The sequence below is a fragment of the Roseateles sp. YR242 genome (genome assembly GCF_900109745.1).
Taxonomy (GTDB): Bacteria; Pseudomonadota; Gammaproteobacteria; order Burkholderiales; family Burkholderiaceae_C; genus Roseateles.
Genome location: NZ_FOAV01000001.1, coordinates 515,860 through 631,202 on the forward strand (window position 1 = coordinate 515,860; position 115,343 = coordinate 631,202).

At 66.9% G+C, this 115,343-nt stretch carries 93 protein-coding genes (2 of these 93 only partly in view); 40 read left to right on the top strand and 53 right to left on the bottom strand.

Annotated features, from left to right (window positions below; genetic code table 11):
- The 4 genes from BMY53_RS02240 to tolB all read right to left on the bottom strand — a co-directional run.
- Positions 1-676 carry the 5' portion of a tRNA threonylcarbamoyladenosine dehydratase gene (locus tag BMY53_RS02240; protein WP_092943747.1) on the bottom strand. Its footprint begins 137 nt before the window's first position, so 676 of the gene's 813 nt are visible here — the first part of the coding sequence; the start codon lies at positions 674-676; its stop codon lies off the left edge, out of view.
- Between the two features lie 103 nt (positions 677-779).
- Entirely contained in the window at positions 780-1,556 is a 777-nt protein-coding gene (ybgF, locus tag BMY53_RS02245; protein WP_255369992.1) for a tol-pal system protein YbgF, read from the bottom strand.
- Positions 1,557-1,563: 7 nt separating this feature from the next.
- A complete protein-coding gene (pal, locus tag BMY53_RS02250; RefSeq protein WP_092943168.1) occupies positions 1,564-2,091 on the bottom strand; it encodes a peptidoglycan-associated lipoprotein Pal in 528 nt (175 codons plus the stop codon).
- Between the two features lie 257 nt (positions 2,092-2,348).
- The gene (tolB, locus tag BMY53_RS02255; RefSeq protein ID WP_092943170.1) at positions 2,349-3,665 is read right to left on the bottom strand and encodes a Tol-Pal system beta propeller repeat protein TolB; all 1,317 of its coding nucleotides are present in this window, start codon (positions 3,663-3,665) and stop codon (positions 2,349-2,351) included.
- Positions 3,666-4,205: 540 nt separating this feature from the next.
- Here tolB and BMY53_RS02260 point away from each other — a divergent pair.
- On the top strand, positions 4,206-5,117 hold the full coding sequence (locus BMY53_RS02260) for a type 2 periplasmic-binding domain-containing protein (protein ID WP_143073881.1): 912 nt from the start codon (positions 4,206-4,208) through the stop codon (positions 5,115-5,117).
- A 23-nt stretch (positions 5,118-5,140) separates the two neighbouring features.
- On the opposite strand, the gene rng is transcribed toward BMY53_RS02260, so the two are convergent.
- The 9 genes from rng to BMY53_RS02305 form a co-directional block, all read right to left on the bottom strand.
- The gene (gene rng, locus BMY53_RS02265; RefSeq protein WP_092943174.1) at positions 5,141-6,625 is read right to left on the bottom strand and encodes a ribonuclease G; all 1,485 of its coding nucleotides are present in this window, start codon (positions 6,623-6,625) and stop codon (positions 5,141-5,143) included.
- 75 nt (positions 6,626-6,700) lie between these two features.
- Positions 6,701-7,303 (bottom strand): Maf family protein, encoded by a 603-nt coding sequence (locus BMY53_RS02270; protein ID WP_404947849.1) that lies wholly within the window; start codon positions 7,301-7,303, stop codon positions 6,701-6,703.
- Positions 7,304-7,377: 74 nt separating this feature from the next.
- On the bottom strand, positions 7,378-7,848 hold the full coding sequence (gene rlmH / locus BMY53_RS02275) for a 23S rRNA (pseudouridine(1915)-N(3))-methyltransferase RlmH (RefSeq protein WP_092943178.1): 471 nt from the start codon (positions 7,846-7,848) through the stop codon (positions 7,378-7,380).
- Between the two features lie 4 nt (positions 7,849-7,852).
- Complete coding sequence (gene rsfS, locus BMY53_RS02280; protein WP_092943180.1) at positions 7,853-8,803, bottom strand: ribosome silencing factor; 951 nt, start codon at positions 8,801-8,803, stop codon at positions 7,853-7,855.
- The gene (gene nadD, locus BMY53_RS02285) at positions 8,804-9,487 is read right to left on the bottom strand and encodes a nicotinate (nicotinamide) nucleotide adenylyltransferase (protein ID WP_255369993.1); all 684 of its coding nucleotides are present in this window, start codon (positions 9,485-9,487) and stop codon (positions 8,804-8,806) included.
- Entirely contained in the window at positions 9,478-10,413 is a 936-nt protein-coding gene (gene hemF, locus BMY53_RS02290) for an oxygen-dependent coproporphyrinogen oxidase (protein ID WP_092943182.1), read from the bottom strand. Before hemF ends, nadD begins: the two co-directional genes overlap by 10 nt.
- Positions 10,414-10,522: 109 nt before the next feature.
- The gene (locus BMY53_RS02295; RefSeq protein ID WP_092943184.1) at positions 10,523-11,110 is read right to left on the bottom strand and encodes a 1-acyl-sn-glycerol-3-phosphate acyltransferase; all 588 of its coding nucleotides are present in this window, start codon (positions 11,108-11,110) and stop codon (positions 10,523-10,525) included.
- A gap of 263 nt (positions 11,111-11,373) precedes the next feature.
- Entirely contained in the window at positions 11,374-12,657 is a 1,284-nt protein-coding gene (purD, locus tag BMY53_RS02300; RefSeq protein WP_092943186.1) for a phosphoribosylamine--glycine ligase, read from the bottom strand.
- Positions 12,658-12,681: 24 nt separating this feature from the next.
- Entirely contained in the window at positions 12,682-13,407 is a 726-nt protein-coding gene (locus BMY53_RS02305; protein ID WP_092943188.1) for a YebC/PmpR family DNA-binding transcriptional regulator, read from the bottom strand.
- A gap of 100 nt (positions 13,408-13,507) precedes the next feature.
- Between BMY53_RS02305 and BMY53_RS02310 the strand changes: the two genes are divergently transcribed.
- From BMY53_RS02310 to BMY53_RS02330, 5 genes are all read left to right on the top strand, one after another.
- On the top strand, positions 13,508-15,133 hold the full coding sequence (locus BMY53_RS02310; protein WP_092943190.1) for a helicase HerA-like domain-containing protein: 1,626 nt from the start codon (positions 13,508-13,510) through the stop codon (positions 15,131-15,133).
- 255 nt (positions 15,134-15,388) lie between these two features.
- Entirely contained in the window at positions 15,389-15,937 is a 549-nt protein-coding gene (locus tag BMY53_RS02315; protein ID WP_143073882.1) for a DUF6622 family protein, read from the top strand.
- Positions 15,938-16,058: 121 nt separating this feature from the next.
- Positions 16,059-17,207, top strand: a complete 1,149-nt coding sequence (locus tag BMY53_RS02320) for a sensor histidine kinase (protein ID WP_255369994.1) — start codon at positions 16,059-16,061, stop codon at positions 17,205-17,207.
- Positions 17,208-17,222: 15 nt separating this feature from the next.
- On the top strand, positions 17,223-18,182 hold the full coding sequence (locus tag BMY53_RS02325) for a LytR/AlgR family response regulator transcription factor (RefSeq protein WP_092943194.1): 960 nt from the start codon (positions 17,223-17,225) through the stop codon (positions 18,180-18,182).
- Between the two features lie 66 nt (positions 18,183-18,248).
- A complete protein-coding gene (locus BMY53_RS02330) occupies positions 18,249-20,087 on the top strand; it encodes a glutamine--tRNA ligase/YqeY domain fusion protein (protein WP_092943196.1) in 1,839 nt (612 codons plus the stop codon).
- 83 nt (positions 20,088-20,170) lie between these two features.
- Here the strand turns inward: BMY53_RS02330 and BMY53_RS02335 are convergent, their stop codons facing one another.
- A complete protein-coding gene (locus BMY53_RS02335; RefSeq protein ID WP_092943198.1) occupies positions 20,171-21,988 on the bottom strand; it encodes an Ig-like domain-containing protein in 1,818 nt (605 codons plus the stop codon).
- A 485-nt stretch (positions 21,989-22,473) separates the two neighbouring features.
- Between BMY53_RS02335 and BMY53_RS02340 the strand changes: the two genes are divergently transcribed.
- The 7 genes from BMY53_RS02340 (at position 22,474) to BMY53_RS02370 (ending at position 31,215) form a co-directional block, all read left to right on the top strand.
- Positions 22,474-23,757: an efflux RND transporter periplasmic adaptor subunit gene (locus BMY53_RS02340; RefSeq protein WP_092943200.1), complete on the top strand. Its 1,284-nt coding sequence runs from the start codon at positions 22,474-22,476 to the stop codon at positions 23,755-23,757.
- Positions 23,758-23,824: 67 nt separating this feature from the next.
- Positions 23,825-24,541 (top strand): ABC transporter ATP-binding protein, encoded by a 717-nt coding sequence (locus BMY53_RS02345; RefSeq protein ID WP_092943201.1) that lies wholly within the window; start codon positions 23,825-23,827, stop codon positions 24,539-24,541.
- An 8-nt stretch (positions 24,542-24,549) separates the two neighbouring features.
- On the top strand, positions 24,550-25,887 hold the full coding sequence (locus BMY53_RS02350; RefSeq protein WP_177200676.1) for a TolC family outer membrane protein: 1,338 nt from the start codon (positions 24,550-24,552) through the stop codon (positions 25,885-25,887).
- 1 nt (position 25,888) lies between these two features.
- Positions 25,889-27,199 carry an ABC transporter permease gene (locus BMY53_RS02355; RefSeq protein WP_092943205.1) on the top strand — a complete coding sequence of 437 codons (1,311 nt, stop codon included), beginning with the start codon at positions 25,889-25,891 and terminating at the stop codon, positions 27,197-27,199.
- Positions 27,200-27,208: 9 nt separating this feature from the next.
- On the top strand, positions 27,209-28,432 hold the full coding sequence (locus tag BMY53_RS02360) for an ABC transporter permease (RefSeq protein ID WP_092943207.1): 1,224 nt from the start codon (positions 27,209-27,211) through the stop codon (positions 28,430-28,432).
- Positions 28,433-28,486: 54 nt separating this feature from the next.
- A complete protein-coding gene (locus BMY53_RS02365; protein WP_092943209.1) occupies positions 28,487-29,833 on the top strand; it encodes a sigma-54-dependent transcriptional regulator in 1,347 nt (448 codons plus the stop codon).
- On the top strand, positions 29,833-31,215 hold the full coding sequence (locus BMY53_RS02370; RefSeq protein ID WP_092943211.1) for a sensor histidine kinase: 1,383 nt from the start codon (positions 29,833-29,835) through the stop codon (positions 31,213-31,215). The genes BMY53_RS02365 and BMY53_RS02370 overlap by 1 nt, the downstream gene beginning before the upstream one ends.
- Positions 31,216-31,328: 113 nt before the next feature.
- On the opposite strand, the gene BMY53_RS02375 is transcribed toward BMY53_RS02370, so the two are convergent.
- The 8 genes from BMY53_RS02375 to BMY53_RS02410 form a co-directional block, all read right to left on the bottom strand.
- Entirely contained in the window at positions 31,329-31,574 is a 246-nt protein-coding gene (locus BMY53_RS02375) for a DUF3297 family protein (RefSeq protein WP_092943755.1), read from the bottom strand.
- Positions 31,575-31,656: 82 nt separating this feature from the next.
- On the bottom strand, positions 31,657-31,908 hold the full coding sequence (locus BMY53_RS02380; protein WP_255369995.1) for a hypothetical protein: 252 nt from the start codon (positions 31,906-31,908) through the stop codon (positions 31,657-31,659).
- Positions 31,909-32,081: 173 nt separating this feature from the next.
- On the bottom strand, positions 32,082-32,426 hold the full coding sequence (locus tag BMY53_RS02385; protein WP_092943213.1) for a translation initiation factor Sui1: 345 nt from the start codon (positions 32,424-32,426) through the stop codon (positions 32,082-32,084).
- Positions 32,427-32,436: 10 nt separating this feature from the next.
- Positions 32,437-34,761, bottom strand: coding sequence for an alpha/beta fold hydrolase (locus tag BMY53_RS02390; RefSeq protein WP_092943215.1), 2,325 nt, complete (start codon positions 34,759-34,761; stop codon positions 32,437-32,439).
- Entirely contained in the window at positions 34,758-35,867 is a 1,110-nt protein-coding gene (locus tag BMY53_RS02395; protein ID WP_092943759.1) for a tRNA dihydrouridine synthase, read from the bottom strand. The genes BMY53_RS02390 and BMY53_RS02395 overlap by 4 nt, the downstream gene beginning before the upstream one ends.
- A 367-nt stretch (positions 35,868-36,234) precedes the next feature.
- Positions 36,235-37,776: a methyl-accepting chemotaxis protein gene (locus BMY53_RS02400; RefSeq protein WP_092943217.1), complete on the bottom strand. Its 1,542-nt coding sequence runs from the start codon at positions 37,774-37,776 to the stop codon at positions 36,235-36,237.
- Between the two features lie 189 nt (positions 37,777-37,965).
- Positions 37,966-38,532, bottom strand: a complete 567-nt coding sequence (locus BMY53_RS02405) for an ATPase (RefSeq protein WP_255369996.1) — start codon at positions 38,530-38,532, stop codon at positions 37,966-37,968.
- A gap of 237 nt (positions 38,533-38,769) precedes the next feature.
- Positions 38,770-39,021 (bottom strand): hypothetical protein, encoded by a 252-nt coding sequence (locus BMY53_RS02410; protein WP_255369997.1) that lies wholly within the window; start codon positions 39,019-39,021, stop codon positions 38,770-38,772.
- A 354-nt stretch (positions 39,022-39,375) separates the two neighbouring features.
- On the opposite strand from BMY53_RS02410, the gene BMY53_RS02415 reads away from it, so the two are divergent.
- On the top strand, positions 39,376-43,017 hold the full coding sequence (locus BMY53_RS02415) for an RICIN domain-containing protein (protein ID WP_092943221.1): 3,642 nt from the start codon (positions 39,376-39,378) through the stop codon (positions 43,015-43,017).
- Positions 43,018-43,085: 68 nt separating this feature from the next.
- Here the strand turns inward: BMY53_RS02415 and BMY53_RS02420 are convergent, their stop codons facing one another.
- Positions 43,086-43,589: a M48 metallopeptidase family protein gene (locus BMY53_RS02420; RefSeq protein ID WP_218151158.1), complete on the bottom strand. Its 504-nt coding sequence runs from the start codon at positions 43,587-43,589 to the stop codon at positions 43,086-43,088.
- Between the two features lie 204 nt (positions 43,590-43,793).
- Between BMY53_RS02420 and BMY53_RS02425 the strand changes: the two genes are divergently transcribed.
- Both BMY53_RS02425 and BMY53_RS26650 read left to right on the top strand, forming a co-directional pair.
- Complete coding sequence (locus BMY53_RS02425; RefSeq protein ID WP_092943223.1) at positions 43,794-44,183, top strand: 2Fe-2S iron-sulfur cluster-binding protein; 390 nt, start codon at positions 43,794-43,796, stop codon at positions 44,181-44,183.
- Positions 44,184-44,333: 150 nt separating this feature from the next.
- The gene (locus BMY53_RS26650) at positions 44,334-45,875 is read left to right on the top strand and encodes a methyl-accepting chemotaxis protein (protein ID WP_177200677.1); all 1,542 of its coding nucleotides are present in this window, start codon (positions 44,334-44,336) and stop codon (positions 45,873-45,875) included.
- A gap of 11 nt (positions 45,876-45,886) precedes the next feature.
- On the opposite strand, the gene upp is transcribed toward BMY53_RS26650, so the two are convergent.
- From upp to BMY53_RS25830, 7 genes are all read right to left on the bottom strand, one after another.
- Entirely contained in the window at positions 45,887-46,516 is a 630-nt protein-coding gene (upp, locus tag BMY53_RS02435) for a uracil phosphoribosyltransferase (RefSeq protein ID WP_092943227.1), read from the bottom strand.
- A 157-nt stretch (positions 46,517-46,673) separates the two neighbouring features.
- Positions 46,674-47,468, bottom strand: coding sequence for a 23S rRNA (guanosine(2251)-2'-O)-methyltransferase RlmB (gene rlmB, locus BMY53_RS02440; protein WP_092943228.1), 795 nt, complete (start codon positions 47,466-47,468; stop codon positions 46,674-46,676).
- 52 nt (positions 47,469-47,520) lie between these two features.
- Positions 47,521-48,264: an acetyltransferase domain-containing protein gene (locus BMY53_RS02445; RefSeq protein ID WP_092943230.1), complete on the bottom strand. Its 744-nt coding sequence runs from the start codon at positions 48,262-48,264 to the stop codon at positions 47,521-47,523.
- A gap of 410 nt (positions 48,265-48,674) precedes the next feature.
- Positions 48,675-48,896, bottom strand: coding sequence for a hypothetical protein (locus BMY53_RS02450; RefSeq protein ID WP_092943232.1), 222 nt, complete (start codon positions 48,894-48,896; stop codon positions 48,675-48,677).
- Positions 48,897-49,175: 279 nt separating this feature from the next.
- Positions 49,176-51,956 carry a zinc-dependent metalloprotease gene (locus tag BMY53_RS02455; RefSeq protein WP_092943234.1) on the bottom strand — a complete coding sequence of 927 codons (2,781 nt, stop codon included), beginning with the start codon at positions 51,954-51,956 and terminating at the stop codon, positions 49,176-49,178.
- Positions 51,957-52,045: 89 nt separating this feature from the next.
- On the bottom strand, positions 52,046-52,816 hold the full coding sequence (locus tag BMY53_RS02460; protein WP_092943236.1) for a hypothetical protein: 771 nt from the start codon (positions 52,814-52,816) through the stop codon (positions 52,046-52,048).
- 19 nt (positions 52,817-52,835) lie between these two features.
- Positions 52,836-54,383 carry a WD40/YVTN/BNR-like repeat-containing protein gene (locus BMY53_RS25830; RefSeq protein WP_177200678.1) on the bottom strand — a complete coding sequence of 516 codons (1,548 nt, stop codon included), beginning with the start codon at positions 54,381-54,383 and terminating at the stop codon, positions 52,836-52,838.
- Between the two features lie 195 nt (positions 54,384-54,578).
- Here BMY53_RS25830 and BMY53_RS25835 point away from each other — a divergent pair, with 195 nt between their 5' ends.
- The 5 genes from BMY53_RS25835 (at position 54,579) to BMY53_RS02490 (ending at position 61,164) form a co-directional block, all read left to right on the top strand.
- Positions 54,579-56,750 carry an ATP-binding protein gene (locus BMY53_RS25835; RefSeq protein ID WP_177200679.1) on the top strand — a complete coding sequence of 724 codons (2,172 nt, stop codon included), beginning with the start codon at positions 54,579-54,581 and terminating at the stop codon, positions 56,748-56,750.
- Between the two features lie 268 nt (positions 56,751-57,018).
- Positions 57,019-57,426 carry a VOC family protein gene (locus BMY53_RS02475; RefSeq protein ID WP_255369998.1) on the top strand — a complete coding sequence of 136 codons (408 nt, stop codon included), beginning with the start codon at positions 57,019-57,021 and terminating at the stop codon, positions 57,424-57,426.
- 61 nt (positions 57,427-57,487) lie between these two features.
- Positions 57,488-58,465, top strand: coding sequence for a S66 family peptidase (locus tag BMY53_RS02480; RefSeq protein WP_092943242.1), 978 nt, complete (start codon positions 57,488-57,490; stop codon positions 58,463-58,465).
- A 404-nt stretch (positions 58,466-58,869) separates the two neighbouring features.
- On the top strand, positions 58,870-60,090 hold the full coding sequence (locus BMY53_RS02485) for an MFS transporter (RefSeq protein ID WP_092943244.1): 1,221 nt from the start codon (positions 58,870-58,872) through the stop codon (positions 60,088-60,090).
- 123 nt (positions 60,091-60,213) lie between these two features.
- On the top strand, positions 60,214-61,164 hold the full coding sequence (locus BMY53_RS02490; protein WP_092943246.1) for an alpha/beta hydrolase: 951 nt from the start codon (positions 60,214-60,216) through the stop codon (positions 61,162-61,164).
- Positions 61,165-61,176: 12 nt separating this feature from the next.
- Here the strand turns inward: BMY53_RS02490 and BMY53_RS02495 are convergent, their stop codons facing one another.
- From BMY53_RS02495 to BMY53_RS02525, 7 genes are all read right to left on the bottom strand, one after another.
- On the bottom strand, positions 61,177-63,996 hold the full coding sequence (locus BMY53_RS02495) for an ATP-binding protein (protein ID WP_092943248.1): 2,820 nt from the start codon (positions 63,994-63,996) through the stop codon (positions 61,177-61,179).
- Positions 63,996-64,709 carry a DUF4194 domain-containing protein gene (locus tag BMY53_RS02500; RefSeq protein WP_092943250.1) on the bottom strand — a complete coding sequence of 238 codons (714 nt, stop codon included), beginning with the start codon at positions 64,707-64,709 and terminating at the stop codon, positions 63,996-63,998. Before BMY53_RS02500 ends, BMY53_RS02495 begins: the two co-directional genes overlap by 1 nt.
- Positions 64,706-66,274 carry a hypothetical protein gene (locus tag BMY53_RS02505; RefSeq protein ID WP_092943252.1) on the bottom strand — a complete coding sequence of 523 codons (1,569 nt, stop codon included), beginning with the start codon at positions 66,272-66,274 and terminating at the stop codon, positions 64,706-64,708. The genes BMY53_RS02500 and BMY53_RS02505 overlap by 4 nt, the downstream gene beginning before the upstream one ends.
- Before the next feature lie 102 nt (positions 66,275-66,376).
- The gene (locus BMY53_RS02510; protein WP_092943254.1) at positions 66,377-66,895 is read right to left on the bottom strand and encodes a GNAT family N-acetyltransferase; all 519 of its coding nucleotides are present in this window, start codon (positions 66,893-66,895) and stop codon (positions 66,377-66,379) included.
- A gap of 3 nt (positions 66,896-66,898) precedes the next feature.
- Positions 66,899-67,699, bottom strand: a complete 801-nt coding sequence (locus BMY53_RS02515) for a DUF1294 domain-containing protein (protein ID WP_092943256.1) — start codon at positions 67,697-67,699, stop codon at positions 66,899-66,901.
- 47 nt (positions 67,700-67,746) lie between these two features.
- Positions 67,747-69,654, bottom strand: a complete 1,908-nt coding sequence (locus tag BMY53_RS02520; protein ID WP_092943258.1) for a DEAD/DEAH box helicase — start codon at positions 69,652-69,654, stop codon at positions 67,747-67,749.
- Positions 69,655-70,099: 445 nt separating this feature from the next.
- Positions 70,100-70,420: a histidine kinase dimerization/phosphoacceptor domain-containing protein gene (locus BMY53_RS02525; RefSeq protein WP_092943260.1), complete on the bottom strand. Its 321-nt coding sequence runs from the start codon at positions 70,418-70,420 to the stop codon at positions 70,100-70,102.
- Positions 70,421-70,785: 365 nt separating this feature from the next.
- On the opposite strand from BMY53_RS02525, the gene BMY53_RS02530 reads away from it, so the two are divergent.
- Both BMY53_RS02530 and BMY53_RS02535 read left to right on the top strand, forming a co-directional pair.
- Positions 70,786-74,010, top strand: a complete 3,225-nt coding sequence (locus BMY53_RS02530) for a sensor histidine kinase (protein ID WP_092943262.1) — start codon at positions 70,786-70,788, stop codon at positions 74,008-74,010.
- Positions 74,011-74,116: 106 nt separating this feature from the next.
- The gene (locus BMY53_RS02535; RefSeq protein WP_255369999.1) at positions 74,117-75,187 is read left to right on the top strand and encodes an alpha/beta fold hydrolase; all 1,071 of its coding nucleotides are present in this window, start codon (positions 74,117-74,119) and stop codon (positions 75,185-75,187) included.
- A gap of 48 nt (positions 75,188-75,235) precedes the next feature.
- Here the strand turns inward: BMY53_RS02535 and BMY53_RS02540 are convergent, their stop codons facing one another.
- The 3 genes from BMY53_RS02540 to BMY53_RS02550 all read right to left on the bottom strand — a co-directional run bounded on the left by BMY53_RS02540 (position 75,236) and on the right by BMY53_RS02550 (position 78,127).
- Entirely contained in the window at positions 75,236-76,339 is a 1,104-nt protein-coding gene (locus BMY53_RS02540; RefSeq protein ID WP_218151160.1) for a proline iminopeptidase-family hydrolase, read from the bottom strand.
- Between the two features lie 147 nt (positions 76,340-76,486).
- Positions 76,487-77,011 carry an RNA polymerase sigma factor gene (locus BMY53_RS02545; protein ID WP_092943266.1) on the bottom strand — a complete coding sequence of 175 codons (525 nt, stop codon included), beginning with the start codon at positions 77,009-77,011 and terminating at the stop codon, positions 76,487-76,489.
- A 180-nt stretch (positions 77,012-77,191) separates the two neighbouring features.
- On the bottom strand, positions 77,192-78,127 hold the full coding sequence (locus BMY53_RS02550; protein WP_092943767.1) for an alpha/beta fold hydrolase: 936 nt from the start codon (positions 78,125-78,127) through the stop codon (positions 77,192-77,194).
- A 387-nt stretch (positions 78,128-78,514) separates the two neighbouring features.
- Here BMY53_RS02550 and BMY53_RS02555 point away from each other — a divergent pair, with 387 nt between their 5' ends.
- Positions 78,515-78,982, top strand: a complete 468-nt coding sequence (locus tag BMY53_RS02555) for a nuclear transport factor 2 family protein (RefSeq protein ID WP_092943268.1) — start codon at positions 78,515-78,517, stop codon at positions 78,980-78,982.
- Positions 78,983-79,107: 125 nt separating this feature from the next.
- Here the strand turns inward: BMY53_RS02555 and BMY53_RS02560 are convergent, their stop codons facing one another.
- Both BMY53_RS02560 and BMY53_RS02565 read right to left on the bottom strand, forming a co-directional pair.
- A complete protein-coding gene (locus BMY53_RS02560; RefSeq protein WP_177200680.1) occupies positions 79,108-79,785 on the bottom strand; it encodes a response regulator transcription factor in 678 nt (225 codons plus the stop codon).
- A gap of 59 nt (positions 79,786-79,844) precedes the next feature.
- Positions 79,845-80,438 carry a winged helix-turn-helix domain-containing protein gene (locus BMY53_RS02565; RefSeq protein WP_092943272.1) on the bottom strand — a complete coding sequence of 198 codons (594 nt, stop codon included), beginning with the start codon at positions 80,436-80,438 and terminating at the stop codon, positions 79,845-79,847.
- 315 nt (positions 80,439-80,753) lie between these two features.
- On the opposite strand from BMY53_RS02565, the gene BMY53_RS02570 reads away from it, so the two are divergent.
- Positions 80,754-81,395 carry a response regulator gene (locus tag BMY53_RS02570; RefSeq protein WP_092943274.1) on the top strand — a complete coding sequence of 214 codons (642 nt, stop codon included), beginning with the start codon at positions 80,754-80,756 and terminating at the stop codon, positions 81,393-81,395.
- 70 nt (positions 81,396-81,465) lie between these two features.
- On the opposite strand, the gene BMY53_RS02575 is transcribed toward BMY53_RS02570, so the two are convergent.
- The 3 genes from BMY53_RS02575 to orn are packed head-to-tail and all read right to left on the bottom strand — an operon-like array spanning position 81,466 to position 86,391.
- Positions 81,466-83,952, bottom strand: a complete 2,487-nt coding sequence (locus BMY53_RS02575; protein ID WP_092943275.1) for a hypothetical protein — start codon at positions 83,950-83,952, stop codon at positions 81,466-81,468.
- Positions 83,949-85,787 (bottom strand): chorismate-binding protein, encoded by a 1,839-nt coding sequence (locus BMY53_RS02580; protein WP_092943277.1) that lies wholly within the window; start codon positions 85,785-85,787, stop codon positions 83,949-83,951. Before BMY53_RS02580 ends, BMY53_RS02575 begins: the two co-directional genes overlap by 4 nt.
- A 10-nt stretch (positions 85,788-85,797) precedes the next feature.
- The gene (gene orn / locus BMY53_RS02585) at positions 85,798-86,391 is read right to left on the bottom strand and encodes an oligoribonuclease (protein WP_092943279.1); all 594 of its coding nucleotides are present in this window, start codon (positions 86,389-86,391) and stop codon (positions 85,798-85,800) included.
- Positions 86,392-86,494: 103 nt separating this feature from the next.
- Here orn and BMY53_RS02590 point away from each other — a divergent pair, with 103 nt between their 5' ends.
- Positions 86,495-87,856 carry a M48 family metallopeptidase gene (locus BMY53_RS02590; protein ID WP_092943281.1) on the top strand — a complete coding sequence of 454 codons (1,362 nt, stop codon included), beginning with the start codon at positions 86,495-86,497 and terminating at the stop codon, positions 87,854-87,856.
- Positions 87,853-88,755 carry a ribosome small subunit-dependent GTPase A gene (gene rsgA, locus BMY53_RS02595; RefSeq protein ID WP_092943283.1) on the top strand — a complete coding sequence of 301 codons (903 nt, stop codon included), beginning with the start codon at positions 87,853-87,855 and terminating at the stop codon, positions 88,753-88,755. Before BMY53_RS02590 ends, rsgA begins: the two co-directional genes overlap by 4 nt.
- Positions 88,756-88,798: 43 nt before the next feature.
- On the opposite strand, the gene BMY53_RS02600 is transcribed toward rsgA, so the two are convergent.
- The 4 genes from BMY53_RS02600 to BMY53_RS02615 all read right to left on the bottom strand — a co-directional run bounded on the left by BMY53_RS02600 (position 88,799) and on the right by BMY53_RS02615 (position 93,364).
- Positions 88,799-89,113, bottom strand: coding sequence for a hypothetical protein (locus BMY53_RS02600; protein WP_092943285.1), 315 nt, complete (start codon positions 89,111-89,113; stop codon positions 88,799-88,801).
- 13 nt (positions 89,114-89,126) lie between these two features.
- Complete coding sequence (locus BMY53_RS02605; protein ID WP_092943287.1) at positions 89,127-89,957, bottom strand: SDR family oxidoreductase; 831 nt, start codon at positions 89,955-89,957, stop codon at positions 89,127-89,129.
- Between the two features lie 500 nt (positions 89,958-90,457).
- A complete protein-coding gene (locus BMY53_RS02610; RefSeq protein WP_092943289.1) occupies positions 90,458-92,563 on the bottom strand; it encodes a M3 family metallopeptidase in 2,106 nt (701 codons plus the stop codon).
- Between the two features lie 126 nt (positions 92,564-92,689).
- Positions 92,690-93,364 carry a hypothetical protein gene (locus tag BMY53_RS02615; RefSeq protein ID WP_092943291.1) on the bottom strand — a complete coding sequence of 225 codons (675 nt, stop codon included), beginning with the start codon at positions 93,362-93,364 and terminating at the stop codon, positions 92,690-92,692.
- Between the two features lie 89 nt (positions 93,365-93,453).
- On the opposite strand from BMY53_RS02615, the gene BMY53_RS02620 reads away from it, so the two are divergent.
- The 3 genes from BMY53_RS02620 to BMY53_RS02630 all read left to right on the top strand — a co-directional run bounded on the left by BMY53_RS02620 (position 93,454) and on the right by BMY53_RS02630 (position 97,124).
- Complete coding sequence (locus BMY53_RS02620; protein ID WP_092943293.1) at positions 93,454-94,014, top strand: YaeQ family protein; 561 nt, start codon at positions 93,454-93,456, stop codon at positions 94,012-94,014.
- Between the two features lie 123 nt (positions 94,015-94,137).
- Positions 94,138-96,258 (top strand): prolyl oligopeptidase family serine peptidase, encoded by a 2,121-nt coding sequence (locus BMY53_RS02625; protein ID WP_255370001.1) that lies wholly within the window; start codon positions 94,138-94,140, stop codon positions 96,256-96,258.
- A gap of 17 nt (positions 96,259-96,275) precedes the next feature.
- Positions 96,276-97,124 (top strand): DUF924 family protein, encoded by an 849-nt coding sequence (locus BMY53_RS02630; RefSeq protein ID WP_177200681.1) that lies wholly within the window; start codon positions 96,276-96,278, stop codon positions 97,122-97,124.
- Positions 97,125-97,135: 11 nt separating this feature from the next.
- Here BMY53_RS02630 and BMY53_RS02635 read toward each other — a convergent pair whose 3' ends face one another.
- The gene (locus BMY53_RS02635) at positions 97,136-98,851 is read right to left on the bottom strand and encodes a long-chain fatty acid--CoA ligase (protein ID WP_092943295.1); all 1,716 of its coding nucleotides are present in this window, start codon (positions 98,849-98,851) and stop codon (positions 97,136-97,138) included.
- Positions 98,852-99,069: 218 nt separating this feature from the next.
- Between BMY53_RS02635 and BMY53_RS02640 the strand changes: the two genes are divergently transcribed.
- Positions 99,070-99,660, top strand: coding sequence for a putative pterin-binding protein (locus BMY53_RS02640; RefSeq protein WP_310732093.1), 591 nt, complete (start codon positions 99,070-99,072; stop codon positions 99,658-99,660).
- A complete protein-coding gene (locus BMY53_RS02645) occupies positions 99,657-101,531 on the top strand; it encodes an ATP-binding protein (protein WP_092943297.1) in 1,875 nt (624 codons plus the stop codon). Before BMY53_RS02640 ends, BMY53_RS02645 begins: the two co-directional genes overlap by 4 nt.
- A 58-nt stretch (positions 101,532-101,589) precedes the next feature.
- Here BMY53_RS02645 and murB read toward each other — a convergent pair whose 3' ends face one another.
- The gene (murB, locus tag BMY53_RS02650) at positions 101,590-102,660 is read right to left on the bottom strand and encodes a UDP-N-acetylmuramate dehydrogenase (RefSeq protein WP_177200682.1); all 1,071 of its coding nucleotides are present in this window, start codon (positions 102,658-102,660) and stop codon (positions 101,590-101,592) included.
- Between the two features lie 84 nt (positions 102,661-102,744).
- Between murB and BMY53_RS02655 the strand changes: the two genes are divergently transcribed.
- From BMY53_RS02655 to ilvD, 4 genes are all read left to right on the top strand, one after another.
- Positions 102,745-103,239 (top strand): YajQ family cyclic di-GMP-binding protein, encoded by a 495-nt coding sequence (locus BMY53_RS02655; RefSeq protein WP_092943299.1) that lies wholly within the window; start codon positions 102,745-102,747, stop codon positions 103,237-103,239.
- Between the two features lie 243 nt (positions 103,240-103,482).
- Positions 103,483-106,269, top strand: a complete 2,787-nt coding sequence (gene prsT, locus BMY53_RS02660) for an XrtA/PEP-CTERM system TPR-repeat protein PrsT (RefSeq protein WP_177200683.1) — start codon at positions 103,483-103,485, stop codon at positions 106,267-106,269.
- Positions 106,270-106,452: 183 nt separating this feature from the next.
- On the top strand, positions 106,453-107,289 hold the full coding sequence (gene xdp1, locus BMY53_RS02665) for an exosortase-dependent surface protein XDP1 (protein ID WP_092943303.1): 837 nt from the start codon (positions 106,453-106,455) through the stop codon (positions 107,287-107,289).
- A gap of 724 nt (positions 107,290-108,013) precedes the next feature.
- The gene (gene ilvD, locus BMY53_RS02670) at positions 108,014-109,873 is read left to right on the top strand and encodes a dihydroxy-acid dehydratase (RefSeq protein WP_092943305.1); all 1,860 of its coding nucleotides are present in this window, start codon (positions 108,014-108,016) and stop codon (positions 109,871-109,873) included.
- Between the two features lie 30 nt (positions 109,874-109,903).
- On the opposite strand, the gene BMY53_RS02675 is transcribed toward ilvD, so the two are convergent.
- The gene (locus BMY53_RS02675; RefSeq protein WP_092943777.1) at positions 109,904-110,884 is read right to left on the bottom strand and encodes an isoaspartyl peptidase/L-asparaginase family protein; all 981 of its coding nucleotides are present in this window, start codon (positions 110,882-110,884) and stop codon (positions 109,904-109,906) included.
- A gap of 155 nt (positions 110,885-111,039) precedes the next feature.
- Here BMY53_RS02675 and BMY53_RS02680 point away from each other — a divergent pair, with 155 nt between their 5' ends.
- From BMY53_RS02680 to BMY53_RS02695, 4 genes are read left to right on the top strand one after another with little or no spacing between them, the layout of a single operon-like run.
- Positions 111,040-112,218 (top strand): acyl-CoA dehydrogenase family protein, encoded by a 1,179-nt coding sequence (locus BMY53_RS02680; protein ID WP_092943307.1) that lies wholly within the window; start codon positions 111,040-111,042, stop codon positions 112,216-112,218.
- 15 nt (positions 112,219-112,233) lie between these two features.
- Positions 112,234-113,346 carry an acyl-CoA dehydrogenase family protein gene (locus BMY53_RS02685; protein WP_092943309.1) on the top strand — a complete coding sequence of 371 codons (1,113 nt, stop codon included), beginning with the start codon at positions 112,234-112,236 and terminating at the stop codon, positions 113,344-113,346.
- 45 nt (positions 113,347-113,391) lie between these two features.
- Positions 113,392-114,441: a P1 family peptidase gene (locus BMY53_RS02690; RefSeq protein ID WP_177200684.1), complete on the top strand. Its 1,050-nt coding sequence runs from the start codon at positions 113,392-113,394 to the stop codon at positions 114,439-114,441.
- A gap of 30 nt (positions 114,442-114,471) precedes the next feature.
- Positions 114,472-115,245 (top strand): pseudouridine synthase, encoded by a 774-nt coding sequence (locus BMY53_RS02695; RefSeq protein ID WP_092943311.1) that lies wholly within the window; start codon positions 114,472-114,474, stop codon positions 115,243-115,245.
- A 40-nt stretch (positions 115,246-115,285) separates the two neighbouring features.
- Here the strand turns inward: BMY53_RS02695 and BMY53_RS02700 are convergent, their stop codons facing one another.
- Positions 115,286-115,343, bottom strand: the 3' end of a protein-coding gene (locus BMY53_RS02700; RefSeq protein WP_143073885.1) for a hypothetical protein. The gene runs 1,817 nt beyond the window's last position; only the last 58 of its 1,875 coding nucleotides appear in the window; its start codon lies off the right edge, out of view — the gene reads right to left on this strand; its stop codon occupies positions 115,286-115,288.

Sequence of the window (115,343 nt, forward strand, 5' to 3'; positions counted from 1 at the left end):
CGCAGGACTCATCCGGCCGGCGCACCGGCTCGCGCGAGAACACGCAACGCACGGTCATGGGGCCCTGCTTGGGCAACCCATGCAGCTTGCGCAGCCGCTGACGCAAGCTGGCCAGCAGCGGGTCGTGGGTCGTCTCGGCAAGGTCCAGCACTTCGACGTCTTGCGGCCGCTGCTTGCCGCCTGCGGCGCCCACGCAGAGGTGGGGCAGCTTCAGGCGGCGAGCCCATGCCGCCAGTTGCGCCTTGGCGCGCACCTGGTCGCAGGCGTCCACGATGCCGTCGATCTCGACGTCACCCAGCAGCGCCGGCCAGTTCTCCTCGTCCACGAACTCCTCGATGGTGATCACCTCGCAACCGGGGTGAATGTCCGCCACCCGCTGCCGCAAGGCTTCCGACTTGGCCATGCCCAGCGTGCTGCCCAGCGCTTGCACCTGGCGATTGATGTTGGACTCCGCCACATGGTCCAGGTCGATCAGCACCAACCGGGCCACGCCCATGCGTGCCAGCGCCTCCACCACCCAGGACCCCACGCCGCCCAGCCCCACCACGGCGAAGCGCGCGGCGCGCAGGTGCTGATAGTCGCGTTCGCCATGGAGGCGCCGCAGGCCGCCAAAACGGCGTTCGCTGTCGGCGTCGAGGTCGACGGGCGGCGGCGGGGTGTTTGGGATCTCGGTCATGCCGATCATCGTCTCAGAAGCAACAAAGCCCCGCTGGGCGTCCGGCGAGGCTTGGGAACGGTGGCCCGTTGGATGGGGCCACCGAAGAGATTGAAGCTGCTGCTCAGCGCAGCGAAGCGATACGTTCCTTGGCGGCACGGGCCGCTTCGGAGTTGGGATAGGCCTTGATCAGATCGTCCAGCGTCTTGCGGGCGCTCTTGGTGTCCTTCAGCTCCACTTGGCAATTGGCAATCGCCAGCAGGCTTTCAGGGGCACGGGCGTGATCCGGGTTGGACGCCACAAAGGTCTTGAAGGTCGCAATCGCGCTCTTGTAGTCGCGCTTGCCGTATTGCGCATTACCCAGCCAGAAGCGCACGGAGTCGCTGTAGCCACTGGCGGGGAAACGCTGCAGGAATGAGGTGTAGGCCGACACGGCTTCGTTGAAGTCGCCGTTGCGGATCAGGCCCATCGCGGCATCGAATTGCCGCTTCTCTTCCGGGTCGGCCTGGAATTCCTTGCCGTCCACGGAGACTTTCTGCGGCTCCAGCGGGCGCAGCCGGTTGTCCAGCGTGGCGGACTGGTCAGACACCTTGCGTTGGGTCTCCGACAGGTCTCGCGCCAACTGCTCGTTCTGGCCGCGCAGCTTGGCGATCTCGGACCGCAGGCCGTCGATCTGGCCGGAGAGATCCAGCAGGCCACGTTGCGTAGTGGCCAGCTGGTTCTGGAGCTGCTCGATACGTGCACGCTGCGCGTCCTCGCTCTGCGACTGCTTGGCGCGGAGGTCCAGGATGGCCTTGCGGGCCTCGTCGTCCTCAAACAGCGCGGCCTGGGCCGGAACCATGACGGTCCAGGCCATGGCCGCGCCCACCATCCATTCACGAGGGCGAGGGAAACGCAGCATGCTCATCTCACTTGTCCCGCAGTTCGACGCGACGGTTGAGAGCCCACGCCTGTTCGTTGTGGCCGGTAGCCGCGGGACGTTCCTTGCCGAAGCTCACAGCCTCGACCTGGCCCGAGGACACGCCCAGCAGGGTGAGCGACTTGGCCACGGCTTCAGCACGCTTCTGACCCAGGGACAGGTTGTACTCGCTGCCACCGCGTTCGTCGGTGTGGCCTTCCAGGCTCAGGGCCAGGGCCTTCTTGTTGTTCAGGCGCTTGGCGTGCGTTTCGATCAAGGTGCGGTTGTCGTCTTTGACCACGAAGCTGTCGAAGTCGAAATACACCACGCGCTTGTCGGACACGGCAGCGTCGAGCTGGGCGCCCAGGTCAACGGTGGCGACCGGAGGACGTTCGACGGGAGCCGGAGCGGCCGGAGCGGGCGCCTGGGTGACGGGCTGCGCGGTTTCCACCGGCGGCTTTTCTTCCAGCTTGGTCGAGCTGCAAGCAGCCAAGGCAGCTGCAGCCACCAGGCTCAGCATCAGTTTTTCGATTTTCATGAGTAAGCGCTCCTATTGATCAAGGGCAAGCGAGTGTCGGCTGGACGCCGAAAAAGCCGGCAAACGCCGGAAAAAGGTGAATTGTGAAGCAATCGTCGGCTTCCCTGTGACACCCAGGCGCGTCATGTCCACCCATCCCCGCGGTGGTAGATTCGCCTTTCGCACAGGCATGAGCCGGCACGATGGCAGCGGGAGCAAATGGCATGCCCGGGGTGAGGCCGGGTGCGGGAGAGCCGAGGCGGCGCACTGGGAAAATCTCAGTTTCCGAACGGGCCCCAGGCGGGCTCGCGGATGTCCGCCACGGTCGGTGTGGCCAGCTTGGCTTTCACCTTGCCGTCCAGCGTCGTGGTCATGAGGACATCCCGGCCGCCGGCTCGCGTGGCGTAAACGATGAGCTTGCCGTTGGGCGCAAAACTGGGGCTTTCATCATCCGAGGTCTCGGTGATCTGCTGCACCTGGCCCGTGCCGATGTCCATCACGCACAGCTTGAAACTGCCGCCACCCACGCGGGTGATGAAGGCCAGGGTGCGGCCATCCGGGCTGATGCTCGGGCTGATGTTGTAGTTGCCATTGAAGGTGATGCGTTCCGCGCTACCGCCACCCGCGGGCATGCGATAGATCTGGGGCGCACCGCCACGGTCGCTGACGAAATAGATGGACGCGCCGTCCGGCGAGAACACCGGTTCCGTGTCGATCGACGGGCTCTGCGTCAGGCGGCGCACACCGTCCCCATTGCGGTTGATCAGATAGAGCTGCGAGCCCCCTTCGCGGGACAGCGTCAGGGCCAGTTGCTGGCCATTGGGCGAGAACGCGGGCGCGCTGTTGCTGCCACGGAAGTCGGCAATCTTGCGGCGGCGCCCGGTGCGCAGGTCCTGGATCCACACCACGGCCTTGCGGGTCTCGAACGAGACATAGGCCAGCTCCTGGCCATCCGGCGACCAGGCCGGCGAGATGATGGGTTCCGGGCTGGCCAGCACGGTCTGCTCGCCCTCACCGTCTGCATCTGACACCCGCAGCGAGTAGCGGGGACCGATCTTGTTCACATAGACCAGGCGGGTGGCAAACACACCGCGGTCGCCCGTGAGCTTCTGGTAGATGGCGTCGGCGATCTTGTGGGCAGCCAGGCGCAGGTCGGACGACACCACCGGCAGGCTTTCACTGGCCAGGTCCTGGCCCTTGACCACATCCCACAGGCGGTAGCGCACATCGAAGCGGCCATCGGCCAGGCGGGTGGCCGAACCGGCCACCAGCGCATCGGCGGCGCGGGCGCGCCAGTCGACGAACTGGGGGGCGCTGGTTTCAGCCATGCCGGGCTGGCCGGGCACAAGGCTGAACTGGCCACTACGCTCCAGGTCGGCACGGATGATGGCGCCCAGCATCTGGCCGGTGACCGATTCATCCTTGAAATCGTTGATCGCGATGGGCAGCCGGCTGGCGCCGACTCCGGCGATCTCCACACGGAATTGGGACCAGGCAGGCGACCAGGCCGGCAGTGCGAGACCGGCAGCGGCGCTGCCCAGCAGCGCGCGGCGTGTCAATGTCGTCGAAGGCAGGGCTGTTGTCTTGTTGATCATGGCTTGCGCGATGAAAGAATTCCGGATTGTGCACGAGCCGCACGCGACGTTTCACGCGCGGGCTTCGCAAGAGGCTACGAATTGTCGAGGTTCAACCGCAAGGTCTGCGGTGCCGACTAGTCATCTTTGATGGGTGCATGCAAGGTCTGGGGGTTGTAATGAGCTACCTCGGTTAAAGCGAGTCATTTCAGCGCCAATCAGGGGCTGCCGAGAATGCGGGCATCTCTTCCAAAGCGCCCAGCCGGGCGCTCCGGTTTCACCATGCCTGCACAGGGTTCCCTCATGAGTCGCGTGTTGCGCTGCATCGTGCTCAATGACTTGCTCGATATCTTCAGTGGCTGGTTTCGCGTCAGGTCGCACGCCGTCATCCGCCAGCTGTTGGGCTGGCAGCTCGCCCGGTTCGGCCGGCTCGCCCCCTTCGCCGATTTAACGCTCGGCAACAGCTGCAGGACCACAAGCCGGCTCGTGTTGCTGACGCTCTGCGCACCACGTTGGCTTTGGGCCATGGCAAACGCCCTGCCCGGCCTGGCCGGAACATCCATGACTCGCCCTCTGACGCTGTGCAGGTTCAGCGGGCTCGTCGCACTGACCCTGGCGTGCGTGCTGGCGGCCCCCCATGCGGCTTGGAGCGCACCGCCCCCGATCACGCTGGTCACGCCCTTCGTGGAAGGCAGTGGCCCGGACCACGTCGCCCGCACCGTTGCGCGCCACTGGGCGCGGCTGGCCGGGGAGCCGGTGCAGGTGATCAACATGCCGGAAAACCAAGGGCGCACGGCAGCGCGCTGGGTGGCCCACGACGCCACGGATGAGCGCCTGATGCTGCTGACCAGCGCCCGCATGCTGGACGCCGGCCCGCTGGCGCCGCGAGGCCAGCGTCTGCGGGCGCCCCTGTCCCCGCCGATCCCGCTGGATCAGTTCCAGCTCGTCATCCGCGTGGGTGAGCTGCCCTTCATGACCGTTCTGCCCAAGGGATTGCTGCCGGGCGCCTTGCATGCGCGATTGCCGCTACGCGATGTGGTTGGGAATGGCAACGGCAAGGGCAACGGCAACGGCAACGCCGATGACAACAGCCATGGCGATACGCATACGCAGGTCATGGCCGTGCAGCGCCGGCTGGATGAGCAGTCGGCCCATCCGGCCGACCCGGTGGGTCGGCCCCAGCCTGCCGAGACCTGGACCCAGGGGCCACTGGCGTGGCTGCCCGAACCGCCACCGCGGGCATCCGTGTTCCCGCCCCTGTTCAACCGTCCGGACGAGTTCCCCAGGACCGACTGGAACGGGTTGCTGGTGTCCGCCCGCATGGACCGCGCGACGGTGGCGCACCTGAGAAGCGTCTTCGAGACCATCCTGGCCCTGCCGGAAGTGCGATGGGCCGTAGCCCAGGCGGGGACCGACCTCTGGGAGGAGATCCCTCCAGATGAACCTGTGGAGACCGAGCCCTTGCAGCGCTGAGCGGATGCGGGCCGTGGCCCCCCCTACATCAGCACGATGTCGTAATGCTCGGTCTGGTTGGCCGGCTCGGCCGTCAGCGAGATCGGCTTGCCGATGAAATCCGACAAGCCCGCCAGATGCTGGCTTTCCTCGTCCAGCAGCATCTCCACCACGTTGGCCGCGGCCACCACCCGGAACTCACGCGGATTGAACTGTCGGGACTCCCGCAAGATCTCCCGCATGATCTCGTAGCAGATGCTGCGGGCGGTCTTCACCTGCCCGCGCGCATCGCAGGTCGGGCAGGATTCACACAGCATGCGTGACAGCGACTCCCGCGTGCGCTTGCGGGTGAGTTCCACCAGGCCCAGTTGCGTGAAACCGCCCACGGTCACCTTGGTGCGGTCCCGGCTGAGCTGCTTGCGGAACTCCTGCAGCACCGCCGTCTTGTGCTCTTCGCGGGTCATGTCAATGAAATCGACAATGATGATGCCGCCCAGGTTGCGCAGGCGCAGCTGACGTCCGATGGCGCCGGCCGCCTCCAGGTTGGTCTTGAAGATGGTGTCGTCGAAGTTGCGCGCACCGACAAAACCGCCGGTATTCACATCGATGGTGGTCATCGCCTCGGTCTGGTCGATGATCAGGTAGCCGCCGGACTTCAAATCCACACGCCGGGCCAGCGCCCGAGCCACCTCGGCGTCGATGTTGTGCAGATCGAAGATCGGCCGCTCACCGCGATAGAGGTCGAGCTTGGCGGTCGCCGCCGGCATGTAGGTCTCGCCAAAACCGCGCAGCACCTCGTACTGCAGCTTGGAATCGATGCGGATGGAATTGGTGCGCTCGGTGGCCAGGTCCCTCAGCACTCGCTCCACCAGGCTCAGGTCCTGGAACAGCAAGGTGCCCGGGGGCTGCCGCAGGCTCTTGTCGCGGATGGAGTCCCAGGTCTTGCGCAGGTAGGCGATGTCGGCAGACAGCTCGTCATCACTCGCTTCTTCGGCATTGGTCCGCAGGATGAAGCCACCGGTGTTGCCGTCCTGCACCCCCACCGACACCAACGCCTGCATGCGCGTGCGCAAGGCGTCGCGCGCTTCCGGCGAGCCGATCTTCTGGGAGATACCGATGTGGTTGTCCTGCGGCAGGTGCACCAGCAGCCGCCCGGCAATCGAGATCTGGGTGGACAACCGCGCGCCTTTGGTGCCGATCGGGTCCTTGATGACCTGCACCGTCAGTGCCTGGCCCTCGTACACCAGCCGCTCGATGGGCACCGGCTGCGAGCCATCGCCATGATGGCCGCGCGGGGTGGCGCCGTTGAGATGCAGATCGGCCACGTGCAGGAAAGCGGCCCGCTCCAGGCCGATGTCGATGAACGCAGACTGCATGCCGGGCAACACCCGGGCCACCTTGCCCAGGTAGACGTTGCCCACGAGGCCTCGCTCGAGCGTGCGCTCGATGTGCAGTTCCTGCACCGCCCCGTTCTCGACCACCGCCACCCGTGTCTCCTGCGGGGACCAGTTGATCAGGATATCTTCCATATTGTTGTGCTCCAGCGCTCCCGTCAGCCTCGGGGCTGACGGCAACACTCCAGACGGCCGCAGTGCGGCCCCAGCTTACAAGACCCAGCCCGCCGCCTTCAGCAGACCTGCCGTTTCAAACAAGGGCAGGCCCATGATGCCCGAATAACTGCCGCTGATGTGGCTGATCCAGGCGGCGGCCTGACTTTGTATCGCATAGGCGCCGGCCTTGCCCATCGGCTCCCCCGCCGCCACATAGGCCTGCAGACGAATTTCCGACACCGGGTCGAAACGCACCGTGGAAATGCTGAGAGCCGCCAGGGAGCGGCCATCCGGCAGGCCCAGGGCCACGGCGGTCAGTACCCGGTGCTCGCGGCCGCTGAGCCGGCGCAGCATGGCCAGCGCATGGTGGGCATCGTCCGGTTTGCCCAGGATGTCGCCGTCCAGCGTGACGGTAGTGTCGGCGCACAGCACCGGCGCTGGGGGCAGTTGCCGGCGGGTCAGGCGCACCATCGCCGCCTCCAGCTTGGCGGCAGTCACCCGTTGCACATAATCGTCAGGCGTTTCGCCGGCCAGCACGGCTTCCAGTGCCTCGGCGTCCTCATCGGCACCGGGCAGCAGGAGTTCATGCGCCACGCCGATCTGGTCCAGCAACTGGCGCCGACGCGGGCTTTGGGAAGCAAGATAAAGCACGGACATCAACAAGCGGGTGGGTGGGCGATCATCCGCAGGAGTCATCCGCGGGGGGCATTCTCAGGTGTCATTCGCAGGTGTCATTCGCGATGATAAGGATGACCTTCCATGACCGACCAGGCCCGGTAAAGCCCTTCGGCCAGCAGCACCCGCACGAACGCATGGGGCAGCGTGAGGTCGGACAGGCGCAGCATCTCGTCGGCCGTGGCTTTCAGTGTCGGATCCAGGCCATCGGGCCCGCCGATGAAGATGGCCAGGTCGCGGCCATCGCCGCGCCAGGTCTCCATCCGCTGGGCCAGCTGCTTGGAGGTCACACGGTCACCGCGCTCATCCAGGATCACCCGCCGGGCCCCTTTGGGGCAGGCGGTTTCCAGCCGTTGTGCCTCGGCCGCCATCAGCTGCTCGGTGCTTTTGCCGGTGGTCCGGGGCTCAGCCTTGACGGCCTTCAGCTCCAGACGCATCTCGGGCGGGAAGCGCTTGGCGAAATCTTCATACGCCTCGTCCGCCCAGGCCGGCATCTTCTGGCCGACCGCGCACAACACCAGCCGCACGGTCTCAGGCCTTGGGCTTGGACTTGGTGCCGGACGTCACCGTGGTCTTGCGGGCGGCCGGCTTCTTGACGGCAGACTTCGCGGCCGGCTTGGCTGCCGACTTGGCTGCGGGCCTGGCTGCACCCGTCTTGACGGCTGCCGCCTTCTTGGCTGCCGGCTTCTTCACACCGACCTTGATGGTTTGTGCGATCACTTCCTTGGGTGAGGAGCGGCCAGCCGTCTTGCGCGCGGCGGGCTTGGCGGCCGTACCGGTGGCCGAGGTCCTGGTGCCCGCAGGCTTGGTGGCGGCCGTCTTGGTGACCGCTTTGGTCACCGCGCTGGTGACCTTCTTGGCGGGCGCCTTGCCGGCAGGCTTTGCTGCGGACTTGGCAGCCGTCTTTGCTGCGGTCTTCACGCCCGCCTTCTCAGCCGCCTTCTCGCCCGTCTTGGCGGCCTCCGACTTGCCCCCCGCAGCCCGGCTCGGCGCCTTCTTGGCAGGCGCGGCGGCTTCGCTGCCCTTTGCAGGTTTCGCCGCCTTCTTCGCCACCGACTTCTTGGCCGGCACGTCGTCCTCGTCGTCCTCGTCGTCCTCGTCCATGGGCTCGGAAGCCTTCACCAGGCGCGTGCCACCGTCACCCAGCTTCAGCTTCACCGGCTTGCCACCCCAGAGTTCCTCCAGGTGGTAGTACTGGCGGATGGCCGGCTGCATCACGTGCACGACGGCGGCGCCGCAGTCCACGATGATCCATTCGCCGTTGTCTTCGCCCTCGGTGCGCATGACATGCATGCCACGCTTCTTGACCGTCTCCCGCACGCTGGAAGCCAGCGCCTTGGTCTGGCGGTTGCTCGTGCCGGACGCGATGATCACGCGCTCGAACAAGGGCGACAGGCGTTCGGTGTCCAGCACCAGGATGTCCTGGGCCTTCACATCTTCCAGACCATCGACGATGGCACGTTGCAGTTTCTTGATGTCCATTCAGTGCTCACTGTAGAGACGGTGCAGGTCAATATAACCTGCAACCTTTTCGCCCACCATGGGCCTCACGTCCCCGCCCTCGGCCGCCTTTCGGCGCACCTCGGTGGATGACCATTCGAGTGCCGGCATCAACAGCCGGGCCAGCCGATGCGGCCGTTCCAGCAGCGCCGCCGGCGCCCTCACCTCGTCGGACGCGCGGGCGGCCACGGCCAGCCCCACACGTCCAATCAGGTCTTCCCACCCTTTCCAGGTGGGCAGACCCGCCAATTGATCCTGCCCCAGGATCAGCCAGAGCTGATCCCCGGGGTGCTGCTCCTGCCAGGCCGTGACCGAGTCCAGCGTGTAGCTGGGCCCGCCACGACGAAGCTCACTGTCATCCAGCACGAAGCGCGCTTCGCCCTCGATCATCAGCTGCACCATCGCCGCGCGGTGCACCGCCGGCGCCAGCGGCCGGCCCGCCTTCTGCCACGGCTGCCCAGCCACCACCCAACGCACCTCATCCAGCCCGAGCTGGTCGAGCGCGGCCTGGGCCAGCACCCGATGCGCCCGGTGCACCGGATCGAAGGAGCCCCCGAACCAGCCAACCTGGCGGGCCGGATGAGGGCCGCCCGTCAGCGCGCCCGCCAGGTCGCCCGGTTGGCCACCCGGCTGACCGCCCCGCTGACCGTTGATGCTCAGAACCACAGGTGCGTCGCTTCCTCGTCCGCCCAGTCACGCGGACGCAGGAAGTCGGTGTAGAGACGCTCCTCCGGGGAGCCGGCTTCCGGATGCCAGTCGTACCGCCAATGCGCCACCGGTGGCATGGACATCAGGATGGACTCCGTCCGCCCGCCCGATTGCAGCCCGAACAAGGTGCCGCGGTCGAAGACCAGGTTGAACTCCACATACCGCCCGCGCCGATAGGCCTGGAAATCCCGCTCCCGCTCGCCGTACGCCAGCCCGTGCCGCCGTTCAACGATGGTGCGGTAGGCCGGCACAAAGGCGTCTCCCACGGACTGCATCATCCCGAAGGCGGCGTCAAAACCGCCCTCGGCGTAATCGTCGAAGAAGATGCCCCCGATGCCGCGCGGCTCGTTGCGGTGCTTCAAGTAGAAATACTCGTCGCACCACGCCTTGAAACGTGGGTACAGGGCCTCGCCGTGCGGCTCCAGCGCCGCCCGGCAGGTCCGGTGAAAGTGCTGGGCATCACGCTCGAAACCATAGTAAGGGGTGAGATCCATGCCGCCGCCAAACCACACCACGGCCGGCGCTTGGGCTGGCAGTGCCGCGAACATCCGCACATTCATGTGGACGGTTGGCACAAACGGATTATGCGGGTGCAGCACCAGCGAGACCCCCATGGCCTCGAACGGGGCACCCGCCAGTTCAGGCCGGTGGGCCGTCGCGGACGGCGGCAACACCCGCCCCTGCACATGCGAGAAATTCACCCCGCCGCGCTCGAACAGCCCGCCATTCTCGATCAAACGGACGACGCCGTCACCTTCGAGCCGGCCGCCGGGTTCACGTTGCCAGGCGTCCTGCAGAAAAGACTGCCCGTCCAGTTCCTCCAGCGAGGACACGATTCGCTGCTGCAAGCCCAGCAGGTAGTCGCGTACCAACTGACTGTTCATCGATTCACCTTTCATCAGGACGACCGAAACGCCAAAGACGCCGCCCGGCCCCACGGGTGGCCGACGGTGTCTTTGGCGTCTCGATCGCTTAGTCGTTCAGGCTGGATTATCAGCGCTTGAGGCGAATCGGTGCGGCCTGGTCCGGATGCTTGCCCTGGCGCCCCTTCAGCACCTCGGCAAACATCGCGAAATCCCGGTCCGGATCACCACTGAGCTCAATGAACTCAGTGAAGACAACGGTCTTGGTCGCGTAGTCGAAAGCGGCCACCGCCACCGGCACCTGGGCCTGCACCGCCACCCAGTACGCGCCGGATTTCCAGCCGTCGACATAGGCACGGGTGCCTTCCGGCGCCACGATGAGCCAGAACTGCTCGCCACGCTCCCGCGCCTGTTTCATCTGCTGCACCGTGTCGCCCACCAGTCCACTGGCGGCCGCCCGGTTCACCGGCACGCCGCCGACGGCACGCATCCAGTGGCCAAACACCGGCAACTTGAACAGGCTGTCCTTGGCCCAGAACTTGAGCTTGAAGCCCATGTTCCACTTGGAGAACAGGCCAATGGGGAAGTCCCAGTTGGAGGTGTGCGGGTACACCATCACCACCCCTTGCAGGGCCGGCACGGCAAACCCCTCCACCTTCCAGCCGAACAGCCCCATCAACCAGCGCGCCAGCCGGCTCCCCTTGGGGAACGGGATCATCGGGCCGGTCCAGCGCCGAGGCAGGACGGGGTTGGTTATCCCGACCGACGATGGCGAGGCGGGTGGGGAGGTCGGCGACGAACATGCCGAAGCATTCGCAGGCACCGCCGCCTTCTTCTGGATACGCTCTGGGGTCAAGATAGGGCTCAACGGGATCAAGGGAACAGCAGATCAGAGGAATAAATGATCTGCCGCCCTGGCCGGTTCAGCAATACGAATACCGCAACGAAACCGGCAACAAGTACCGCAATCACGGTCGGAATTCAGCGCTTGACCGCCCTGTAACCGATGTCCTGCCGGAACTGCTTGCCCTCGAACTGGATGGAGGTCATGGCCTGGTAGGCCCGCTGCTGGGCATGGCGCACGGCCTCGCCCAGGGCGGTCACGCACAGCACGCGCCCCCCATTCGTCACCAGCGTGCCATCGTCTAGCTGGGTGGTGCCGGCGTGGAAGACCATGGCGTCTTCCGCATCCTCCGGCAGCCCGGTGATGGCATCACCCTTGCGAGGCGAGAGCGGATACCCGCCCGCCGCCATCACCACGCCCAGGGCGGCGCGGCGGTCCCATTGCAGATCGGCCTGGTCCAGCGTGCCATCCGTGGCGTGCATCAGCACCTCGAAGAGGTCGCTCTTGAGCCGCATCATGATGGGCTGGGTCTCGGGGTCGCCCATGCGGGTGTTGAATTCCACCGTGCGGGGCTGGCCCTGGGCGTCGATCATCAGGCCGGCATACAGGAAGCCGGTGAAGGGGATGCCGTCCCGGGCCATGCCCTGGATGGTCGGCGTGATGATTTCGTGCATGACCTTGGCATGCACATTGGGCGTCACCACCGGTGCCGGCGAATAGGCGCCCATGCCCCCGGTATTCGGGCCTTGGTCACCATCCTGCAGCCGCTTGTGGTCCTGGCTGGTGGCCAGGGGCAGCACGTTCCGCCCATCGCACAACACGATGAAGCTGGCTTCTTCGCCTTCGAGGAACTGCTCGATGACGACGCGCGCGCCGCCCTCGTTGTGCACCACGCCCAGCTTGTTGTCGGCCAGGATCCAGTCGATGGCCTGGTGGGCCTCTTCCAGCGTCATGGCCACCACCACGCCCTTGCCGGCCGCCAGGCCGTCGGCCTTGATGACGATCGGGGCGCCCTGCGCGTCCACGTAGGCATGGGCCTGCGCAGCGTCGGTGAAGGTGTCGTAAGCGGCGGTGGGGATGCCATGGCGCTTCATGAAGTCCTTGGCAAAGGCCTTGGACGACTCCAGCTGTGCGGCGGCCCGGGTGGGGCCGAAGATGCGCAACCCACGGGCGCGAAACTCGTCCACCACGCCAGCGGCCAGGAAGGCCTCGGGGCCCACCACGGTCAGCGCGATCTTCTGCTCTTGTGCAAAGTCCGCCAGGGCCTTCACGTCGGTGATCGGGACATTCTTCAGACGGGAATCCCGTGCCGTGCCGCCGTTGCCCGGCGCCACGAACACCTGGCTGACGCGTTCTCCCTGCGCCAGCCGCCAGGCCAGCGCATGTTCGCGCCCGCCATTACCCAGAACCAGGACCTTCATTGGTATTCCTTCGCGCCGAGGCGCTTATTGATCCAGGTTGGCGTTGTGAAAGACTTCCTGGGCGTCGTCCAGGTCTTCGATCACGTCCAGCAGCTTCTGCATCCGGGCGGCGTCTTCGCCGGCCAGGTCGATGGTGTTCTCGGCGCGCATGGTGACTTCGGCCGCGTCGGCCTTCAGCCCGGCCGCTTCCAGCGCGGCGCGCACGCTTTCAAAGTCGCCGGGGGCGGTCAGCACCTCGATCGCGCCGTCGTCATCCACCACCACGTCTTCCGCGCCGGCTTCCAGCGCCACTTCCATGACCTTGTCCTCGGACGTGCCGGGGGCAAAGATCAGCTGGCCGACATGCTTGAACTGGAAGGCCACCGAGCCTTCAGTGCCCAGGTTGCCGCCGTACTTGGAAAAGGCGTGGCGCACTTCCGCCACGGTACGGACGCGGTTGTCCGTCATGCAGTCCACGATGATGGCCGCGCCGCCAATGCCGTAGCCCTCGTAGCGGATTTCCTCGTAGGTCACGCCGTCGAGGTTGCCGGTGGCCTTGTCGACGTTGCGTTTGATGTTGTCCGCCGGCATGTTGGCCGCCTTGGCCTTTTCGATCGCCAGCCGCAGCCGCGGGTTCATGGCGATGTCCCCGCCACCCGCACGGGCCGACACGATGATTTCACGCGTGAGACGGGTCCAGACCTTGCCCCGCTTTTCGTCCTGACGGCCCTTGCGGTGCTGGATATTGGCCCACTTCGAATGCCCTGCCATGTGACTGGTTCTCCTGTGTCGCCGCCCCGGGAAAAACTCCGGGCCGGCGCTGTTGATGCTTCGTTAGACTGTGATTTTAGCTTTTGCCTCTGGAGATCCCATGGCCGACCCGATCCTGCTGGCACGGCAAGGAGATATCGAGTGTCTGCTGCTGCCCGCGTTGGCCAACCGGCATGGCCTGATCACCGGCGCCACGGGCACCGGCAAGACCATCAGCCTGCAGAAGCTGGCGGAAGCATTGTCCCAACTTGGCGTGCCGGTTTTCATGGCGGATGTCAAAGGCGACCTGACCGGCATTTCCCAGCCCGGCCACGCCTCGGCCAAGCTGCTGGCAGTACTCAAGGAGCGCGGCATCGAGCCGCCAGCCCCGCTGGCCTGCCCCACCACCTTGTGGGATGTCTTTGGCGAGCAGGGCCATCCGGTGCGCGCCACGGTCTCGGACATGGGCCCGCTGCTGTTCTCCCGCATGCTGGCCCTGAACGACACGCAGGCGGGCGTGCTGCAGATGGTCTTCAAGATCGCGGACGACCACGGGCTGGCGCTGCTGGACCTCAAGGACCTGCGCGCCATGCTCCAGCACGTGGGCGACAACGCCAGCGCATTCACCACCCAGTACGGCAATGTGTCAGCCGCCAGCGTGGGCGCCATCCAGCGCGGGCTGCTGCAGATCGAGGCTCAGGGTGGGGACAAGTTCTTCGGCGAACCCATGCTGGACATCACCGACTTCATGCAGACGGTGGACGGCAAAGGGGTGATCAACATCCTGGCGGCCGACAAGCTGATGGCAGCCCCCCGCCTGTACGCCACCTTCCTGCTGTGGATGCTCTCGGAGCTGTTCGAGACCTTGCCCGAGGTGGGGGACCTGGACCAGCCCAAGCTGGTGTTCTTCTTCGACGAGGCCCACCTGCTGTTCAAGGACGCCCCAGCCGCGCTGGTGGAGCGCATCGAGCTGGTGGTGCGCCTGGTGCGCTCCAAGGGCGTAGGGGTGTACTTCGTCACCCAGAACCCGCTGGACATCCCGGACACCGTCCTGGGGCAGCTCGGCAACCGGGTGCAGCACGCCCTGCGGGCCTTCACCCCGCGCGATCAGAAAGCGGTCAAGGCGGCAGCGGAGACCATGCGGCCCAAGGCCGGGCTGGACATCGCCATGGCCATCACCGAGTTGGGCGTGGGGGAGGCCCTGGTCAGCCTGCTGGACGACAAGGGCCGGCCCTGCGTGACCGAGCGCGTCTTTGTGCTGCCGCCGGGCAGCCAGATCGGCCCGATCACGCCGGGGCAGCGTCAGACGCTGATCGCCCAGTCGCTGGTGGCGGGTGTTTATGAGAAGCAGGTGGACCGGGCGTCCGCTTATGAAAAACTCACCGGCCGGGCGGCCGCCAGTGCCGAGGCGGCGGACCGGGAACCAAACACCGCCCCGCGCGACCCCGCTGCCGGCGGCCGCACGATGGCGGAGGAAGCGGAAGACGCCTTCCGTCCTGGCGCCCGGCCCGCGGCCAGGGCGCCCACGACCGCCGACGCGCCGCAGGAGGCCGGTGGCGGCATGCTGGACGGTCTGAAGGATGTACTGTTCGGCAGCACCGGTCCGCGGGGCGGCCGGCGCGAGGGCCTGGCGGAGGCGGCCGCCAAGTCGGCATTGAGGTCCATAGGCTCGTCGGTGGGCCGGGAACTGGTCCGTGGCGTGCTGGGCAGCCTGCTGGGCGGCAAGTCCGGGCGCTCCCGGCGTTGAGCGCCGCCACACGCGGGAAAACCCTCATCCATGAGGGGGCCGGCCCGGCCGGTCTCGCCGAGCGGGCGGGGCGAACCGGAAAGCACCAGGGCACTGCAGTTCGCGCTCCGCCTTCCACCGTTCGCGCCACCGCCTGGTCACTGGCGGCGTCTGCGTGCACTTCGTCGCGCCACCGTGGCGGCTCACGCCGGGTTTCTTCAAAGTCCAGTCATCGCATCCACCGCGATGCCACTGACCCAACCCAAGGAGCCCTCCATGCACACGCCCAGCCTGCTCGACATCGTGACCCAAATCCTCTCCCACGTTCCCCTGTACGTCTGGGGCATCCTGGCCTTCCTGCTGGTCATGGGCCGCAAGCAGAGCCGCACCAACGTGATGACCCGCAAGCGCCTGCTGGTGCTGCCGCTGGTCTGGGTGGTCTTCGGCGCCTGGGGCGTCCAGCAAGGCTTTGGCCAGACCGGCACTGCCAACGCGGCCATGGTGGCCTGGGGTCTGGGCCTGGCGGCCAGCGTCGGCGTGATGCTGGTCAGCGGCTGGCCCGGCCGGGCCCGTTACCAACCGGCCACTGGCGACTTCCTGGTGCCTGGCAGCTGGCTGCCGCTGGCGATGATGCTGAGCATCTTTGTGGCCAAGTTCGCGGTCGGCATGACCTTGGGCATCCAGCCGGCCCTGTCGCACAGCCTGGTCTTTGCCATCGGCGCCAGCCTCAGCTTCGGCCTGTTCAGCGGTTTCTTCCTCGGCCGCAGCATCAACATCCTGCGCCGTGGGCTGGCCTCGGCCAGCACGGCAGCGGTCGCGGCCTGACCGTCCGGCAGCGGGCAGGGCTGTACTCTCTGTACGCCCTGTACGCCCTGCACGCCGCCTTGCACGCCTCGATCGCCACGCCTCTCCCCTACGCATTGCACGCTCTGTACCCCGACGCGCCATGACGCTTTCCCCCACCACCGCCTCCACCACGCCTGCGCAGGCCCCTGCATGGCCCCGCCCCGCCCAGGCCGCCCGGTGGCTGGGCCGGCAGTTGCTGATCCTCATGGTCGTGGCGGTCGGGCTCTCCCTGCTGCTGGTCAGCACCTTTGGCAGCTCCTGGACGCCCACGCTGATCTACAGCTTCTTGATCTCGCTGGGCTGCGCCACCTTCATCCAGGTCTTTCGCGTGTCCGCCGGCTGGGGCCGCTGGAAGCTCTACCAGCGCATGGGCTGGCCGGTGCAGGAGCCCTTCTACTGGCCAGGCTGGCCACTGATGGTGATCTGCCTGGTCTGCGGCACGATGCTGGGCTACGGCGGCGGGGCCTGGGTCGGCAACCTCATCACCGGCCTGCACTTCAAGGGCCCGTTTGACGCCCCCGGGCGTGCGCTGCTGGGCATCCTGGGCTTTTCGCTGCTGCCCGGCATTGCGCTGACCTTCATCTTCCTGTGGCGCGGCAAGGCCGCGGCGGCCGAGGCCCGGGCCGAAACGCTGCGCCGCCAGGCGGCCGAGACCCAGTTGCGGCTGCTGGAATCCCAGCTCGAGCCCCACATGCTGTTCAACACGCTGGCCAACCTGCGGGTGCTGATCGGCATGGACACCGCCCGCGCCCAGGCCATGCTGGACCACCTCATTGCCTTCCTGCGGGCCACGCTGGCCGGCTCCCAGGCCGAGCGCCATGCCCTGCGCGATGAGTTCGCCCGCCTGGCCGACTACCTGGCGCTGATGCAGGTGCGCATGGGGCAACGGCTGCGCTTTGAATTCGAATTGCCGGCTGAGGCGGCGGAGCTCCTGGTGCCGCCGTTGCTGCTGCAGCCGCTGGTGGAAAACGCCATCAAGCACGGTCTGGAGCCACACGTGGCGGGCGGCCTGCTGCGGGTGCGAGCCACGCTCTCCGCAACAGATGGCCTGCGGCTGAGCGTGGAGGACAACGGCGTGGGTTACGCCCCGGCCGCCACCCCTGCGCCTGGCAGCGGCTTCGGTACCCGGCAGATCCGCGAACGGCTGGCCGTGGTGTACGGGGCCGAGGCCACCCTGCAGGTCCAGGCCCGCCCCGAGGGCGGTACCCTGGCCACCATCCACATTCCCCACCCCGCCCTGTCCCACTGAGCCCCCGAGGACCGCATGCCCACCGCCCTGATTGCCGAAGACGAAGAACTGCTGGCCCACCATCTGCGCCAGGAACTCACCACCCTCTGGCCGGACCTGCAGGTCGTCGCCATGGCCCCACACGGCCAGGCCGCCGTAGACCTGGCCCTGCAGCATCTGCCACAGGTCTGCTTCTTCGACATCCGCATGCCGGGCATGACCGGGCTGGAGGCGGCCGCACTTCTGGCAGACGAATGGCCGGATGGTCCGGACGATCCGCCCTTCCCGTTGCTGGTGTTTGTGACGGCCTACGACCAATATGCCCTGCAGGCCTTCGACCGGGCGGCCGTGGACTATGTGCTCAAGCCGGTGCAGCGCGAACGGCTGGCGCAGACCGTGAGCCGCCTGCAGGCCGGACTGGCGAGCCGGGCGGCGCAAGGTGCCGCGCCAGGCGTGGGCGGTGCGTTCCTGCCTGGGGCTGGCAGTACGCCAGGCGGTAGCGGCCCCGTTGATGGCCTCGTTCATGGCCCCGTGGATGGCGGCGCCCTGGCGGCGGGTTTGCGGGCAGTGCGGCATGCCCCGCTGGAAGCGGCGCTGGACCAATTGCGGTCCCTGCTGCTGGCCGGCGGGCCGGCGCGGGACTTTTCCGGCGCACCGGCCGCCCCGGGGGGGCTGCTGCGCCATCTGCAGGTGGGCGTGGGCCAGAGCATCGTGATGCTGCCGGTGGATCAAATCGTCTTCCTGGAAGCGGCCGACAAATACGTCCGTGTCCTCACGGCTGACCAGGAGTACCTGGTGCGGGCCTCCCTGCGCGAGTTGCTGCCGCAACTGGACCCGGAGCGCTTCTGGCAGGTGCACCGGGGTCATGTCGTGCAGGTGGACGCCATTGAGCGGGCGTTGCGGGACGAGGCGGGCCGGCTGTCCATCAAGTTGCGCAGCCGTCCGGAGCGGCTGGCGGTGAGCCGCATGTTCGCCCATCGGTTCAAGGCCCTCTGAAGCATTCCGGGGCTGACCGATAGGCGACGCGTAGAATCGCTCGCCTCTTTCGCATGTGATTCATTCATGTCCGCCAGCACCGACAAGACCCCGAGCGCCGCCCCTGAACAGGACGGCGCGGCTGTCAAGCCCAGCAACTTCCTGCGCGCCATCATCGAACGCGACCTGGAACAGGGCTTCCAGCCGGCGCGCCACTTCGCCGGCACGCCGGGGGACGCCGCGCACCAGGCGGCCGGCCCGCTGGACCCTGCCCGCATCCGCACCCGGTTCCCGCCCGAGCCCAACGGCTACCTGCACATTGGCCACGCCAAGAGCATCTGCCTGAACTTCGGCCTGGCGCGTGACTACGGCGGCGTCTGCCACCTTCGCTTCGACGACACCAACCCGGAGAAGGAAGAGCAGGAATACGTGGACGCCATCAAGGAGATGGTGGCCTGGCTGGGTTGGTCCTGGGACACCCCGGCCGCCGCCGCTGCCAGCATCCCGTCCACCAGCCACCTGTTCTACGCCAGCAACTACTTCGACTTCATGTACCGCGCCGCCGAGTACCTGGTGTCGCAGGGCCTGGCCTATGTGGACGAGCAGACCCCGGAAGAGATGCGTGCCAACCGGGGTGACTTCGGCACCAAGGGCACCAACAGCCCGTTCCGGGACCGCACGCCGGAGCAGCATCTGGCGCGCTTGCGCGAGATGCGTGACGGCAAGCATCCGGACGGCTCCATGGTGTTGCGCGCCAAGATCGACATGGCGTCGCCCAACATCAACCTGCGCGACCCGACCCTCTACCGTGTCCGTCGCGCCACCCACCACAACACCGGTGACCAGTGGTGCATCTACCCGATGTACACCTACGCGCATCCCATCGAGGACGCGCTCGAGTGCATCACCCACAGTTTCTGCACGCTGGAATTCGAAGACCAGCGCCCGTTCTATGACTGGCTGGTGGAGCACCTGGCGGCCGGTGGCCTGCTCGCCCGCCCCCTGCCTCACCAGTACGAGTTTGGCCGCCTCAACCTGAGTTACGTGGTCACCTCCAAGCGCAAACTGCGCCAATTGGTGGAAGAAGGCCATGTGGCCGGCTGGGACGACCCCCGCATGCCGACCCTGGTGGGCATGCGCCGCCGTGGCTACACGCCAGAGTCCATCCGTGCCATGGTCGAGAGCACGGGCGCCTCCAAGACCAACAGCTGGATCGACTACGCCGTGCTGGATGGCTATCTGCGCGCCGACCTGGAAGGCAAGGCCGCACGCGCCATGGCCGTGGTGGACCCGGTCAAGCTCAAGCTGCAGAACTACGCCGACATCTTTGGTTCCCTGGAACACCGCGAGGCCTGCAGTGCCCCGGCCCATCCGCATGTGCCGGAACTGGGTCAGCGCGCCTTCAGCCTGAGCCCGGAACTCTGGATCGAGCGCGAAGACTTCATGGAGGCGCCCACCAAGGGCTACCACCGCCTCTTCCCGGGCAACAAGGCGCGCCTGAAGTACGGCTACATCATCGAGTGCGTGGGCTGCGAAAAGAACGCGCAGGACGAGATCACCGCCGTGCTGGCCAACATCGTGCCGGACACCAAGAGTGGCACCCCCGGCGCGGATGCGGTCAAGGTCAAGGGCGTGATCACCTGGGTGAGCGTGCACGAAGGCATTCCGGCGGAACTGCGCCTGTATGACCGCCTGTTCACCGAGGCGCAGCCCGATCTGGGTGACCGCAACTTCCTGGAATTCATCAACCCCAACGCCAAGCGCGTGGTCCAGGGCTACCTGGAGCCGTCGCTCGCAGGGGCACAGGCGGATCAGAAGTTCCAGTTTGAGCGGCATGGCTACTTTGTGGCAGACCGTGTGGACCATCGCACCAATGCGCCGGTCTTCAACAAGATCACCGGCCTGCGGGACAGCTTCGGCAAATAATCGCAGCTGAAGCCCACACGGTGGCAGAGCCACCGACACCCAGAAGGGGCGTCTACATGACGCCCCTTTTTCATGGGCGGCCCTTAGATCACAGCCGTGGCGGCATACCTGTCATAAGTGTCAGAGGTGACGTAAGGCGCCAGTCCCAGATCCGGGCTGGCCGGTGCCTGGGTATCCAGCACAAATTCCAGCCGTTCAATCTTGCTTCGATTGCCTGCGGCATCCCAGCAGGCCACTTCCACCACATGGCGGCCGTCGCCGAACTCCCAGGACGGAATTTCCATGTCCGCGTAGAGCGACCATTCGATCGCGCCGTCGATCCGGAAGCCCCAGTTGAGGTCGGGCCCGACGTCGCTGATCACCACCGTGCCGATGCTGGTGACCCGGTCATCGTCGAAGAGCCCGGTGTCGTGTTTCAGGCGCACGGTGGGGGCATCTGGCCGTTCCCGGTCCAGGTCGAAGTGGAATTCACTGATCGCGGTGCCGACATTGCCGGCAGCGTCGATCTGGCGCGCCTGGACCACCCAGTGACCGTCGCGGTCGAAGCGGTCCGTGTCCCGGAACATCAGTTCGTTGGCGTCAGGAGCATCGATCCAGGTCTGCCCCAGATCCAGGCTGATGGACCAACGGGCACCGACTTCCATGCCAGTCAATGCCAGACTGGGGTCGAAGGTCAGCTGGTCGTCGCCATCCTCGCCGGTGTCGAACAGCAGGGAAACCGTGGGTGCCGTGGTGGGGGCCGTGGTGTCGCGCACCACAGTGATCGACATCGGCGGGCTTTCGTTGCCGGTGGGGTCTCGCACCACCACGCTGACGGTGTGGGTGCCGTCGCCGCCGAGTGCGGCGTCGGGCACCTCGTCGCCCTGCCCTTGCTGCCATTCACCGCCGTCCACGCTGAAGAACCAGTCGGCACCGGTCTCGATGTTGCCCACCACCAGCGTGGCGTCGGCGGTCACCAGGTCGGTGGTGTCGCCGGTGTCGCTCTTGAGGCTCACGTCAGCGGCTGCGGGCGCCAGGCTGTCGTACCAGAACTCCAGCCGGGCGATGGGTCCCTCGTTGCCGGCCAGATCCATCTGGTAGACCTCCACTGCGTGCTGCCCCTGGGCTTGAAACACCGAATCGGGAACCTGCGCTCCTTGCCCCCGCACCCAGTCCTGGCTGCCGTCCACGCGATAGAACCAGGCGCCGTCCGGTTCCAGGTTGCCCACGTTGACGACGGGATGACGGGTACTGGGCAGCCCTTGCACCGGCACGGGTCCGACGGCCTGCAGCTTCAGTGAGGGGGAACCCAGGGAAGACGGGTCGATCGGCACCTGGACCGGCGGTTGCACGGGTGGGGTGATCGGCAAGATCTCCGTGGGCGGGTTGATGGCAATGCCACCACCGGGGCCGGCGCCGCCACCGCCTCCGGCTGACGCCGCCGCAGCGGCCACCAGTCCGCCCCCGGCGACCAGCCACACCGGCGTTGTTGCGCTTGCGGTGTTGAGCCAACCTGCGGCCGCGTCGTCATTGTCATCTGCGGAACGTTCCGGCCGCTCTGCCAGCAGGCGCTCCACCTCGCGGCCACTGGCATTGGTCGGGCCGAGACCGGCGTGACGTTCGGTGGCGGAGACGTCGGTATGGCCATACGCATCGCCGGGATGACTGCCCGGCTGAGCGCTGCCTGCGAGCACTACCGGCGTCTCTTCCGCTGGAGGTGCTGCAGTTGCCGCCGTGGGGTCCAACGCTGGCGCTAGCTCTGGCTCCGTTGCCACGGTTGCACCGCCGTCGCCGCCGGTGGCGTCGCGCTCCCGGCGTGCATAGCGGCGCGCGGTCCTCTCCAGCACCGTGCCGATGTGGGCATGGGTGCTGGCACCCACATCAGCATCCACATTGGCGTTTGCACTGCCAAGGCTGTTCATGCTGGCGAGCACGTGGGCGCCAGCGTCTTGGTGATCTCTGTGAAATTGAGCAGACATGATGAAGGGGATCTCGAAGAAAAAGGGAGACCCAGTATTCGTTCTGCCGCCGGATTGCGCAGCCGCATGCCTCGGTACTTGAACGGGCCTGGGCCGACGTCAACCGGTGGTCCACCGACTTGCAGAAGTGGCGAACAGCCATTCGCGGTTCTGTGGCGTTGCAGGCGTCAGCGGCGTAGTCGGTTCAGCGCGGTCAGAGAAAGCGGGGGCCTGGCCGCTCGGTTCCCCTTGTCCACCATGTTCGCCGTGTCCGCCGTGTCCGCCGTGTCCGCCGTGTCCGAGCATCTGTCCGCCCCACTGTCCGCGGACACCCTCAGGCCCCGTACTCAGAATCACAACTCTTTGATAACAAACACTTTTTTCCGCCACCCCACCGTGGCACGGCCCTTGCAAACTCATCCCCCAAACCCACTCGCCGCCCCACCTCCATGATCCGCGACACCTCTGGCCAGGACCGCCCTCTGACCGCCGCTTCCACCCGCTGGTCTCGCCACCGCCGCCTCATCCTCACGGCCGGGCTCATTGCGGCCGGTTTGCTGGGCACGGCTGTCGCGCTGCCTGCCGTCCAGCGCATGATGGCCGGGGGCGCTTCCATCAGCCTGCAGCGCCTGGGTATTGCCACCGTCGAGATCGGCCCGCTGGTGCGCGATGTGGCGGGTGAAGGCCGGGTCGTCGCCGCCATGAGCCCCACCGTCTACGCGCTCCATGGCGGCAACCTCGTCCTGCGGGTCAAGGCCGGCGACAAGGTCAGCAAGGACCAACTGCTGGGCGACATCGACAGCCCCGACCTCCGCGCCCGGCTCGCTCAGGAGCAAAGCAACGCCGACGCCCTGCGCACCGAACTCCTGCGTGCCGAAGTCGATGGCCGCGAACAACGCTCCGCCCTCAAGAGTGCCTGGGAGAGTGCGGCCATCGACCTCCAGACCGCCCGCAACGACCTGGAGCGCCAGACCAAGGCCTTCGAGGCCGGCGCCGTTGCCGGCATGCAGGTGGACAAGGCGCGGGACGCCATGGACAAGGCCCGCATCACCCTCGCCCACGCCGAGGCTGGACTGGGCCTCAAGGATGACAGCCTCAAGTTCGAACTGCAGGCCAAGCAGCAGGCCCTTCAGCGCCAGCTGCTCCAGGTGCAGGACATTCGTCGCCAGGTGGACGAGCTTCAGCTGCGTTCCCCGGTCAACGGCCAGGTCGGCCAGTTGCTCGTGGCGGAACGAGCCAACGTCGCCGCCGGCACCGGCCTGCTCACTGTGGTGGATCTGACCGCCCTGGAAGTGCAGATGCAGGTTGCCGAAAGCTTCGCCCGCGACCTCGCCATCGGCATGCCTGGCGAAATCTCCGGCAACGGCCAGCAATGGCGCGCCCTTGTCAGCTCCGTCTCCCCGGAGGTCGTGAACGGCGAGGTGGCGGCCCGCCTCCGCTTTGAAGGCACGCCGCCGGAACAACTGCGCCAGAACCAGCGCCTGGCTGTGCGTGTGCTGCTGGACAAGCGCGACAAGGTGCTCATCGTCAACCGTGGCAGCTTCGTCGAGGAAGGGGGCGGCCGCTTCGCCTACGTCCTCCAGGACGGCCAGGCCGTCAAGCGCGCCATCCGCATTGGCGCCCAAAGCCTCTCCAAGGTTGAAGTGCTCGAAGGCCTCAAGCCCGGTGAGCAGATTGTCATCTCCGGTGCCCAGGCGTTTGACGGCGCCGAGCACGTCACGCTCGCCCAATGAGCACCCCGCCCGTTCATCCCGACACCCCCCATCCCGACGTCTCACTCCCACAAGCGAGAGGAACCCCATGCTGAAGATGCAATCGCTGTCCAAGGTCTACCGCACCGAAATGATCGAGACCTACGCCCTGCGCGACTTCAACCTTGACGTCCGCCCCGGCGAGTTCGTGGCCGTCACCGGCCCGTCCGGCTCCGGCAAGACCACCTTCCTCACCATTGCCGGCCTGTTGGAATCCTTCACCGGCGGCCGGTATGAGCTGGATGGCATCGACGTCAGCGGCATGAACGACGACCAGCGCTCCCGCATGCGCAACGAGAAGATCGGCTTCATCTTCCAGGCCTTCAACCTCATCCCCGACCTCAACCTGCTCGACAACATCGAGGTACCTCTGCGTTATCGCGGCATGAAGACGGCCGAACGCCAGCGCCGGGCCCGCGAGGCGCTGGCCCGCGTCGGCCTGTCCGCACGCGAGCGTCACTACCCGGCCGAGCTCTCCGGTGGTCAGCAGCAACGCGTGGCCATCGCCCGTGCGCTGGCCGGTGACCCGCGCCTGCTTCTCGCCGACGAACCCACCGGCAATCTCGACAGCGCCATGGCCCGCAGCGTCATGGAGTTGCTGGAAGAACTGCATCGCGACGGCGCCACCATCGTCATGGTCACCCATGACCCGCAACTGGCCGCCCGCGCCCAGCGCAACGTGCACGTGATCGATGGCCAGGTCGTAGACATCGCGACAGAACTCCATCTGGACACCGCGATGACCCGCGTGGCGTCCCCAGCGTGAGGCGACCCGTGCTGATCGCCTACCGCTCCCGGCTCCGGCCCCGCTGGCCGAGTTCCGTCCTGACCTCGCTGGCCGTGGCGCTGCTGTGCGCGGGCTGCTGCCTGCCGGCTGCCGCGCACGCGGAAAACCTTCTGGACATCTACGCCGAAGCCCGTCAGCAGGACCCGACGCTGGCCAGCGCACGCGCGGTTCGCGGCGAGCAAGGCGAAGTGGCCGCCCAGGCCCGCGCCGCGCTGCTGCCGCAGTGGTCCGCGCAATACGCCGAGCTGCGCTACCAGGCCGACGGCAGCCGCGAACGCCAGCTGACCCACAGCCTCAGCCAGGTGCTGGTGGACCTCAGCAAGCTGCGCACGCTGGATGCCGCCAAAGCCGGTGCGAGCGCGCAGGAGGCCCGTGTGCAGGCGGCGGAAGCCGACCTTTGCGCCCGTGTGGCCACCGCCTACTTCGGCGTGCTGACCGCGCAGGCCAGCCTGGCCACCGCCCAGGCCATTGAAGATGCCTACAACCAGCAGGTCAACCAGGCACGCGCCCGCTTCGACGCCAAGCTCAGCGCCGCGCAGGACGTGGAGCAGGCGCGCGCCTATTACGAACTGGCGCGGGTCAACACCGCACAAGCCCAGGAGACCCTGGCCGACGCGCGCCAGGCACTGGCCCAGATCATCGGCCGGCCGCCGGGCGAGCTGCAGCCCCTGGCCCCCGACCTGCCCATGCTGATGCCGGACCCGGAAGATCCGGAAGCCTGGGTCGCCCAGGCCATCCGCGACAACCCCTCCCTGCGCGCCGGCGCGCTGGACCTCAGCGCCAGCGAGCAACGCGTGGCGGCCGCCCGTGCGGCCCATCTGCCCACGCTGAGCGTCGGCCTGGACGGCGAACGGCGTGGCGGCACCGCCGTCGCACCGGTGGACACACGCTACACGTCCACCCTTGGCCTGCGGCTCACCATCCCGCTGTTTGCGGGCGGGGCCATCGAGTCGCAGAAACGTCAGGCCGTCTTCCAGCGTGAGCAGCAGAAGGATGACCTGGAGGCCACCCGCCGCTCGCTCATCCGTGGCACCCAGGGCTACTACCAGGCGGTGGTGTCCTCGCTCAGCCAGATGCGCACCACGCGTGCCGCGGTGGACGCAGCCGAGAAATCGCTGGCCTCCACCCGCAGCGGCCTGGACCTGGGCGCCCGCACCATGACCGACCTGCTGCTCGCCATCCAGACCCAGAGCAATGCACGCATCGCCTGGGAACAGGCCCGCCATCGTTATGTGCTTTCCAAACTGCTGCTGCAGCAGGCGGCCGGCAGCCTGGCCGAACCGCAACTGGCCGCCGTCAACCTCCTGCTGATCGAGAGGCGCTGAAATGCTCACCTATTACTTCGAACTCGGCCTGCGCAGCCTGCGGGCGCACCGCGGGCTGACCGTGCTGATGCTGCTGTCCATCGCCATGGGCGTGGCCGCCTGCATGACGACACTGACCGTCTTTCACGTGCTCTCCGGGGACCCGATCCCGCACAAGAGCAGCCGGCTGTTCAATGTGCAACTGGATGCCGAGACCCTGCAGGGCTATCAGGCTGGCGGCGAACCCACGCTGCAGCTCACCCGCACGGACGCCGAAGCCCTGCTGCGCGACAAGCGCGGTGTGCACCAGGTCATGATGACCGGCGCCAGCATCGCGGTGGACCCGGAGGGCTCCGGGCAGGCGGGGCAGTCGCCGTTCTTCTCCATCGCGCGCTACACCAGCAGCGATTTCTTCGCGATCTTCGACGCGCCGTTCCAGTACGGCAGTGGCTGGAGCGCTTCCGACGACACGGCCGAAGCGCGCGTGGTGGTGATCTCCCAATCGCTCAACGAGCGCGTGTTTGGCGGGGCCGACAGCCGTGGCCGCACGCTGCGCCTGCGCGACAAGGACTTCACCGTGATCGGCGTGCTCCAGGCCTGGCGGCCGGCCCCGCACTACTTCGACCTGACCCAGGGCGCCTACACCCAGGCGGCCGACGTCTACCTGCCCTTGGCCACCTCCTACGTGCTTCGCCTGGGGGGCTCGGGCAACATGAGCTGCTGGGGCAACAGCGGCACAGACCCACGCGCCTTGGGCGCTCCCTGCGCATGGCTGCAGTACTGGGTGCAGCTGGATACCGAGCAACAGCGCAAGGACTACTGGACCTATCTCAACCAGTATTCCGACCTGCAACGCCAGGCCGGCCGGTTCGAGCGGCCCAGCAACCCGCGGCTGCGGCCGGTGATGGAGTGGCTGTCGGTGCGCAAGGTGGTGCCCAGCGACTTCCGCCTGCAGGTCTGGCTGGCCTTCGGCTTCCTGGTGGTGTGTCTGACCAACACCGTCGGGCTGCTGCTGGCCAAGTGCCTGCGCCGCAGTGCGGAGATCGGCGTGCGCCGTGCCCTGGGTGCGCCGCGCCGGCAGATCTTCCTGCAGTTCCTGGTGGAGGCGGGCAGCCTGGGCCTGGCCGGCGGCCTGCTCGGCCTGGTGCTGACCTGGGTGGCCCTGTGGATCGTGCGCAGGAATCCGGCCCCCTACGCCCAACTCGCGCAGATGGACTGGCAGATGCTTGCCACCACCTTCGCGCTCTCGCTGCTGGCCAGCCTGTTGGCCGGGCTGCTGCCCGCCTGGCGCGCGTGCCAGATCACCCCCGCGCTGCAACTGAAATCGCAATGAGGTGACCTGATGGACATCCTTCCCATTCTTTCCACGCTCAAGCGGCACAAGACGGCCGCCGGGCTCATCGTCCTGCAGATCGCGCTGACCTGCGCCATTGTGTGCAATGCGCTGTTCCTGATCTTCCAGCGCATCGATCGCATCGAGCAACCGTCTGGCGTTGCAGAGAACGAACTGCTGATGCTGCAGGTGTCCGGCATGACACGCAGCCCCGACGAGCAGTCCGAGACCCAGGCCGACCTGCAGGCGCTGCGCCAGATTCCCGGCGTGCGCGTAGCGACGCTGGCAACACAGCTGCCCTTTGCGCAGAGCTCCACCTACTCCAGCGTCAAGCTGCAGCCGGGGGACGTGCCACCGGTGCTGTCCGCCTCCAGCTACATGGGGGGCGAGGGCATCGTCGAAGCCCTGGGCCTGCGCCTGGTGGAGGGGCGCGACTTCCTGCCCAACGAGTATGTCGACCGCAGCGTGGTGAGCGGCAACGACAACCCGGTCATCCCCAGCATCATCCTCAACACGGAGATGGCGCACCGGCTCTTTCCCCACGAATCGGCGCTGGGCAAGTCCCTGTACGTCTATGGCGACGTGCCGCACCGCGTGGTGGGGGTGGTGGAACGGCTGGTATCGCCCAACCCCAGCTCGACCGACGAGACCAGCTTGAACACGCTGCTGCTGCCCGTGCGGCCCAGCTATCGGTCCGGCCTCTTTGTGCTGCGGGTGGATCCGGCCCAACGCGAGACCATCCTCAAGGCCGCTGCGGCCAAGCTGCTGCACAACACGCCAGGGGTGAAGCGGCTGGTGCGGGAGCAGCGGATGATGAGCGAGATGCGCAGCGCCTACTACCGTCAGGACCGCTCCATGATCCAGTTGCTGGCCGGCGTGTGTGTGGCCTTGCTGGTGGTGACGGCCTTCGGCATCGTGGGCTTGGGCAGCTTCTGGGTGCAACAGCGCACGCGGATGATCGGCACCCGCCGCGCGCTGGGCGCCACGCGGGGCCAGATCCTGCGCTACTTCCAGACCGAGAACCTGCTGCTGACCACGGTGGGCATCGTGCTGGGCATGATGGGGGCCTATGGCATCAGCCTGCTGCTGATGCGCCAGTACGAGCTTCCACCGCTGCCCGTGATCTACCTGCCCGTGGGCGCCGTGGCCCTGTGGGCCCTGGGCCAGATCGCCGTCCTGGCGCCCGCCCGCCGCGCCGCCGCCCTCCCCCCTGTCGTCGCGCTGCGTGGATGACGAGGGCTTCGTGCTGTCGCATTGACGCGGCCTTCTAATGGTTATTCTGTCGCCATGCGTACTGTCCTGATCATTGATGACCACGCGGGGGTGGGCGAGGCCCTGAGCCTGCTGCTGTCGCTGCACGATATCGAGCCGCTGTACGCGGCCACACCGGTGCAGGGGCTGGCGCTGCTGGGGGCCAGACGCATCGACCTGGTCATCCAGGACATGAACTTCAGCGCGGACACCACCTCGGGCGAAGAAGGCCGCGCCCTGTTCCAGCAGATCCGCGAGTCCCGCCCGGACCTGCCCGTGATCCTGCTCACCGCCTGGACCCAGCTGGAGCAGGCAGTGGCGCTGGTCAAGGCCGGCGCCGCCGACTATCTGGCCAAGCCCTGGGACGACACCAAGCTGCTGGCCACCGTGGAAAACCTGCTGGAGCTCGGCGAGAGCCAGCAGGCCCTGCGGCAGGCCCGCCAGGACCATCAGCAGCGGCTGGAAGCCATGCGCCGGCGCCATCGGCTGGAAGGCATGGTGGTCGCTTCCCCGGCCCTGCTGCGCTGCCTGGAGCTGGCCTGCCAGGTGGCCCGCTCCCCGGCGCCCGTGCTCATCACCGGCCCCAATGGCAGCGGCAAGGAACGCATTGCCGCCATCGTGCATGCCAACTCCACCGTGGCCACCGGCCCCTTCGTGGCGGTCAATTGCGGCGCGCTGCCCGGGGACCTGATCGAAGCGGAACTCTTCGGCGCCGACAGCGGCGCCTACACCGGGGCTGCACGCGCCCGCGAAGGCCGCTTCGAGACCGCCGACGGCGGCACCCTCTTCCTGGACGAGATCGGCAACCTGCCGCTGGCCGGCCAGGTGAAGCTGCTGCGTGTGCTGGAAAGCGGCCGCTTCGAGCGGCTGGGCTCCAGCCGCACCCGCGAGACCACGGTGCGTGTGCTCTCCGCCACAAATGCCGACCTGCGGGCCATGGTCGCGGCCGGCACCTTCCGCGAAGACCTGTATTACCGGCTCAATGTCATCGAGATCTCGCTGCCTGGCCTGGCCGAGCGGCCCCAGGACATCCTGCCGCTGGCGGATCACTTCCTGGCCGGGCGTGCGCGCCTGAGCGATGCGGCGCGTGAAGCGCTGCTGGCCCATGCATGGCCCGGCAACGTGCGCGAGCTCAAGAACGTCATCGAGCGCGCGGCGCTGCTGGCCCCGGGCACGGGCAGCGCCCGCCAGATCACCGAGCACGACCTGGCCCTGCCCGCCGCGCCGATCAACACCCTCCGCAATCTCGACGAGCCCAGCCGCGAGGCCGTCTCCGCCGCGCTGGAAGCCGCTTCCGGCGTGGTCAGCCGCGCCGCGCAGGCCCTGGGGCTCTCCCGCCAGGCCTTGTACCGGCGCATGGAACGTTACGGCCTGGACGCCTGATGCGCACGCCCTGGCGCACCCACTGGCGCTACTCGCTGAAGCTGCGCCTCACGCTCTTCCTGCTGGGCGCATCGCTACTCTCCCTACTGACCCACGCGAGCTGGACGTTCTGGCCCTGGCCTGCGTTGGCGCCGCTCCTCGGTGCACCTGTGCCGGCCCCCTGGAGCCCCTGGGCCATGCTGCTGACAGCCGTGGTGGTGGTGCCCGGCATCTGGGGCCTGGCCCATGTGCTGCTGGCCCCGCTGAGCCGGCTGATCCGGGCGCTGGAAGGGACGGTGCTCAGCTACCGGGAGGGCGAGTTCAGCAGCGTCATCACGGCACAGGCGCCCAGCGGGCTGTCGGAATTGGCGGAACTCATGCGCCTGCACCACGAACTGGGCCACGCCCTGCGTGAGCAGCGCCGCCACCTGGCCCAACGGGAACTGCTGCTGGACACGGTGGTGCAGAACACACCCGTGGCGCTGGTGCTGACCGACACGCAAGACCGCATCGCCTATGCCAACCTGGCCGCCCGGCACCTGCTTGACGAAGGCCGCAGCCTGTCGGGCCGTCTGCTGGAGGAGGTCTTGAGCCGGGCTTCGGACGATCTGCGAGGCGCGCTGGCGCAACCGCGCGACGGCCTGTTCAGTGTGATGGTGGAGCAGCAGGAGGAACGCTTCCACCTCTCGGTGCGGGACTTCCAGCTGCAGGGTCAGCCGCACCGGTTGCGACTGATGCGCCGCATGACGCGGGAGCTGTCGCGGCAGGAAGTGGCAAGCTGGAAGCGGGTGATCCGGGTCATCAGCCATGAACTGAACAACTCGCTGGCGCCCATCTCCTCGCTGGCGCACAGCGGCGCCGAACTGGCGCGGCGCGGGCAGCATGAGCGCGTACCCGGCGTGTTCGCCAGCATTGGCGAGCGCGCTGCCCACCTGCATGCCTTCCTGGCCGGCTACGCCAGTGTGGCCAAGCTGCCGGCGCCCGTGCTGGCACCGGTGGACTGGGCGCATTTTCTGGAGGGGCTGGCTGTGCACTACCGCTTCCGGCGTGAAGGCGAACTGCCGTCCGCCCCGGCACGTTTTGATGCCGGCCAGATGGAACAGGCGCTGATCAACCTGCTGAAGAATGCCCATGAGTCCGGCAGCTCACCGGAAGGCATCAGCCTCCAGGTGGAGGCGCTGCGGGAGGAATGGCGGGTGGAGGTGGCCGATCGCGGCCCCGGCATGAACGAGGCGCAGCTGGCGCAGGCCCTGCTGCCCTTTTATTCCACCAAGCGCAGTGGCAGCGGGCTGGGCCTGGCCCTCGCCCGCGAGATCGCTGAAGCCCACGGCGGCCGCATCGTTATGGGTAACCGTGACGGCGGCGGGCTGTGGGTGGCGTTGTTGTTCCCGAAGACCGGCTGACGGCGGCACCAGCACAACGGCAGGGCAACGCCAGGGCGGCGCCATCACGGCGCGCGCAGCGCACGTGCTCGAAGCGGTTGCGCTGGGCCCGCACGACGGGCATGCGGTGCGGCTTACTTGTAGAAAGCCTCGACCGTGCCCTTGAGCTTGAGCATCATCGGCTGGCCCTTGCGGTCCAGCGTACGGCCGGCGGGCACCTTGATCCAGCCTTCGCTGATGCAGTATTCCTCGACGTCCCCACGCTCCTTGCCGTTGAAGCGGATGCCGATCTCGTGCTCGAAAACGGCGGCCACATGGTGCGGGCTGCGCGGGTCAACGGACAGGTGGTCAGGCAGGTCGGGGCGAGCGGTATCGGTCATGGAAAAGGTCAACTGAAAACTACGGATGACCTGCATTGTCCAACAACCACTCCGCTGAACCGCGGTTCAGCCGAACCGGCGCTCAATCAAAACAGCGCTGGACCATCGGCGTGGCGTATTCATGGCCCACCACCGCGCGGGCGAACAGGTAGTTCTCGCGGGCCTGCTCGCTGAGCTGGTCCAGGGCGACGTGGCCCTGAGCGTCACAGGGGAAGCTCAGGCCCCGGCCACTGTGGAACAGGGATTCGAAGCGCAACAGATAAGACGCCTGGCTGCGACCCTGGCTGTGCGCATGCGGGCGGCTTTCGGCAATGACATCGGCGGACGGATTCATGACGATCTCCCGGGCCCGGGGAGACAGGCCCGTTCGTCAGACATTAGGGCCAAGCGCACCGGCGCAGGCGTGCATACGTCGCGGTTCTGGCGGCTGTTTCAAGCTCTCACCCACTCACGGGGTGTGCGTGCGTTCGGTGTCACACACTGGACCCCAGCGGAAGCCAGCGGCCCTCAGCCGCCAGCACGCTTGGGTGAGTAGCCGGCCTTCTGCAGCCACTGCATCACCTTGTCCAGGTGGTCGCCCTGGATCTCGACCGTGCCGTCCTTGGCCGTCCCGCCACTGCCGCAGGCCGCCTTGAGCTGCTTGGCGACGCCGGTCAGTTCATCGGCCGTCAATGGCAGGCCCAGGATCACCGTCACGCCCTTGCCCTTGCGGCCGGCGGTCTCGCGGCGCACGCGCACCTGGCCGTTGCCGACCACGGCGGCCTGGGCCCTGGCCTTGCAGCGGCAGTCGGCTTGCGCCTGGCGGCATTCGGGGCAGACGCGCCCGCTGTCGGTGGAGTAGACAAGTGCCATGGTCGGGCCCTCAGTGCTTGGCCGGCGCCTGCAGCGTGCGGGCGAAGAAGGCGTCGATGGTGCGGTAGAGATGCAGGCGGGCGCCGCGTCCAGCAATGCCATGGGCCTTGCCCGGATAGACCATCATCTCGAAGGGAATGGACTGCTTCTGGAAGGCTTCGCTCAGGCGCAGGGTGTGCTCGAACAGCACGTTGTCGTCAGCGGTGCCGTGGATGACCAGCAACGGGTGCTGCAACTGGTCCACGCGGGCGATCAGGTTGGACTGTGTATAGGGCGCCGTTGGCTGGCCGGCAGCATCCGTGGGCAGGCCGAGATAGCGCTCGGTGTAGGCGGTGTCGTAGAGCGTCCAGTCGGTCGGCGGTGCGCCGGCCACGGCTGCGGCGAATGGTGTTTGGCTGTCCAGCATGGCCCGCACGGCGAGGAAGCCGCCATACGACCAGCCGAAGAAGCCGATACGGCTCGCATCAATGCCGGCGCGGCGCTGCGGCAGTTGGCGCACGGCCGCAAACAGGTCGGCCACTTCGGTCACACCAAAGGCGTGGCGATGCGCGCGAGTGAAGGCGCGGTCGCGATTGGCCATGCCCCGTGTGTCCAGCGTGAACACCCCATAACCGCGGCGCTGCCAGTAGGCGATCAGGGCGGTGTCGCGGTGCCAGCTCCAGCCGACCGTACTGACGCCCGGCCCGCCGTAGGCCAGCGTGATGACCGGATGCGGGCCGGCACGGCCGTCCAGCGGCGCGAAATAAAAGGCATTGAGCGGTGTGTGGCCATCGGCGGCCGTGATGTCCAACACTTCCGGTACCGGGGCCACCTTCGCCAGCAGGGCGTCGGGTGCGTCTCCGGGCAAGGCCACCGGGTCGGCACCGCTGCGCAGGTTCTGCAGCCACAGGCTCTGTGGCTGGCCCCAGGCGGAGCGGGTCACCAGCAGGCGGGCGCATTCGCCGTCGGCGCGGGCGTCACGCCACTGGCGCTCCATCTGGCCAGCCAGTGGCCGAGCGCGGCCGTTCAGGTCCACGGCAAACAGTTCCCGGGCACGGCCACGGTCCCGCGCGGCGGCATAAACCACCATGTCGCCACGGCTGCAGACGCGATAGGCCACGGCTTCAGGTTCCTGCGTGAGCGGCGTGCGCTCCCCGGTGACCCGGTCCACCAGCACCAGTTGGCGCCGGCCGGAGGCTTCGCTGGACCAGAGCAGAGCCGGCTTGCCGGAGAGACGGCGCGCCGGCAGTTCAGTCAGGTCGTCCTGCACTTCGACCCAGGCGGGATCACGCTCTTCGGTGACGACGCGGCCGGTCAGGGCACCTGTCCCGGCGTCGTCCGGTTTGTATTCATTGAGCACCAGCCGCTGCTGGTCCCGCGTCATCCACTGCAGCCACGGCGTGCCATCGCCGAACCAACCGGCGCGGGGGATGTATTCCGCCTCAGCGGGCAAGGTCAGCGCCACCGGCGCAGCGGGCGACTCCGCCGCCAGATCCAGTACCCAGGCGGTGACCTGGGCGTTGGGGCTGCCGGCGCTGGGGTAGCGCTGCTGGGTCATGGTGGTGCGGTCCGCGAAGATCTGGGCGCGAGTCTTCACCGGCACGCGCTCTTCATCCACACGCAGCGCCAACAGCCGGCTGCCGTCCGGCGACCACCAGTAGCCTCGTTGCCGGCTCAGTTCCTCGGCGGCGATGAACTCCGCCAGGCCCCAGAAGCGGGTACCGGCACCGTCCGTCGTCAAAGCCCGTGGGGCGGCCTGGGCCGACAGCGGCTGCAGCCACAAGTTGCCGCCCTTCACGTAGACCAGTTGCTTGCCGTCGGGGGAACAGCTGGGGTCTTGCTCAGGGACGTTTTCGTCCTGGGTCAGGCGCTGCGCCTGCGGGCCTTGCGCGGTGAGACGCACCAGATAGAGGTCACCGGAGAGCGGGAACAGCAGCGTCTGGCCGTCCGGTCCGCACCACTGGTAGCTGGTGATGCCGCCCTGGGTGATGCGCTTGCGCTCCAGTGCCATCCGTTCGGCTTCGGTCAGCTGCTGGCGGCGACCGCCCAGCACCTCATCGGCGGAGACCAGCTTGCGGGGCTCGCCGCCGGCCGTGGGCTGAGCCCAAAGTTCAAGCTGATCGCTGTCAGCCGCGGAGGGGCGCAAGAAGCTGACCCAGGTGCCGTCTGGCGAGATTTCCGCCTGGCGCGTGGTGCGGCCTTGCAGCGGCGGGTCGCTGTAGACGCGTTCCAGGCTCAGCGGGGCGGTGGCTTTTGCGGCCAGCGCGGCGATGGGCGTGGCCAGCACCAGCAGCAACGAGGCAGCCAGCGGACTCAGCCAGGCAGCAGGCCGGGCGAACGGAGCAGATACGGTCATGCGGTCAACGAGAGTGCCTCGGTGGGCACTGCGTAAGAGTCAAGAGAGGAAGCGGACGCAGCCGATGGTGCCTGCGACGGGGCTTGTGCAGGGTCGGTCATTGCATCATGCGCTGCGGTAGCGGTTCGTGCGGCGGCGCGTGAGAGCCGGCGGGCCATCTCGTCGGCCATCTTTTCCGCGATTGGCGCGCCCAGCAATTGGCGGGTCATCTCGTCGGCCGCATTGATCGTGCGCACCCGCTGATAGGCCTCTTCCGCCTCGGGATAACGGCGGCGCAGATAGTGCAGCCATTGCTTGAGGCGCCCGGCCTGATGCCGAGCGGCGACAAGGGTCCGCACCTGCAGGAAGAAGTCGGCCATCAGCACCAGCAGATCGGACCAGGCCAGGGCCTGCGTGGTGCTGCCCGTGATGGAGGCACGCAGCGCCAATGCCAGCCCCGGGTCGGCGACCATGCCCCGGCCCAGCATGATGGTGTCGCAGCCGGATTCCGCGAGGCAGCGACGGGCATCCTCGACGGTCCACACCTCGCCATTGGCGACCACCGGCAAGCGCACCGCCTCCCGCACCACGGCAATCTGGTCCCAATAGGCGGGCGGCTTGTAGCCATCGCGTTTGGTACGGGCGTGGATCACCAGTTCGGCGGCACCGGCGCGCTCGATCGCATGGGCGCAATCCAGCAGCAGCGAGCGGTCCTCATTACCCAGGCGCATCTTGGCGGAGACGGGAATGTGGGCCGGCACGGCGAGTCGCACGGCGGCGACGATGTCGTGCACCAGCGTGGGCTCGTCCAGCAGCACGGCGCCACCACGGTGGCGGTTGACGGTCTTGGCCGGGCAACCGAAGTTCAGGTCAATGCCCGCGGGGTCCAGCCCCGCCAGGCGGGCGGCGTTGTCGGCCAGGCAGGCAGGGTCCGAGCCGAGCAACTGTGGGCGCACCGGCACCCCGGCGCGTGTGCGACTGCCGTGCAGCAGCTCGGGCACGATGCGGGTGAATACCCGACGTGGCAGCAGTTGATCGGTGACCCGGATGAATTCGGAAACGCATCGGTCCACACCGCCCACGCGGGTCAGCGTGTCGCGCAGCATGTGGTCCAGCAGCCCTTCCATGGGCGCCAGCAGGATGGTGGGCACGGCGGGGTGTGCGGGCTGGGCTGGAGCGGCGGCGGGCGCGCCGGGCGGTGTAGGCACCGGAGATGCGGCGCCTGGCTTGGCGGTGTCTGCTGCAGGGTCGGACTCTGGCGTCATTGGGGGCACTACAGGTACTGCGAGGGTGCGCGAGGAAACCTCGGCCAGCGGCGTGCGACCTGCGGTGCACAACTCGGCGGCAAAGTCCAACAGCATAGCGGATCGTCCACAGCCGCTGTGGATAAAGGCGTGTACAGGCTGCGCAGGGATGGCCCAAGCCGTTGATTAAACAGGTGATTCTTCACGCTGCCGCAAAATGGAGCAGTGGGCTTCGTCCGGCCAGGCAACCTCACCCGAGCCGGAACTGCCCCACCACCGCCGTCAGCCGCTCTGACTGCTGCCGCAGGCTCTCCGCCGCTGCGGCCGACTCTTCCACCAGGGCCGCGTTTTGTTGCGTCATCCTGTCCAGGTGGGTCACCGCCTCATTCACCTGGCCCAGGCCCTGGCTCTGCTCATGACTTGCCGCGCTGATCTGCTCGATGAGCACACTCACCGCCTGCACTTCACCCACCAGGCGGTTCATCGTGCTGCCGGCGGCGTCCACCTGCCGCGTCCCCGTCTCGACCTTGGCGACACTGTCGCCGATCAACGTCTTGATCTCTCTCGCCGCATCCGCGCTGCGAGTGGCCAACATCCGCACCTCCGACGCCACTACGGCAAAACCCCGTCCATGCTCACCTGCGCGCGCCGCTTCCACCGCAGCGTTGAGTGCCAGGATGTTGGTCTGAAAGGCAATGCTGTCGATCACGCCCAGAATGTCGCCAATGCGGCGCGAACTGTCCGAGATATCGGTCATGGTCTGCACCACAGCACCCACGACACGACCGCCTTCACCGGCCACCGCCGAGGCGCTGCCTGCGAGTTCCACGGCCCGGCGAGCGGTCTCCGCGTTGGTCCGTACGGTGGCGGTCAGTTGCTCCATGGCGGCGGCCGTCTCTTCCAGGCTGCCCGCTTGCTCCTCGGTACGTTGGCTCAGGTCCATGCTCCCGCTCGCGATCTCGGAGGAACCGGTGGCGATCGATGTGGCGCTGTCGCGCACCTGGCCGACCACCGAGGCCAGATCGCCAGACATCTGTTTCAAAGCAGTCATCAGTTGACCAGTCTCATCGTGGCCCCCGGGCTCGATGCGGCCACTGAGATCGCCCCCCGCCACGGCACGGGTCACCTCCACCGCACGCTGGAGCGGCATGGCGATGCCACGCGCCACGCGAGCGTTGAGCAGCAGCAGGATCACCGCCGCCACACCCACGGCGACCAGGAGCGTGACACGAACAGTCCGTGCCAGGGCCTCGCTGTCGGCCTGAGTGGACGCGGCCAGCGCCTCGATGCTGTCGCTGAGTGCGCCCATCTCCGTCTCCAGGGCGGAGAACTTCGCAGTGAAAGCCGGCAGTTGCGCTTCAGCGGCAGCGGCATCGCTGAAAGCCAGGCCCACCACCTGCGAGGCGCCCGCGATGTACGCATCCAGGCTGCCCTGGGTCCGCGTGATCGTGGCGTCGATCTCTGCGCCCAGTGAGAGCGACTTCAGCGTCGCCATCAACTCCCGGAATTCCTTGACATGCTCGGCGGTGTCCGCTTTCACCGATGCTTCCTCACCCGCGATTCCACGCCCGGCGGCATGCAGTGCACGGTAGACATCGGCGCGCAAGGCGTCGTGCATCATGTCCGCCTCCACCTGGCTCTTGAGCGCGGAACTGGTGCGCGTCAACGCGCTGCCTGCGGCGTCCAGCCGCACCACGGCGGCATACCCGAGCCCGCCGACCAGCAGCACGAAGAGCAGGCTGACCATGCTCAACACCAGCATGCGCTGCCGGATCGTCGTCGTGGGGATCATGCATTCCTCCGGGATGACATTCCATCAATGGGCACCACCGACTTTATGCCCTGAGGCGCCTCAGGGGCCAGCTGACAGCACGGATGCGCAAAATCGCCTTGGGGACCACCACCGGTACCTTGGTTCATGCCGTGCCGGCTATCCGCAAGCGAACCGGCTATTCCAATGGTTCAGCCTTTGATCAAGAACTCAGGAGAACGACCGCCAAAGTTCAGTCTCGATGAACCATGGATTCAGGCGACCCGCATGAAGCTTGATGGAGACTTCATCAGCCAGTTCCTCGAACTCCACCAGCAGTTTGTGCTTGGATCCAGAGTTGTCAAAGATATAGGCGCGATGCGCGACCTGGCAGGCCTCTGTCATCAAATCGATCGATTCCCGATACCGCTTCCTGACTTTGGCTTCCGGTACGGGATGGCCGCCCTGCATGACCCGACGCCGAACACGGTCCAGGTTGATCTCCGGATCATCCGTGGCGACAAAGTACAAGTAGACGCGATAGCCTCGCTCCCTCGCCTCCTTCATGAAATCGACTTTGTCACGCGAAGACATCACCGTCTCAAAAGTGAAGGTTTTCGCCTCTTCCAGCAGTTCGCGGCGGACGGCATCGGCCAACACAGACGCAAGGTAGGAATCAAAGGGACCTGGTACCACCAGCGTATGCGCTTTGTCGACCTTAATCCGGCCGATCAGCGAGTGAAGGCCCAACTTCCCGGCAAATTCGGAATTCTTGATGTGGCGTTCGATCCGCTTCAATACAACCGCGGGGTTGCGCCGATTCCAAGCGGTCCCAACTTCAGCTTGCCACCCGACTCCTTGAGTGCGCGCTCAATTTCATCGGCGTTGACGAAGACACCAATCCACTCTGGCCTGAGTTCTCGTTGAATTGTGCTCTTGCCCGATCCATTAGGACCAGCCAGCACGCGCAATCGTGGCTGAGCAGGCGTCGGTGACTTTGCAATGAACTTGACCACCCCATCCTCAACAAACCGTTTACTTGCTGCGCTTGAGGATCACTCCGGGTGTCACGCGTTTGCCCAAAGGCAGGTGTTTGATGACGGTCGACGTTCCGTCAGCACGCCGCTCCACCATCTGGCCTTGGCTGGTCTTCACGACCACTGCACCGGTGCGGCTCAGCGTTGTTTTGTACGCCTCATGACCGGACCTCGCCGCGAGCTCGGGGATTCGGCTCTCAGCGATTCGCATCGCACGTTCTGTCAGGGGCCGGCTGGTACGGGAAGACATGTCGGATCCAAGTTGGCCGTCGTGCCCGCAGTTTATCAGCCGTCATCAGCGCATTTGCAGCAACCGCCGAGCACCCTGCCTGTTGAGGGCCCGCGACCTGCGAACTCACCCCCTCCACACCGCTTTACGCCCATTCACAAACCCGTGATATTCCCCGTCCGAGTAGGTTGGCCCTCATCTGTTGGCCGCAAACTGCTTCAGCGGTAACTCCTGATTTCAGTGACGCCGGAACGCTTGTGACGGTCACTGGTGGTCCTTCTAATCGCGCCGATCAAGGACCCCGGTGACCTGCAAAGGCAACCGGATTTCCATCGCCTCGCGCCCAGCGCGGGCGCCACGGAAGAAGGAGTTGAAATGGCGCGTTGGTCGAATGTCATGTCGCGGTCTGCGACGCTCACGAGATCGCGGGGATGGCGGCGGACGGTTCAGGGGGCCGCAGGTTCACTGCTGCTGACGCTGCTGACCGCCTGTGGCGGTGGCAAGTCCACAAGCGCCGCACAGCCCGAGGACGCCCTCCAGCGCCCGCTGGCAGATACAGCCGCAGCCGCAGACACCGCCACAGCCATCCCCGCCGGACGCTACGTGCTGGCCCAGGCCTCCTCCGGCCTGTGCCTCACCGCTGCGTCTACGGGCAACGGCGCCGGCACACTGACCGCAGCGGCCTGCGCCGCAGGCACCACCCAGGCCTTCGACCTCAGCCTGAACACCGATGGCTCCACCCGGCTCACCCAGGTCAGCAGCGGCCTCTCGCTCGACCTGGAGGCCATGTCCACCGCCGAAGGCGCCGCCATCCAGCTCTGGGCCGCCAATGAAACCAGCGCGCAGCGCTTCACGCTAAGCCGCATCCAGGGCCACCTGTTCAGCGTGATGAATACCGGCAGCGCCAAATGCGCCGCCATACAGGGCTCTGCACTCCAGCAGATGACCTGCAACTCGCAGCCGGAACAGCTGTTCGTCCTGTACCCGCAATCCACCGCTGCGACCATCCGTGGCCTGCTGCCCTACGGCCGCTTCAGCCTCCGTTCCAGCCTGTCGGGCCTGTGCCTGGATCTCGCGGGCACCGGCCTGGCCGATGCCGACCGCGCCGTGCAGGCCACCTGCACAGGCGCTGACCGCCAGCGCTTCGACCTCACGCTCGCGGCAGACGGTGGCTATCGGCTGCGCAACCTCGCCAGCGGCCAGCTGCTGGACATCACCGGGGCGGCAACCGTCGCCGGCACCGCCGTCCAGCAATGGCCGGATACCGACGGCAGCAACCAGCATTTCCTGCCCACCGCCACCAGCGACACCATCCAGTTGAAGGCGCTGCACAGCGGCCTCTGCCTGGACGTGACCGCCGAACGTACCGACGCTGGTGCGCCCATCCAGCAATGGGACTGCGGCACCAACAAGGCCAACCAGCAATGGCGCCTGGTGACCACGGCAAGCGCTGTCTGGACACCCGTGCCTGCGCCCACAGCCGGTGACACGGGCGGTGGCGGCACAGACCCCGGGGGCGACGGCGGCAGCGGCACCACCCCACCCACCACCCCTCCCACCACAGAGACGCCACCCACCGCCACCACTGCACTCAAGCTGCCGCTGGAGTTGCTCGGCGCCGGCCTGCCGAGCGCCCCCGTGGTGGCCACCGCCAACCTCACCCTGGACCAGGCAGGCGCCAGCGCCGCCACCGAGCTGTGGCTGCGCTGCCACCGTTGCGGTTTCTTCGGTCCGCCTGAGTTCGAAGCCACCACAGAGGCCCCCGCACGCATCAAGGGCAGCCTGCGCGTCCTGGGCGGCACCGCCGTGGCCAATGCCGGTGCCATCCCGTGGGTGGACATCACCGACACCACCATGACCCTGGCCGACCCCGAGCGTGTGCAAGGCGGCCTTCAGCGCGGGGGTGTCTATACCGCCCGCATGAAGCTGACGCTGGATGCCGCCACCAAGGCGCGGCTGATCAATGGCGTCAACCTCGTCCAGTTCCGCTTCAACGGCAGCGACGGCGAGTCCAACGGCTATCGCATCATCGACCTGCAGTTCCGCAACACTTCCGGCACCAGCCTGGCGACCAATGCGATCCAGCGCGCCGACATCAACATCGAGAAGCAGGCCGGCCGCACCTTCACCGCAGACGTCACCGCCGGCGAAACCCTGTGGAAGGCTCAGGACCGTCTGTTGAAGTCCACGCTCGCGAACCGTTCCATCCATGCCGCCTGCGCCTCCTGCCATGCCTCCGATGGCCGGGACCTGCAGTACTTCAATTACTCCAACAACGCCATCGTCCAGCGCGCCCGCTTCCATGGGCTCAGCGAGGCCGAGGGCCGGCAGATCACCGCCTATCTGCGCTACGCGCTGCAGAACCTGCCTCACGTGGCCCAGGCAGCGCCGTGGAACCCGCCCTATCAGCCGGGCCCCGGGCTGGACAGCAAGCCGATCGCCGAATGGTCCGCCGGTGCCGGCCTGGACGCCGTGGTCGATACGCCCACCAACGCCGTCAAGGCCCTGTTCGGCCAGCCGCTGGACGGCTCGGCCCTGGCACTCACCCAGGCCGACATCGACAAGGTGATGGACGCCAACGCCACGCTGAATGCCCGTGAAGTGCAGATGCCCATCCAGTATCCAGACTGGAACTCCTACCTGCCGGCCATGCACCCGATGGACATCTGGCCGGCAGGCGCCAGCACCACCGGGTCCTTTGCCGCGGGAGCCACGTTCTCCGGCAACGGTCGCCAGGATCCGCTGGGCACGTCCAGGCGCATCGCCGCCTGGTTCGAATCGCACAAGTCCAGCGCCTTCGGCGACTGGAGCCATCTCACGCCTGAACAGCGCAACGAGATCCAGTCGATGATCCAGCCGTACGGCTTCGAGGTCTATGCCTTCCTGGGGGGCGGCCGGGGCAACCACATCGCCGCCTCGGGGCAGTATGGAGCCCAGGTGGGCGCCGCCAACCTGCAACGCCTGGTGTCATCGGCCCGCACGGCCGATGAGCCGGCGGCCTTCACCACCAACGCGTTCATCGAACGTGTGGTGGGCAGCATGTTCCAGTGGAACCTGGTGCAGCAGTGGGAGTGGGCACAGCGCTATGGCCTGGAAGGCGATCAGCGCTGGTTCCTGGGCGACTACGACGCCGCCACCAAGACATGGACCGGCCGGGGCGAAGCCCGCGGCTGGCCCTTCAATACGGTGAGCGCCTTCTACCTGGCACCGCACATGGTCTACCAGACCGACTTCGACAGCAGCGGCAAGACCACCCGCGAGTGGATCCTGGCCTGGGAGACCAACAACAAGGCTGGCTCCTACTACCGGACCAATGCCTGGTACCAGGCGCAGGTCACCATCAACCCGGGCGCCCAAGGCGACTGGGCCAACTATTCGGTGGATTGGCCCTACCTCACCGGCTTTGACGAATACCTCTCCCAACTGCTCGGTGGCGCCACGGCCGCCCAGGCGTCCGCCGCCATGCTGAGCGACATCCGTCTGCTGCAGGCCCGCATCAAATCGGCGCAGTATGTGAACAACCGCATCCCGCTGTATGTGGCCACAGACACGCGGCCGCTGGCGGACAACCGTGGGCGTTTTGGCCGCGCACAGGTCCTGAAGCACCTGTCTCCCACCAACTTCATGGAGACCACCAGCACGCAGGTCAATGGCGGCACCCCGTTCGTCAAGCTGGATCAGCTTCAGTCAGGGCTTTATCTCAAGGTGCTGAATGGCGCCTTCCGCCAGTTCAACCAGCTCTATGCGACCACCGACCCTGCGGCGTGGCGCCGGTGTGACCCCAACAACACCGATCTGGGAGAGCCTGAACCGACCGCAGGCTTCGCGTTCTGCCTGGACCGCAGCAAACAGCCGCTGGTGCTGGTGTCGCCCGGTGTGTATGCGATGAACTCGGTGGACTACCGCACCACGGCTGAGCAGAAGCTCCAGTACGCGGTGTGGAAGGCCGGCAAGCTGGGCGCAGACCCGGCCCGCATCACCACCTTGAACGACTGGCTGCTGCGCGCCTGGCCCTGACATCAGTGGGGGCGTCGGTCTGCGTGGTGCCTGGCAATCGGCACCACGCGGCGGCGCCTCGGCTCACATCAGGAGCCGGAAGCGCTGGCCCGGTCCACGCAGCTCATCCAAAGCCGGAGGTCGAATTCCAGTTGCCCGTAATCGGGTGCCATGTGATGGCACAACTGGTAGAAGGCCTTGTCGTGGTCGGGATGCTTCAGGTGGGCCAACTCGTGGACCACGATCATCTTGAGGAATTCCGCCGGCGCCTCCTTGAACAGGGTGGCGACACGGATCTCGCGGCGGGACTTGAGGCGGGTGCCCTGCACCGTGGTGGCGCGGGTGTGGGTACCCAGCGCATGCTGCACCACCTTGAGCTTGGCGTCGTAGCAGACACGCGCCAGCGGATCCGCATTGCGCAGGTAGCGCTGCTTCAGCGCCTGCGTGTAGTCGAACAAGGCCTTGTCGCTGCGAACGTCGTGCGGCTCCGGATACTTGCGCGCCAGCAGGGGTGCCAGTTCGCCGCTGTCCAGCAATGATTGGGCCTGGGCCACCAGGGCCGCTGGGTAGCCCTGCAAATACTTCATGGTCATGATGGGAAGCCCGGGAACAGGGAAGCAGCAAATGGCGTTGGGGCAGGAGCGCCGGGTGAAGAACGCCGACGCAAGAGCGCCGGGCCCAGGGAGCCGGCCAATAGAGCCGGCCAATAGAGCCGGTCAATGGAGCGGTCAATAGAGCTGCCCAAGGGCCGCGCCGTCAATGGTGGCCCGGCCGATCGTAGCGGGCATGATATCGGCATGGACGAACCGAGATTGCGCGTCACCGTGGAACCCCACGGCTGGACTTTCGAGACAGCGCCCGACCAATCCCTGCTGCAGGCAGGGCTGGCCGCAGGCGTGCGCCTGCCCCACTCCTGCCGCAACGGCACCTGCCGCGCCTGCATCACCCAGCTGCGTAGCGGTGAGATCAGTTACCGCATTGAATGGCCGGGCCTTTCCCGCGAGGAAAAGGCCGAAGGCTGGATCCTGCCCTGTGTCGCCTGCGCCCGCTCCGACCTTGTCCTGGACGCGCCCCAGGCCACCCGCCCGGCCGCCGCCCCTCGCCCGACTGTTCTCACAGCGCCCAAGCCGCCTGTCGCCTCGGTGGATGTCAGCCCTGACACGCTGCCGACAACGACGCAAAAATGAAACAGGCGGTGTGACCTGTCCATGACAGCGGGCACGGAGCGCGTCGCAATTCACAGAGCCCCCCTTCTTCGCTGTGCCACAGGGGCTGCGGACGGTTCAGCATCGCGGGAGACCGCAAATCGAACGGTCCCCCAACAAGAAGGAAGTGGCATGTTGAAGCTCAACGAATGGCGCCTGCGCAGCCGGGTACTGGCTGGATTTGCGCTGGTGATCCTGTTGATGGCGGTGGCCTCCACCGTAGGCGTGGTGCGTGTGTCGATGCTTCACCAGCGCATTGAGCGGCTGGTGGAAGTGGACATGCGCACGCTGGAGCTGTCCCGCCAGTGGGCGGGTATGACGGAAGGCAACATCCAGCGTCGCATCGTGCAGATGGTGATGGATGACGAGACTTTCGTGAAAGCCTTCACGGCCCGTTCCAAGGAACTCTCCCTGCGCATCGACAAGGTGCAGAAGGAACTGGAAGAGAACATCAAGGAGCCGCAGGGCGCCAAGCTCATCGACCAGATCGGTGAAGCCCGCAAGGCTTATCAGGATGCCCGTGACGCGCTCGCCAAGGAAAAGGCCGCCGGCAATGACATCAAGGCGGCCGCTGCCACGAAGCTCATCCCGGCCATGAATGCCTACCTGGAAAGCATCGACAAGTTTGCCGAGCACACCCGTGACCTGTTGCAGGCCGCCCGTGTGGAAGCGCAGAACGAAGCCCAATCCACCCGGGTGCTGGTGATCAGCCTGATGACGGTGGCGATCATCCTGGGTGTGATGGTGGCGCTGGTGATCACCCGCTCGGTGACCGAGCCGCTGGGCCATGCACAGACCCTGAGCCAGGCGATTGCGGACGGCGACCTGCGCCAGACCCGTCGCGTGGAGGGAAGCGACGAAGTGGCCGCCTTGAACCGTTCGCTGCAGGAGATGCAGGCACGGCTGGCATCCACCATTGCCGGCGTGCGCTCGGCGGCGGACCAGGTGCGCCATGCCTCCACCGAGATCGCCACCGGCAATGCCGACCTGTCCAACCGGACGGAGCAGGCCGCCAGCAGCCTGGAAGAAACAGGCGCGGCCATGGCGCAACTCAGCGAAGGCGTGAAGCTCAATGCGGAAGCCGCGCGCGAGGCGGATGGCCTGGCCAAGACGGCTTCTGACGTGGCGGGCCGTGGCGGCGCGATGGTGGATCAGGTCATCAGCACGATGAACGACATCCAGCAGTCGTCCAACAAGATTGCCGACATCATCGGCGTGATTGACGGCATCGCCTTCCAGACCAACATCCTGGCGCTGAACGCCGCAGTGGAAGCGGCGCGGGCCGGCGAGCAAGGCCGTGGTTTTGCGGTGGTGGCGGGCGAAGTGCGCTCGCTGGCGCAGCGCAGCGCCGAGGCCGCCAAGGAGATCAAGACGCTGATCTCCGCATCCGTGGAGCGCGTGGATGGCGGCAGCCGCCTCGTGGGCGAGACGGGCAACACCATGCGCGACGTGGTGAGCAGCGTGCAGCGCGTGACCCGCATCATCGGTGAGATCTCCTCCTCCAGCGCCTCGCAGGCACTGACCCTGGGAGAGATCGGCCAGGCGGTGTCGCAGCTGGACCAGATGACGCAGCAGAACGCCGCGCTGGTGGAGCAATCCGCCGCAGCGGCGGAAAGCCTGCGGGATCAGTCCGCGCAGTTGGTGGAGACGGTGTCGAGCTTCAGGCTCGGTTGACGCCGGGCCTGTTATTCCTTCGTACCGAAGATCTTGTCCCCGGCGTCTCCCAGCCCGGGGATGATGTATCCCTGCTCGTTGAGGTGGGAGTCGATGGCGGCCGTCCAGCAGCGCACTTCCGGGTGCGCCTTGGTCAGCGCAGCAACGCCCTCAGGCGCGGCCACCAGCACCAGCGCGCGGATGTCCTGGCAGCCGCGGGCCTTGAGCAGGTCGATGGTGGCAATCATCGAGCCGGCGGTGGCCAGCATGGGGTCCACGATCAGGGCGGTGCGTTGCTCCAGCTGACCGACGAACTTCTCGAAGTAGTTCACCGGCTGCAGGGTTTCGTGGTCCCGCGCCAGGCCCACCACGCTCACCTTGGCGTTGGGCATCATGTCCAGCACGCCATCCAGCATGCCCAGGCCCGCACGCAGGATGGGCACCACCGTGACCTTGCGGCCAGCAATCTGGTCCACCTCCACCGAGCCGCACCAGCCGTCGATGGTGGTCTTCTCCAGCGGGAAGTCGGCCGTGGCCTCATAGGCCAACAGGCGGGCCACCTCGCCGGTGAGCTCGCGGAACTTCTTGGTGGAGATGTCAGCCTCCCGCATCAAGCCGATCTTGTGCTTGACCAGGGGATGTTTGACTTCAATAACGGACATGAGGATGGACTTTGGGGACGAGATGAACCGGATTATCCCCCGCAAAGATCATGCCCGGCCTCGCCACTGAATGGGGTGACCACCCGAGACCGCCTCCCACCTCGGCGGGGTCACCCAACCGCTGCCGCAGCAGCGGCGCGGGCAGCCGCCCCAGCCCTCAGCGCGAGCCCTGGCGCTGCCGCAGCGCCTCATACAGGCACACACCCGCCGCCACCGACACATTCAGGCTTTCCACCGCCCCCTGCATCGGGATGCGCACCAGCTCGTCGCAGGTCTTGCCGGTCAGTTGACGCATGCCCTGCCCCTCGGCCCCCAGCACCAGGGCCACGGGGCCTTTCAGGTCCAGGTCGTACAGCGTTTTCTCGGCCTGGTCGGAGGTGCCGATCACCCAGATGTCGCGTTCCTTCAGCTCATTCAGCGTGCGAGCCAGGTTGGTGACCATCAGGTAGGGCACCGTATCCGCCGCGCCGCTGGCCACCTTGGCCACGGTGGCGTTCAGGCCGACCGCGTGGTCCTTGGGCGCCACCACGGCATGCGCACCCGCGCCATCGGCCACACGCAGGCAGGCGCCGAGATTGTGCGGATCGGTCACGCCGTCCAGCACCAGCACCAGAGGAGGACCTTCCACCTCGTCGAGCACGTCGTCCAGCGAATGGTGCTGTGCCACGGGCTTGACCCGTGCCACCACGCCCTGGTGCCGGTGGGTGCCGCAGAGCTTGAGCAGGCGCTCGTCGTCGCTCTCCACCAGGCGGGCGCCCGCAGCCTCGGCCTTTTCCAGGAAGCCGCGCATGCGCTGGTCCTTGCGCGTGGCGTCGAACAGGATTTCCTGCACCGACGCCGGCGCGGTCTTCAGCCGCACGGTAATGGCATGGAAGCCGAACAGGATCTGGGTCTTGCCGCCGGCCGCCGGGGCGTCGCCGCCCCCGGCCCGGGATTGTCTGGATGCGCTCATGCCCCGATTGTCGCCGCTCCGCAGCCTGCCGGGCAGGCCCGCAGCCAGCCGCTCAGAACAGGCCCAGCCACTGCGCCCCCATCAGCGCGCCGATCAGCACCGGCTGGTGCAGCATGTAATAGGAGAGTGACCACTGCCCCAACACCGCCAGCGGCTTCAACACCTTGGGCAAGGGCTTCTGCAGCGCCAGGCGCACCTTCTGCGTGCGCATCAGCGCACAGCCCCAGAGCATGGGGCCCAGCCAGGGCAGCAGGGGCACATAGTCTTCGGTGAGCGGCTTGTGGGTCACCAGGCCCACCCAGTTGGTGGTGCGCGTGTCGAAGATCGGATGCGCCACCACCAGGGGCAGCAGCACCGCCAACAGCCCCAGCAGCACCAGCCAGGGGTTGGGCAGGCGCGAAAAACCGAACCGCACCAGGATGAGCATCAGCGCCATGCCGTGCAGCACGCCAAAGCTGATAAAGGAGCGCGGGAACATGAACCACGAACCCAGCGACACCAGCAGCGCACAGGCCATGATCTGCCCCCAGCGGCGCCAGAAGCGCTCCGCGCTCTGCTGCTGCGCCAGCGCCACGGCCTGCCCCATGCCGGCACACAGCAGGAACAGGCTGACGATGGCGGTGCGCTGCCAGGTCCAGAACGGGTCGCGGTAGAAATCCTGGTGAATGAGCCGGAAGAAGCTCAGGTCAAAGCAGAAATGAAACACCGTCATCCAGACCATGGCCAGGCCGCGCAAGGCGTCCAGACGGGGATAACGGGGCGTCGGCACGACAACGGCCAAGCCCTCCGGGCCCATCAGGGGGCCGGGACGGGTAGTTGGGAAACGGACCTTCGAATTCATCGGGCCGCAGTCTACCGAAGGCGGCTGGCGCGCCGATGACGCAGACGTTCGTTCCGGGGGGATCCACAGAGTTCAAGCGGACCCCCTTAAAGGGGGCAGTCCTCACACTGATTTACATGCCACCGGGCAGAGATGCAAACAGATGTGTGATTGAGGCGCGTCCCTATGAGCCTGCCAAGTTCTTTGCGGCAGATGGCACGCTGCTGGCAGGCTTCCTCAACGACTTGAAGGCAGGCCGCTACGACCGACTTGGTCGCTGAGCCATAGGCTGGCACCAAGGCTGAGCCGTTCGCGTTCGGCCGCTCAAATGCGGCACAGCAGTTGCGGCACAGCAGTTGATGCTCGCAGTGGGCCCCCGGGGCCGCTCAGGAGGCGGCCGGTGCGGCGTGTGCGTTCTTGCTCGCGTCGGCCGGCTTGGCTGGCCTGTGCTTGGGTTGTATGGGACCGATCTCCCGGGGTTTGGACGTCTCCACCCCGAAGACCATGTCCCCGATCGTGGCGCCATCCGGCAATGCCAATCCCAAGAAATTGGCCGCCACCGCCCACAGGATCACCAACACAGATGCAGAGAACTTGAGCCATCGCATGGCACCTCTCCTCTTCCGCTGAATGAATCGCCGTCACCGGCAAAGCATGTCATCCATCGTGGCCCAGTGCAGGCGAGCCAGACACCCCCCGTACAGGAGGAGGTCCCGGCGGCTTGTCACAGGCAGTGGGTGCATGCCGGCGCGTGGTGAGAGCGGGCAATCAGCGGGCCCGATTTCGGGTGGAAAGGGGCAGACCGTGTCACTCAAAAAGAATGGCCCGCGCAGTGGCGGGCCTTATGGGCGCTCCCCGGTGAAAGGGGCGGGATGCCGGGTTGCAGGCTATTGAAGCGGCGGGAACAAGGGGCGGGTCTTGCCAAGCTCCTGCTGCACCAGCGCATCAAACCAGGACTGATCGTTTTCCCAGCACACGCCTTGTGCTTCTGGGGCATTCCAGCCAAAGCTGAAGGGGCTCGCGGCCGAGCCGGTGCCGCGCGGGTCCAGCACGCGGATGGCGTAGTCCGCCAGGCCGGCCCAGTGGGCGCGCTGCACGGCATCGGGTGCCTTGGCGGCAGCGGCCAGCATCTGTTGCCGCAGGGTCTTCATTTCCTCGCGCATCAGCGGCTTGCTGTCGTCCAGCGTTGCGCCCGGTGCCATCACGCGTTCCGCCAGCAGCTCCAGGTAGCCACGCTGCAGGTTGCGGCGGATGGTGCTCACGCGGCCGCCGGCGTAGAGCTCCGTGAAGATGCCCCGGCGCACATCGTGCAGGAGGTCGTCCACGCCGTAGGCCTTGTCGCCCAGTTGCGCGGATTGGTCCTGCAGCCGTCGGGTACGGCTGCCGTCCAGCAGGTAACGCAGCAAGGATCGCTGATAGACCTGCAACGTGAGGTTGGGCTCCATGGACCGCAGGCGTTGCGTCACCGTGGGTTCCAGCAGCCACTGCGGCGTCGCGAAGAGCTGCTCATTGAGCAGCTTCACTGCCTTGGCCTGCTCGGCCTTGGGCACCACCTCGGCCACCGGACCCGGTTGGTCGTTGTGCTTGTTCTGCGTACGGTAGCCGCCAACCAGGGTCACCACATGGCTGATCTCGCGCGCCCATTGCATGGCGGAGGCCCGGTACAGCGCCTCCAGTGTGCGGTCATCCTGGCCGTCCGGCGGCGTCAGGGCCGGCAGCTGCTTGATGATGCGCTTGAGGTTGCGCACGCCGAGCGTGGTGGCGGTGATGGGGTCGGCATCACCCACGGCTTCCACGTTTTCACCGGCGTCGCCGCCGTCCGCCTTGGGTGACGAGAAACGCAGCCAGGGCTTGGTGTCCTGCTCGCGGGCCCAGGCATTGAGCGTGGGCAGCTCGTCCTCCGGCGTCGCGGCCGAGGGAATGGGCGTGTAGCCCCAGCGGGTGGCGAAGACATCATAGGGGCCGACGCCAGGGATCAGCAGGGTCGGGTCCACCTTGTCTTCGGGCTGGACCAGGTAGTTGAACCGGCTGTAGTCCATCAGCGAGGGCACATGGCCCATGGTGCGCAGCCATTCCGGGTCCCGCAGCTTCTCCACCGGGTAGAGCGAGCTGGACTTCATGTTGTGCGGAAAGCCCAGCGCATGCCCGACCTCGTGGCTGACCACGAAGGTGACCAGATCCCCCATCAGGTCGTCCGGCAGCGGCAGCTTGCGTGCACGCGGGTCGGCAGCGCCAACCTGGGTCACGTACCAGTCGCGCTGCAGTTGCAGGATGTTGTGGAACATCACGACATTGGCGTTGAGGATTTCGCCACTGCGCGGGTCGCTCAGGTGCGGTCCGTAGGCATTGGGGATGGGCGATGGCACCCAGCGGATGATGCTGTAGCGCACGTCTTCCGGATCGAATTCGGGGTCCTCTTCCTTCGTCGGGAACGGGCGGGCCACCACGGCGTTCTTGAAGCCCGCGGCCTCGAAAGCCTTGTTCCAGGCCTCCACGCCCCGCTTCACGTAAGGCACGAAGGCGGCCGGCGTGGCGCTGTCGATGTACCAGACGATGGGTTTGACGGGTTCGCTGAGGGCGGCGTCCGGCTCCTTCTTCTCCAGGCGCCAGCGAGTAATCAGCCGGTCACGCTTGAGCTCCTGGCCGCTGGCGCCGAAGTCCACCCGGGAGACGCTGAAGTAGCCGATACGGTCGTCCATGAAGCGCGGGCGCATGGGCGTCTCCGGCAGCTTGACGATGTTGTAGGCCACGTTGACGCTGCCAGCCCGGGCCGGCGAAGCGGCAGGCACCACCGGCATGCCGGGGATCATCATGGGCATGGCGCCGATCTGGTAGGTCTGCACCGCGTCAATGCGAACACTGCCCGGGAAGGCCTTGGTCTGGTCGATGTAGCTGCGGCTGGGGTCCGGGCCGCTGCCGCGCAGCATGGTACGGGCACTGAAATCGCCAACCTCGCTGAGGAACAGGCGGCTCACTTCGATCACCGGCGCGCCGTCCTTGCTGAAGGCATCAATGGGGAAGCTGGCCAGGATGGGGTCGCGCTGGGAGCGCTGCACGGCATCCGCGTTGGGCTTGGCGGGGTCTGCCACGAAGGCGTGGGAGATCTGCTGGAGGTACAGGCGGTTGTTCTTCTGGACAAACCGCACCACGTCCTCGTTCAGCGCCCGGCCCACGTGCTCGACGCCTGCGGGCACCTGGGTGGCCGTGAGCACCATCAGCAGGGGCTGGTCCAGCAGCGCCTTCGGAATCTCGAAGTAAAGCCGGGTCTTGATGGTGTGCAGCTTGAACAGGCCGTCCTGCGTCTTGGCATCGGCCGTGATGACCTTGTCGTAGGGCTTGGGTTCGGTGGGGTCCTGGACGGCCGGAGCGCTGGCACCGCTGGCCGCAGGGGTGGCAACCAGGGGGACGCGGGCGACAGGGCCGGAGGCGGGGGTGGGGGCTGGGCGAGGGGCCGAAGCGGCTTGGGCAGCGGCCGTGGCAGCCGCGCCTGACTTGTTCGCTGTGGTGCCCGACGTGGCGCACGCACTCAGCACGATGATGGCTGTGGCCACCAGGCCCAGCGTGCCGCTGGCGGGCCTGACCCACCGCTGGGCCACGGAAACAGCAGGCACCACGCTGGTGCCTCGCGAAAACGAGGCGCTGGGCGCGGCCCCGAAGATTCTTGTCATTGATCCCTCTGGATGGATGTCCGGTTGAGGGATGCTAACCCGTTGGGAGGGCGGTTTCTGGCGAGGGGCAACGCACCTGCCACTGCTCCTCACGGCAACAGCTCCCCCGTCAGCCACGCCCTCGCGTCCCACGGATCACCCACATCCGCAGCCTCTTGCGACCAGGCCACGTCCCCCACCGCTACCCCGCAGCCCTTCAGCCACGCCTTGGCGGTCGCCACACGAGCCCGGTCGGAGCCCAGCGAGTACGGATGGGCACGAAACGCCCGCTCGGCCCCCGCCACATCTCCCAAGGCCAGCCGCGCGGCCAGCGGCCAGGCGCCGGCGACACCGCTTCGCTCATAGCCAGGCGTATCGGCCGCCGCCGCCAGCCCGCGAAGTGTCAGCCGATCCCGCAAGGCCGGCAGCGCGTAGTGCTCCACCAGCGAAGCCATCGTGGCGCCCAGCGTTTCAGCGGTCACCCGTCGCGCACGCTGCAACCGGCCGTCCTCACGCCACCTGATCCCATCCGGCAACGGCGCGGCTCCCGCTGCGCCCAGCTCGGAGAGCCGAAGCATGCAGGCTACATGGCTCGCGTAGTCCGGCACCTGCCATGCCAGCGCCTTGCTGTAGGCAAAGGGCCGGACCGCGCTCAGCAGCTCAATCAGCGCGGGCACCTTGACGGTAACGTGCAGCCAGCAGGTGCGAAAGCCATATGCCAACCCGAGCGTCACCGCTTCCACACGCGGCAACACGTCCGCGTCCGAGCGGCGGTGAAACACGTTGTCGGCACGCACAAATCCGAGCGGCAGCAACACAGCCTCGATGGCAGGCAGCACGGCGTCCATCTCACGGATGGCATTGAAGCGGCGGCTTCTCATGATCGAGGGTCCGGCAGGCCTACTGCACCCGATCCCACGACTCGCCGTCATCGTCCGTCACCCACATGATCCCCTGCAGAGACACTGCATACGCCTTGCGGCCGTCCCGTGAGAAGAAGAGCTGATTGAAGAAGACCGGCGCCTCGGTGGTCTCGGTCCAGGTATTGCCGCCATCTCGGGTGTAGGTGAACTTGCTCGGCGAGAAGAAGCCGCCCTTGAAGGCCACACCAATGGACTTGTCCTTGAACGTGGGCATCAGCATGAACCGTGAAGCCGTTGACTCCTGCCAGGTTTGGCCCAGATCCCGGCTTTCGTAGGGGTCCACCTTGATGGTGGAGATGCAGCGGCAGCGCAGCACCCCATCTGCCGAGGCCGAGAACATCTGAGCGGCCCCCGGCAGCTTACGCAGGTCGTCCCGCCCAGTGGGCAGGTCCAGCACGGCGAGTTGGCGGCCTGGCACGGTGGTCACCAGGGTGTCGCTCACAAGGGCCGAGTGCGGTGTGGCGCCCTGAACGTCGAAGAACCAGTTGATGTCCATCGGATGGCTGGACGCCAGCTTCCATTGATCCGTGCCGGCAGGCGCGCGGTAGACCTGCACATCCTTGCCGCCCTTGAGCATCGTCAGCAGCACCTCATCCCGCCACACGGTCAGGTCCACCACCAGCCCGAGCGGCAACTGGCCGCGCAAGTTGTTCCAGGTGGCGCCACGGTCCTTGCTGAGTTTGACCACGCTGTATTCGCCCCCAGCGATCCAGTCTCCGGCAGGCGTGACCAGCACGGCATCGATCGCCACGCGTTCACCTACATCAAACGACTGGCGCTTCCAGGGCGGCGACCAACGCCCCACCACCCCATTGGCGGAGCCATACAGGAAGCTGCCCGCCTCGTCCTCATGCGGGGAGGCAAAGCCCCAACTGCGCGTGATGGACAGCCGCTGCATCGACCCCATGCTGGGCGGCACAGTGGCCTCGCGCCAGCCCAGCGTGGGTTGGCGCAGCAACGGCGCGATATCCGGCAACAGCTCCCGCACCAGCTCTGGCGTCAGGGCGTCGCCCCCCTTGGGGGCATGCGTCAACAGCGAAGATCGGCTGTCTTCCCCAGCAGTCTGGACCAGCACGCCCAGATCGGTGATCTGCCCGGCCTTCACCTCGAAGCGGCTGAACTTTTGGTTCACCCCCATCCAGGACTGCACGCACATGGCGCCACACTGCATGGCGGAGAACTTGACGAAGCGGTAATGGCCGGGCGGGAGCGAGCCTGCATAAAGCGCACTCCGCGAGGCCCCGACCGTGGTGGGGGCGATGCTGTAGACCTTTTCCTTGCCGTCAGAATGGCTGTCGTCCAGCCCCGGCAACCTGGCAATCTCCAGCGCCTGCCAGTTCTTGAAGTAGAGCGAGCTGGACTGCACGTTCGGCAGCACACGGATCACCACCGCGCCATCGGTCTGCGCCTGCAGCTTGGGGCTGCGATATTCCACCGAGGCACAACCGGACAGCAGCATGGCGCCCAGTGCCATCCACATGCCCACGCCCAGTCGCCGGGCCCACGCGGTCCATCCGTGACGCATGGTCACCTCCCCCTCGAATTCGTTGATGTCTTGATTGGCCAGTCTTGCTGGCCCTGTTTGTGCCAAGATTGTAAAGAGGCCCAGGGTAAAGTGCCTACTTTCCCGCAGAGGCCCCATGTCTGCTCGATTCCCCGCCCACCCCATGCCGCTCAGCCTGCCGCGCGCCGAGTTCACGCAAACGTCGAGACCTCGCCAGTGACCCACGAGCCGTCCATCGTCCCGTTCCCGACGCTGCAGTCCTGCGCGGAAGAGCCCATTCACATCCCAGGCTCGATCCAGCCGCACGGTCTCCTGATCGCCCTGCGCGAAGGAAGAGTCGCGGCGTGGAGCGACAACGTGCCAGCCCTGCTCGGCATTCAGCCGACGCTGGGCATGCCCTGGCAGAACGTGTCGCTGCCCGGCACGGTGCATGGGGAGCTTTCCATGTTGGCCGACGAAGCCGCATTGACGCTGGGCATGCCGGCCTTCTGTGAGATCGAACTGGGTGGCAAGGCCCATGACGCCGTCGTCCACGTCCACGATCACCACACGCTGATCGAGATCGAACCCCGTACCCAGCCGCTGTCCCCCCTGAGCTCCCAGGCGCGGGTGTATGACCGGATCCGTCGCGCGGGTTCGCTGGAAGCCGTCCTGCAAGTGGCCGTGGACGCCATCCGCACCTGGACCGGTTTTGACCGGGTGATGGCCTATCGCTTCCGCCATGACGACAGCGGTGAGGTGCAGGCCGAAGCCAAGGTGGACACCTTGTCCTCCTACCTCGGCCTGCGTTACCCCGCCAGCGACATTCCCGCCCAGGCGCGCCGGCTCTACCTGCTCAACACGCTGCGGCTGATCCCGCACGTCAGCTACCGGGCGGTGCCACTGATCGGCCATCCGCAGGCACCGCCCCTGGACCTGACGCATTCGGTGCTGCGCAGCGTTTCGCCGATCCACGTCGAGTACTTGCACAACATGGGGGTGGGCGCTTCCATGAGCGTCTCCATCGTCCTCAACGACAAGCTCTGGGGCCTGATTGCCTGCCACCACATGAGCTCGCTGCAGGTCCCCTACCCCGTACGTTCGGACTGTGATGTGCTGGCCAACATCCTGTCGTCGGCCATCGGCACCATCGAGGCTCGCGAACTGGCGCGAGGCCAGGCGCAGACGGCCTCGCTCATCGCCCAACTGGCGGGTGACCTCACGATCGCGGATGACGCGATCAGCGCACTGCTGGCGCAGTCAGCCGGGCTGCGTGACGTGCTGCGAGCCGATGCGGTCATCCTGGTGCAGCAGAGCAAGGTGGTGTCCGATGCGGCGCTTCCTCAGGATCTGGCCGTGGCCATCGCCACCACGCCATGGACCGGCGACATGCCGGCGCTGCGGAACTGCCGGGGCGACTGGCCGGAACCGTTGCGGCACATGCTCGGCCAGTGGGTGGGCGCGATGTGCGTTCCGTTCGATGCCAGCAATGGCGGCCTGTTGATTGCGTTGCGCAAGGAGCAGAAGGAGACCGTCCGCTGGGCCGGACAGCCGGACAAGGTGGTGGCGCGTGGCCCGAACGGGCCTCGGCTGACCCCCAGAGGTTCGTTCTCTGAATGGCGGGAGCAGGTCGCCGACTGCGCGGAGCCGTGGAGCGAAATGGACGAGCGGTTCGGCAAGCAGATCATGCTGGAGTTGCAGCGCACGACGGCTGCGAGGCAGGCCGACATCGAAGCGGCCCGACGCAACCTGCTGGCGATGCTGAGCCATGATTTACGGGATCCGCTGCAGGCCATCCAGATGGTGGCGGGGGTTCTCAAGCGAGAGCCGGATCCCTCGCAGACAGGACGGCTTGGTGCACGGCTGGATGCCTCCAGCGGGCGCATGCATCGACTGATCACGCAGGTGCTGGACTTCAGCCGCGCTGACGTGGGCATGCCGTTGCACGGTGACCTGAGGGAGCTGGACATGGAAGCGCTCCTCCACGATCTGGTGGAGGAGGTTCGCATGGGCCATCCAGGTTTTGAGATCGTGGCATCGACGTCGGGGCCGGCAGCTGTGGTGGGCGACCCGATCCGCCTGGCGCAGGCCATGTCGAACCTGATCGCCAACGCACGCAACTATGGCGCGCCTGGTCGGCCGGTGACCCTCTCTCTTGCGCCGACTGACGACGGCGGCCATCGCTTTGCTGTCGCGAACGAAGCCGAGGAGATTCCGGCAGCGATGGCTGCGGAGCTGTTTGAGCCGTTCAAACGGGGGCAGGATCGAGGCGCCCACAACAGGAGTGGGCTGGGCCTGGGCTTGTTCATCACGCGCCGCATCGTGGAAGAGCATGGCGGCACCTTGGCTTATCGGTATGTCCATCCGAATGTCATCTTCGAATTTACGTTGGGGCCGCCGCGCCACTAATGCACGGATCGAGGGGCGCCGTTTTACCCGGGTCTTCACATGGCCGCGGCGGCTAGGCCTATACTCGCGCCACTGCCTCCCCAGGCAGCCGTAAGCGTTCACGTCAGCCAACGCACCATCGGATCCACGCTCGCGCATCGCGCTCGGAGGAGATCCGGGTGCGTGATCACGGCTGAGCTTGCGATCAAATGGGGCCTGTGCCCCCCGCCTCCCCGGACTTCCCCACACGCTGTGCACGCGTGGCTCCAGATCCCTACTGGAATCAGCCATGCAATCGAAAACGCACATCATGAAGTTCAACCACCTCAGTTTCCCCTCGCGAGACGTCCCCGCCACGGCGAGCTTCTTCGAGCAGCACCTGGACTGGCAAGTGACCGCAATGGGGCGCAGCCGCATGCTCAAGGGTTATGGGTTCGACGTTGTCATCGAGGACGCAGCAGACCGCCCGGTCGATTGGCCCGGCAATTTCCACATCGGCTTCGAGCTGCCTTCGCTGGAAGCGTTGCGCGGGCTGTATGAACGCTTCCAGAGCGACGGCGTCGAGTTCGCTTCGGGCTTGATCACCCACGAGCGCGGCTCGCGTTTCTTCTGCCGCGTGCCGGGTGGCGTGCTGGTGGAACTCAATACCCGGGAGGATGCGGCAGCGCCGTTCCGGGCGGGGTTTGGCCTGGTCTGAGTGTGGATCGCGAGGATGCGAACATCGCTCCGTTTTCCTCAGCTCACCAACCGTGTCTTCCATGCCAATTCGGTTTCCCCGCCCCTTGTTCCCAGGCGACCTCATCGCCGTCGTTGCACCGTCGTCCGGCGTGCGGCCCTCGATGCATACGCGTCTCGACGCGGCGATCGATTTCCTGCGGGCCAGGGGCCTGCGAGTAACCGAGGGGGCGAGCTTGCGGTTTCAAACGAAGGGCGCGAGCGCAAGTGCAGCCGAGCGCGCGGAGGAGCTCCAACGCGTGCTGATCGATCCCAACATCGCGGGTGTCATGCCGCCGTGGGGCGGTGAACGAGCGTCGGAAATATTGGGGCTCATGGACTTCGAACGTCTCGCCGCTTCGACGCCAAAGTGGTTGATTGGCTTCTCCGACATCTCGACCATTCAGCTTCCGCTACTGCTGCGCTCGGGCTGGGCGTCGCTACATGGTCCCAACCTCATGCAGTTACCTGGTCCAGATCTGGACCCGGTCTCCGCACGCGTCATTGACGCATGGCGGCTTGGTGCAGGAAGCAGCCTGTCCCAGACGCCCTCCGCTGCTTCGGCGTCCTGGAGACTGGATGGACGCAGTGGCTCAACCCACTTTTCAGGACGCCTCGTGGGCGGGTGCCTCGACTCGATCTCCCGACTTGCCGGTTCACCGTTCGGCGCCGTCAGCGACTTCGCGCGTTCGCGCAAGGACGATGGCGTCATCCTCTTTCTCGAGAACGCCGAGCTGCAGCCCTTCGAGATGGCGCGGGCCCTGCATGGGTTACGTCTTGCCGGCTGGTTCGATCACGTCGCAGGCGTACTCATCGGCCGCAATGCAGCGGCCTCGACAACGGATCCGTCAGATTTCACCACACGTGATGCTCTCGAAGCGGCGATGACCGGCATCTCGGTACCGGTCATCGTCGATGTGGACATCGGACACGTTGGCCCGCAGTTGACACTGGTTCAGGGCGCGATGGCGCAAGTTTCCTGGGCGGAGGGATCGTGCGCCATCGAGCAGGAACTGAGATGACCTCCTGCTGCTGCCCTGGGGTACACGGCGCCGGATGGGCTGACCGCAAGCGCATTGGGGGCGATCATGCTTGCGTAGTCCCGTTGCACGAGGTGCTGAGCGGTATATGTCTCCGTGAAGCGTTTGATGTCGCTCAACGTACTGAGATAAAAACGCCCTTGGGCATCGGTGCCGATTGCCACCGACGAGTCCAACAACCAGGAGGTGGAGCATGCCGCCATCCGCAGACGGCACCAGCCCGATGGGCTCATTGAACAGCGCGCTAACAACGCCGTCCTGTTCGCCTGGCCACCCACCGGGTGTCACAGATCGCACCCATCCACCCCACAGCACACCCCCAGCAACGCAACCGACGCAAAATTTCCACTTGCGGCCATCTCGCCGCCCTCCCGAGCGCCAAGCCGATGACCGCCCCCACCCCGTCCGCCGAGCCAACCGTCCCCGCTGAGTTCTCCTTCCGCAAGATCGCCCTCCCGGCGTTCGGCCCGTCGCTTCTCTTTGGGCTGGGCGAAGGCGCAATCCTCCCGATCGTGCCGCTGATGGCGCGGGATCTGGGTGCCTCGGTGGCCATGGCGGCGTTTGTGGTCACGCTGATCAGCCTGGGCTCGTTGCTCAACAACGTGCCCGCCTCCCTGATCACCATGCGCTGGGGCGAGCGCGGCGCCATCATCGCGGCCGGCATCTGGAGCGCCCTCGGCATGGCGCTGTCCGTGTTCACCCACAACCTCGCGCTGTTTGCCGCCGGCTGCTTCATGGTGGGCATGTCCCAGGCGGTCTACAACCTGGCACGGCAGAGCTACCTGACCGAGGCGGTGCCCGCTCTCTATCGCGCCCGCGCACTGTCCACGCTGGGCGGCGTCATGCGCATCGGCATGTTCATCGGCCCGTTCCTGGCCGCTGGCGCCATCCACATGTTCGGTGTCTCCGCCGCATTCGCCGTGGGCATCGTTGGCGTGCTGTGTGCAGCGGCCGTAGGCGCCAGGCTGCCTGACCTGGAAAGCCCGCCCCACCCCGCCGGGCAGGCCGCCCCCGCGCCCGTGACGCTGAGCACCATCATCCAGAACCACCGCCACGTGTTCCTCACGCTAGGGCTTGGCGTCATGCTGGTGAGCGCCGTGCGTTCATCCCGCCAGGCCGTGATCCCCCTGTGGGCCGACCATCTGGCACTGGCGCCCGCCGCCGCCTCGCTGATCTACGGGCTCTCCGGTGGCGTGGAGATGCTGCTGTTCTACCCGGCCGGCCGCGTGATGGACATCAAGGGCCGCCGCTGGGTGGCCGTGCCGTCGATGGCCATCATTGGCAGCGCCCTGCTGCTCATGCCCTGGACCACCGGGCTGGTCACCCTGCTGATGGCCGCCATGGCCGTTGGCATCGGCAATGGCATCGGTTCCGGGCTCATCATGACGCTGGGGGCCGACAATGCACCACGCCATGGCCGCGCCTATTTCCTGGGCGTGTGGCGCTTCCTGTCGGACGTAGGCGGCTCCTGCGGCCCGGCCTTGCTCTCCGCACTGGTGGCAACCGTATCGCTCGCCGGCGGCATCTTCACCACCGGACTGCTGGCGATGCTCGCGGCCGCGCTGCTTGGGCGATGGATTCCTGCACGGACGCCGACACGGCAGTAGATCTCGCCTTCATGCGGGCAACGTCCGCACGTCAGTAACCCCGGTAACGCGTCTTCGCCCGGACGCATCGCGCATGGCGGCCCGAGACTCGCGCGCTTGTGCTTGTGTGAGTCACCCCCATCCATGATCAATCGCCGGCAATTGGCCGCAGCGGCCCTGGCCCCGCTGCTTCATCCGTCCACCGCGTCGCTGGCTGCCACCTCGTCCGCCGCAGCGCCCTCGCTGCCCGATTCCACCGGGCCCTATTCATTCGCCAACAGCTTCGTCCATCCGTTGCCGGACCCTGTCTCCGGACGGCCGTATGAGGTGTGGGTGGATCTGCCGCCCGGCGTGCAGGTCTCCCCCACGCCACTGCCTGCCGTCTTTGTCACGGATGCGCCCTACGCCTTCCCTTTGGTACGGGCACTGCGCCACCGCGTCGGCCAGCGTGGCCAGAACATGGCGGACTTCGCAGTCGTGGGCCTGGGCGGCCCCGCCGATGAGTCGGCCACGGACATGCGCAACCGGGACTACACCCCCACCAACCCCATGGGGCGGCCGCCCGGTCAACGCGGCGACCTGGGTGGTCGGCTTTATGGTGGCGGCGCCGAATACCTGCGCTATGTGGCGGATGTCGTGGTGCCCGCTGTCTCTGCGCGCTACAACCTCGACCCCAAGCGCCGGGTCATCCTCGGCCATTCCTACGGCGCCCTGTTCGCTTCACAAATCCTGTTCGAACGCCCGGCGCTGTTCAGCCATTACGTGCTGGGCAGCCCGTCCTTCTGGTTCGACCATCAGGTGATGTTTGAACGCGAAGCGGCCTATGCCCGCACGCATCGAGACCTGGCCGCCAACGTCTTCCAATACGTCGGCGCCTACGAGGCCATCGCCAGAGGCCCCCGCTACAACAGCAAGGTGGACCTCGTGGCCGACATGCGTCGATTCGAGTCGCTGCTGAAGCGTCGGGCGTACCGGTCGCTGCGCATCGAGAGCCACGTGCTCGCCGGTGAGGACCACCTCACGGTAGCCCCCGCCGGTGCAACGGCCGCGCTGCTGTGGGCGCTGCCCGGGCGCGGCCCGTACACCGGCGGTTGAGCCGCGCAGCGATCAGCCGTAGACCGACTCTTCCGGCTTGCGCGCCAGCACCGCGATTGGCGGAGCCCAACGCTCGCCACGCGGCTTCTTGCTGGTCACCAAGGTGATCTCCGAAGGCTCGAAGACTTCCACGTTGTGGGTGATCGGTGTCGTCAGCAGGTATTGCGCACGGGTGCTCTTCAGGAAGTGACCCACCAGCTGGATGTTGCGCACATCCAGGTGGGCGAACGGTTCGTCGATGAAAACAAAACCGCCCGGCGCGTCGTCGTCCTTCATCAGGCCCACCAGCAGGATCAGGCTCTTGAGCACCTGCTGCCCACCCGAGGCCTCGCCGTCATTCATGCCTACTTCGCCCTTGCCGTCAAAGTTGAACTTCACATGCAGGCCGGCCTGCGCCAGCACGGTGTCGTCGTTGTCCAGGTGCGGCAGCTCCGCCTGGGCGTGCACGCCGGCCAGTTCACCCAGCTCCTGCACATTCTTCTTGTAGCGGCGCACCGTGGCGCGCAGCACGTCGATGTAGCGTTCGCGGGCATTGAAGGCGGCAATGCGCGCCATCTCGTTGCTGGCGCGGCGGTCGTCCAGCTGCGTGGTCTGCTCCAGCACCGCCACATGGGTGCGGGCATAGCGGTCCTGCACCTGCGGATCGGTTTCCCAGACGCCAGTGTCCAGCTCCTGCTGCACATGGCGGGAGGCGATCTCCGCCTGCTTGGCGTTGTCGAATTCGTCACGCAGGGTGGCCAGGCGTTGCGGATGGATCCAGGCCGCCGGGAAACGGCCCTTGGCCTCACGCGAGGCCTTGGCCTGGGCCAGCAGATCGTCTCGGCGAGAGATCCACTCGCGCTCACCGCGAGACACGTTGTCCTCGCTCGCCTTCAGGGAGGCTTGCGCGGATTCATAGTCCCGCTCATGGCGCGTGCCCTGAGCCACGGCCCGGTCGTGCTCCTGGTCCAGCGAGGCCATGCGGGTGGCCGCTTCGATGCGGGACTGGCGCAGCCCCGGCAGGCGTGCACGGGCCTGCGCGAACTCCTCGGCACGTTCGACCAGTTCCTGCGCGGCCTTGTGGCCTTGCGCCGCCCGTTGCGCGTCCTTCAGCTGGCGCTCGATCTCCACCTGCTCCTTGGCCACCTTGGAGAGTTCCAGGTCGTAGCGGGCCAGTTCCTTTTCCAGCGAGGCACGGCGCGCATCCAGCGCGGAGACACCAAACTGGAACTCACGCGGCTCCACCCACAGGCTGCGGCCACCACGGCCGTCGCGGTAGTAGGCGTCCGGCGTGATCCATTCACCACCAGCGCGGGCGCCCTGGTCGGTATCGGCCACGCAGCGGATGGCGGCCAGCTGGCGCAGCAGCCAGGCCGGCGCCTTGGCATTGAACTTCAGCACGGAAAGCAAGCTGTCCTTCGGGCTGACCGTAGGCGCCTGCTCACCGTCCGCCACCACATAGTGGCGATAACGCTCACGCGAGGCCAGGCGGTACGCCTGTGATTCATCGCTGCTGTGCGCCAGCACCACCACCCAGCGCGACGGGCGCAGGAAGCCTTCGGCCGCGGCGCGCCACTGGTCATCGGAGATGTCGATGCAGTCGGCCAGCACATGGTGATGAATACCGGCCTCGTCCAGCGCCTTTCTGAAGCGCGTGACTTCCTGCGGCGGGGGCGGCAGGCGCTGGCCGGTCAGCTCGTCCATGGCCGCCTGCGCCTTGCGCAGTTGGTCGTTGTTGCGGGTGAAGGTCTCGCGCAGCTGATGCTGGCGCGTGCCAAGTTCTTCCAGGCGCGTGGTCAACGCGGCGCCATCGGTCTCGACCGCAGCCAGCGCCTTCAGGTCCTCTTCGCGCTTGGCCAGTTGCTCCATCGGCCGCTCGCCATCACGCGCGGCCTCGAACGCCTGGCGGGCCTCCTTGCGTTGCACTTCCAGCTCGCTCAGGCGGTTCCTGGTGGCTTCCTGCGCCTGGAACAGCGACAGCAGATGGGCGCGCTTGTCGCTCATGCCGCGTTCGTCGGAACGGGCGAAAAGACGTTGGCGGTGCAGTTCACGCAGCTGCTGGGCGGTGCGCTGGCGCTGCTCGCTCCACTGCATCACCGGCACCACCTCGGTGGCCAGCCGCTCCCGTTCCTTCAGCCGCAGCTGGTACTGCTGGTAGCTGTTGACGCGGTTGGAGAGGTCCGAGAGCTGGGCCTGTGCATGCGAGAGCTCATGCGAGGACTGCTCCACTTCCTTCAGCAGCTGCTGCTGGTGGTTGCGGGCCAGTTCATAACGGTCCAGCACTTCCTGGTCGCCGAACACTTCGAACACCAGGCGCAGCAGCTCCTTGGGGGAGAGCTCGCACAGGCGGTCGGTCTGGCCTTGTTCCAGCGCCAGCACCCGGCCGATGGCACGTGTCAGGCCCGCCGCCTCCAGGCGCTTCTTCCAGGCTTCGATGCCCAGCCAGTCCTTGTCGGGTTTCTGGTCCAGCACCTCGATTTCGTTGACCCCGTCGGCCACGATGTAGCGGCGCACCCAGTCCCCACCCTGGCGCGAGATGCGGCAGGCCAGGGTGACCTGGTCGGCATAAAGCAGCGAGCTGGCGAAGGGCCGGCTGCTGTTCTGGCGGCCACGCGGGCGGTTGTCCACCAGCGCACGCAGCCAGGCGGTTTCCGCGTTGGCATGGCGCGCATAGGTCTTGTAGGTGCGGCCGCCGGAGCATTCCAGGCCCAGCAGTGTCCGCATGGCGTCCAGCAGCGTGGTCTTGCCAGACCCGTTGGGCCCCGCGATGGTGATGATGTTGCCGTCCAGCGGCATCGACACTCGGCGGCAGTAGTCCCAGTGCAGCAGTTCCAGGGATTGGAGATGAAACATCAGGACTCGCTCAGGTCAGATTCTTCGTTGTGGCGGGCCGCCAGGATGGCAGTCATCAGCGGGCTGGCTTCGCCGTCAGAGGTGCGGGCCAGCACGTCGGCCAGGGCACCGTCGAGGATGCGGGGGGCGAGGGTGTCGTAGTCCAGCAGCAGGTCCAGCAGCGGTCCTTCCGCAATGTCTTCGCTCTTGCGGGTGATGAAACCCTGGCGCTCCAGCATCTTGAGATTGGCGTCCAGCCGCATCTTCTTGCCCAACTGGTTGCCGAAGTCGGCCAGCAGGCTGCGGTAGGACAAGGTGGGGGCACTGCTGGCCGCAGTGGGCAACGGCTTGTCCGTGGCGAACATCTCGCCCTGGCCTTCCGCCGCCTCTTCGGCACGGGCCAGCTGGCGCTGGCGCTTGGGCAGCACGATCAGGGCCCACAACACCACCAGCAAGGCCACACCGTCACGCGGCAGGTCCAGGTTGTTGTTGGCCGCCAGCCCGGTCTCGCCAAACACGGCCACCTCGGCCGGGCGCAGCATGGCCACGCTGATGTGGTCGGCATAGACGTTGTCCACGATACGCAGGCCAACAGCGGCCAGGCGCTCGTTGACGGCGCGCCAGAGCTCCTGATCGATCAGGGCACGTCGCACCAGCGGCTGGTTGCGCGGCAGCCAACGTCGTGCCAGCAATTGCGCCGCCAGTTGGGCGGCATCATCGAGTTGTGGGCTCATGGGGGAAAGGCTTCTGAGGCGGAGGAGTCGCTGCTGGTGGCAGCGGCGTCGGGCCTGGGGGAATCGGAGGATGCAGTGGCAGAGGACGAAGCGGCAGAGGATGCGGCAACGTCCGGTGATGCGGCAGCACCAGGGGACGCGGCAGCATCCGGAGCTGTGGCTTCGGTCGCGGCCTTCTTGCGCCGCCCACGTTTGGGCGGCTCCGCGGCGGGAGGTGGGGCCAGCGGCGAGGTGTCGGGCTCAAGCGGCGGTTCGACCTCCGCGCCGTGCAGCACGCCTTCACTCATCCAGCGCACATAGTCGTCCTGCACCGGCCCCTGCTTGGCGGACCACCGCACCCGCCATGGCTGGCGTGCCATGTCACCGGTGGCGCCGGCCAAATGCTGCGCCTGCGGGTCGCCCAGCAGCGGCAGCAACTGTGCGCGGTAGGCCGCGCGAGCATAGCTGCCGCCCAGCACCGCTGGACGCAAGTCGTTCATGTCCACGCCGGACTCGCCCCAGCGGCCCAGCAGGGCCTGCAACTCGCCCATGTCGGGCGGCAGGCTCATCACGGCCAGCTTGCCTTCAGGGGCTTGCAGGCCGTCAGGCAGCGGCTCGGGGGCGGGTGGCTTGGGCCGGTCGCGTTCAAACTCGGCTTCGCAGGTGTCCAGCAGCTCGTGCTGGGCCACAAACACCGGATGCACCGGGCGCGACAGTGCGCCCAGGGCCAGGTTCTCCAGGAAGGGCACGTCCTGCAGCCAGCGGCGCACATCGGTGGTGGTGATGCCGGTAGAGCCCAGCGTCACGCGCTGCCGGTCTGCCTGCTGCAAGGCACGGTTGAACTGGCTGGCCATGGCCAGCAGGCGGGCTTGCGCCAACCCCAGTTCACGCGCCAGACGCTCCAGGCGGGCATTGCCCTCGCTCTGGGCCTGGGAAATGATGGCCGACAGCGCCTCGCTGGCTTTTTCCACCAGCGTCAGCGCCCGCTCGAAACGCATGCGTGCACGGCGCAGGTGGAATTCGGAGCCGGAGGCGATGGCGTCCGCAAACTCGTTGTAGAGCCGCGAGAGTTGCGCCAGCAGATGCTGCAGTTGCGCCGGCTCCAGCGTGCCCAGTTGCTGCGCACCGGCCACATTGGCCAGCAGGCCGACGAGGTCACCGTCCTGGTCCACGCCCTGCGTCAGCGGAGAGACCAGGGCCATCAGTTGCTGCGCCAGCGGCGTCACGCCGTAATGCTGGTTGGACGCGTCCCAGGCCAGCAACTGCGCGTCACGCAGGCGTTTGAGGACAAGGTCCAGCGCTTCATCGCGCAGGACGTGGAAATGCCGGTTGAGGTCGTCGCGGGTGAGGCGCGAATGCGGCAGGGTCATCAATTCGATGAACACCCACACGCGCAGACGCACGAGCGTGGACGGGCCGTGGAACAGCGCGCGGTGCGCCGTCAGCAAGGCCTCGTTTCGCTCCAGTTGCCACCACAGGAGGGACTCCTGCGGCAGTTGCCCCTCGCGGAAATAGTCTTCGAAGGAAGGTTCGGGGAGGTCTTCGCGCAGCGGATCGTCCGCCACGCTTCCCGGGATCACAGTCATGCCGCGATTATCCCAGCCTCAGCCCCCTCCCCTGACCGATCAGCCAAGGGTGAACCCGGATTCGGGTGAATGCTTGACAGCCAGGTTCGGGCAGCGGGCAGATCAGGCCGCCACCAAGGTGCGCTGCATGAGGCAGGCACCGGGGCCAAAGCTGTCCAGCTTCTGCTGAAGACCTTCGGACAGCGGCGCCGGGGCCTGCGCAAAACCCAGCCGCTGCCAGTACGCCTGCGAGCCCTGCACGGCCACCAGGGCCACCTGCGCCAGGCCCATGTCTCGCGCACGGCGGAGCACCTGCTCCACCAGCTTGTGGCCCAGCCGCTGCTCGCGGCCAGCCGGGGAGACCGCCAGGTCATGCAGATACATCGTGCGAGGAGCGCGCGCCGCCTGCCAATCCAGGGCATCCAGCCCAGGCAACTGCCCCTCGTCCACCGGCAGGCTGACGATATAACCCAGCGCCTCCCCGCCCTGGACCGCCAGGAACGAGCAGTGCAGGCCGCGCGTGGCGCGGACCTTGGCTTCAAAGGCCTCGGCACTTTCGTGGAAGGCCGGCGCGTAGCACGCGGCCTGGAGGGCGAGTACGGCGGGAACATCCGCCGCATCGATCACTTTCAACTGCAACATGACTCAGACGACTGCGGAGCGCCGCAAAAGCGGCGACAGCATGGGCGTGAACAGAAGGACAAACAACAGGATGTTGAGCGCGGTGCTCAACCAGAAGGTGCGCCGGAAGCCTGGCTTGGCACGCTTATGCCTTAGCAAGTGCTGAGCCAGAAGTGCGCCGGGCCAGCCGCAGAGAAATGCCAGGCCGTGCAGCGTGATTTCCTTCACGCGCCACTGGCCAAGCCGGGCGGCCCGCTTGTCCAGCGCATAAACGATGAAGGTGGCCAGACTCATGGCCATGTACAGCCCCCACAGAGCGTGAGGAAGGGGCCAGGCCAGATGCGTCAGAAGCACCAGGCTGGCGAAGGTGGGGATCAGCCAGAGCTCGGCGTTGCCGGCCGAGCCGCCACCCGCAGGGCCCGTGTGGCCACGGGCCTTGGTGGACTTAGCAGACCTGGCGGAAGCTGAGGTGGAGGCAGACGAAGCAAAGGCGCCGGACGAACGCGCGGATGCGCGCCGTGCGGCGCCTTCGGAGGCTGGTCCTGCGGAGGCGGCCCGGGGGGCCGTTGGAGAAGGGGTTCGCGATCCGTTGGCAGGGCCGGCAGGGGCCGGCTTGGGCTCCAGGCTGCGCACGTTGATCGCGCGCGATTTGCCCTGGCCATCCAGCCCCACTTCGTAGCTCACGCGCTCGCCGGCAAAGGGCCGGCGGGCGCGCAGTCCGAAGCCACGGGCATGAACGAAGATCTTGGCACCACCCGCACTGGGTGCGATGAAGCCGTAGCCCTTCGCGTCATCCCATTGGATGACCTTGCCTTCCACCCGCATCCATCCGCTCCCGCGCCTTCAGCCTCCAACTGATCCGCTATGCGGAATCAGAAGCCCTTGCGCGGGCCGTTGCGGCGGGCCTGGAAACCACCGCGGTCTTGACGGTCGTCGCCACGGCCACCGGCCGCGCCACGGTCATGACCTGGCTTGCCACCGAAACGGGGGCCGCCTTCCGAATGGGCCGGACGGCCTTCGAAACGAGCGCGGTCATCGAAGCGGTTGTCGCCGCCACGGAAGGCCGGGCGTTGCTCCTGGCCGCCACGCGGTTCGAAGGCACGACGCTCGCCATCACGCGGTGCAGGACGCCCCTGGAAACCACCGCCATCGCGCTGGAACGGGGGACGCTGGTCACCAAAACGCGGTGCGTCCGGACGACGGTCACCACGCGGCTCGAAGCGGGCGCCTTCCGGGCGCTGGTCCGCACGCGGCTCGAAACGTTGCGGCGGGCGGCCGTCGAAACGGGCACCACCTTGCTCGCCACGGTTCTCGAAACGCGGGCCACGGTTGTCGAAACGACCTTCCGGACGGCCTTGGCCGCCATGGCCACCGAAACCGCCACGGTTCTGACCATGACCGCCGAAGCCGCCACGATCGCCACCACGGAAGTTGCCACGGTGATCACCACCACGGCTCGGGCCACGCGGCGGGAAGATGCGCGGCTCTTCATTGCGCGGCTCCAGGCCGGTAATGCGCGAGACCGGGATCTCCTGCGTGGTGAACTGCTGGATGCGCTTGATCATCGACAGATCCTGGCGCTCGGCCAGGGTCACGGCGATGCCGGAGCGACCGGCACGGCCAGTACGGCCGATACGGTGAACGTAATCCTCGGCCTTCATCGGCAGGCCGAAGTTGATCACGTGGGAGATGGTGGGCACGTCGATGCCGCGGGCAGCCACGTCGGTGGCAACCAGCACACGCAGGTCGCGACGGCGCAGCATCATCAGCGTGCGGTTGCGCTTGCCCTGCGGCATGCCGCCGTGCAGCGCGGCCACGCGATGGCCAATGGCGGAGAGCTGCTCAGCCAGCCACTCGGTGTCTTGCTGGGTGCTGGTGAACACCACGGCCTGGTCCACATTGCGCTCGCCCAGGATGTGCTCCAGCAGCTTGCGCTTGTGTTGGCCGTTGTCGGCCCAGTGCAGGCGCTGCTCGATGTTCTCGTGCGTTTCGGTGTGGCCGCTGACGTCGATGCGTTGCGGGTCCTTCATCAGCTGCGAAGCCAGGCGGCCGGTGTTGCCGGCGAAGGTGGCGCTGTACATCAGGGTCTGACGTTCCACCGGCAGTTGCTGGGCCACGAATTCGATGTCTTCGATGAAGCCCATGTCCAGCATGCGGTCGGCTTCGTCCAGCACGAACATGGTGACGTTGTCGAGCTTGCAGCGGCCGCTGTTGATGTGGTCCAGCAGACGGCCCGGCGTCGCGATGATCATATCCAGGGGGCCGCTCAGCATGCGCAGCTGTTGCGCATAAGGCATGCCACCCAGCACGGTGGCCACGCGCAGGCCCTGGATGTGGCGGCCGTAGGTCATGGCCGACTTGGCGACCTGCTGGGCCAGTTCACGGGTCGGTGCGAGCACCAGCACGCGCGGGCCTTGCGTCTTCACCTTGGGCGCGGTGGCGCGGGCAGCACGGGCTTCGAGGATCTGCTGCAGCGCAGGCAGGATGAACGAAGCGGTCTTGCCGGAGCCGGTGCGCGACGACACCATCAGGTCAGCGCCGCCCAGTGCCGGGGGAATGGCCCGGGACTGCACTTCGGTGGCGTTCTCGTAGCCGGAATCCTTCACGGCGCGCAGCAGCGCTTCGTGCAGGCCGAGGGTGGCAAAGGCTTCACCCGTGGGGGCGGCGGGCGCAGCAGCGGCCGACTCCACGCCTGCTTCCTCGCTGATCAGCTCGTTGTCGAGTTGGTCTTCGCTCAGGATGGCGGTCTGGTCGGCGTTCAGTTCTTGGTTCAAAGTCATCTCACGTCAAAAGAGCGCCTGGCCGTCGATGCCGCAAACACGCTTGCGCACGGATGGCCGGGTCGCTGTCCGCCTGCGGGAAACATTGCCGCGGCGGAAGGTGATGTCGCTGGGAGAAAGCTCGCGTCGATCACCAGGGCAACGCATGAAAATGCGATGGTGCCTGGTGAGGCGCCGGGGAACAGTCAAAGCGACGGCATCGCCGCCGACCGAACCCGAGGGCTAGCAGTGCGCCTACGTAAGGAATACGTAGGTGATACGGAAGTGCCGGTCAGGTGGGTACCCTTGGCATCGTATCTACGCAGCGGACTGCAAAGAGGTCAGAGGAGACGTACGAATCATCAAGCAGGCCACTCTGAAAGTGGGCATGGCTGCCGACGAAGAGCGCGAGTATAGCGGTATTTTGGGGTTTTCACCTAGCCCCTCCCCTGGGTGGGGGATGGGGTTACACCGCATCGCGTAGATCCAGCAGTTGATCCCGTCCTTCCGTCAGGATCGATTCACCTCGGTCCAGTGCGTCGACCAGCGCCTTGCGTGAAGGATCCCCCACCGGCATCTGGTCAACCACGGCCTGGATCTGCAGGATCAGCCCCTGGGTGCCCTGCAGCAGCGCGTCGTGCAATTCCCGTGAGATCCCCGCCCGCTCGGCCATGCGCCGCTCAAAGCGCATCCGCTTGCGCGCGCCCAGCAGCCCGATATGGCCCCTCAGGATCAGCCACACCAGCAGCGCGATGCCAAGGGCAGCGAGCAGGCACAGCAACCACATCGACGGCGGCCATTGGCGCACCGCTCTTTCGACAGCATGAAGGCACAGACTCGAAGCCACAGGAGGAAGTCCACTTCAACTTGGGCCTGGCATGTGACACATGACACACGGCGCCGGCACCTGGCTCAGAAAGGCGGACAGCAAGCTTTTGGCGGGTCCCCTCCGCGCCGGATCACGAGGTAGGTGTACCGACACCCGCACCTTAAGCAACTCCCAGGCGGCCCGCCTGCCGAGATCCAGGGATCGATTTCTCCCTCTATCGAGTGAGTTTGGCGGGGATTTGCAACGTTGCCCAAGGCACGCGGCGGGCCCCCGTGAGCGGTGCTGTTGTGCTGCCTATACTCCGCGTCGTCCTGGGGGAGTCAATGCCTTGCACCAGCCTGCCGTCGAGTCCCGCCGCCAGCGCGCACACGTCACGCTGGCAGCGCGTCTGCTCATGGGCCTACCGCAACGCCTTGGACGCGACCGCCCACTGCATTCGGGTCTTCCTGGCCGCGATGCTGAGTTGCACGGCCGCCTGGGCCTTGCCACCGAGCTACACCGTCTCGCAGCTCTATCACACGCGGTGGACCGCCCATGATGGTGTCCCTCCCGGCATAGAAGCCATCGCGCAGACGCCCGACGGCTTCCTGTGGCTGGGTTCCATGGCGGGGCTGTTCCGCTTCGACGGGGTCATGTTCGAGCGCTTTGCCGGCGCCCATGGCACCCCCCTTCTCTCGCAGGACGTCTACGCCCTGCACGTCTCCGGGGACGGTGGCCTGTGGGTGGGCTACCACTTCGGCGGCGTGAGCCACCTGCTGAATGGGCAATTGGTGAACTACGGCCCGGCGCAAGGGCTGCCCCGCTCGTCCGTGAGTTCACTGGCCAATGCCGGCGACGGCACGCTGTGGGCCGGGACAACGCGCGGCATGTTCCGGCTCGAAGGCGCCCGATGGACGCAGGGGACCACCTCCTGGAATCTGCCGCAGACGCCGGTGGATGCGCTCGTCCTGGACCGGGACGGCACGCTGTGGATGATGGGCGATGACCACATCCACTACTTGCGCAAAGGGGCCGCCCGGTTCGAGAAACTCGCAGTCACGGTCCCGGGAAGCAACTATCACTCCCTGCTCCTCCAGCCCGACGGCACAGCGATGGTGTGCATGTCCGGCCGCATGCGGACACTGGCCTTGACTCCGCCTGACAGCGCGGGGTTGCCCGCACCCGAATGGAAGGACCTGGGCATCACCACGGACATCGACAGCCGGCACGCCTTTGACCGGGAAGGACACCTGTGGTTTGGGGGTGCCAAGGGCGCCGGGCGCCTGCTGCCCGCATGGGGCGCGGCGCCAGTGACTCGCAGCAAGCTTCGCAGCAACGATCGCGGCACGGTCCATGACGAACGGGATGCCATCACGGACCGCGCCCCGCTCACCGGAGAGTCCATCTCCCGGATCTTCGAGGACCGCGAAGGGAACATGTGGTTCACCACGCGAAGCGGACTCGACCGGTTCCGTGCCCCGGCATCGTTGAGGCTGCCGTCAGATCCAGGCTCGCTGGAATTCTCGTTGGCGCCTGCTGCGGACCACAGCGTGTGGATCGGCTCCTCCCGGGGGAACATCTTCCGCGCCCGCCGGGCCACGCAGAAGCGGGTGAAGTTCGATCATCTGTCCAGCGCTGGCATTGACGTCCTCTACAGCGCGCCGTCCGGCACGCTCTGGGCGGCGGGTGCCGATGCGCTCTGGCGGCACTCATCAGACCAAGATTGGCTGCACCTGCCCCGCCAGCCTGGCCACCAGCCTGCGTCCTTCACCTATTCCAGCATCCAGGCCATGACGCAGGATGCGAGTGGGGCCATGTGGGTCTCCGTGCTTCGCACCGGTGTGTACCGCGTCATGGACGGCCAGTGGACCCTTTGGGGCGGGCGCACCGACATGCCCAGCCAGAACGCCACCGCCCTGTTCACCGATGCGCGAGGACGGGTCTGGTTCGGTTATGACGACGGTGAAGTGACGGTTCTTGACGGTGACCACCTGAGGCGCGTGGTGGTCACCGGTGGCGTGCCGCTACCGGTGGCCCGGCTGACCGAAGGGACCGGCACGGTGGAGGCCGCAGCGGGCGCGGTCGGAACCTTCGCCGAGGGCGGTGACCACCTCTGGATGGGAAGTGAGAACGGCCTGTGGCGCCTGGATGGGGAAAGCTTCCATCCGGTCGTCGGCGCCCATGGGCCATTCACTGGGGTCAACGGCATCGTGCCGTGCCTGGAAGGTGACCTCTGGATCAGCAGCAACGAAGGCGTGGTGCACCTGCCGGCGGACGCCTTGAAGAGGTCACTCGCGTCTCCGGGTCAGCCGGTCGAATTCGAGCTGCTCAACCATTTGGACGGTCTACCGGGCATTCCTGTGGCCGCCGTCGGGACGGACGACGGCATCTGGTTTGCGACGGTCAATGGCGTGGTCTGGATCGACCCCTTGCACAGGCCACGCAATACCATCGTCCCGCAGGTGATGGTCAAGGCGATCATTGCGGACGGGAAGACCTACCCCGTGGACCCAGGCACCATCCCCCAGCTGCCGAGCCACACGCGTGACCTGAAGATCACCTTCACGGCCCCCAGCCTCACCATGCCGGAACGCGTGAATTTTCGTTTTCGCCTCGGTGATGAGCAGGCCGCCTGGCAGGACGTTGGCACCCATCGTGAGGCCTACTTCCGGGATTTGCCGCCTGGCCAGCATCAATTCCAGGTCGTCGCTGCCAACAACGACGGCCTGTGGAGCCCCACAGGCGCCAGCGTGGCGTTTGTCATTCCGCCCACGTTTGTGCAGACGCCCTGGTTCAAGGCACTTTGTGCGCTTGCCGTGGCGGCCGCCCTGGGGCTGCTCTACCTGCTGAAGATCCGCGCCATCAAGAGCCGCCTGCGCCTGCGCCTGGAGGAGCGGATGGTGGAGCGCGAACGCATCGCCCGAGAGCTCCACGACACCCTGCTGCAGGCCACGCAGGGACTGGTGCTGCGCTTCCACGCTGCCATGGAGCAGATCCCTCGGCATGAACGGTCCCGCGCGCTGATGGAAGACGCGCTGGAATACGCCGACGAGGTCATTGCGGACGGGCGCGACGCGGTCACCAACCTGCGTGGGACGTCGGACCCGTCGATGGACTTTGCGAAGGACCTGCAACTGATCGGCGAGCGCTGGTCCCGGGACACCGGCATCGCCTTCGCGATGAGCATGGACGGCCCGGTGTGCCCGCTCGAGCCGGTAGCGGTGCAGGAGTGCCTGCGCATCATTGCCGAGGCCATGGGCAACGCGTTCCGCCACGCCCGGGCCACCCGCGTCAATCTGACCCTGGCCTATTCACCGCGCGGGCTCTCGCTGCAGGTGTCCGACAACGGCAGCGGGTTCAACCCGGACAACATCCATGTCGGGCGCTGGGGTCTCATCGGCATGCAGGAGCGGGCAGCGCGCCTGACGGCGCGCCTGCACGTGCAGTCGGACGAACGCGGCACCGTCCTCACCCTCGATGTGCCCGCCAGGATCGTGTACAGGCGCGGCCAACGCCGTTGGGGCCACCCACTGGCGCAGCTGCGGCGCCGCCATGCGAGCCAAGACTAGCGCTTCGGCATTCACCGTATTTAACCGCGCTGAACTTCGAAAACATCCGGATAGGAATTACCTTGGCCCACCGCCCGTTCCGGGCCCGATTGCCAGGAGTTCCTCCATGCCCTCCCTCGCTGCGCCACGCCCGGCGCGCGCCATCCTGCCCGGCGTCCGTCGGGTCGCCACGATGGCTGTCTGCACGGTGTTGATCACCGTGTCGGCCACTGCCTGCGCCACGCCGCAGGCCCACACGGCCGCGCCCTTGACCAACACATCCACCACCATATCCGCCACAGCCGCCGCGCCTGCCCCGGCCCCCACCGTCCAGCATGCCTTTGTGGACGTCGACGGCCACAAGGTGTTCTACCGGGAAGCGGGCCCGGCCGATGCACCCACGGTGCTGCTGCTGCATGGCTTCCCCAGCGCTTCCCACCTGTTCCGGGAACTGATTCCGAAGCTGGCGACGCGTTATCACGTCATCGCGCCGGACATTCCGGGCTTCGGGCTGACCGAGGTGAAGGCGGATGCATCGTTCCAATACAGCTTTGACCAGCTCACGCAGGTGGTGGACCGGTTCACCGAGATCAAGAAGATCGATCGCTACGCCATGTATGTCTTCGACATCGGTGCCCCCATCGGTTGGCGCCTTGCCGTGGCCCATCCGGAGCGCATCACGGCCATCGTGTCGCAGAACGGGAATGCCTATGAAGAAGGCCTGAGCGCGAACTGGGCCGGTATTCGGAAATACTGGGCCGATCCTTCTCCGCAGACGCGTGATCCGCTGCGCAGCCTGTTCACGTTGGAGACCACGCGGTGGCAGTACTACGAAGGTGTGAAGGAGCCCTCACGCGTGGCGCCGGACGGCTACCTGCTGGATCAGCAGTTCCTGAACCGGGCCGGTCAGGAAGACATCCAGCTGGCCATCCTGCTGGACTACCGGACCAATCTGCTGCAGTACCCGGCGGTGCACGCCTACTTCCGCCGGTATCAGCCGCCGCTGCTGGCCGTGTGGGGCGCCAGTGATCCGTTCTTCCTGCCCGTCGGCGCGCAAGCCTTCAAGCGTGACCTGCCCAAGGCCGAGATCCACATGATCGACGGCACCGGGCACTTCGCGCTGGCCTCACATGGCGACGAGATCGCAGGTCTGATGCTGGCCTTTCTCGGACGCCACCTGAACGGGCGTCCGCATTAAGGAACCGCCGCGTAACTCCTCCCGGGAGTTATGCAGCGGTTTCTTGAGTCAGACCGTCGCCAGGAAACGCAGCAGGTGGCCGAAATAGGCCGCCTGGTCATCCCACATGGACAGATGGCTGCCGTTGGGGCAGATGGCGGCCTGGGCGTTGGGCATCAGCCTGGCCATGCGCTTGATGTCCTCCGGGTCCATCGTGTCATGCGTGGCGCCCAGGATGAGCGTGCGTGTGCGGATCTCGTGGAGCCGGTCCCAGCGCTCCCAATCCTTCAGGCTGCCGCTCACCTGGAACTCACTGGGCCCCTGCATCTGCACATAGATGCTTTTGTTCAGATGCTTGAAGCTGCGCATGAGCGCATCAGGCCAGGGGTCCAGGCGGCAGATGACCTTGGCATACAGATGCTCCATGACGATTTGCTCGTACTCCGGGTTCTCGTAATCCTGCGCGTTTTCAAGCGCGTTGACGCGCGCCAGCAGGGGTGCGGGCAGCAGGGTGGTCTTGAGATGGTTGATCCGCTGGAGGTAGGCCTGCATGCCGGCCACCATGTTGGAGATCACCAGGCCCTTCAATGCCAACGGATGCTTGAGCGCATATTCGATCGCCAGCACACCACCCCAGGAATGGCCGAACAGCACAAACTGGTCCAGGCCCAGTGCGCGCCGGACCTCCTCCACTTCCTCCAGATATCGCGGCACGGTCCAGAGCGAGGTGTCATCGGGCTGGTCCGAGTTGTTGACGCCCAACTGGTCGTAGAAATAGATCTCGTACCCGGCCTCGGGCAGGAAGGCGGCGATGGCCTCCAGATATTCATGAGAGAACGCGGGGCCCCCATGGAGCAGCAGCACCTTGGTGGCACCGTTGCCAACACGCTTGGTCCACACCTTGTACTTGCCGCCCACCACCGGCACCAGGCGCACGCCGGCCGTGCGCACGCCCACAGGATTCAGGCCATCGGGGACCGTGGCTGCAATGTCGGGCGACTTGTGGGCTGACGCGGCTGTAGCGCCTGTAGCACCTCTACCGCCTTTGGCACCCGTTGCACCAGTTGCTTTGCCGGTTGTACCAGTGGCAGCAGCAGCGCCCATCGGCGCAGCGGCAAGCGTCGTGACGGTTGCTGCCGCCGTCGTGGTCAGGAAGGTTCTTCTATTGGTCATGAGAGTTCTCGGGATGGATCGGTCGATCACTAGGGGTGGGTAGATACGGCGATGACGGGGGGTGAGGCCGAAATGAGGGAGAGATGAGGGAGAGATGGAGGCGAGATGAGGCCGAAATGAGGGCGAGGGAGGCTGCATGACTTCCCGTCATTCCGGTGGCAGCAGGTGCTCTCTGGCGAGCGACCGTGCCCGATGGAGCCTGCTCTTCACATTGGCGCAGCTCAACCCCGTCAGCTCGGCGATCTCGCCAATGCGCCAGCCCTCGAAGTCACGCAGCAAGATGACCTCGCGGTAATGGGCAGGCAAGGCCTGCAACGCCGCCACCAGCTGGAGGCGCAGGGAGGTCTCGTCGTTTTTCACCAGCCAGTGCTCGAGGCGTTCCTCGTCATAGGGGTCAAAGTCCATGGCCTTGCGGCCCAGCCGGCGGCATTCACGTTGCACCAGCCGGAACAACCAGGCCGAAAACGCGGGCAGCGCGCGCAGGGAAGGCAGGCGCCGCGCGACGATCAGCAGCGTTTCCTGCACGGCATCATCAACATCGCTGATGCGGCAATGCATCTGGGCATAACGTCGGATGTCGGGGCGGGTGATTCGCAGCAACTGATCCAGTGCTGCCGGGTCGCCGCGATGCGCGGCTGCGAGGATGGACTCGTGCTCCGGGCCAAGGCGCATGGCTCACGATTCCTGCGGTGGCCCGAGATCGAGCCAGGCGCAGGTCGGGCAGCACCCATTCTTCAAATACTCCACAGGCATGTCAGGTCTCCAGCTTTCGACGTTCTCAGGCGAAAGAGGAGGCCCGACGCCAAATGGATTCGCGGGCGTTCACCGCAAGTGCGGAAAGCGCCCTCAATATCAGCGGACGTTCTTTTGCAGGAACACGCGCATCAGCTGGGCGATCTTTTCGCTGTCCTCCTCCAGGGCGAAGTGGCCGGTGTCCAGCAGGTGCAGCTCAGCCTTGGGCAGGTCGCGCAGATACGGATGGGCGCCGGCCGGCGGGAAGATCTTGTCGTTCTTGCCCCAGACGATCAGCATCGGCGGCTGATGCTTGCGGAAATAGGCCTGCCAGCCGGGATACAGCGGCGGGTTGCTGCCGTAGCTGTAGAACATCTCCAGCTGGATGTCCTTGTTGCCGGGACGGTCCATGTAGGCCTGGTCCACCGTCGCGGCATCCGGGCTGATGTGCTGGATGTCCCGCACGCCTTCGCTGTATTGCCATTTGGTGGCGGGAAGCTCAAACAGGGGCCGCAGCTTGGCGCCGTTGGCCACGGACTTGTCGGCCCAGTAAGCCTTGGCGGGCACCCAGAACTCGTTGTCCAGGCCTTCGTCATAGGCATTGCCGTTCTGGACCACGATGGCCGAGATGCGCTCCGGATGGGCCGCCGCGATGCGGTAGCCGATGGGCGCGCCGTAATCCTGCACGTACATCGCAAAGCGTGTCAGGCCCACGGCCACCGTGAACTTGTCGACCACCTGGGCCAGGTTGTCGAAGCTGTACTTGAACTTGTCCATGGGCGGCATGTCGCTCTGCCCATAGCCAGGGTAATCCGGTGCAATCACGCGGTAACGCTGCGCCAATTGCGGGATGAGGTTGCGGAACATCTGCGAGGACGTCGGGAAGCCATGCAGCAGCAGCAATGCCGGCGCATTACGGGGGCCGGCCTCACGGTAGAAGATGTTGAGGCCGTCGATCTTCACCGTCTTGTAGCTGACGGCCGCCGTGCTGGCGACGTTGGTGGCTTCCTGGTCCTGCGCCGGTGCGGCCTGGGTCCAAGGGGCATGCAGGGCCATCAGGCCGGCGACGGCCCACGGCAGCACCCGCCCGATGGTGCGCTTGCCGGCGCCGCTTTGAGCGCACTGCGTTGAGGTAAGACTTGTTGGTTCGATGGTCATGATTGACTCCATGAAAGACCTGCCGCGGCACACGGACCTGCAGCGCAGATCTCCCACCAGCGACGCCGTCGGTGACGACCTTTTCAAGGTATCCGCAGCCGGCAGGAACTACGGGAAATGCCGGTTAAACAGCGTGAAGAACAGCGTTGGGTTGAATCCAACCGGCATTTGGTACGGCAGCCGTCGCCTGCGAAAGGGGTCACGCCGGGCACCTTCACCATATTTAACGGCCCCCCACAGAGGCAGCGGCGGATACTGAAACGGCATTCATCCCTGGAGCATTCAATGACGACAAGACCTCCGCTGCCCCCATTCACCGAAGCCACTGCGATCCTCAAGGTTCGTGCGGCGGAGGATGGATGGAACAGCCGCGACCCGGCGCGCGTGGCGACCGCCTACACCCTGGACACCGTGTGGCGAAATCGGGCCGAGTTCCCGCGCGGCCGGCAGGAGGTGGAAGCCTTCCTGACGAAGAAATGGGCCCGCGAGCTCGAATACCGCCTGATCAAGGAACTGTGGGCATTCACCGGCAACCGCATCGCGGTGCGGTTCGCCTACGAGTGGCGCAATGCCGAAGGCACATGGTTCCGCAGCTACGGCAATGAGAACTGGGAATTCAATGACGACGGGTTGATGGCTCACCGCTTCGCCAGCATCAACGACCTGGAGATTCGCGAGAGTGACCGGAAGTTCTTCTGGGAACTGGGCCGTCGCCCGGATGACCATCCCGGGCTGTCCGAACTCGGCCTTTGATGAAACCTCTGCGTCAACCCACGGCGCAGAGGTTCTCGAATCAGTGCCTTTGATGCGGTGCACTTGAGACGGTGCACTCGAAACAGTGCACTCGAAACAGTGCACTCTAGGGCCACCCTCCCGATTCAGGCCGGCGGTGGCGCCGCCACCAGCCACCGCGCGCTGCTGGGGCTCCGTCGGGCGGGCTGACGCTCCCACCCCGCCACCTCCACCATGCCCAGTTCTGCGGCAATGCTGGCGGCCTCCGTCCTGGAGCTTGCGGCCAGCTTGCCCAGAATCGACTTGACATGGCTCTTCACCGTGCCGGGCGCAATCCCCAGGCCATGAGCGATGGACTTGTTGCACTGGCCGCGCCAGATCAGCCCGAGCACCTCCTCTTCCCGCGCCGTGAGGGGCTCGCGGGAATAGCTGATCGCCATGCGCTGCGCCACGTCGGCACACACATAGGACCGCCCCTCGGCCAGCGCGAAGATGGCGCAGACCAGTTCCCGGGTCGAGCAGGCGGAGAGCAGCAGGCCATGGATGCCCTGCCGCAGCGCAGTCCTCAGCGGCTGCTCGCGCACCTGGGAGGAAATCACCAGCACCCTGCCCTGCGCTGGCAAGATCTTTGCGTTGAGGCTGGCCTGTTGCACCCCGGCGCTCCAGTCGGTGATGAGCACATGCGGTGCGTCGTCACCCGCAGGCGCGGGTGAGACCAGCCGAATGTCCTTGACCTCCCGCAGGGCGGCCTGGATGCCGATGGACAGCAGCGGCTCGCAGTGCTGCACGCCAACCCTCACCGGGCCGGAAATGACGTCGTTCATGAGATTCTCCCGATGCGCCCCAGGCGCATGAAGCTGAGTACACCGCCCGCTGGTGGTGGTCATGGTGGTGGCAGACGCGCCCGTTCTGTGTGTTCGCCTTCGGGCGGCATTCGTGCGCCGGAGCGCAGCGCGGCGGTGATCGCGGTCAGGAACGAATCCGCGTCCTGCAGGGATGCGAGATCAATCACCCAGACGCCATCCTTGACCGACCCGAACGGTTGCTCTGACACGGTGATGGCCACCGCGTCCATCGCCCGCGTGCTGGCGCCGTGGGCCGCTCCCGCCGCCATGAGGGGAAGCCCCCCGGGCGACTCGCCCCGCCGCACCGGCGCGATGAACTGGTAACCACGCCGGGTGACAGTGGCGATGTAGCGGGCCGGCATGGGGGCATCGCCCAGCACCCGCCTGAGGGCCGCCATGTGGACCTTGAGATTGCTTTCCTCCACGACGGTGTCCGGCCATACCCGGGCCATCAACTCGCGTTTGGTCACGAGTTCGCCGGGCCGGTTCACCAGCACCGTGAGGATGTCCAGGGCGCGGCCCCCCAGCCGCACCGGCACGCCATCGCTCAGCAGCGACTGACGTTCCGGAATGAGCACAAATGTTCCGAACGCAAAAGTCCTCGGGACGGGTCCCGCAGGTTCAGCAGCCATGATCCTCTCCTTGACGCGTGGCGCCAGCCGTCGCATGTGGGGGAAAACCGCTGCCTGAACCGAGCGCCGTGGCCTCTTCGGGCCCTGCCGCCCCTGCTCAAAGGGTCGTGGCACCTGTTGGCCACTGGGGTCATCCCATAGGTCCAGACTCTAGGTGGGGACGGGCCGCGCCACCAGCCGAGCCACAGGGAGGCGCGCCTCACTCGATCGGGTGATACCGGCACCATGGAATGTTGACGGTGCTCCCGCAACCGCGTTAATGTGCTTGCAGGGGCTTCTCCAGGGAGCTCTCAGCCCTGGAGCCACCTGGCCAACATGCCTGAATTCAACGACCGCCCGATTCGCCTTCTTGTTGTGGATGACCACCCGATGGTCCGCATGGGCATTGGCGCGATCATCGCCGGGCAGCCCGACATGACCCTGGTCGCTGAAGCGGCGGACGGGCTGGAGGCGCTGAGCCTTTACGAGCAGCACCGGCCCGACATCACCCTGATGGATCTGCAGATGCCGCGCATGGACGGCATGGTGGCGATGGCGGAAATCCTGAAGCGCTCGCCCTCCGCCCGCATCATGGTGCTGACCACCTACCGGGGGGATGTGCACGCGCTGCGGGCACTCAAGACCGGCGCCTCGGGCTATCTGTTGAAGAGCACCATCCGCAAGGAGTTTGTGACGGCGGTGCGCAGCGTGCATGCCGGCAAGCGCTTTGTGGCGCCGGAGGTGGCGCTGGAACTGTCGTTGCGGGTCACGGAAGACGGGCTGTCGGCCCGGGAAGTGGAAGTGATCGGTGAAGTGGCGGCGGGTGGGCCCAACAAGCAGGTCGCCGACCGGCTCGGCGTGTCGGAAGAGACGGTCAAGACCCACATGAAGAGCATTCTGGTGAAGCTCGGGGCTCGTGACCGCCTGCAGGCCGTGATCATTGCGATGCGGCGAGGGATTCTGAACAGCGAGCCGTAGGCGGGCTCAACTGGCCGGCCCGATGCACCGGCTCAATGCACGGGCTCAACGCACGGCCGGCCCCAGCGCCTCAAAGCCCTTCCAGCAAGGCCGGCAGCACCGCCATCAACGCCTCGATCTGCGCTTGGTCCAGCCATGCCGGTGGCGCGTCCAGCCAATCCGGGAATGACAGGCCCTTGGCATGCGCCTTGGAGAGGCTCGTGTCGAGCGAACCCGTGATCAGCAGCAGCGCAGCCGGCACGCCACAGGCGTCATCGCCACAAGCCAGGGCCACCCGTTCATCCACGGTTTCAGCCTGCCACGGCAGGTCGGCATGGACCACGCCCATGCGCTCGTCCTCCAGCAGCCCTTCGGGCATCGCAGCCAACGCGTCATCGCTGGCCAGCAACACACCGGCCGGCGCGGCGCGCCAGGCCTGCAGCGTCTGTGCCACGGCCTCGTCACTGTCGCCTGCACGCAGGCGGTGCGGCGGGAGGCGGCGCAGTTGCGGGGATTGCGACAGGCTGTCCAGCAAGGTTTCCGAACGGCTGCAGACCAGCAGGCGGCTGGCTGCAGGCGTGGGCGACTCCACCCAGTCCCTGCGCAGCGCCAGCACGGCCTCGGCCTTGGCCGCCAGCGCCTGGCGGGAAGCCGGCGGCAGCAGTCCCAGGGCCTCCATCAGCTGTTGCTGCTCCGCACTGTTCAGGAAGGGGCGCGCCTGCCAGCGCTCCAGCGTCTGGCGCAATTGCTTGAGGGGCCCCTGCGGCAGGCTGCTGCCCGCAGCTTCCAGCCACAACGGCGTGGTCAGGCAGGCGGGCAGGCGTTCCACCAGCTCACGCTTGCGGCGGGAAAGGACCACCTGTGCCAATGCTTCCCGCAGGGCCTTCTTGCCGGCATCCGCAGGCAGGGCCCAGAAACGGGCCCACGGCCCCCGACGAGCGGTGTCCAGCCAATCCACCCAGGTGGGCAGCAGCGGGTGGCTCAGCGGCTCCTGGGCGGCGATCAGCAGCAGCTGTGCGCCTGTGCGCAACGCCAGGGCGCGAAGCGCGGCCAGCGCTTCTTCATCGATGGCGTCGATGCCGTCCACCACCAGCAATGCCGGCGCGTGCTTCGCAGTCGGCTGCTCGGCCAGCACCACCCCGCTGGCGGCGTCGCCCAGCCAGCGCGTCAGGTCGCGACGCCATGCGGCGTGTTGGGCCTCCGGCGCGATGACCAACGCGGGCGCGGCGCCGAACAGGCGTTCCCACAACCGGATGGCGGCGATCGCGGCGCCTCGTTGCCCCAGGCCCAGGTCATCCGCCACCAGCGCTCGGCCGGCGCACACGGCGAACAGGGCCGCTTCCCATTGATGCGGCGGCAGCGCGTCGGTCAGCAGGCCACGCATGGCGTCTCCATCGGACATGAAGGCCTCCAGCCGTTGCACGCGGGCCAGTGCGTCACGGCCCCAGGCCAGTTGCGGCCACACCGGCGCATCCACACGCAGCGCAACGCCGGCGGCTCGTGCCTGCGAGACCAGCGACTGCAGCCACGACTGCGATTGCTCGGCATCGCGACGCTGACGCTCGTCCAACTCGGGTTGGTCGCGCAAGGCGGCAGGCACTTCGCGACCGGCAATCCATTGCAGCCGGCGTTCGGGGCCGGGCACCAGCCAGACTTCGGCTTCGCGTGCCGGCCAGCCGGCCTCCAGCGCGTCGTGCTGCGCCTGGTCAAACAGCGACAGCAACTGCCCGCCATGCTCGCAATCGCCCTGCTCCGCATACTGGGCGCAGTCGCAGCGCCACAACGCACGGCCCAGGAGGCGCAGGTGGAAAGTGCCACCGGTCTCGCCGTCGCGCAGTTCGTAGTCGCCGAAGACACCGTCGTCCTCGCGTGCCCCCAGCGTGAAGCGCGGCGGGCCCTGTGGCTCTTCGGGTGTCTGCTCGACCACGGCGCGTCGGGGCTTGCGGCGCCCCTTGGCGGGGGGCTCGCTCTCCGGATCTGCCACCGGCAGCGGGGCGTCTGGCTCGGCGGTGGGTCCGCCGTCGGACTCGGCCCTTTGCGCAAGCGTGCGCTCGACGGGCGACGGCGCGGTCAGGCCCGCGCTCGGTCCGGCGGCCGGAAGGACCGAGGCAGCGGCATCGTCGGCCTGCAGGGCCGCCATGGTGGCGTCTTTGGCGACACCCTCTGCGGAGGCTTGTGCGACGCCTTCTGCGGCGGCCTCTGTGTCGGCCCCCGCCGGCTTGGCACGTTTGCGGGCCGGTGCACGCTTCCTGGGTTCCGCAGCCGCCTCATCCGGCTCCGCCACACGCGCGCGGCTGGGCCGCTTGCGCGCCGGTTTGGCCACGGCTTCGGGCGCCGCTTCGGCCGGTTCCGGTACAACCGGCGCACCGGCTGCACCCGCCTCATGGTCGTCTTCATCCGCCATCAGCGCCTGGAAGATGTCCTCCACCGCGTCGTCGATCGACGCGGGCATCAGCGAGGGCTTGGGCACGAGGTCCAGCGATACATCGCCAACGATGTCGGCAATGACTTCCGCCGGTGCCATCGCGGCGCGGGGATTGCGCGCCGGTGCACGGCGCTTGGGGGGAGTGGTACTCATGAATGATCCTGCGGCAGCAGCCGGGCTTCGCGCCAGCCACGCACACTGTTGAAGACGGCGAGCGCATGGGCCCGCTGCAAATCGGTGACAAGGAGCCGGGCCTCGCGGATGCGGCCCTGTTCCAGAAGTTCTTCCCGCATCACCCCCGGCAGCAGGCCGGCGTCGATGTGGGGCGTGAGCCAGGGGCTGTCGGGCCCATCCAGCTGCACGGCAAGGTTGGTCAGGCAGCCCTCGGTGAGTTCGCCTTCGCGGTTGAACAGCAGCACATCAAAGCAACTGGCCGGCTTGCGGTCCAGCAGGGCCTGGTAGACCGCCCGGCGGGTGGTCTTGTGCTGAAGGAATTCGGCGTCGGGCCCGCGCGCATCGATCGGCGCGTCGGCCAGGGCCAGCCATACGGCTGAACGGTCGTGCACCAGCGGCTGCACGTCCTGCGTCCACTCACCGGTACGCCCGACCGTGATGCGCACCCGCCACAGCCCCTGGGTATGGCCGGCGGCGATGACGGCCAGACGTTCGCGCACCTGGTCCATGGCGGCATGCATGCCGAAGTGGCGCATGGTGCGTTGGAGCCGCGCCAGGTGACGGGATTCGCGCTGGAAGACGCCGTCCTCCAGCCGCAGGGTCTCCAGCACGGCGATGGGCGCCTGCGCCCGCGACAGGAAGCGCGCCTTGGCCCGCCATTCGTCCAGCTCGGCGGCCGGTGTGGCATCCAGCGTGATAGCGCTGCCGATGCCGCATTCGGCATCAGCGCCCTGCACACTGACGGTACGGATGGGCACATTGAAGGTCGCGACGCCGCCGGGCTGCAACAGCCCCAGCGCGCCGGTATACCAGCCCCGGCGGGACGGCTCCAGCTCGTGGATGATCTGCATGGCACGCCGCTTGGGCGCCCCGGTGACGGAACCGCACGGGAACAGGGCGGCAAAGACGTCGTCCAGCTTCAGCCCCGCCCGGCTGACGGCACTGACGGTGGAGGTCATCTGCCAGACCGTGGGCAGCGCATGCAACTCGAACAAGCGGGGCACACGCACCGAGCCCGTCACCGCCACGCGCGCGAGGTCGTTGCGCAGCAGGTCCACGATCATGAGGTTCTCCGCCCGTTCTTTCTCGCTGGTGCGCAGGTAGGCCTGGGCAGCCTCGTCGGCAGCACGGTCGCGGCCGCGTGGCGCAGTGCCCTTCATCGGCTGGGTGGAGAGCAGCCAGGTCTGCGTGGCGGCGGGGTCCTCCGGCAGCGGGCGCCAGTCGAAGAACAACTCGGGGGACACACTCGCCACCGTGTCGCCACTCTCCAGGCGCAGCAACAGCGCAAAGCCGCCCGGCTGGGCCGCATGCAGGGAGAAGAAGTAATCGGTGATGTCGAACCCCTCCCCCGCCGTGGCTTGCAGCCGGGTGGTGAGGTTGACCTGATAGCAGTCGCCCGCACGGATGTAGTCGCGCACACGCTCAATCTGCGCGGCTTCCGACGCCTCGCCCTGCACATCGCGCCATGCGGACAGCGCATGGGATGGCAGCGCCGCAGGCGGGCGCCAATCGGCCGGCGCTTCATGCCAGATGGAAAACTCGGCCAGCGGCATGTCCGCCCGGCCGGGCAAGGCCGGGTCCAGGGCTGCAGCCGCTTCATAACGCAGCCCGCCCAGCACCCACGCGCCTGCCCGCGCAGCCTCGTGCGCCTCGCCCAGGACGGCGCGCAGCTCGGCCGCCTCGCGCGCGATCAGGCGCCGTGCCGGCGGGTGCTCGAAGCAGCCGCGCACACGTTCACCGTCCTCGCGCGCCAGCGGGTGGCGCGGAAAGTCAAAAGCCGCCCACAGCGATGTCGGGCGGCGAGCCTCTTGCATGGTGCGGGGATCAGTCGAGCTTGAGGAACTGCTCGCGATAGTGGATCAGTTCGTCGATGGACTCATGGATGTCGGCCAGAGCGGTGTGCTTCTGCGCCTTCTTGAAACCGTCCAGTGCGGCAGGCTTCCAGCGGCGCGCCAGTTCCTTCAGCGTCGACACATCGAGGTTGCGGTAGTGGAAGAAGGACTCCAGCTTGGGCATGTAGTTGGCCAGGAAACGGCGGTCCTGGCAGATGGAGTTGCCGCTCATGGGCGACTTGCCGGCTGGCACATAGTTCTTCAGGAACTCAATGACCTGCGCCTGGGCTTCGTCCTCGCTGACGGTGGACGCCTTGACGCGGTCGATCAGGCCGCTCTTGCCGTGGGTGCCCTTGTTCCAGGCATCCATCTTGTCCAGCGTCTCGTTGCTCTGATGGATGGCGAAGACGGGGCCTTCCACGCGGATGGCCAGGGACGGGTCGGTGACCACCACCGCGATTTCGATGATGCGGTCGGTGTCCGGGAACAGCCCGGTCATTTCCAGGTCGATCCAGATGAGGTTCTGGTCGCTGATGGCCAGCGTGGGGGGCGGCGTGGGGGTCGCGGAGGAGGTGTCGGTGCTCATAACAATCCTTGTTGGGCAGCCGGCAGCGCACGCCCCGGCCTGCGGGGGGAGCGTCACCGGCAATCGGGCGATTGTCGCAGGCTCGGGCCTACACTCCACGCATATGCACACTTCCGATCCCTGGTCCGTGAATGCCCTCTCCCTGAGCCTGATCTTCGTGGCCGCGGTCGTCCTGTCCTTTCTGGCCAAGCTCTGGCTGTCGGGCCGCCAGGTGCGGCATGTGGCCCGGCACCGTAGCGCCGTCCCCGACGCCTTTGCCGGCACGGTGCCGCTCAGCGCGCACCAGAAGGCGGCGGACTACACCATGGCGCGCAGCCGCGCCGGCACGCTGCACCTGGCCTGGGACACCGCCCTGCTGATCGGCTGGACGCTGCTGGGCGGCCTGGACCTGCTGAACCAGTGGATGCTGTCATGGCTGCCGCAGCTGGGCCCGATGGGTTACCAACTCGGCCTGCTGACCGGTTTTGCCCTGCTGTCCGGCGTGCTGGACCTGCCTTGGTCGCTGTACAACACCTTCCGGCTGGAGCAACGCTTCGGCTTCAACCGCACGACGCTCAAGCTGTTTGTGCTGGATGGCCTCAAGGGCCTGGTGGTCGGCGCTTTGCTGGGGCTGCCCATTGCCGCTGTCATCCTGTGGCTGATGGCCGCGGCCGGCCAAGCCTGGTGGCTGTGGGCCTGGGCCGTGTGGATGGGGTTCAACCTGCTGATGCTGGTGCTCTACCCCACGGTGATCGCACCGCTGTTCAACAAGTTCGAGCCGCTGTCCGACGCCACCTTGCGTGAACGTGTGCAGGCGCTGATGGCGCGCTGCGGGTTTGCTGCCAAGGGCTTGTTCGTGATGGACGGCAGCCGCCGTTCCGCCCATGGCAATGCCTACTTCACCGGCCTGGGCGCCTCCAAGCGCGTGGTCTTCTTCGACACGCTGCTGGCGCGCCTGAACCCGCCGGAAGTGGAAGCCGTGCTGGCGCATGAACTGGGCCACTTCAAGCGCCGCCATGTGCTCAAGCGCATGGTGCTGATGTTCGCGCTCAGCCTGGCCGGCTTCGCGCTGCTCGGCGCCCTGAGCGCGCAGCCGCAGTTCTATCTGGGCCTGGGCGTGCGCCCGAGCCTGGGCGCCCCCAACGACGCGCTGGCGTTGCTGCTGTTCATGCTGGCGCTGCCGCCGTTCACCTTCTTCCTGACGCCGTTGATGTCTTACTGGTCCCGCAAGCACGAGTTCGAGGCGGATGCCTATGCCTGTGAACAGGCCAGCGGCCAGGACCTCACCGCGGCGCTGCTCAAGCTGCATGAAGACAACGCCGGCACGTTGACGCCCGACCCGGTGTTTGCACGCTTCTATTACTCGCATCCGCCCGCGAGTGAACGGCTCGCCGCCATCGCGGCCCACCCCGACCCGCGAGGAGCGGGCAGCCTGGGGAACCTCGGTGGTGGTGTGAGTGGTGGTGTGAGTGGTGGTGCCGCATGAAGGCGCAGCAGACTGGCCTGGTGGTGCGCGGTCATGGCCGGCACTATGTGGTGGAAGACGACAACGGCGAGCGCGTCCACTGCCTGACGCGGGGCAAGAAGAGCGACTGCGTGGTGGGCGACCGCGTGCGCTGGCAGCGCAGCAGCGACCACGAAGGCGTGATCGAGAAGCTGGAGCCCCGGCGCAACCTGCTGTTCCGGCAGGACGAATGGAAGACCAAGAGCTTTGCCGCCAACCTGGACCGCCTGCTGGTGCTGGTGGCGGCGGAGCCGCAGTTCTCCGAGTCCCAGCTCACCCGCGCGTTGATCGCGGCGGACAGCGCGGGCATCACCACCGACATCCTGCTCAACAAGACCGACCTGCCGCAGGCCGAAGCCGCGCGTCAGCGCCTGGCCCCCTACAAGGCCATGGGCCAGCAGGTGCTGGAACTGAGCCTCAAGGGCAAGCCGGACGAAGCCCGGGAGACGCTCATGCCGTTGCTGGAGGGCCGATCCACGCTGGTGCTGGGCCCCAGCGGCACCGGCAAGAGCACCTTGATCAATCTGCTGGTGCCGGACGCCCGCGCGCAGGTGGGCGAAATCTCCCAGGCGCTGAATTCAGGCCGGCACACCACCACCACCACCCAGTGGTACTGGATGGACGCCGAGCGCCAGACGGCGCTGATCGACTCACCGGGTTTCCAGGAGTTCGGGCTGCGGCAGATCCCCGCGCCTGAGCTGGCCAGCCACATGGCGGACTTCAAGCCCTACCTGGGCGAATGCCGCTTTCACAACTGCAGCCACCGGCATGAGCCGGGCTGCTCGGTGCTGGTGGCGGTGGAGGCGGGCAAGATCAGCCCGTCGCGTTATCGCATCTACGACGAGCTCTGGCAGGAGCTGAGCAGCCCGCCGCGATATTGACCTTGCGGGGGACGCAGGGCTGCGCGGCTGCGGGCCGCTGCGGTCAGCGGTCCAGCCGGGGCTGTTGTTGTGGCGGCTGCGGCTGATGTGGCTGCTGCGGTACTTCCCGCACTTCCACATCCACCACCTCGCCCATCGGTTCGGCCTGGCGCTTGAACGCCTGAGCCCGGAAATCCGATGCAGTGCGGAACACGCCCATCGTGGGCCGTTGCAGCGGCCGGCCCCGGAGCAGGCTCCAGACCAGCAGCACGCCGAACACCACCAGGCCCACCAGCAGCAGCGCCAGGAAGAGCAGCAGGAACAGGGCGGCGCGAACCACACGGGCCACCAGGGTCAACAGTTCAGAGATCAGGTTCATCGTTTGTCGGGGCTCAACCACGTCCAATATAGGGCATCTTGGTGGCCATCACCGTCAGGAAAGGCACGTTGGCGGACAGCGGCAATTCCGCCATGTAGAGCAGCGCGCTGGCGGCGTGGTCCACATCCATGGTGGGCTCCGGCACCACGGCGCCGTGCGCCTGGGGCAGGCCCTTGGAGAAGTTCACGGTGAGATCTGTCTGGGCATTGCCGATGTCGAGTTGACCGGCGGCGATGTCGTAGGCGCGGCCGTCCAGCGCCAGCGTTTTGGTCAGGCCGGTGATGGCGTGTTTGGTGCTGGTGTAGGCCACCGAGCCTGGGCGCGGCGCGTGTGCGGAGATGGAACCGTTGTTGATGATGCGGCCGCCCTGGGGCGATTGCGCCTTCATCAGGGCGAAGGCTTCGCGGGCGCAGAGGAAGCTGCCGGTGAGGTTCACGTCCACCACGGCGCGCCATTGGGCGACGCTCAGTTGGTCGATCTCCATGCCGCGGGCGCTCATGCCGGCGTTGTTGAAGAGCAGGTCCAGGCGGCCGAAATGTTCCTTCACCGCACGAAAGGCGGCGGCCACCTGGGCCTCGTCCGACACGTCGGTGGGGAGCACCAGGGCGCGGTGCGGTGCCTCGGCGGCGGTGGCTTCCAGCGCTTGCGCGCGGCGGCCCAGCAGGGCGACCTGCCAGCCTGCTGCCATCAGCTTGCGTGCGGCGGCGCGCCCGATGCCGGAGCCGGCGCCGGTCACCACGGCGAAGCGTGTCCGCGCCTGCTCGGTGGAAGCACTCCCCTGGGCAGCAGAGGAATCGTTGGCGGCATTCCCGCCCGTAGAGGTGTTGGAGGCATGGGTGTCCATGCACCAAATGATAGGCCCCTCTCAACCGCCCCAAGCTGGCACCGGCCGCTCAGCGTTGGGGGCTCCCGGCCAAGACTCCTCTGCATCGAGGCGCGCCGAACGCGCGATGCGTCGTTCAAGCGGGGCTCTGGTAGGCGCGGAGGGCCACCGCCGGGCCGCCCCAAGGTGGCCCATAGCCCCCTCGGGGGGCGGATGGGCGGGCCCGAAGCCCGAACAGCCGGGGGGTTCCATCATCCGCATCGAGTCGCTTGAACGCGCGAAGCGTCGTTCAAGCGGGGCTCTGGTATGCGCGGAGGGCCACCGCCGGGCCGCCCCAAGGTGGCCCGTAGCCCCCTCGGGGGGCGGATGGGCGGGCCCGAGGCCCGAACAGCCGGGGGCTCCATCATTTCGCGCCGAACGCGCGCAGCGCCGTTCAAGCGGGGCTCTGGTAGGCGAACGGGGCCACCGCAGGGCCGCCCCAAGGTGGCCCTTAGCCCCCTCGGGGGGCGGATGGACAGGCCCTAGGCCTGGACAGCCGGGGGCTCCACCAATCCTCGCCCCTGGAGCATCGGCGTGACCTGCGCGTCGCGGCCGCGGAAGGCGCGGTAGGTGGCGCCGGGTTCGCGGCTGTTGCCAACGGACAGGATGTTGTCCAGCAGCGACTTCGCGGTCGCAGCATCAAAGGGGTCACCCGCTTCGACAAAGGCCTCGTAGGCATCGCAGTCCAGCACTTCTGCCCACAGGTAGACGTAGTACTGCGCCGCATAGAAGTTGCCCGAGAACAGATGCTGGAAGTGCGTGAACCGGTGGTTCATGCCCACAGCCGCTGGCAGGCCCAGGCGTTGCAGGGTCTCGCGCTCGAAGGCCACCACGTCCGGCACATCACCAGTGCCCAGGCCGTGGATGGCCTGGTCCACCAGCGCGGAGGCGCAATAGCGGACCGTCTCGTAGCCCTGGTTGAAGGTGGCCGCCGCCTTGATCTTGTCCAGCAAGGCGTCCGGGATGGGCTCGCCGGTGCGGAAGTGGCGCGCGTGGCGCTTGAGCACCGCAGGCTCCGCCATCCAGTGTTCCATCAGCTGCGAAGGCAGCTCGACGAAGTCCCGCAGCACCTGGGTGCCGGAGAGCCGCTCGAACTCCACCTGCGAAAGCAGCCCGTGCAGACCGTGGCCAAACTCGTGGAAGAGCGTGCGGGTGTCGTCAAACGAGAGCAGCGTGGGCTCGCCCGGTGCGCCCTTGGCGAAGTTGTTGTTGTTCAGGATGATGGGCAAGGCCTCGATGCCGTTGCGGGCCTGCCAGCGCAGGGCATTCATCCAGGCACCGCTGCGCTTGGTCGGGCGGGCGAAATTGTCCTGCACAAACAGGCCGCGCACCCGGCCATCGGCCTGCCGAACCTCGTAGACCTTCACGTCCGCGTGATAACCCGCCACCTGCGGCTGGTGCACGAAGCGCAGACCGAACAGGCGGCCGGCGCAGTCGAACATGGCCTGCACCATCGCGTCCAGCGGGAAATAAGGCTTCACCTCGGTCTCGTCCAGCTGATAGCGCTGCTGGCGCACCTTCTCGGCGTAGTAGCGCCAGTCCCAATCCTGGATGGGGTCGGCATGGCCCAGCCGCTCGCGCTCGGCATCCAGCAAGGCGCGTTCACGTTCCACGGCCGCCTTCGCGGGTTCCCAGACCTGGCCGAGCAAACCCTGAACGGCCGCCGGTTTGCCGGCCATGGTGTCGGCCAGGGCGTAATCGGCGTAGTGCGCATAACCATGCAGCACGGCCTGTTCATGACGCAGGCGCAGGATCTCGCGGATGAGGTCGCGGTTGTCGCTTTCCCCCGCGTGTTCCCCACGGCTCACCCAGGCACGCCAGGCCTGCTCGCGCAGGTCGCGGCGTTCGCTGAAGGTCAGGAAGGGGGCAATCAGAGAGCGGGAGAGCGTGATGACGTGGGCCTCGGGCGCCGTCAAGCCCCGGTCCAGCGCGGCCTGACGGGCGGCGGCTCGCACGAAGCCCGGCAGGCCAGCCAGTTCGTCTTCAGTGCGCAGCACCAGTTGGTAGCCGCCTTCATCCGCCAGCACGTTCTGGCCAAAGCGGGTGTGCAATTCGGCCAGCCGCTCCATCAGCGCGGCATAGCGGCGGCGGGCCTCGCCCTGCATGCGGGCACCGGCCCGCACGAAGTCCAGGTGAATGCGTTCCAGCAGGCGGCGCTGTTGGGCGTCCAGGCCCAGATGGTCGCGTTGCTCATGCAGCGTCTCGATCCGGGCAAACAGCGCCGCGTTCATGTACACCGCATTGTTGTGAGCCGCCAGCGGAGCGGCCAGCCGGCGTTGTGCCGCTTGCAGTGCCGGGGAGGTGGCAGAGGCGCTCAACGTGGAGAACAGGTGTTCCAGCGCGGTCAGGCGGCGGCCGCTGCGGTCGAACGCCGCCACGGTGTTGGCAAAGCTCGGGGCCTCGGTCTGGGAGGCCATCAAGGCCAACTCGGCGCGGTGTTCCGCCAGGGCCTGCTCAAAAGCGGGTTCAAAGTGCTCGGGACGGATGGCGGCAAACGGCGGCAAGCCGTAGGGGCCCTCCCAAGCCTTCAGCAGCGGATTCGCGGTGGTTTCCAGGGGCGCGGCGCTCGTAGCGGTCGTAGCAGTCATTGGCATTCCTCAATGGTCTGACAAGGACATGCGGATCGCGCACATCCCCGGCTACCGCCAATTGTAGGAACGGCGCCCGTCCCGAACTCGGGAGGGGCGCCGTGAGCGTGCGAAAGCGCGCTTTATTTACTTTTTGCCGGCAGCGATTTCTTTCTTGATCGCGATTTCGTCGGCTTCGTCATAAGGGCGATTGGCGCAGCGCTTCTTCCAGTCGTCACGCTTGTCCTGCAGCGTTTCGACGGCTTCGTTGAAGTCGTCCTGGGCCTTGGCGTGGGCATCCACACGGTCGTTGAAGCCCTTGTACTTCTCTACCCGCTCGTTGCGCTCCTTGTTGAAGGCGTCGATACGCGGCTGCAAGGCATTGGCGCGGGCGGTGTACTCCTCCTGCTTGGCCTTGAGCTGGTCCTTTTCCATCTTGGCCGCACCGGCCTCGATCTCGGCGCCAAAGGCCTTGACCGATTCGATTTCGGTCTTCAGGTCCTTGCTGCGGGTCTGCATCTCGGCCTCGGCCTTGTCCTGCTCCGCCTTGAAGGCCTTGAGCGCATCACGCTCTGCGAGAACTTCCTTTTCCTTGACCTTGAGCGAGCCGTTCTCGTCGTTCAGGGACTTGTCTTCAAACAGGCAGGAACGCAGCTCTTCGCGCGTCATCAGCTTCTGCTTGGGTTTGTCCACCACCGGCTTGCTGACCTTGTTGTTCTTGGGGTCAACCTTGGCGTTGGGGTTGGCGGTGGTCTGGCCAAAAGCCAGGCCGCAGGCCAGGATGGCGGCCACAGCGGCGGAAGTGCGCAGGGTTTGCTTCATGAGGATTCTCTCGATCCCGGTCGGGATGTCTCGTCGGTGAGGCAGGAATGATAATGCGGCGCTTCAGACTCCCTGCTTCAAGGCCCCCCATGGCGCTCAAGGCCACCATTCACAAAGCCCAGCTTCAGATCTCGGACATGGACCGCCATGTCTACGGCGACCACAACCTCACCGTGGCCCGTCACCCGTCGGAAACCGACGAGCGGATGATGCTGCGCATCCTCGCCTACGCGCTGTACCAGCCGGAAAACGACCTGCGTGGCCGCCTGGAATTCACCAAGGGCTTGTCCGAGGCCGACGACGCCGACCTCTGGCAGATCGACCTCACCGGCGAAGTGGTTCATTGGGTGGAACTGGGCCAGCCCGACGAACGCCGCCTGCGCCAGATCCAGGGCCGCTCGGAGCTGGTCACGGTGATCAGCTACGCCGCCAGCACCAACGTCTGGTGGGCCGGCATCCAGAACAAGCTGCAGCGCGCGCCCAAGCTGGCCGTCTGGCAGATCACGGCCGACCAGTCCCAGGCGCTGGCCGCCCTGGCCGAGCGCAGCATGCAGTGGCAGATCAGTATCCAGGACGGCACCGCCTACGTGACGACCGACAAGGGCGCCGTGGAAATCACCCCGCAACTGCTCAAGGACCGGGAACACTGACAGCGAACTGATACTGAGCACTGACAACGGCCAGCCCAACGGCCTTCCCAGCCTTGTTGTGCCCCTGCCGCCGCACCCGCCCGCCCTGGGCGCCCGAGCGGCCACCACCCCACGGAGACGCCTGTGACGGACAAGAACAACACCCCCCTGCCGCCCCCCAGCACCGCCACGGCGGCTGCCCCCCCCCAGGACGAGTTCCTGTGGCTGGAGGCCCTGGAGGGCGAAGAAGGCGAACGGGCGCTGGACTGGGTGAAGGCGCGTAATGCCGAGTCCCAGGCGGTGCTGCAGGGGCGCCCCGAGTTCGAACCCATCCGCCAGGAACTGCTGCAGTTGCTGAACGCGCAGGACCGCATTCCCCATGTGGCCCGGCGCGGCGACTGGTTCTACAACCTCTGGCAGGACGATGCGCACCCGCGCGGCCTGTGGCGCCGTTGCCGGATCGAGGACTACCACCTGCCCGAACCACCCTGGGTGACCGCGCTGGACCTGGACGCCCTCGGCCAGGCCGAGCAGCGCAGCTGGGTGTTCCACGGTGCCACGGCGCTGGCGCCCGAGTACCGCCGCTGCCTGGTGTCGCTCTCCGACGGTGGTGCAGATGCGGCGGAACTGCGTGAATTCGATCTGGAGACACTACGCTTCATCCCGCCGGCAGAGGGCGGATTCTTTGTGCCCGAAGCCAAGAGCGACGTGGAGTGGCTGGACGAGAACACCCTGTTCGTCGGCAGCGACTTCGGGCCGGGTTCCCTGACCGATTCCGGCTACCCGCGCCAGGTGCGCCGCTGGGCCCGGGGCTCGCCCCTGGCGGATGCCCCGGTGGTCTTCGAGGGCGAGGCCAGCGATGTCTCGGTCAGTGCCAGCGTGGACCGCACGCCCGGCTTTGAACGTGTGTTCTTCAGCCGGTCGCTGGATTTCTACAACGAATCGCGCTTCCTGTGGCGCGACGGGCAATTGGTGCCCATCGACCTGCCCAGTGACATGAGCGTCCACGCGCACGGCCCCTGGTGGCTGTTGCGCCCGCGCAGCGACTGGACGGTGGGGCGCGACCACCATCCCGCCGGCTCCCTGCTGCTGCTGGACGACCAGGCTTTCTGGCGCGGCGACCGCCAGGTGCAGACACTCTTCGCCCCCACGCCCGGCCGGTCACTGGAAGACTACACACTCACCCATCGCCATGTGCTGCTCACCATCAGCGAACATGTGGCCAGCCGCCTGGAGGAATGGGATTTGTCGGCCCGTCCGCCGACGCTGCGCACCGTCCAGGCCCCCTTCCCCGGCTCGCTGAGCGTTCAAGGGCTGCATGACTCCGAGCTGCCACAGGACCGCTGGGGCGATGACTACTTGCTGCACTACAGCGACTTCCTGAGCCCGGACAGCGTGAGCCTCGCCCATGCAGGCAGCGACCAGCGCACGCCCCTCAAGCAGCGCGGCGCGCAGTTCAACGCGGCCGGCATGACGGTGCAGCAGCATTTCGCCACCAGTGCAGACGGCGAGAACGTGCCCTACTTCGTCATCGGCGGCCCGGGCCAGGGCGCACAGACCCCCACCCTGCTCTACGGTTATGGCGGCTTCGAGGTCTCGCTGCAGCCGTGGTACTCGGGCGGCAACGGCCGCGCCTGGCTGGCCCGTGGCGGCCGGCTGGTGGTGGCCAACATCCGGGGGGGCGGCGAATACGGCCCCCGCTGGCACCAGGCCGCCACGGGTGCACACAAGCAACGCAGCTTTGACGACTTCATCGCCGTGGCCGAAGACCTGATCCGCCAGGGTCTCACCAGCCCGGCCCGCCTGGGCATCATGGGCGGCAGCAATGGCGGCCTGCTCGTGGGTGCCTGCATGGTGCAGCGACCCGAGCTCTTTGGCGCGGTGGTGTGCCAGGTCCCGCTGCTGGACATGCAGCGCTACCACCTGCTGCTGGCGGGTGCCTCCTGGGTGGCGGAATACGGCGACCCGGATCAGCCCGACGAATGGGCACACATTGCCCGCTACAGCCCCTACCAGAACCTTCGTCCAGGTGTACGTTATCCACGGGCGCTCTTCGCCACCTCGACACGTGACGACCGTGTACATCCCGGCCATGCGAGGAAAATGGCTGCTCGCCTGCTGTCCCTGGGCCAGGCGTGCTACTACTACGAGAACATCGAAGGCGGGCATGGAGGCGCAGCTGACAACCAACAGCGTGCGCAGCTGCAGGCGCTCGAGTTCAGCTATCTGTGGCAGCAACTGGGCGGGACAGGCACTGGCGCCTGAACCCCTGGAGAGGCCCTGTGAATTTCGTCATCCAGCACCATCCGGACACCCATTGCTTTGTGGCGCCGTTGCAGCCCGGCCTGTTGTGCCGGCTGGACTATGAGCGCCACGGCGAGCAATTGATCATCACCCACACCGGCGTGCCCGCGCAGTTGCGCGGCCAGGGCCTGGCCAGCCAGCTGGTGGAAGCGGCCGTGCGCTGGCTGGCGCCGCTGTCGCTACAGCTGGTGCCGGGCTGCACCTACGTGCGGCATTGGCTGGAGCAGCACCCGCACTGGCAACGCCTGACCGCATCAGCGCCGGCGCAACGGGTGCTCAACGAATGGTTCGGCGCACTGGGCACCGAAGCGGACGGGCAGGTGCAGCCCAAATGGTTCAAGAAAGACAGCGCCTTCGACGACAGCCTGCGCGAGCGTTTCCTGCCGATGGTGGAAGCCGCGCGACGTGGCGAATACGACGAGTGGGATCGCAACCCCTGGGGCGCGCTGGCGCGTGTGCTGCTGCTGGACCAATTCACCCGCAACATCTTCCGCGACACCGCGCGCGCCTTTGATGGGGATCCGCAGGCGCTGGCCGCCGCACGCTCCCTGCTGCCGCGCCTGGACGCCCTCACGCCGCTGGAGCGGTGGTTCGCACTCATGCCGCTGGAACATGCCGAGTCGCTGGAGATGCAGGCGCTGAGTGTCAGCCAGTTCGAACAGCTGGCGCGCGAAGACACGCGGCTGGCCCAGGCCCTGGACTATGCCCGCAAGCATCAGGACGTGATCCGGCGTTTCGGCCGCTTCCCGCACCGCAACGAGATCCTGGGCCGCCCGAGCACAGCGGAGGAAGTGGCCTTCCTCCAGCAACCCGGCTCGCGGTTTTGATCACCGCCGCCTCACAACGGCGGCTCCTTCTCCTGCAGGAGCCGCCACATCACCTTGCCTGAGCCCGATTTGGGCAGGCTCTCCACAAACTCCACGATGCGCGGCGCCTTGTAGGGCGCCATGTGCTCATGGGCCCAGCCAATGACCTCCTGCTCGGTGGTCTTGCCCCGCGCCTCCGCGCGCAGCACCACCACCGCCTTGACGGTCTCGCCGCGATAGGCGTCCCTCGCAGCAATGACGCAGGCCTCCTGCACCGCCGGATGCCGGTACAGCAGCATCTCCACCTCGGAGGGCCAGACCTTGTAGCCGCTGGCATTGATCATGCGCTTGAGGCGGTCGGTGATGAAGAAGTAGCCCTCCTCATCCATGCGGCCCAGGTCACCCGTGCGGAAGAAGCGCTTGCCGTCCAGTTCCACAAAGGCCGCGTCGGTGGCCTCCGGCTGGCGCCAATAGCCCTTGAAGACCATGGGGCCGTGGCTGATGATCTCGCCCACCTCCCCCACCGGCAATTCCTCCAGCGTGGTCGGATCCACGATGCGTGCATCCACGCCGAAGATGGGGATGCCCAGGCACTGCAGCTTGGCGCGCTCCGGCGGGTTGCCATGGGTGGGTGCCGCCGTCTCGGTGAGGCCATACCCTTCCGCAAAGGTCAGGCCGAACTCCTCCAGCAGCCGCTCCGCCACGGCCTTGGGCATGGCCGCCCCGCCGCCGCTGAGATAGCGCAGGCTGGTGAGGTCGAAGCTGCGGTAGTTCGGGCTGGCGAACAGGTCGATGATCATCGTGGGTATGCAGGTCCAGTGCGTCACCCGGAAGCGCGAGATCAGGCTGCCGCAGAGTTCACGGTCCCAGCGCGGCATGATCACCAGCGTCATGCCGGTGAACACCGGGCCGAGCACCCCATACAAGGTGCCGGTAATGTGGAACATCGGCACCACCGCCAGCCCCACGGATTCGGCGCTGGCATAACCCCACTGGCAACCGCCGCAGCTGTTGGACATGAGCGTGGCATGGGTGTGTTCGCAGCCCTTGGGCAGGCCGGTCGTGCCCGAGGTGTAGGGCAGCATCGCCAGGTCGTCGGGGCCCGCGGTGTGTGCACTCGGCACGAGCTGTGCATCGAGTGCATCGCCCCAGGCCGTGGCACCGGCCGGCAGCTCGTGCCGGGCCATCAACCAGGTGCGCATGGCGTCCGGCACACGGCAGTCGGCATCCGGGCCGCCTTCAGGCAGGGCCTGCCAATACTGCGTCACCAGCACTGCGGCGGGCCGTTGGGCAGGGTCCAGGCGGGCGGCAGCAGCCGCCACCACGCCGGCGAGTTCACCACTGCAGATTACCACCTTGGTCTGCGGGTCCGTCAGGTAATGGCCAAACTCGTCTTCCCGGTTCATCGGGTTCACCGGCACCACCACGGCATCCGCACGGCTCACCGCATAAAACGCCACCAGGTACTGCGGGCAGTTCTGCATGAAGAGCGCCACGCGGTCTCCCTTGCGCACACCCTGGGCCTGCAGCCAGCCCGCCAGGGCCTCCGCCTGGCGCCGCAGCGCATCGAAGCTCAAGGTGGCACCCAGGAAGATGGTGGCCGGTTTGTCGGGGTAACGGCTGGCCGCCACGGCCAGGTTGAACCACAGCGAGGTCCGGGGTATGGCGAGTTCACGAGGCAGGCGCCGCGGCCAGTGGCTGTACTGGACCTGCGACTGCTCGGGACGAGGGGTCACCACGCGCGTCATCGTGCTTGTCTCCTGTTGTCGTTCTGGGGGCATTCCCGGGATCGTGATGCCCTGATCTTCCCGCTGCAGCGACCCGGGTCTTGTCCCGGCAGCGACAAGCACAACAGGGACGCCTGTCGCCAGCACACGGGGGCCACCGCGGTGCACTGTGGCGTAAATCCTACTGGCCCTTCAAACGGGTGGCGCAGTGGATGGTGATCCGGTAGCAGTTGATTAGTATGCGGGCTTTCACCGACGACGGGCCTCCCCCGTACGCCTTGCCCATGCCTGTGTCGCGCCGTTCTGCGCTATGGATGTTCCTGGCCTCCGCTGCCCTCGCCGCAGCGGCCGTGACCGCCGCGACACCCGCCCTGGCGATCCCTGCGGACACCGCATTGGACACGCCCACCGGCCCGGTGGTGCTAAGCGTGGGCGGGGCGCTGCGCGTGACCAACAAGGACGGCCTGGCGCAGTTCGACATGGGCATGCTGGAGCGGCTGCCGCAGAAGAGTTTCCAGACGCTGACGCCGTGGTACGCCAAGCCCCGCAAGTTCACCGGCCCGCTGCTGCGGGATGTACTGGCGGCGGTGGGCAGCAACGGACAAACCATCGAAGCGCGTGCGCTGAACGACTACCGCGTGACCATTCCGGTGGCGGACATCCAGCGCTTTGATGTCATCGTCGCCCGGCTGATGGACGACAAGCCGATGTCGCTGCGCGACAAGGGGCCCTTGTTCATCATCTATCCGTTTGACGAACACACCGAGCTTCGCAACAGCGTCTATTACGGGCGTTCCGCCTGGCAGTTGAAGAGCCTGGAACTCCGATGACCTTGAGCGCCTCGCATCTGGCAGCGCGCCGCCGTTGGCGCCTCATCATGGCCGCCATCGGCCTGTTCCTGGTGCTGGCGCTGGCCGCCGCCGCCTGGTTGCAGGCACGGCAGTACCAACTGCTCAACGGCACCCGGCGCTACCAGGACGACTACCTGGTCTGGAGCCTGTTCCAGTTCGAGACCGAATACCTGAAACTGCGGCTCGCCCTGGAGCAGGCCGCGGGCCCCAGCCTGGCGGTGGACCCGGACCAGGTGGCGCAGCGTTACGAGATCTTCGTCAGCCGCCTCAACCTGGTGGAGAGCGAACACGCGGCCCAGGTGCTCTCGCACCACCCCGACTACCAGCGCACCGTCGCCCGCACCCAGGACTTCGTGCGCTGGGCCGATGCGCTGCCGCTGGACGCGGACATGATCCGCCAGCATCCCGACCGCCTCACCGAGGTGATCGAACGCCTGGACCCCTTGGCCGACCCGATCCGCGAGCTGTCGCTGACCTCCACCCACCATGTGGCGCAGGAAGTGACCGATCGCAACGACATCGTGCGCAGCCAGAGCCGCGTGGGCCTGGCCCTGACCGCCCTGCTGACGGCCCTGACCCTGTGCTTCGCCTGGGTGGCGGTGCGGCAGTTCAAGCGGCTGGAACGCTACGGCATCAAGCAGCATGGCCTGGCGGAACGGCTGCATGAGGCCCAGCGCGAGGCCGAAGCGGCCAACCGCGCCAAGACGGTGTTCCTGGCCAACATGAGCCATGAGCTGCGCACGCCGCTGCAGGGCCTGCTGGGCATGCTGGGCCTGTTGAAGGAAGCCCCCCTGAGCCCGCCGCAGCAGGAGCATCTGAAAGCGGCGAACGACTGCGCGCGCCATCTGCTGGCGGTGCTGGGCGACATCCTGGACGTGACCCGCATGGAAGCCGGCGGGCTGGCCATCACGCCCGAACCCCTGCAACTCAGCGCCCTGATGCGTGAGCTGGAGGGCCTATGCCGTCCGCAGGCCAGTGCCAAGGGGCTGACCCTGCATGTGACCATTGACGAGGACGTGCCCAACTGGGTGCAGGCGGACCCCACACGGCTGCGCCAGATCCTGCTGAACCTGCTGAGCAACGCCCTCAAATTCTCGGACCGTGGCCAGGTGGCCTGCGGCCTTCGCCGGGGCGTGGGCCCGCTGGGCGAAGACCTGCTGATCTTTGACGTGAGCGATACCGGGCCCGGCATGGACGCCGCCACGGTCTCGCGGCTCTTCCAGCGCTTCAGCCAGGGCGACGCCAGCGCCACGCGCCGTCATGGCGGGGCCGGCCTGGGGTTGGAGATTTCACGCCGGCTGGCGCGTGCCATGGGGGGGGACATCCACGTCCAGACCACGCCAGGCCAGGGCAGCCGTTTCAGCCTGGCGCTGCCACTGCGCCAGGGCCCGCAGACCCACCTGCCGACCCGCCCGGGCACGCCCTCCGTCAGTGACGACCCGGGCGCCCCCATCACCGGGCTGCAGGTATTGGTCTCCGAAGATCACCCCACCAACCGACTTGTCGTCGAGGCCATGCTGCAGAAGCTGGGCCATCACCCGACGCTGTGCGACAACGGCCTGCAGGCCTTGCAGCTGGTGCGCCATCAACGCTATGACATAGTGCTGATGGACCTGCACACACCGCAGATGGATGGCTTTGAGGCCACCCGTGCCATCCGGGAAATGCCGGCGCCGCGCGGCCAGTTGCCCATCATTGCGTTCTCGGCCGATGCCTTCGAGGAATCGCAGCGGATGGCCGAGGAAGCGGGCGTGAGCGCCTTCCTGCCCAAGCCGGTGGAGCTCGACGTGCTGCAGGCCTGCCTGCAGCGGCTGGCGCCACGGCCGGCCAGGCCGGAGGCGGCGGCCTGACCGCCGGTAGCGCCGGTAGCGCCGGTAGCGCCGGTAGGCAGGGCTCCCTGGACCCGGTCTAGATCACCACCGGTTCGGGCTCCAGTCGGATGCCGAACCGGCCGTAGACGCTCTCCTGGATGGCCCGGGCCAGCGTGACCACCTCGGCCCCACGGGCTTCGCCGCGGTTGACCAGCACCAGCGCCTGCTTTTCGTAGACGGCCGCGCCGCCGACGCTCTTGCCCTTCCAGCCGCAGGCATCGATGAGCCAGCCGGCCGCCAGCTTGAAATTGCCGTCCGCCATCGGGTAGTGAACGATGTGCGGGTCCCGCGCGATGATGTCGCGGCACTGCTCCTCGCTCACCACCGGATTCTTGAAGAAGCTGCCGGCATTGCCAATGCGGGCCGGGTCCGGCAGCTTGGCGCGGCGGATCTCGCAGACCCAGTCAAAGACCTGGCGCGCGTCCGGCGCGGTGATGCCGGTCTCGGCCATCTTGCGTTCGATGTCCAGGTAACCGATCTGCGGCTGCCACGGCTTGGGGCAGCGCAGCCGTACCTTGGTGATCACGCTCTTGCCGGACAGGCCTCCGTAGCCGGTCTGCTTGAAGACGCTGTCCCGATAACCGAAGCGGCACACCGATGCGGGCAGCGTGACGCGGCGCCCGGTGGTCAGGTCCACCACATCCACGCTGTCCAGCCGGTCCTTGAGCTCGACGCCGTAGGCGCCGATGTTCTGCACCGGGGCGGCGCCCACCGTGCCGGGGATCAGCGCCAGGTTCTCCAGCCCGGGCACGCCCTGGTCCAGCGAAAACGCCACCGCCTCATGCCAGGCCACCCCGGCACCGGCCTCGATGATCCAGGCGTCCTCGCGCTCCTCCACCCGCAGGCCGGGGATCTCCATCTTGAGCACCACCGCGTCCACATCGCGCGTCAGGACCAGGTTGGAGCCGCCACCCAGCACAAACTTGCTGGCACGGCCGAGCTCGGGATGGTCCACCACACGGCGTACGTCCAGTTCTTCCCGGATGCGCACCAGCCGGCGTGCCAAAGCGGGCAAGCCGAAGCTGTTGTAGGGCTTCAGATTGACATCGGTCTCGATGAGCAGGCCTTCGCGGCGCTCGGTCGGGGGTGTGGTGGGAACGGACTGCATGGCAGAATTCTCGCCGAAGAATGCGGGAAGCCCTCATCCGTCGCTCCCCCATACCGAACAACCACAACAGAGCAGTACAGCCACATGCCCAGCTTCGACACCGTTCTCGAACCCGACATGGTCAAGGTCCGCAACAGCGTGGACGCCAGCGCCAAGGAAATCGCCACCCGCTTCGATTTCAAGGGCACCAGCGCAGCCATCGACTACAAGGAAAAGGAAAAGGAAATCCACGCCACCGGCGACGCCGAGTTCCAGCTCGAGCAGATCGAGGCGGTGCTCTACGGCAAGCTGACCAAGCAGGGCGTGGTGCTGGGCTTCGTCGACAAGCAGGAGAAGATCGAGAAGCTCGGCGGCGATCGCGTCAAGCAGGTCTACAAGATCAAGGCCGGCCTGGAGTCGGCGGAAGCCAAGAAGGTCGTGGCCGCGATCAAGAACAGCAAGATCAAGGTGCAGGCCGCCATCGAGGGCGACATCGTCCGCATCACCGGCAAGAGCCTGGACGATCTGCAGGCGGCCCAGGCCGTGCTGCGCAAGGACGTGGCGGACCTGCCGCTGAGCTTCGACAACTACCGCAAGTAAAGCCCGGGCCGGCCTCACCGGCCGTCAGGGCGACGGTCACACCCGCCGGGTGTTCGCGGGCAGGCCGGGTCGGCCCGGCCGCCGCGCAGGCCCGGGGTACCGCCACCAGAACCGTGCCGTGGAGGAGACAGCATGCGTGCATCAGCAACGCAGAAGGCCGTTGAGGTCAGGCATGAGGCCAGGGGTGAGGCCATTCAAGAATCCAGTCGTGAGACCAGGCATGGAGCCCGGCGAGCCGGTTGGATGACCGTCCTGGCTGGTGCCCTGGCTGTGTGCCTGAGCAGCAGTGCCCACGCGGACAGCGTGAAGGCGTCGCGCTTCTACGAGGATGCGCTCAAGCGTTTTGAGCGGCGTGATGTGGACGGCGCCATCATCCAGCTCAAGAACGCCCTGCAGCAGGACGCGCGCCTGCTCTCGGTGCACGTGCTGCTGGGCAAGGCCCTGCTCTCGCGCAGCGAAGCCGCTGCCGCCGAGATCGAATTCAACGAGGCCCTGCAGCTGGGCATCAACCGCGCCGAAGTCGCCGTGCCGTTGGCGCAGGCCCTGGTGGCCCAAGGCAAGCAGGCCGACGTCTTCAAGCTGGCGGTGCTCAATCCGGACGGGCTGCCCGACGCCACGCGCCAGGCCCTGCTGCTGGTGCGCGCGGGTGCGGCCTCGGACCTGGGGGACGCCCCCCGTGCCCAGGCTCTGGTGGACGACGCACGCGCGCTCAATGCCAACGCACCCGAGGCCTGGGTAGCGGAAGTCCCGTTGCGGGTGCGCGCGCGCCAGTTCGACCGGGCGGACGTGGCGGCCGACCGCGCACTTCAACTGGCGCCCAACAATGCCGAGGCGCTCTACCAGAAGGCCACCATCGCCCATGTGCAGGGCCGCCTGGACGAAGCCCTGCGCGGTTATGACCGTGTGCTGGCCGTGGACAGCCGCCACCTGGAAGCCCAACTGGCGCGCCTGGGCATCCTGGTGGACCAGGGCCGTCAGGAACCCGCGCAGGCCGCGCTGCAGGCACTGCTGAAGCAGGCCCCCACGGAGCCGCGTGCGCTCTACCTGAGCGCGGTGCTGGCCGAACGTCGTGGGGACGGTCCCGCTGCGTCCAACGCCCTGAAAGCGGTGACGACCCAGCTGGATCCCGTTCCGCTGGACTACATCCGCTACCGTCCACAGGCGCTGATGCTCAATGGCCTGGCCCACTACGGCCTGGGTGAGCCGCTGAAGGCCAAGCCCTATCTGGAATATGCGCAGCGCGTGCAGCCCAACAGCCCCTTGTCCAAGCTGCTGGCGCAGGTTTATGCGGCCGAGCCCAATCTGGACCGTGCCAGCGAGGTGCTGGAGACCTACCTGAAGGCCTTCCCTGGCGATAGCCAGGCCTTGGTGATGATGGCCTCGCTGCAGATGGCGCAAGGCCGACATGGGCGGGCGACGGCCCTCATGCAGGAAGCGCTGCGCGGCCGGGATGCGCCCGAGTTCCACACCGCCCTGGGCCTGTCGCTGATTCGCGGCGGCCAGATCGGCAGCGCGGCCGACGAGCTGGAGAAAGCCTTCCAGCGCGACCCCGGCCAGACCTATGCCGGTCTCTCGCTGGCCACGCTCTACCTGCGCAACGGCCAGCCGGCCAAGGCCGTGGCCGTGGCGGACCGGCTGGTGAAGCAGCAGCCGGGCAACCCCAGTGTCTGGATGATGCAGGGGGCGGCACGGCAGGCCAACAAGGACATCGCGGGCGCACGGCAGTCTTTCCAGCAGGCGTTGCAGGTGGATGGGCGCCTGGCCGAACCGCAACTGGGCCTGGCGCGACTGGACATCATCGAGCGGCAGTTCGACGCCGCCCAAGCCCGCCTGGACACCCTGCTTCGCGTCGACGAGCGCCAGGTGGACGCGCTCTACGAGATGGCCTTGCTCAGCGAGGCCCGAGGCCAGCCGGCGGAGGTGCAGCGTTGGCTCTCCAAGGCGGTGGACGCCAGCACGCCGCGGCAGACGCGGGCCGACCAGGCCCTGGTCGCGTGGCTGCTCAGGCAGGACCAGCCTGGCGCAGCGCTGGAGGCTGCCAGGCGCTTGCTGGGCAAGGTGCCCGACGACCTGCAGGCCATGATCACCTACGCCCGGGTGCAACTGGCCAATCGGGACACGGCCGGCGCCAAGGCGACGCTCAACAGCGCCGCGCGCCGCTCCGGCTTCGACCCGCAACCGCTGGTGGACATTGCTGCGCTGCAACTGGCGGCCAAGGATCCCACCGGCGCGGCCTACAGCCTGGACAAGGCCTTGTCTTCCGCGCCACAACACGTGCCGGCCCTTGCCCTGTCCGCCACCGTGGCACTGCAGCAGGGGAATCCGGTGCAGGCGGAGAAACAAGCGCGCCAGGTCATCTCGCTGCAGCCGACCCGGGCGGTTGGCCACCTGTTGCTGGCCGATGTGTTCCAGGCCCGCCACCAGCCGGCGCAGGCGCTGGAGGCGCTGCGCAAGGCGCATGAGGTGGAGCCCACCAGCGGCAGCCTGCTGGCCCTGATGCGCGCCCTCAGCCATCAGGATGGTGGCGGCAAGGCTGCTGCCGAGCTGGCCGAACGCTGGCTGCAGGCACGCCCCGGCGACGTGGCAGCGTGGAAGGCGCTGGGTGACACGCAGGCCCGCGCTGGCAGCTTCACATCCGCGCGCAAGAGTTATGACGCAGCGCTGCGTCTGCGCCCCAATGATGCCGAGACGCTGAACAACCAGGCCAATGTTCTGCTCAAGCTCGGCGAGGCCACCGCCGCCCTGCCGCTGGCCGACAAGGCTTTGGCGCTGGAACCACGCAACGCGCTGGTCATCGATACCGCAGGCTGGGCGCACCACCTGGCAGGCAACGGCGAGCGCGCGCTGCAACTGTTGCGCGACGCGCGGCTGCGCGAGCCAGGCAACCCCGAGATTCGTTACCACCTGGCTGCGGCCCTGGCGCAGGCCGGTCGCAAGACGGAGGCTCGTGAAGAATTGGACGCCGCCTTAAAAAATCGCGCATTCGGCAGCGTGAAAGAGGCACAGGCGCTGGGCCAAACCCTCAGGTGAGGGGCTGCTGTGCATGTCAGGAATATTTACATTGCATTCCCAGCAGGGGTGAAACGGGGCACCAAAGAGCGCTAAGTGTCTGTCACGCAAGGGCCGAGGGCTGATGGCCCGGCGATTGCTTCAAGCAGTGTGACGCACTTAAACGCCAACGGCGACCACGCCGGACAGGATCGGGGGATTGATATGCGCAATGCTTTACAACGACTGAAGGTCTGTGCCGTGATGGCACTGGCTGCGGGCCTGCCGCTCGCTGCTCACGCAGACGCCACCTGGACGGCCAGCAGCTGCGTCAGCAACTGTGCCGAATCCGGTGACCCGGCCCCCAACGTGAGCTACAGCGCTTATTCGGCCGCCATCAACACGAACAGCGGTGGTGCTTATGTGAGCACCGGTTCCTTTGCGGCCAGCACGCTTGCCTATTACAGCGGCAGCGGCTTTGGGGTGACGGCGCCGACGGGCGATGCCCAGTCGCCCAACCATGCGCTGGACAACTACGGTTACCAGGACCTGATCCTGTTGAAGTTCGATGACCTGGTGAAGCTCACCCAGGTGAAGATTGGCTGGTCCCAGTACGACAGCGACATCACGGTGCTGGCCTACACCGGCAGCACCTCGGGCGTGAACGTCGCCAGCACCATCACCGGCAAGAACGCTGGCACCTTGACGGGCAGCGGCTGGTCGCTGGTGGGCAGCTATGCGGACCTGGTCAGCGGCACCAACAAGGCCATCAACTCGCAGGGTTTGAGCTCCAGTTGGTGGATCATCACTGCCTACAACTCGCAGTTGGGCGGCGCGCCGACTGGTGCTGATGGTGGCACCTCTGGCCTGACGCGGGGCACGGGCGCCAGCTACGCCGGCTATGACTTCGTGAAGCTCTACTCCGTCACGGGCACCACGACCACCACCACGCAGCAGCGTGTGCCCGAACCGGCCACGTTGGCACTGGCCTCCGTGGCCTTGCTGGGTGTATTCGGTGTGCGCAGACAGCGCCGAATGCGCGCCGAAGCCGTCTCGGACTGACCGGCAAGGTTTCTTTCCGGCGAAGCCACCCTTCGCAAAATGACCCCAAGTGCCAAAGACGCCCCCAGGAGGGGCGTTTTTCATTGTGAGCCAGGACGTGATGGCACCCGCGCATGCCTGGCGTGTTCCAGTGGGCGTACTCGCTGGCGCGGGCAGCGTCGCGGCATGTGCCTGACGGGGTACTCGGTTCGGCGAGTACCGGGCCGGTGCCTGTTTGCGTAAGTCAAGGAGGAGCCCGCGGAGCGGGCGGGGGACATGGAGCAAACAGGTGCCGGCCCGGTGCTCGCTGGCGCGGGCAGCGTACCCGTGGCATGTGCCTGACGGGGAAACTCGGTTCGGCGAGTACCGGGCCGGTGCCTGTTTGCGTAAGTCAAGGAGGAGCCTGCGAAGCGGGCGGGGGACATGGAGCAAACAGGTGCCGGCCCGGTGCTCGCTGGCGCGGGCAGAGGATCCCCCCCGCCCAGAGGATCGCCACAAACGACGCCCCGCCCGCATTCCGGACATGGACAAGCCCATCCCCCTGCGCCCCGGAGGATAATCGCCCCATTCTCCCGAGGCCTAGCTCAAAAGGTGCCGCCCGGGCTCACCAGGTTGGAAACGAGGCGCTTACTCCCGCGGCCTGATTTCTATACGTGATGGCGCTTCGCGCCAGGCTGACACCAGCGCGTGCGCGTCAGTCTGCCCGCGACAGTTCTTCAGACGATATTTTTTCAGCGACCCCCCGATGCCCGCATACCGTTCCAAAACCTCCACCGCCGGCCGCAACATGGCGGGTGCACGTTCCTTGTGGCGTGCCACCGGCATGAAAGACGAGGACTTCTCCAAGCCCATCATCGCGGTGGTGAACTCGTTCACCCAGTTTGTGCCCGGCCACGTCCACCTCAAAGACCTCGGCCAGCTGGTCGCGCGCGAAATCGAGGCCGCTGGCGGCGTGGCCAAGGAGTTCAACACGATCGCGGTGGACGACGGCATCGCGATGGGCCATGACGGCATGCTCTATTCGCTGCCCAGCCGCGACATCATCGCGGACTCGGTCGAATACATGGTGAACGCGCACTGTGCGGATGCGATGGTCTGCATCTCCAACTGCGACAAGATCACCCCCGGCATGCTGATGGCCGCCATGCGCCTGAACATCCCGGTCATCTTCGTGTCCGGCGGCCCCATGGAAGCCGGCAAGGTGCGCCTGGCCGTGCCGGGCTCCTCCACCATCCAGATCAAGAAGCTCGACCTGATCGACGCCATGGTGATGGCGGCGGACAGCAAGGTGAGCGATGCCGAGGTGGCCGAGGTGGAGCGTTCCGCCTGCCCCACTTGCGGCTCCTGCTCCGGCATGTTCACGGCCAACTCGATGAACTGCCTGACGGAAGCGCTGGGCCTGTCGCTGCCGGGCAATGGCACGGTGGTGGCCACGCACGCGGACCGCGAACAGCTTTTCAAGCGCGCCGGGCGCCGCATCGTGTCGCTGACCCGCGAGTACTACGAAGGTGACGATGAGCGGGTGCTGCCGCGCTCGGTGGGCTTCAAGGCCTTCGAGAACGCGATGACCCTGGACATCGCGATGGGTGGTTCGACCAACACCATCCTGCACCTGCTGGCGATTGCGCGGGAGGCGGAGATCGATTTCTCCATGACGGACATCGACCGTCTGTCCCGCGTGGTGCCGCAGCTGTGCAAGGTGGCGCCCAACACCAACAAGTACCACATCGAAGATGTGCACCGCGCTGGCGGGATCATGGCCATCCTGGGTGAGCTGGACCGCGCCGGCAAGCTGCACACGGATGTGCCGACGGTGCATGCGCCATCGCTCAAGCATGCGCTGGACCAGTGGGACATCGTGCGCACGGAAGATGAAGCGGTGCGCACCTTCTACCGTGCTGGCCCCGCCGGCATTCCCACCCAGGTGGCGTTCAGCCAGAGCGAACGCTTCCCCAGCCTGGACCTGGACCGCGCCGAAGGCTGCATCCGGTCGAGTGAACATGCGTTCTCGCAGGAAGGCGGACTGGCCGTGCTCACGGGCAACATCGCGCTGGATGGTTGCGTAGTGAAGACCGCCGGCGTGGATGACAGCATCCTGGTGTTCGAAGGCACGGCCCATGTGACGGAGTCGCAGGATGAAGCGGTGGAGAACATCCTGGCGGACCAGGTGAAGGCCGGGGATGTGGTCATCGTGCGTTATGAAGGCCCCAAGGGCGGCCCCGGAATGCAGGAAATGCTCTACCCGACCAGCTACATCAAGTCCAAGGGCCTGGGCAAGGCCTGCGCGCTGCTGACGGATGGCCGGTTCTCGGGCGGAACCTCCGGCTTGTCGATCGGGCATTGCTCGCCGGAAGCAGCGGCGGGCGGCGCCATCGGGCTGGTGCGCAACGGGGACAGGATCCGGATCGATATTCCGAACCGCACCATCAATGTGCTGCTGTCGGACGAAGAACTCGCCCACCGTCGGGAGGCCCAGAATGCCAAGGGCTGGAAGCCGGTGAAACCACGGCCGCGCAAGGTGTCCGCAGCATTGAAGGCCTATGCCAAGCTGGTGATGTCTGCGGACAAGGGTGCGGTGCGGGATCTGTCGCTGCTGGACGACTGAGGTTCTCAGTCTTTCGGCGCACAGCGCCGATCAGTCCTCCCGATAGACGCCCACAGCCGGCGCAGCCCCGATGCGGACGGCGCCGCGATACATGCCTTCGGTGTTGAACCCCAGGTGGACATGGCCATGGCGGTCGACAGCGATCAGCCCACCGTCACCATCCACCAAGGGCAGTTCCTCAAAGAGCACCCGCTGGCAGGCGGCTTCCAATGAAAGCCCGCCAATCCGGATCAAGGCGGCCACCTCGTGCGCCGCTGCAACGCGTATGAAAGCCTCACCGGTCCCCGTGCAGGACACCGCCACGCTGCGGTCGTCGGCATAACAGCCGGCACCCAGGATGGGTGAGTCGCCGACGCGCCCATCCCGCTTGTTGGTCATGCCGCCGGTGGAGGTGGCCGCCGCCAGATGGCCGGCGGTATCCAGCACCACCGCGCCGACCGTGCCGAACTTGTCTCGTTCGTCGATGGGGCCGGAATGGTCCAGTACCTGTCCCAACGACTGCTCCTGCACCTGGCGCAGCTGCGCCAGACGCTGCGGCGTGCCGAACCAGCCCGGATCCACGCACGCCAGCCCCTGCGCCTGGGCAAAACGGTCGGCCGCTGCGCCGATCAACATCACATGGCCGCTGCGGCGCATCACCGCCTGCGCGGCCAGCACGGGGTTGCGAACCGTGGTCACCCCCGCCACCGCACCCGCCGACAGATCACTGCCATCCATCACGCTGGCATCCAGTTCGTGCCGGCCCAGCGCTGTGTAGACCGCCCCCTTGCCGGCATTGAAGAGTTCGCACTCCTCCAGCATCTGCACTGACGCCACCGCCACCTCCACGGCAGAAGCGCCTTGCGCGAGCATGCGTTCACCAGCGGCCAGCACCGCCTGCAGGGCCGACCGGTAGTCGGACTCCATATCGCCGGACATGCGGGAACGCAGGATCGTGCCCGCGCCGCCATGGATGGCCAGCACGGCTCGATCGCGTGGGGCGGCAGATGCAGGAGGCGAAGAGATGCGCATGGAGAACTCCAGGGGAAACGCGTCATTCTCGCGCTTGCCGGTCCGTGCCAAAGCCGCGTGGCGCGCTCGCGCTTGTCCCGGTCGAGACACGCGAAAAGCGAACGCTCGTGCTAAAAACTCGGGCAGTCAAGCAGACCGACTTGAGGAGACAAGCGATGGACCTCAACTTCACCCCGGAGGAACAAGCCTTCCGGGCCGAGATCCGGCAGTGGGTGGCGGCGAACCTGCCCAAGAAAATCAGCCACAAGGTTCACAACGCCCTGCGGCTGACCAAGGACGACCTGCAGGCCTGGGCGAAGATCCTGGGCAAGCAGGGCTGGCACGGTTGGGCCTGGCCCCGGCAGTTCGGCGGCCCGGGCTGGAATGCCGTGCAACGCCATCTGTTCGAAGAGGAATGCGCCCTGGCGGGCGCGCCCCGCGTCGTGCCCTTCGGCCCGGTGATGGTGGCGCCCGTAATCATGGCCTTCGGCTCGCGTGAGCAGCAGGAACGTCATCTCCCCGGCATCATGAGCGGCGAGGTGTGGTGGAGCCAGGGCTACAGCGAACCCGGTGCCGGCTCGGACCTGGCCTCGGTGAAGACCCGTGCCGAGCGGCGGGGCGACACCTACATCGTCAACGGCCAGAAGACCTGGACCACCCTGGGCCAGTACGGGGACTGGATCTTCTGCCTGGTGCGCACCGACAGCTCGGTGAAGCCGCAGGCCGGGATTTCATTCCTGCTGATCGACATGAAGTCGCCGGGCGTGACCGTGCGGCCCATCATCATGCTGGACGGCGAGCACGAGGTGAACGAGGTGTTCTTCGACAACGTCGAAGTGCCGGCCGAGAACCTGGTGGGCGAGGAAAACAAGGGCTGGACCTACGCCAAGTACCTGCTCGCCCATGAACGCACCAACATCGCCGACGTGAACCGCGCGAAGCGAGAACTGGAACGGCTCAAGCGCATCGCCCACGCTGAAGGCGTTTACGAGGACGGCCGTTTCCGCGACCAGATCGCACAGCTGGAAGTGGACCTGGTGGCGCTCGAGATGATGGTGCTGCGGGTGCTCTCCGCCGAGAAGAGCGGCAAGCAGTCCCTGGACGTGGCGGGCCTGCTGAAGATTCGCGGCAGTGAAATCCAGCAACGCTACACGGAGCTGATGATGCTGGCCGCCGGCCCGTTCTCCACGCCCTTCATCCAGGAAGCAATGGAAGCCGGCTGGCAGGGCGACTACGTCGGCGCGGCCCATGCCGCGCCACTGGCCAGCCACTACTTCAACTACCGCAAGACCACGATCTATGGCGGATCCAACGAGGTCCAGCGCAACATCGTGGCCCAGACCGTGTTGGGCTGACCGAGGAGAACGCTCATGGACTTTGATTTCACCGAAGATCAGGCCTCGCTGCGCGACGCCGTGCGGCGCTTCGTCGACAAGGACTACGGCTTCGAGCAGCGCCGCGCCATCGTCAAGGAAGGTGGCTTCTCCAGAGCGGCCTGGGAGGGGCTGGTCGGCCTCGGCCTGACCGCCCTGGCCGTACCGGAAGCCCATGGGGGACTCGGCTTTGGGCCGGTGGACGCCATGGTGGTGATGGAGGAATTGGGGCGTGGGCTGGTGATGGAGCCGTACGCGCAGGCCGCCCTGGTGGCCCCTGCCGTGCTGGCCCATGCCAGCGCAGACCTGCAGGCCCGCTGGCTGCCGCGCATCGCCGCCGGCGAAGCGCTGGTGGTGCTGGCGCACCAGGAACGCGCCGCGCGCTACCGGCTGGATGTGAGCGACACGCAGGCCAGCCCCGACCACCGCGTCAGCGGCAGCAAGAGTTTGGTGAGCGCAGGCGAGCACGCCGATGCGTTCATCGTAGCGGCCAGGACCGCCGACGGCCTGGCGCTGTACCTGGTGGAACGCGATGCCGCAGGGGTCTCGTTGCGCGGCTACCGCCTGCATGACGGCTCCGCCGCCGCCGAACTGACACTGGCCGACACGCCCGCCACGCTGCTGGTGGATGGCCACCAGGGCCTGGCGGTATTGACCCATGCGGTGGACATCGCGATCGCCGCGCAAGCGGCAGAGGCCGTCGGCGTGATGGACCGGTATGTGGCCCTCACCGTCGAATACATGAATACGCGCAAGCAATTCGGTGTCGCCATCGCCAGCTTCCAGGCGCTGCGGCATCGGATGGCGGACGTGAAGATGCAGCTGGAGCTGGCACGCTCGATGAGCTACTACGCCACCCTGAAGCTCAACGAGCCGGCACAGGCACGCAGCCGCGCCATCTCGCAGGCCAAGGTGCAGCTCGGCCAATCCATGCGCTTCGTGGGCCAGCAGTGCACGCAGTTGCACGGCGGCATCGGGGTGACCGACGAATACATCGGCAGCCACTACTTCAAGCGGCTCACCGTGATGGAGATGCAGTATGGCGACACGCTGCATCACCTGGGCGAGGTGAGCCGCCAGATGCAGGACACCGCAGGCGTGTTTGCCTGAACCTACACTGTCGGCCTCCCTGGATGCGCTACGACGGAGTGCCTGATGTCCCCTGCCCTGCCTGTACCGAACACCGCCACCATCGGGTTGGGCAATAGTGGGGCGGATCGTCGTGGCAGTGGCAGCCTGTGTGACGTCGCCGGGCTGCGGGTCGGCCACTGGCAGCATCCCCAGGCTCCGACGGGCTGCTCCGTCGTCCTGTGTGAGCAGGGGGTGGTCGCCGGGGTCGACGTGCGCGGCGCAGCCCCCGGCACCCGCGAGACTGACCTGCTCCGACCCGAAAACACCGTCTCCGTCGTGCACGGCCTGGTGCTGACGGGCGGCAGTGCCTTTGGCCTGTCCGTGGCCGATGGCGTCATGCGCTGGCTGGCCGAACAGGGCCATGGTTTTGCGGTGGGCCAGGTACGGGTTCCCATCGTGCCAGCCGCCGTCCTGTTTGACCTCTGGCTGCACAGCCCTGCCACCGCCCCCGATGCCGCTGCTGGCCGCGCCGCCTGCGAAGCGGCCACCGCCACGCAGCAGGCGCGTGGCAATGTCGGCGCCGGCACGGGTGCCACGGTGGGCAAGCTGCTGGGCGTGTCGCACGCCATGAAAGGCGGCATCGGCATGGCCTCGCTGCGCGTGGGCGACGCCACACTCGCAGCCATGGTGGCCGTGAACGCCGTGGGGGACGTGGTGGATCCGCGCACGGGCGCCCTGCTCGCCGGCAGCCGAGGACCAGATGGCCGGCCACGTTCATCCGTCCAGGCCATCCTCGATGGCGAAGCCCTGGGCGGTGGCCTGGCAGGCAGCGCCACCACGCTGGGGGTGATTGCCACCGATGCCCGCCTCACCAAGGCGCAGGCGAACAAGCTGGCCCAGATCGCCCATGACGGCCTGGCGCGCAGCATTCAGCCCGTGCACACCGTGATGGACGGTGATGTGCTGTTTGCGCTGGCGACCGGAACGCTCGATCAGGCGGGCGACATGGCCCGGCTGGGGGCGGCCGCCGCCGAAGTGGTGGCCCGTGCGGTGGTGGACGCAGTGCAGGCGGCCCGTTCGCTGCCGCAGGCACCGGCCGCCACTGACCTGGCTGGCAGGACCAGCGACCTGTGACCCCTTGCCCGACAGGCGACAATCGGGCCCATGAAAGCTTCTTCCCGTGCCCCGCGCCCCGTCGCGATCGACCAGATTCTCTTCACCCAGGGCTTTGGCACCCGCCGCCATTGCGCAGGCCTGATCCGCCACGGACTGGTGTCCGTGGAAGGGCGTGTGATCGAAGACGCCGACGAGGCCTTCCTGACCGAGGGGCTGGTCTTCGAGGTCGAGGGCAGGGCCTGGCCGTTCCACGAGAAGGCCCTGATCCTGCTCTACAAGCCGGCCGGGTACGAATGCTCCCGCAAGCCGAGCCACCACCCCAGCGTTTTCAGCCTGCTGCCCGCGCCGCTTCGCGAGCGCGACATGCAGCCGGTGGGCCGCCTGGACGAAGACACCACCGGCTTGCTGCTGCTCACCGACGATGGCCCGCTCCAGCACAAGCTCACCAGCCCGAAATACCACGTCCCCAAGGTCTATGAGGCCACCTGCAAGGCACCCGTGGACGAAGCCCAGCTGCGCCAGTTGATGGAAGGCGTGCTGCTGGAGGAACGAGACCCGCGACTGGCCGCCGAACCGGTGCGTGCCGCCCAGGCGCGGATGCTGCCCGATGGCCGCCTGGAACTGACGCTGACCGAAGGCCGCTATCACCAAGCCAAGCGCATGGTCGCCGCGGTGGGCAACCGTGTGCTCGCCTTGCATCGGCGCGCCATCGGCCAGCTCAGCCTGCCAACGGATCTTTCCTCGGGCGGATGGCTTTGGCTGGACGACGAAGGGCGCCGCCAGGCACTCACGGCCGCAGAGGACGAGCCCGCCGCAGGCTGACCCATCCGGGGATCTGGGCCTCCCCTCCTCAACCCGGTCACTAGCGCGAGGTGCGCTTGTTTTCCTTCAGCATCAGCTCCGTCATGGCCAGCAGGCTG

Coding starts and splice junctions, on each gene's coding strand:
- BMY53_RS02365 (WP_092943209.1), top strand. CDS start 28,487: ATGCGTACTGTCCTGATCATTGATGACCACGCGGGGGTGGGCGAGGCC.
- BMY53_RS02680 (WP_092943307.1), top strand. CDS start 111,040: ATGGACCTCAACTTCACCCCGGAGGAACAAGCCTTCCGGGCCGAGATC.
- BMY53_RS02550 (WP_092943767.1), bottom strand. CDS start 78,127: ATGGCCCTGCATGCCCCTTGGACCCAGGCCGCACCGGCGCAGGACCAG.
- BMY53_RS02390 (WP_092943215.1), bottom strand. CDS start 34,761: ATGACCGTATCTGCTCCGTTCGCCCGGCCTGCTGCCTGGCTGAGTCCG.
- BMY53_RS02490 (WP_092943246.1), top strand. CDS start 60,214: ATGATCAATCGCCGGCAATTGGCCGCAGCGGCCCTGGCCCCGCTGCTT.
- murB (WP_177200682.1), bottom strand. CDS start 102,660: ATGCAGTCCGTTCCCACCACACCCCCGACCGAGCGCCGCGAAGGCCTG.
- BMY53_RS02690 (WP_177200684.1), top strand. CDS start 113,392: ATGTCCCCTGCCCTGCCTGTACCGAACACCGCCACCATCGGGTTGGGC.
- BMY53_RS02455 (WP_092943234.1), bottom strand. CDS start 51,956: ATGACAAGAATCTTCGGGGCCGCGCCCAGCGCCTCGTTTTCGCGAGGC.
- BMY53_RS02645 (WP_092943297.1), top strand. CDS start 99,657: ATGACCTTGAGCGCCTCGCATCTGGCAGCGCGCCGCCGTTGGCGCCTC.
- BMY53_RS02260 (WP_143073881.1), top strand. CDS start 4,206: ATGACTCGCCCTCTGACGCTGTGCAGGTTCAGCGGGCTCGTCGCACTG.
- rlmB (WP_092943228.1), bottom strand. CDS start 47,468: ATGAGCGCATCCAGACAATCCCGGGCCGGGGGCGGCGACGCCCCGGCG.
- BMY53_RS02420 (WP_218151158.1), bottom strand. CDS start 43,589: ATGACCATGAAGTATTTGCAGGGCTACCCAGCGGCCCTGGTGGCCCAG.
- BMY53_RS02655 (WP_092943299.1), top strand. CDS start 102,745: ATGCCCAGCTTCGACACCGTTCTCGAACCCGACATGGTCAAGGTCCGC.
- rsgA (WP_092943283.1), top strand. CDS start 87,853: ATGAAGGCGCAGCAGACTGGCCTGGTGGTGCGCGGTCATGGCCGGCAC.
- BMY53_RS02615 (WP_092943291.1), bottom strand. CDS start 93,364: ATGAAGCAAACCCTGCGCACTTCCGCCGCTGTGGCCGCCATCCTGGCC.
- BMY53_RS02460 (WP_092943236.1), bottom strand. CDS start 52,816: ATGAGAAGCCGCCGCTTCAATGCCATCCGTGAGATGGACGCCGTGCTG.
- rng (WP_092943174.1), bottom strand. CDS start 6,625: ATGGAAGATATCCTGATCAACTGGTCCCCGCAGGAGACACGGGTGGCG.
- BMY53_RS02410 (WP_255369997.1), bottom strand. CDS start 39,021: ATGTCTTCCCGTACCAGCCGGCCCCTGACAGAACGTGCGATGCGAATC.
- BMY53_RS02515 (WP_092943256.1), bottom strand. CDS start 67,699: ATGCGGGTGGAAGGCAAGGTCATCCAATGGGATGACGCGAAGGGCTAC.
- BMY53_RS02600 (WP_092943285.1), bottom strand. CDS start 89,113: ATGAACCTGATCTCTGAACTGTTGACCCTGGTGGCCCGTGTGGTTCGC.
- BMY53_RS02325 (WP_092943194.1), top strand. CDS start 17,223: ATGCCCACCGCCCTGATTGCCGAAGACGAAGAACTGCTGGCCCACCAT.
- BMY53_RS02415 (WP_092943221.1), top strand. CDS start 39,376: ATGGCGCGTTGGTCGAATGTCATGTCGCGGTCTGCGACGCTCACGAGA.
- BMY53_RS02360 (WP_092943207.1), top strand. CDS start 27,209: ATGGACATCCTTCCCATTCTTTCCACGCTCAAGCGGCACAAGACGGCC.
- BMY53_RS02480 (WP_092943242.1), top strand. CDS start 57,488: ATGCCAATTCGGTTTCCCCGCCCCTTGTTCCCAGGCGACCTCATCGCC.
- BMY53_RS02315 (WP_143073882.1), top strand. CDS start 15,389: ATGCACACGCCCAGCCTGCTCGACATCGTGACCCAAATCCTCTCCCAC.
- BMY53_RS02540 (WP_218151160.1), bottom strand. CDS start 76,339: ATGACCAATAGAAGAACCTTCCTGACCACGACGGCGGCAGCAACCGTC.
- BMY53_RS02450 (WP_092943232.1), bottom strand. CDS start 48,896: ATGCGATGGCTCAAGTTCTCTGCATCTGTGTTGGTGATCCTGTGGGCG.
- BMY53_RS02500 (WP_092943250.1), bottom strand. CDS start 64,709: ATGAGCCCACAACTCGATGATGCCGCCCAACTGGCGGCGCAATTGCTG.
- BMY53_RS02270 (WP_404947849.1), bottom strand. CDS start 7,303: ATGTCCGTGCTTTATCTTGCTTCCCAAAGCCCGCGTCGGCGCCAGTTG.
- prsT (WP_177200683.1), top strand. CDS start 103,483: ATGACCGTCCTGGCTGGTGCCCTGGCTGTGTGCCTGAGCAGCAGTGCC.
- BMY53_RS02340 (WP_092943200.1), top strand. CDS start 22,474: ATGATCCGCGACACCTCTGGCCAGGACCGCCCTCTGACCGCCGCTTCC.
- BMY53_RS02380 (WP_255369995.1), bottom strand. CDS start 31,908: ATGAATCCGTCCGCCGATGTCATTGCCGAAAGCCGCCCGCATGCGCAC.
- BMY53_RS02535 (WP_255369999.1), top strand. CDS start 74,117: ATGCCCTCCCTCGCTGCGCCACGCCCGGCGCGCGCCATCCTGCCCGGC.
- pal (WP_092943168.1), bottom strand. CDS start 2,091: ATGAAAATCGAAAAACTGATGCTGAGCCTGGTGGCTGCAGCTGCCTTG.
- BMY53_RS02560 (WP_177200680.1), bottom strand. CDS start 79,785: ATGAACGACGTCATTTCCGGCCCGGTGAGGGTTGGCGTGCAGCACTGC.
- BMY53_RS02695 (WP_092943311.1), top strand. CDS start 114,472: ATGAAAGCTTCTTCCCGTGCCCCGCGCCCCGTCGCGATCGACCAGATT.
- ilvD (WP_092943305.1), top strand. CDS start 108,014: ATGCCCGCATACCGTTCCAAAACCTCCACCGCCGGCCGCAACATGGCG.
- BMY53_RS02520 (WP_092943258.1), bottom strand. CDS start 69,654: ATGACTTTGAACCAAGAACTGAACGCCGACCAGACCGCCATCCTGAGC.
- BMY53_RS02545 (WP_092943266.1), bottom strand. CDS start 77,011: ATGCGCCTTGGCCCGGAGCACGAGTCCATCCTCGCAGCCGCGCATCGC.
- BMY53_RS02640 (WP_310732093.1), top strand. CDS start 99,070: ATGCGGGCTTTCACCGACGACGGGCCTCCCCCGTACGCCTTGCCCATG.
- BMY53_RS02605 (WP_092943287.1), bottom strand. CDS start 89,957: ATGGACACCCATGCCTCCAACACCTCTACGGGCGGGAATGCCGCCAAC.
- BMY53_RS02495 (WP_092943248.1), bottom strand. CDS start 63,996: ATGTTTCATCTCCAATCCCTGGAACTGCTGCACTGGGACTACTGCCGC.
- BMY53_RS02505 (WP_092943252.1), bottom strand. CDS start 66,274: ATGACTGTGATCCCGGGAAGCGTGGCGGACGATCCGCTGCGCGAAGAC.
- xdp1 (WP_092943303.1), top strand. CDS start 106,453: ATGCGCAATGCTTTACAACGACTGAAGGTCTGTGCCGTGATGGCACTG.
- BMY53_RS02685 (WP_092943309.1), top strand. CDS start 112,234: ATGGACTTTGATTTCACCGAAGATCAGGCCTCGCTGCGCGACGCCGTG.
- BMY53_RS02555 (WP_092943268.1), top strand. CDS start 78,515: ATGACGACAAGACCTCCGCTGCCCCCATTCACCGAAGCCACTGCGATC.
- BMY53_RS02635 (WP_092943295.1), bottom strand. CDS start 98,851: ATGACGCGCGTGGTGACCCCTCGTCCCGAGCAGTCGCAGGTCCAGTAC.
- BMY53_RS02525 (WP_092943260.1), bottom strand. CDS start 70,420: ATGTGGTTGCTGTGCCTGCTCGCTGCCCTTGGCATCGCGCTGCTGGTG.
- orn (WP_092943279.1), bottom strand. CDS start 86,391: ATGAGCACCGACACCTCCTCCGCGACCCCCACGCCGCCCCCCACGCTG.
- upp (WP_092943227.1), bottom strand. CDS start 46,516: ATGTCCGTTATTGAAGTCAAACATCCCCTGGTCAAGCACAAGATCGGC.
- BMY53_RS02400 (WP_092943217.1), bottom strand. CDS start 37,776: ATGATCCCCACGACGACGATCCGGCAGCGCATGCTGGTGTTGAGCATG.
- BMY53_RS02345 (WP_092943201.1), top strand. CDS start 23,825: ATGCTGAAGATGCAATCGCTGTCCAAGGTCTACCGCACCGAAATGATC.
- BMY53_RS02355 (WP_092943205.1), top strand. CDS start 25,889: ATGCTCACCTATTACTTCGAACTCGGCCTGCGCAGCCTGCGGGCGCAC.
- BMY53_RS02610 (WP_092943289.1), bottom strand. CDS start 92,563: ATGACTGCTACGACCGCTACGAGCGCCGCGCCCCTGGAAACCACCGCG.
- BMY53_RS02335 (WP_092943198.1), bottom strand. CDS start 21,988: ATGAACAGCCTTGGCAGTGCAAACGCCAATGTGGATGCTGATGTGGGT.
- BMY53_RS02330 (WP_092943196.1), top strand. CDS start 18,249: ATGTCCGCCAGCACCGACAAGACCCCGAGCGCCGCCCCTGAACAGGAC.
- BMY53_RS26650 (WP_177200677.1), top strand. CDS start 44,334: ATGTTGAAGCTCAACGAATGGCGCCTGCGCAGCCGGGTACTGGCTGGA.
- BMY53_RS02445 (WP_092943230.1), bottom strand. CDS start 48,264: ATGGGCCCGGAGGGCTTGGCCGTTGTCGTGCCGACGCCCCGTTATCCC.
- rsfS (WP_092943180.1), bottom strand. CDS start 8,803: ATGGACATCAAGAAACTGCAACGTGCCATCGTCGATGGTCTGGAAGAT.
- BMY53_RS02395 (WP_092943759.1), bottom strand. CDS start 35,867: ATGGAAGGGCTGCTGGACCACATGCTGCGCGACACGCTGACCCGCGTG.
- BMY53_RS02575 (WP_092943275.1), bottom strand. CDS start 83,952: ATGAGTACCACTCCCCCCAAGCGCCGTGCACCGGCGCGCAATCCCCGC.
- BMY53_RS02620 (WP_092943293.1), top strand. CDS start 93,454: ATGGCGCTCAAGGCCACCATTCACAAAGCCCAGCTTCAGATCTCGGAC.
- BMY53_RS02510 (WP_092943254.1), bottom strand. CDS start 66,895: ATGTTGCAGTTGAAAGTGATCGATGCGGCGGATGTTCCCGCCGTACTC.
- BMY53_RS02385 (WP_092943213.1), bottom strand. CDS start 32,426: ATGGCACTTGTCTACTCCACCGACAGCGGGCGCGTCTGCCCCGAATGC.
- BMY53_RS02320 (WP_255369994.1), top strand. CDS start 16,059: ATGACGCTTTCCCCCACCACCGCCTCCACCACGCCTGCGCAGGCCCCT.
- BMY53_RS02570 (WP_092943274.1), top strand. CDS start 80,754: ATGCCTGAATTCAACGACCGCCCGATTCGCCTTCTTGTTGTGGATGAC.
- BMY53_RS02375 (WP_092943755.1), bottom strand. CDS start 31,574: ATGACCGATACCGCTCGCCCCGACCTGCCTGACCACCTGTCCGTTGAC.
- BMY53_RS02310 (WP_092943190.1), top strand. CDS start 13,508: ATGGCCGACCCGATCCTGCTGGCACGGCAAGGAGATATCGAGTGTCTG.
- BMY53_RS02305 (WP_092943188.1), bottom strand. CDS start 13,407: ATGGCAGGGCATTCGAAGTGGGCCAATATCCAGCACCGCAAGGGCCGT.
- tolB (WP_092943170.1), bottom strand. CDS start 3,665: ATGATCAACAAGACAACAGCCCTGCCTTCGACGACATTGACACGCCGC.
- hemF (WP_092943182.1), bottom strand. CDS start 10,413: ATGAACAGTCAGTTGGTACGCGACTACCTGCTGGGCTTGCAGCAGCGA.
- BMY53_RS02565 (WP_092943272.1), bottom strand. CDS start 80,438: ATGGCTGCTGAACCTGCGGGACCCGTCCCGAGGACTTTTGCGTTCGGA.
- BMY53_RS02675 (WP_092943777.1), bottom strand. CDS start 110,884: ATGCGCATCTCTTCGCCTCCTGCATCTGCCGCCCCACGCGATCGAGCC.
- BMY53_RS02370 (WP_092943211.1), top strand. CDS start 29,833: ATGCGCACGCCCTGGCGCACCCACTGGCGCTACTCGCTGAAGCTGCGC.
- ybgF (WP_255369992.1), bottom strand. CDS start 1,556: ATGCTGCGTTTCCCTCGCCCTCGTGAATGGATGGTGGGCGCGGCCATG.
- BMY53_RS02590 (WP_092943281.1), top strand. CDS start 86,495: ATGCACACTTCCGATCCCTGGTCCGTGAATGCCCTCTCCCTGAGCCTG.
- BMY53_RS02425 (WP_092943223.1), top strand. CDS start 43,794: ATGGACGAACCGAGATTGCGCGTCACCGTGGAACCCCACGGCTGGACT.
- BMY53_RS02485 (WP_092943244.1), top strand. CDS start 58,870: ATGACCGCCCCCACCCCGTCCGCCGAGCCAACCGTCCCCGCTGAGTTC.
- BMY53_RS02475 (WP_255369998.1), top strand. CDS start 57,019: ATGCAATCGAAAACGCACATCATGAAGTTCAACCACCTCAGTTTCCCC.
- BMY53_RS02295 (WP_092943184.1), bottom strand. CDS start 11,110: ATGATCCCGTTCCCCAAGGGGAGCCGGCTGGCGCGCTGGTTGATGGGG.
- BMY53_RS25830 (WP_177200678.1), bottom strand. CDS start 54,383: ATGCGTCACGGATGGACCGCGTGGGCCCGGCGACTGGGCGTGGGCATG.
- purD (WP_092943186.1), bottom strand. CDS start 12,657: ATGAAGGTCCTGGTTCTGGGTAATGGCGGGCGCGAACATGCGCTGGCC.
- BMY53_RS02580 (WP_092943277.1), bottom strand. CDS start 85,787: ATGCAAGAGGCTCGCCGCCCGACATCGCTGTGGGCGGCTTTTGACTTT.
- BMY53_RS02530 (WP_092943262.1), top strand. CDS start 70,786: ATGCCTTGCACCAGCCTGCCGTCGAGTCCCGCCGCCAGCGCGCACACG.